The following is a 112,050-nucleotide window of genomic DNA, read 5'->3' on the forward strand; positions in this document are numbered from 1 at the left end:
TTGTCGGCCGCAGCGATCTCCAGCTCCTTGGCCAGCGTCTCGTCGGCGCCCGCGAGGTCGATCGCGTTGACGTCCTGGTGGGAGGCGAGGGGGGTGGCGATCTCCGCCGTACGGCCGGAGAGGATGTTGACCACGCCGCCGGGGAGGTCGGAGGTGGCCAGGACCTCGCCGAGGGAGAGGGCGGGGAGCGGGGACTTCTCCGACGCGATCACGACCGCCGTGTTGCCCGTCGCGATCACCGGGGCGATCACCGAGACCAGGCCCAGGAAGGACGACTTCTGGGGGGCCAGGACGGTGACGACGCCGGTCGGCTCCGGGGAGGAGAGGTTGAAGAAGGGGCCCGCGACCGGGTTGCCGCCGCCGACCACCTGGGCGATCTTGTCGGTCCAGCCCGCGTACCAGACCCAGCGGTCGATCGCGGCGTCGACCTGCGCCGCCGCCTTCGACTTCGACAGGCCCTCGGCGTCGGCGACCTCCGCGACGTACTGGTCGCGGCGGCCCTCCAGCATCTCGGCGACGCGGTAGAGGATCTGGCCGCGGTTGTACGCCGTCGCGCCGGACCAGCCGCCGAACGCCTTGCGTGCGGCGACGACCGCGTCACGGGCGTCCTTGCGGGAGGAGAGCGGGGCGTTCGCCAGCCACCGCTGCTTCGAGTCCGTCACCTCGTACACCCGGCCGCTCTCGGAACGCGGGAACTTCCCGCCGACGTACAGCTTGTAGGTCTTCAGCACGGAAAGTCGGTCAGACATCGAGGTACGCCTCCAGGCCGTGGCGGCCGCCCTCGCGGCCGAAGCCCGACTCCTTGTAACCGCCGAACGGCGACGTCGGGTCGAACTTGTTGAACGTGTTGGACCAGATCACGCCCGCGCGGAGCTTGTTCGCGACCGCCAGGATGCGCGAGCCCTTCTCCGTCCAGATGCCCGCCGACAGGCCGTACGGGGTGTTGTTGGCCTTGGCGACCGCCTCGTCCGGCGTGCGGAAGGTGAGGACGGACAGGACCGGGCCGAAGATCTCGTCGCGGGCGACCGTGTGCGCCTGGGTGACGTTCGTGAAGAGCGTCGGGGCGAACCAGTAGCCGGAGGAGGGGAGTTCGCAGGCCGGGGACCAGCGCTCGGCGCCTTCCGCCTCGCCCTGGTCGGCGAGGGCCGTGATGCGGGCCAGCTGCTCGGCGGAGTTGATCGCGCCGATGTCGGTGTTCTTGTCCATGGGGTCGCCCAGGCGCAGGGTGGACAGGCGGCGCTTGAGGGAGTCGAGCAGCTCGTCGTGGATCGACTCCTGGACCAGGAGGCGCGAGCCGGCGCAGCAGACCTGGCCCTGGTTGAAGAAGATGCCGCTGACGATGCCCTCTACGGCCTGGTCGATCGGCGCGTCGTCGAAGACGATGTTGGCGCCCTTGCCGCCCAGCTCGAGCGTCAGCTTCTTGCGGGTGCCCGCCACCGTGCGCGCGATCTGCTTGCCGACGGCCGTGGAGCCGGTGAAGGCGACCTTGTTGATGTCCGGGTGGGCGGTCAGCGCGGCGCCGGTGCGGCCGTCGCCGGTGATGATGTTGACGACGCCGCGGGGCAGGCCGGCCTGGCGGCAGATGTCCGCGAAGAACAGGGCGGACAGGGGGGTCGTCTCGGCGGGCTTGAGGACCACCGTGTTGCCGGTCGCCAGGGCCGGGGCGATCTTCCACGCCAGCATCAGGAGGGGGAAGTTCCACGGGATGACCTGGCCGGCGACGCCCAGGGGGCGCGGGTTCGCTCCGAACCCGGCGTGGTCGAGCTTGTCGGCCCAGCCCGCGTAGTAGAAGAAGTGCGCGGCGACCAGGGGGAGGTCCGCGTCGCGGGTCTCCCTGATCGGCTTGCCGTTGTCGAGGGTCTCCAGGACGGCCAGCTCGCGGCTGCGCTCCTGGATGATGCGGGCGATGCGGAAGAGGTATTTCGCGCGCTCCGGGCCGGGGAGCGCCGACCACTTCTCGAACGCCTTGCGGGCGGCCTTCACCGCACGGTCGACGTCCGCCTCACCGGCCTCGGCGACCTCGGAGAGGACCTCCTCGGTGGACGGGGAGACCGTCTTGAAGACCTTGCCGTCGGCCGCCTCGGTGAACTCGCCGTCGATGAACAGGCCGTAGGACGCGGCGATGTCGACGACGGCGCGGGACTCGGGCGCCGGGGCGTACTCGAACGCGGGTGCGGATGCGGATGCGGATGCGGATGCCATGGTGATCAGTCCACCGTCACGTAGTCGGGGCCGCTGTAACGGCCGGTGGCCAGCTTCTGGCGCTGCATCAGCAGGTCGTTCAGCAGCGAGGAGGCGCCGAAGCGGAACCAGTGGTTGTCCAGCCAGTCCTCGCCCGCCGTCTCGTTGACCAGGACCAGGAACTTGATCGCGTCCTTGGCGGTGCGGATGCCGCCGGCCGGCTTCACGCCGATCTGGACGCCGGTCTGCGCGCGGAAGTCGCGGACCGCCTCCAGCATGAGGAGGGTGTTGGACGGGGTCGCGTTCACCGCGACCTTGCCGGTGGACGTCTTGATGAAGTCGGCGCCCGCCAGCATGCCGAGCCAGCTGGCACGGCGGATGTTGTCGTACGTCGACAGCTCGCCCGTCTCGAAGATGACCTTCAAGCGGGCCGACGTGCCGCAGGCCTCGCGTACGGCGGTGATCTCGTCGTACACCTTCATGTAGTGCCCCGCGAGGAACGCGCCGCGGTCGATGACCATGTCGACCTCGTCCGCGCCCGCCGTCACGGCCTCGCGCACGTCGGCCAGCTTGACGGCGAGCGAGGCGCGGCCCGCCGGGAAGGCCGTGGCGACCGAGGCGACCTTCACGCCGGAGCCGGCCACCGCCTCCTTCGCGGTGGGCACCATGTCGGGGTAGACGCAGACGGCCGCCGTCGCCGGGGCCGTGCGGTCGGTCGGGTCGGGGCGGACCGCCTTCGCGCCGAGCGCCCGGACCTTGCCCGGGGTGTCCGCGCCTTCCAGCGTCGTCAGGTCGACCATCGAGATGGCGAGGTCGAGGGCGTACGCCTTCGCGGTGGTCTTGATGGAACGGGTGCCGAGAGAGGCGGCGCGCGCCTCCAGGCCGACCGTGTCGACGCCGGGCAGCCCGTGGAGGAAGCGGCGCAGCGTGCTGTCGGACGCGGTGACGTCCGTGAGGCCGTGGGCGGACGCGGACGCGGACGCGGACGCGGACGTCGCGGCGGTCGTGGCGGGTGCGGCGGTTTCAGCGGGTGCGGCGGATGCAGAGGTGGGCATGGTCACCAGGCGAGCATATCTACGCGCGTAGCGGCTGTACAGCCCCCCGTGCTCGTTCGGCGGACCGGCACCACCTGTGAGCATCCCCGGTGCGGTCGGGCACAATCGGCAGCATGACGACCCCGGAGCCCCAGTCACCCTCGCCGCAGCCGCCGGCACCCGTGTCCAAGGACCGGGTCTACCGCTCGCCCGCGGGCATCGCCGGGGGCGTCCTGCTGCTCGCGCTCGCCCTCTGGCTCGGCATCGACGCCGTGGTCGCGGGTGAGGGGAGCACGCCCTGGAAGGCGCTCGCGGCGCTGCTGTTCCTCGTGCCGCTCATCGCCGCCTACACCGTGCGGCCCGCCGTCTTCGCGGGCGACGACCGGCTGCGCGTGCGCAATCCCTTCCGCGTGATCGTGCTGCCCTGGGGGCAGGTCGCCTCGTTCCGGTCCGCGTACTCCAACGAGGTCTTCGCCGAGTCCGGCGACAAGTACCAGCTGTGGTCCGTCCCCGTCTCGCTGCGCGGCCGCAAGAGGGCCGCGCGACGGGAGGACCGGCGGGCCGCCGGCGGTGGGCCCCGGCGCGGGGGCGTGCTCGGCGGATACGGCCAGTTCGGCGCGCGGGGCGGCGGTGCCGGGTCCGCCTCCGTCGAGGCGGACGGGCCCGTGCGGGCCGAGGCCGACAAGATCATGGACGAGCTGCGCGAGCTGCTGGAGGCGCGGAAGGCCGCCGAGACCTCCAAGGGCGAGGTGACGGTGCGGTGGGCGTACGAGATCGTCGTGCCGGCGGCGATCGGGGCGGTGGCGCTGGCGGTGCTGCTCGGGGTGGGGTGACGGTGCGGGTCGGGGGTGCCTTTGGGTGGCACCCCCGGGTGTGGTGATCCGCTTGGGGGACCCCCGGGTGTGGTGATCCGCTTGAGGGACCCCCCCGGGTGTGGTGATCCGCTTGAGGGACCCCCCCCGGGTGTGGTGATCCGCTTGAGGGCGCCCCGGTGTGGTCAGATGCCGGCCGCCGTCGAGAGGTCGTGCTTGAGGGCCGTCAGGAGGTCCGTCGCCTTCGCCCGGGCCGCCGGGAGGCCGGCGTGTGTCGCGACCGGGACGACGACCTCCAGGTAGCACTTCAGCTTGGGTTCCGTGCCGCTCGGGCGGACGATCACCCGGGCGCCGTCGAGCGTGTAGCGCAGGCCGTCCGTGGGCGGCAGCGTGTCCGTGCCCCGGGTGAGGTCCTCCGCGTTCGTGACGGGCAGGCCCGCAAGGTGGGCGGGGGGCTGTTCGCGCAGGCGGCGCATCGCGGCGGCGATGAGGGACAGGTCCTCGACGCGGACCGAGAGCTGGTCGGTGGCGTGCAGGCCGTGCTCCACGGCGATGTCGTCCAGGAGGTCGAGGAGCGTGCGGTCCTCCTTTTTGAGGGTGGACGCCAGTTCCGTGATCAGGAGGGCGGCGGTGATGCCGTCCTTGTCGCGGACGCCCTCCGGGTCGACGCAGTAGCCGAGCGCCTCCTCGTAGCCGTAGCGGATGTTCTCCACGCGGGCGATCCACTTGAAGCCGGTGAGGGTTTCGACGTGGGGGAGGTCCGCCTTCGCCGCGATACGGGCGAGGAGCGACGACGAGACGATCGACTCCGCGAACGTGCCGTGCGCTCCGCGGGTGACCAGGTGGGCGGCGAGGAGGGCGCCGACCTCGTCGCCGCGGAGCATGCGCCAGGTGGTGGCCGGGGTGGCGGTGGTGGCGGTGGTGGTCGTGGTTTTGACCGGTACCGCTACTGCGAGGCGGTCCGCGTCCGGGTCGTTGGCGATGACCAGGTCGGGGGTCGTCTCGCTCGCCTTCGCGAAGGCGAGGTCCATCGCGCCGGGCTCTTCCGGGTTGGGGAAGGCGACGGTGGGGAAGTCCGGGTCGGGGTCGGCCTGCTCGGTGACGAGGACGGGCTCGGGGAAGCCCGCGCGGGCGAAGGCGGCGAGGAGGGTGTCCTTGCCGACGCCGTGCATCGCGGTGTAGACGGTGCGGGCGGTGCGGGGGGAGTTCTTGGCGAGGACCGCGTCCGTGCGGGTGAGGTAGGCGTCGAGGACGGAGTCGTCCAGGGTCTGCCAGCCGGTCTCGGGGCGGGGGACGTCGTGCAGTGAGCGTACGGCGTCGATCTCCGCGGCGATCTCGGCGTCGGCGGGGGGCACGATCTGGGAGCCGTCGCCGAGGTACACCTTGTAGCCGTTGTCGCGGGGCGGGTTGTGGCTGGCGGTGACCTCCACGCCAGCGACGGCGCCGAGGTGCCGGATCGCGAAGGCGAGGACGGGGGTGGGGAGGGGGCGGGGGAGTACGGCCGCCCGCAGGCCGGCGCCCGTCATGACCGCGGCGGTGTCGCGGGCGAAGTCCCCCGACTTGTGGCGGGCGTCGTAGCCGATGACGACGAGGCCGGCCGTGCCGTCGTCGTGGGGGGCCTCGTGCTTCTTGAGGTACGCGGCCAGACCGGCGGCGGCCCGGATGACTACGGCGCGGTTCATGCGCATCGGGCCGGCGCCGAGTTCGCCGCGCAGGCCTGCGGTGCCGAACTGGAGGGTGCCGGAGAAGCGTGCGGTGAGCTCTGCGTGGTCCTCGGCGTCGATGAGGCGGGCGAGTTCCGTGCGGGTGTCCGCGTCGGGGTCCTCGGCCAGCCATGCCTTGGCTCGTGCGAGGAGGTCGTCTTGCACGTCTTGCACGTCGGTCAGCCTCTCATGTGCGGGTGGTGTGAGGTGCGGGGTGCCTGCGGCGGCCTGTGCGGGTTCGGCGGGGGTGCGGGATGCCTGCGGCGGCCTGTCCGGGTCCGGTGGGGGTGCGCGTAGCGCGGTCGGTTCGGTGGGGAGTCGGTGCCGCGCCGGGGGGTGTCCGTCCTCGGAACGGCGCGGAATCGGTCGGCCACAGATGCGGGACGCGTTGACGCGCCAACCGCTGCGGGCGGACACCCCCCGACACGACCCCTTCCCGCCGTACGCGGCTCTCCGCCCGCCTCGCTGACTCCAACTGCGGGCAGTCGTGCCTCCCCCAGTGCCTGAACGGCCTGGGAGGTACCCCCAGGGCGGCACGGGTGGGCGCAGCGGCACCCGGCAAGCGCCGGCCCGCGTCCCCCCCGCCCCGCACCCACGCCGGGTCACCGGGACACGCCGGGCCGGTGGCCGCCGGGGCTACAGCCGGCCCAGGACCTGCGTCAGCAGGGAACCCATGCGCGCGGCGGAGTCGCGGCCCGCCTGGAGGACCTCCTCGTGGTTGAGGGGCTCGCCCGTCATGCCCGCCGCGAGGTTGGTCACCAGGGAGATGCCCAGGACCTCCGCGCCGGCCTCGCGCGCGGCGATGGCCTCGAGGACCGTCGACATGCCCACCAGGTCGGCCCCGATGACGCGGGCCATGCGGATCTCGGCCGGAGTCTCGTAGTGCGGGCCGGGGAACTGGGCGTAGACGCCCTCCTCCAGCGTGGCGTCGACCTCCTTGCACAGGGACCGCAGGCGCGGCGAGTACAGGTCGGTGAGGTCGACGAAATTGGCGCCGATGATGGGGGAGGTGGCGGTGAGGTTGATGTGGTCGCTGATCAGGACCGGCTGGCCGGGGCGCATGCCCTCGCGCAGGCCGCCGCAGCCGTTGGTCAGGATGATCGTCTTGGCGCCGGCCGCCACCGCGGTGCGGACGCCGTGGGACACCGCGGCGACGCCGTGACCCTCGTAGTAGTGGGTGCGGCCCAGGAAGACCAGCGCGCGCTTGTCACCGATGGAGTACGAGCGGATCCTGCCGCCGTGGCCCTCCACTGCGGGCTTGGGGAAGCCCGGCAGGTCGGTGACCTGGAGATCGGCCTCGGGGGCGCCCAGGGCGTCCACGGCCGGTGCCCAGCCGGAGCCCATCACGAGGGCGACGTCGTGGGTCTCGGCGCCGGTGAGTTCGCGCAGGCGGGCCGCGGCGGCGTCGGCGGCGACCCCCGGGTCAACTGGGGTGGCGCCCTGGATGTCGTCCGGAAGAAGAGATGCGTTCACGCCGAAGAGGGTATCCGGTTTACGCCTACGCGCGTAGATGACAGAGGTCACGGGATGGTGATTGTTGGTTTGGTGCTTGCGACGAGAGTCGGCTCAGCACGGGCGCTTGCGGAGTTCCATCACGTAGTCGTGGGGGGCGCCGGCCGATTCGGCGGCGTCCGCGACCTCGCCCAGGTAGCGGGCGGAGGGCAGGCCGCCCTCGTAGGCGTTCAGGACGTAGGTCCAGGCGCCCTCCTCGCCCTCCAGGGTGTGGATTCGTACGCGCGTGCGACGGTATATGTCCAGGCCCACGCCCTCCCAGCGGTCGAGGGAGTCCTCGTCCATCGGGGCGACGTCGTACAGCGCCACGAAGACCTGGGAGATCGGGTCCTCTACGAGGGTGGCGAGCGCGCCCTCCCAGCCCATGTGCTCGCCCCCGAAGGTCAGCCGCCACCCGTTCAGCCAGCCGGTGGCGCGCAGCGGCGAGTGCGGGGCGCGACGGGTCATCAACCGCGCGTCGAGGTTGCCGGCATAAGCGGCGTAGAGCGACATGGTGGGAAGGGTACGGCAGGGGCCCGGGCGTCACTCCGGTAACAGACGTGCCCCCGGGCGGCTCCACATTGAAGGGTGCGGGACAATGGAGTACGTGACTCGGATCGTGATCATTGGTGGCGGACCCGGCGGATACGAAGCGGCGCTGGTGGCCGCTCAACTCGGCGCGGAGGTGACCGTCGTCGACTGCGACGGTCTGGGCGGTGCGTCGGTGCTGACCGACTGCGTGCCGTCCAAGACTCTGATCGCCACGGCCGAGGTGATGACCTCCTTCGATTCCTCCTACGAGGAGCTGGGGATCATCGTCGCCGACGACACCCCGCCCATGGAGCAGGCCGCCCGGGTGGTGGGCGTCGATCTGGGCAAGGTCAACCGGCGGGTGAAGCGGCTGGCGCTCGCGCAGTCGCACGACATCACCGCCTCCGTGACGCGCGCCGGTGCGCGGGTCATGCGCGGGCGCGGGCGCCTGGAGGGGATGCAGGGGCTCGACGGGTCCCGGAAGGTGGTGGTGCGCACCGCCGACGGGAGTGAGGAGACGCTCACCGCGGACGCAGTGCTGATCGCCACCGGTGGGCACCCGCGGGAGCTGCCGGACGCGCGGCCCGACGGCGAGCGGATCCTGAACTGGACCCAGGTCTACGACCTCGACGAGCTGCCCGAGGAGCTCATCGTGGTGGGGTCGGGCGTCACCGGTGCCGAGTTCGCCGGTGCCTACCAGGCCCTGGGGTCGCGGGTCACGCTCGTGTCGTCCCGGGACCGGGTGCTGCCCGGTGAGGACCCGGACGCCGCGGCCGTCCTCGAGGACGTGTTCCGGCGGCGCGGTATGAACGTCATGTCGCGGTCCCGGGCCCAGTCCGCCAAACGGGTGGGCGACCGGGTCGAGGTGACGCTCTCGGACGGGCGGGTCATCACCGGCTCGCACTGCCTGGTGGCCGTCGGCGCCATTCCCAACACCGAGGGGATGGGGCTCGAGGAGGCCGGGGTCAAGCTCAAGGACTCCGGGCACATCAGGACCGACCGGGTGTCGCGGACCTCGGCCCCCGGCGTGTACGCCGCCGGTGACGTCACCGGCGTGTTCGCCCTTGCCTCGGTGGCGGCCATGCAGGGGCGGATCGCCATGTACCACTTCCTGGGCGATGCCGTGACCCCGCTGAACCTGAAGACCGTCTCGTCCAACGTCTTCACCGACCCCGAGATCGCCACCGTCGGGTACTCGCAGGCCGACGTCGACGCCGGCAAGATCGACGCCCGCGTGGTGAAGCTGCCGCTGCTGCGCAACCCGCGCGCCAAGATGCAGGGCATCCGGGACGGCTTCGTCAAGATCTTCTGCCGGCCCGGCACCGAGATCGTGGTGGGCGGTGTCGTCGTGGCGCCCCGTGCCTCGGAGCTGATCCACCCCATTTCGATCGCCGTCGACAACAACCTGACGGTCGAGCAGATCGCCAACGCCTTCACCGTGTATCCCTCGCTGTCGGGGTCGATCGCGGAGGTGGCGCGGCAGTTGCACACCCGGAAGGCCGGCGGGGAGGGGTAGCGCTCGCGGGCGGCTTGAATTGACTCCCCGCTGGTCACGGGGAGTTGCGGAGCTTGCGGGCGGCATAGGCGGCCGGACTGGGTGCGTATACCACTTCCGGTGCCGGCCTGCGAACAACTTCTGTTATTCGGCGCATACTGCTGAAAGCAGACGGTCGTTGGGGTTACTGTCAGTTTCGTGTTCGCTGCAGAACGTCGCCAATTGATCCTCGAAATGGTGCGAGCGAACGGGGCCGTGTCGCTCCGTGAGCTCGCCCGCGTCGTCCAGACCTCCGAAGTGACCGTACGGCGGGACGTGCGCGCACTGGAGGCAGAAGGACTCCTCGACCGCCGGCACGGCGGTGCGGTACTGCCGGGCGGGTTCACGCGAGAGTCCGGCTTTCCGCAGAAGTCCCATCTCGCGACCGCCGAGAAGACGGCCATCGCCGATCTCGCCGCGGGCTTCGTCGAAGAGGGCGAGGCCATCGTGGTGGGTGCCGGGACGACCACCCAGGAGCTGGCACGCCGGCTCGCGCGGGTGCCCGGGCTGACCGTCGTCACCAACTCGCTGCTGGTGGCCCAGGCCCTCGCCCATGCCAACCGGGTCGAGGTCGTGATGACCGGTGGCACCCTCCGGGGGTCCAACTACGCCCTGGTCGGGTCGGGAGCCGAGCAGTCCCTGCAGGGGCTGCGGGTCTCCAAGGCCTTCCTGTCCGGAAGCGGGTTGACCGCCGAGCGGGGGCTGTCCACGTCCAACATGCTGTCGGCGTCCGTCGACCGTGCGCTGGTGCAGGCCGCCGCCGAGGTCGTCGTCCTCGCCGACCACTCCAAGCTGGGCACGGACACCATGTTCCAGACCGTGCCCACCGATGTCATCACCCGTCTGGTCACCGACGAGTCGCCGGGCCACGACGACCGCGCCGCCACCGAACTCCAGGCCCTGGCCGACCAGGGCGTGCAGATCGCCGTGGCCGGGACGTCAGGGGGTGCGGCCAACGGCACCGGTAGCTCGGGTGCCTCTGGGGGTGATGTCGGCCCGGCGCGTCAGCAGCGCCGGGACGTGCCGCTTCCGGGGCCGCGCCGTCAGGTGCCGGGCGCGGCTGCGGGGCTGCGGTCGGCCGCCGCCCTGGGTGAGCAGAACGGCGGGGCGGAGCGGGCGCGCGTCGCCGACATGCGCCGACGCTAGCCGTCGTACGGTTCCGTCGCGTCTCCCCCGTACCACGTCGGGGGCGCCCGGCGGACCGGTCACTGCCGTCCGCCGGGCGCCCCCGAGTGGTGTCGAGCGGGTGCTGTCAGTCCTTGATCTCGCAGATCGCCGCGCCGGACGTGACGGACGCGCCGACCTCGGCGCCCAGGCCCTTGATGGTGCCGGACTTGTGGGCGTTGAGGGGCTGTTCCATCTTCATCGCTTCGAGTACGACGATCAGGTCGCCTTCCTGGACTTCCTGGCCCTCCTCGACGGCGATCTTGACGATGGTGCCCTGCATCGGGGAGGCGAGGGTGTCGCCGGAGGCCGCGGGGCCGGACTTCTTCGCCGCCCGGCGCTTGGGGCGGGCGCCGGCCGCCAGTCCGGTGCGGGCCAGGGACATGCCCAGGCTGGAGGGGAGGGAGACCTCCAGGCGCTTGCCGCCGACCTCGACGACGACCGTCTCCCGGCCGGACTCCTCGTCCGCCTCGGTGTCGGCGGGCGCGGTGAAGGGCTTGATCTCGTTGACGAACTCCGTCTCGATCCAGCGGGTGTGGACCGTGAAGGGGTCGGTCGAGCCGGTGAGTTCGGGAGCGAAGGCCGGGTCGCGGACCACCGCGCGGTGGAAGGGGATGGCGGTGGCCATGCCCTCGACCGTGAACTCGTCCAGGGCACGGGCCGCGCGCTGGAGTGCCTCGGCGCGGGTGCGGCCGGTGACGATCAGCTTGGCCAGCAGGGAGTCCCAGGCCGGGCCGATCACCGAGCCGGACTCCACGCCCGCGTCCAGACGCACGCCGGGACCCGCGGGCGCTTCGAAGAGGGTGACGGTGCCGGGGGCGGGCAGGAAGCCGCGGCCGGGGTCCTCGCCGTTGATGCGGAACTCGAAGGAGTGGCCGCGCAGGACGGGGTCGCCGTAGCCGAGTTCCTCGCCGTCGGCGATGCGGAACATCTCGCGGACCAGGTCGATGCCGGCGACTTCCTCGGTCACCGGGTGCTCGACCTGGAGGCGGGTGTTGACCTCCAGGAAGGAGATCGTGCCGTCCGTGCCGACGAGGAACTCCACGGTGCCGGCGCCGACGTAGCCGGCCTCCTTCAGGATCGCCTTGGAGGCCGCGTACAGCTCCTCCATCTGCGCGTCGGAGAGGAAGGGGGCCGGGGCCTCCTCGACCAGCTTCTGGTGGCGGCGCTGCAGCGAGCAGTCGCGGGTGGAGACGACGACCACGTTGCCGTGGGTGTCGGCCAGGCACTGGGTCTCCACGTGCCGGGGCTTGTCGAGGTAGCGCTCCACGAAGCACTCGCCGCGGCCGAAGGCGGCCACCGCCTCGCGCACGGCGGAGTCGTACAGCTCCGGCACCTCCTCGAGGGTGCGGGCGACCTTGAGACCGCGGCCGCCGCCGCCGAAGGCGGCCTTGATCGCGATCGGCAGGCCGTGCTCCTTCGCGAAAGCCACGACCTCCTCCGCGCCAGAGACCGGGTCGGGGGTGCCCGCGACCAGGGGAGCGCCGGCGCGCTGGGCGATGTGCCGGGCTGCGACCTTGTCGCCCAGGTCGCGGATGGCCTGCGGGGGCGGACCGATCCAGATCAGGTCCGCGTCCAGGACCGCCTGCGCGAACTCCGCGTTCTCGGAAAGGAATCCGTAGCCCGGATGGATGGCGTCCGCGCCCGACTCCCGCGCGGCCTTGAGGACCTTCTCGATGTCCAGATAGCTGGTGCCGGGGGTGTCACCACCCAGGGCGAACGCCTCATCAGCGGCGCGGACATGCAATGCGTCCCGGTCCGGGTCCGCGTAGACGGCCACGCTCGCGATCCCGGCGTCCCGGCAGGCCCGGGCCACGCGGACAGCGATTTCGCCACGATTGGCGATGAGCACCTTGCGCACGATTGAGGCTCCCTCCTTGAAACAAGCCGAGTTTAGGGACTGCCGACACGGCACTTCGACCCGTCCCCAATGGTGAGCTTGCCCACACGGAGCGTGATTCGAGGCTCGCTCGACCCGCGAAAGCCCTTGTAGTACCGCGGTACACAGGACTCCTCGGGGAAACCCTAGCCCCCCTGTGTGGTCAAGGTCTCTGTAAGGGCGTGCTGCGGGCCACTCCGTTTCTTTGTGGAGTCCCTACTAATGGCCCAATGATTCTTTGCTCGCGGCAGACCCCTTGTGGCGAGGTTTACCGGTTAGTAGCGTTCGGGTGTCTCGAACGTACTTGGGGTAACAGCTGTCCTGTGCGGCAGCGGTCGAAAGTGGGTGGGGACCGGTGTCAGTGCGCAGGCCGGTGGCGTGGATCGTGGCGGTCGTGTTCTTCCTGGAGGCGGTCGGCGTCGCGGCGCTGAACTGGTTCCTGGGGATCGTCGTCGACCGGCAGGACATGTCCCTGGCCGGTCTCGACCCGGACATGATGTCCGTGTCCTCGAAGATCGGCGGGCTCGTCTTCGGGCTCTACTTCGCGCTGTGCGGGCTCGTCGCCCTGCTCGTGGCGCTGCGCGACCGCGCGCCCGCCGGGCTCGGCCGGGTCCTGCTGATCAGTGCGGCCGTGGTGCACGGGCTGCTCGGCGCCTTCTCCTGGGGGCTGGTGGGTCCCGGCGCCTTCATCTCCATGATCGTCGTACTGGGTCTCGTCGTGCTGCTGCTGATGACGTACGACGCCCACGGTGAGCCCGCCGCCGGGCAGCCCGCCCCCGGACGGCCCGAGGACGGCAAGGGCGGCGACGGCTCTCCGGTCAGCGCTCCGCCGGCGCCCACAACTCCGTGATACCGACCCCGAGTTCGGCGAGGAGACGCCGCAGCAGGGGCAGGCTGAGGCCGATCACGTTGCCGTGGTCGCCCTCGATGCCGTCGATGAACGGGGCCGAGCGGCCGTCCAGGGTGAACGCCCCGGCGACGTGCAGCGGCTCGCCGGAGGCCACGTAGGCCGCGACCTCCTCGTCGGTCGGCTCGCCGAAGCGGACGACGGTGGAGGCGGTCGCCGAGACGTGGCGGCCGGAGGCGGTGTCCCAGACGCAGTGGCCGGTCTGCAGCGTGCCCGCCCGGCCGCGCATCGCCTTCCAGCGGGCGGTGGCCTCCTCGGCGTCCGCGGGCTTGCCCAGTGCCTGACCGTCCAGGTCGAGCACCGAGTCGCAGCCGATCACCAGGGCGCCGTGCACCTCGGGCTTCGCGGCCACGACGGAGGCCTTGGCCTCGGCCAGGGCGAGGGCCAGCTCGGCGGGGGTGGGCGCCGTGACGGCTTCCTCGTCGACACCGCTCACGAGCACCTCGGGGGCCAGACCGGCTTGGCGGAGCAGGCCGAGGCGGGCCGGGGACCGGGAGGCGAGGACGAGTCGGCGGGGCTGCTGATCTGTCATGGGATCAGGGTATCGGCGGCATCGGGGCCGCCGGGGCCTCAGTGCAGGCCGAGCACCAGCATCGCGAGGACCATGGCCAGCGCCAGGAAGACGCTCAGCCGCCGCAGCATGTCCTGCATGTCGCGCAGTTCCTTGGGCGGCTCGTTCTCGGGGTCGGACCACAGCATGCCACCAGCGTGGGGCTTGGCCGTGGGGGGCGCTTGAGTACGGGTACTTATTTGGGGCGCGGGGTTGCAGTGCTGTGCGACCACGCGGCGGAGCCGCACCTCGACACAGCCTCGCGCCCCTGTGGTATCCGGCCTCAGGCCGGCCAGTACGTGCGGGTCCAGGATGCCGGGCCCGGCCGGGGGACGTGGGCCGCCGCGATGCGGGACGGGTCGGACCACGCGTCGCGCGGGGTTTCGGCGTCGGACGGCTCGGCGGCTGCCGTCGCGGCGCGGGCGCGGACCACCGTCAGGGCGGCGGCCAGTTCCTCCGGGGTGGGGTTGCCCCGTACGACCTTGATCACAGCGGCTCCTTGCAAGGACGGGGTTCAGAGGGGGATGTTGCCGTGCTTCTTCGGGGGGAGGGATTCGCGCTTGGTGCGCAGTTGGCGCAGGCCGCGGACGACGTGGCGGCGGGTGTCGGAGGGCATGATCACCGCGTCGACGTAGCCGCGCTCGGCCGCCGTGTAGGGGTTGAGGAGGGCGTCCTCGTACTCCTGCATGAGGCGGGCGCGGGTGGCCTCGGGGTCGTCGGAGCCGGTGATGGTGCGGCGGTGCAGGATGTTGACCGCGCCCTGGGCGCCCATGACGGCGATCTGGGCGGTGGGCCAGGCCAGGTTGAGGTCGGCGCCCAGGTGCTTGGAGCCCATGACGTCGTAGGCGCCGCCGAAGGCCTTGCGGGTGATGACCGTGATGAGCGGGACCGTCGCCTCCGCGTAGGCGAAGATCAGTTTGGCGCCGCGGCGGATGATGCCGTCGTGCTCCTGGTCGACGCCGGGCAGGAAGCCGGGGACGTCGACGAAGGTCAGGACGGGGACGTTGAAGGCGTCGCAGGTGCGCACGAAGCGGGCCGCCTTCTCGGAGGCGGTGATGTCCAGGCAGCCCGCGAACTGCATCGGCTGGTTGGCGACGATGCCCACGGGGCGGCCCTCCACGCGGCCGAAGCCGGTGAGGATGTTCGGCGCGAACAGCGGCTGGGTCTCGAAGAACTCGGCGTCGTCCAGGACGTGCTCGATGACGGTGTGCATGTCGTAGGGCTGGTTCGCCGAGTCCGGGACGATCACGTCCAGCTCGGTGTCCTCGTCGGTGACGGCGAGGTCGGCCTCCTCGGGGAAGGCGGGGGGCTCGGAGAGGTTGTTGGACGGCAGGTACGACAGCAGCTGCTTGACGTACTCGACGGCGTCCTTCTCGTCGCCCGCCATGTGGTGGGCCACGCCCGAGGTGGAGTTGTGGGTGCGGGCGCCGCCCAGCTCCTCGAAGCCGACGTCCTCGCCGGTGACCGTCTTGATGACGTCGGGGCCTGTGATGAACATGTGGCTGGTCTGGTCGACCATCACCGTGAAGTCGGTGATGGCGGGGGAGTAGACCGCGCCGCCCGCGCACGGGCCGACGACCAGGCTGATCTGCGGGATGACGCCGGAGGCGTGGGTGTTGCGGCGGAAGATCTCGCCGTACGCCCCGAGTGAGGCCACGCCCTCCTGGATGCGGGCGCCGCCGGAGTCGTTGATGCCGATGACCGGGCAGCCGGTCTTCAGCGCGAAGTCCATGACCTTGACGATCTTCTGGCCGTAGACCTCGCCCAGCGCGCCGCCGAAGACGGTGAAGTCCTGGGAGAAGACGGCGACGGGGCGGCCGTCGACGGTGCCGTAGCCGGTGACGACGCCGTCGCCGTAGGGGCGGTTCTGGTCCAGGCCGAAGTTGGTGGAGCGGTGCCGGGCGAATTCGTCCAGCTCGACGAACGAGCCCTCGTCCAGCAGGAGGTCGATGCGCTCACGGGCCGTCAGCTTGCCCTTGGCGTGCTGTTTCTCCACGGCGCGTGCGGAACCGGCGTGCGTCGCTTCCTCGATACGGCGCCTGAGATCCGCGAGCTTGCCCGCGGTCGTGTGGATGTCGGGCTGCTGCTCTTCCGGCTCGGACATCGGGATGCGGCTCCCTGCCTGCTCAAAAGGGGGGGGACGGTTACTCATCCGTAGAGTAGTAGGGGCCCTTCCGATCGGCAGTGCGGTGTTTCCCACACCTAGGGTGGGTTGCATGACGCCCCGAGACTCCTCCGACTCCCCGAACAGCCGGTGGTCCGACCTGGACCGGCCGCCCCTGAACAGCACGGCCCTGCGCCGGGGACTGGTACGGGGGGACGGGCTGTGGAACCAGGTGGACGTGGTACAGCGCACCGGTTCCACCAACTCCGACCTCGTGGCCCGGGCCGCCGACCGGAAGCTGCCCGAGGGGGCCGTCCTCGTCGCCGAGGAGCAGACCGCCGCGCGGGGCCGCCTGGACCGGCAGTGGACGGCGCCGGCCCGGTCCGGGCTCTTCTTCTCCGTACTGCTGCGGCCCGCCGAGGTGCCCGTGACCCGCTGGGGCTGGCTGCCGCTGCTCACCGGCGTCGCCGTGGCGACCGGGCTGTCCCGCACCGCGGGCGTCGACACGTCCCTGAAGTGGCCCAACGACCTGCTGGTGACCGTCGGCGACGAGGAGCGCAAGGCCGGCGGCATCCTGGCCGAGCGGGCCGGGGACGACGGGGTCGTCATCGGCGTCGGCATCAACGTCAGCCTCCGGGCGGACGAGCTGCCGGTCGCGCGCGCCGGGTCGCTGGCGCTGGCCGGGGCCGTGAACACCGACCGGGATCCGCTGCTGCGCGGGGTGCTGCGCTCGCTGGAGGAGTGGTACGGGCGGTGGCGGGCGGCCGGGGGCGACCCGGCGGCCAGCGGGCTCCAGGAGACCTATGCGGCCGGCTGCGCGACGCTCGGGCGGATGGTGCGGGCTGAACTGCCGGGTGAGCGGTCGCTCGTGGGGGAGGCCGTGGCCGTGGACGGCGACGGGCGGCTCGTGCTGGCGACGGAGACGGGGGTCCAGGAGCCGGTGGGCGCCGGTGACATCGTCCACCTGCGCTTGGCGTGACCGCGACCGACAGCCAGGCCCGGGGCACGATCCGGAAGGCGTGAGGGTGCCCTCCGACGGGTCCGCGTGACTGACCGTACGGCCGGCGGCTGCCCGGTGCGGGCTCGGGGTGCAGGTCGGGAGGGCCGAGGGTGGTCTCGCGCTGGTCCGCGTGGCTGGCCGTGCGGGTGGGCGGCCGCCCGGTGCGGGCTGGGGTGGCGGTCGTGCGAGCGGGTGGCTGCCCCGGGCGGGCTGGGGTGTGGGTCCAGAGGGGTGAGGGTGGTCTCGGGTGGGGCTGGGGTGGTGGCCGTGCGGGTGGACGGTTGCTCCGGGCGGCTGGGGGGTGCGGCCGGGGCGGCGGGAGCGCGGCTGGGCGGTTGCCCCGTGTGGGCTGGGGCTGCGGGTCGGGAGGGCCGAGGGCGGTCTCGGGCGGGTTGGGGTGGCGGTCGTGCGGGCGGGTGGCTGCCCCAGGCAGGCTGGCGGTGGGGTTCGGGAGGGTTGAGGGTGGTCTCGGGTGGGGTCGGGGTGGTGGCTGTGCGGGTGGGCGGTTGCTCCGGGCGGGCTGGGAGTCCGGGGCCGGGGTGACGGGAGTGTCGGCCGGGGTGACGGGAGTGCCGGCCGGGGCGGCGGGAGTGCGGGCCGGGAGGGGTGAGGGTGGTCTCGGGTGAGGCTGGGGTGGTGGCCGTGCGGGTGGGCGGTTGCCCCCGGCGGGCTGGGAGTGCGGGCCGGGTGACGGGAGTGCTGGCCGGGGCAGTGGGAGTGCGGGTCGGCGTGAGGGGAGTGTGGGTCGGGAGGGGTGAGGGTGGACTCCGGTGGGTCGGGGTGGTGGCCGTGCGGGTGGGCGGTTGCCCCGGGCGGGCTGGGAGTGCGGGCCGGGTGACGGGAGTGCTGGCCGGGGCAGTGGGAGTGCGGGTCGGCGTGAGGGGAGTTTGGGTCGGGAGGGGTGTGGGTGGATTCCGGTGGGTCGGGGTGGTGGCAGTGCGGGACGGTGGTGGGCCCGGGGTGGTTCGGGAGCTGGGCCGCGCGGGAGTGAGCTGGGGCACACCTGACGTAAAGTTGTGGCCGGTCGAACCTGACCGCGGCAGATCGGAAGGGCAGCAGGCGTGACCGTCGACGACACGGGCTCCGGCGCGGACGGGGACGGCCGGGTGGACCCCGAGCCCGCCCCGGCCTCCGCCGACCCCGGCGAGGACCCGCTCGCGCTGCGCCTCGAGGGGCTCATCCTGGGTGCCGAGCGCCGCTACACCCCCTTCCAGGCCGCCCGCAGCGCGGGCGTCTCCATGGAACTGGCCTCCCGTTTCTGGCGGGCCATGGGCTTCGCCGACATCGGGCAGGCCAGGGCCCTCACCGAGGCGGACGTGCTCGCCCTGCGGCGGCTGGCCGGTCTGGTGGAGGCGGGGCTGCTCAGCGAGGCCATGGCCATTCAGGTGGCCCGGTCCACCGGGCAGACCACCGCCCGGTTGGCCGAGTGGCAGATCGACTCCTTCCTGGAGGGCCTGACCGAGCCCCCGGAGCCCGGGATGACGCGCACCGAGGTCACCTATCCCATCGTCGAGCTGCTCCTGCCCGAGCTGCAGGAGTTCCTCGTCTACGTCTGGCGGCGCCAGCTCGCCGCCTCGGCCGGCCGGGTCGTGCAGGCCGGTGACGACGAGGAGATGGTGGACCGGCGGCTCGCGGTCGGCTTCGCGGACCTGGTCGGCTTCACCCGGCTGACCCGCCGGATGGAGGAGGAGGAACTCGGCGAGCTGGTCGAGGCCTTCGAGACCACCTGCGCCGACCTGGTGGCCGCCCGCGGCGGACGGCTCATCAAGACCCTCGGCGACGAGGTGCTCTACGCCGCCGACGACGCCGGTACGGCGGCCGAGATCGCCCTGCGGCTCATCGAGACGATGGCCAACGACGAGACCATGCCGGAACTGCGCGTCGGCATCGCCTTCGGCACGGTCACCACCCGGATGGGCGACGTCTTCGGCACGACCGTCAACCTGGCCTCCCGGCTCACCTCGATAGCCCCCAAGGACGCCGTCCTCGTCGACACCGCCTTCGCGGACGAGCTGATCCGTACGCGCGACGCCCCCGCCTCGGAGGCGGCGGCCGCCGAGGAGGCCGCAGCCGCGGAGAAGGAGGGCGAGGAACCGCCGGCGTACCGCTTCGCGCTCCAGCCGATGTGGCAGCGTCCGGTGCGCGGTCTCGGCGTGGTCGAGCCGTGGCTGCTCACACGCCGCGGTGACGGCGGCGGGGAGTCGTAAACCCGTACAGCCGTAAACCCGTACAGCCGTAAACCCGTACAGCCGTAAACCCGTACCAGCCGTACAGCCGGCGCCCCCGCCTCCGTCAGTCGTCGCCGTCGCGCAGGTCCACGCACAGGCCGATCACCGGCACGCACAGGCCCGGATCGCCGGGCTCCGCGGTCGGGGCGGACGTCGGCGGCGTGGCGCTGCCCGGCGGCGGGGTCGGCGCGGGGCCGGGGTGGTCGGACCGCGAGGGCTGCGGGGAGCGCGGCGACTGCGGCTGCCGCGGAGTGCCCGGGGCCGGGGTCCGGTCCGCGTCCTCCCGCTCGGCACCCTGGCCGTGGGCGTTCGGGGTGTCCGGCCCGCCTGTCGCGGTGGGGAGGGGCGCCGCCGGGCCGCTCGCGGACGGGCCCCGTACGAGACCCGGGCCGGGGGAGGCGCTGAGCCCGCCCATGGCCGACGTCGCCGAGGGACTCGCCCCGGGCGTCCCGGCGGTGCCCGCGGCGGCGGCCGGTGTCGTCGCCCGGTCCGTGGCGGTGTCCCGGCCCGCCCCGTCCTGGCGCGGCCCGGCCTCCGCGCCGAAGCCGCCCACGTCGCCCGCGTCGCCGCCGGGCCCGGGCAGCAGGCGTACGAGGCTCAGGGCGCCGGCCGCCAGGGCGAGGCCGCCGGCGGCCAGCACCGCCTTGCGGGGGCGCGGCCTGCGGTGCCGGCCGCGGCGGCCCCACGGGTGCTGCGGCTTCGTAGGTGTGCCGGTCGTCGTCATGATCCCTCCCCGGTGCGCACGCGCCCCCGCTGCGCCGTGGCGGAGCGAGGCTACGGGCCGCCGCCGGCCGGGGTACTGCGGTCGGCCCGATGTCACTCGAACGGGTAATCGGGGCGGTTCGGGGGCGGGCGCGTCCGGCCTTCCCTCGCACGGGCCCGCCTGCGATGATCGGGCGGTCGGGTTGTTAACACGCGTTAACCGGAGGGTGTCATGAGCGAGGAGCGGTTCGGAGAGTTCGTGCTGGTGCGGCGGCACGGGGACGGACATGTCGCGGAGCTCGCGCTCGACCGGCCGAAGGCCATGAACGCCGTCTCGACCGCGATGGCCCGGTCCGTGAGCGCGGCGTGCGCGGCGCTGGCCGAGGACCGGAGCGTACGGGTGGTGGTGCTGACCTCGACCCACGAGCGGGCGTTCTGCGTCGGGGCGGACCTGAAGGAGCGCAACTCCTTCTCCGACGCCGATCTGCTGCGCCAGCGGCCCGTGACGCGCGGCGCGTACACCGCGGTGCTGGAGCTGCCGGTGCCCACGGTCGCCGCCGTGCACGGGTTCGCGCTGGGCGGCGGGTTCGAGCTGGCGCTGTCCTGCGACGTGATCGTCGCCGACCGTACGGCCGTGGTGGGGCTGCCGGAGGTTTCGGTGGGGGTGATTCCGGGCGGCGGCGGTACGCAGTTGCTGCCGCGCCGGGTGGGGGCCGCGCGCGCCGCCGAGCTGGTGTTCACGGCCCGGCGGGTGGCGGCCGGGGAGGCGCGTGAGATCGGGCTCGTGGACGAGCTGGTGGACGAGGGCCGGGACCGGGAGGAGGCGCTGGACCTCGCCTCCCGGATGGCCGCGAACTCGCCCGTGGGGCTGCGCGCGGCCAAGCGGGCGCTGCGGCTCGGGCACGGTCTCGACCTGCGGGCGGGGCTCGAGGTGGAGGACGCGGCGTGGCGGTCGGTGGCGTTCTCGGGGGACCGGGCGGAGGGGGTGGCGGCGTTCAACGAGAAGCGGGCGCCGCGGTGGCCGGGTGAGTGAGGCGGCCACCTGATCACCGTCCGCCCCCTCGCGCCGGGAGCCCTCACCAGCCCCACCAGCCCCCACCCCGTCCGACAATCGCCCGGTTTGCCCCGTTTGAGTAACGTTTCTTCGTGAATCTCCCTAGCCTGGAGTGATGGGTGACGACAGGCGGCTCGCGGCCGTGGTGGCACTGGCGCAGGGCATGGCCGCCGCGCACAGCTCGCGCGACGCGTGGCGGGCGGCGGCGGACGGTGCGTGCCTGGCGCTGGGCGGCAGTTTCGCCGCGCTGTCGGTGTGGGAGCGCGAGCTGGGCCGGCTCCGGGTCCTGGTGAACGTGGGCCTGCGGGCCGAGGACGAGGAGGAGTTCCCGGAGGACGAGTCCTATCCCGTGCACCAGTTCGCGGAGATCACCGAGTTCCTGCACGAGCGCTGGGCCGGCGGCGGTGAGCCCGACGCCTGGGTGGAGACGGCCGAGGGGCCCGCCGCCGGGCGCCCCGGGTACGTCCATCAGCGCGTCGCCGCCCTGCGCCGCCGGGGACGCGGCTGCTGCGTGGTCGCGCCGATCGTGCTGCACGGCCGGGCGTGGGGCGAGCTGTACGTGGCCCGCCCGGTCGGGGAGCGGGTCTTCGTGCGGGGCGACGCCGACTTCGCCACCGTACTGGCCTCGGTCGTCGCCGCCGGGATCGCGCAGACCGAGCGGCTCGAGGAGGTCCGGCGCCTCGCGTACACGGATGCGCTCACGGGGCTGGCGAATCGCCGCGCCGTCGACTCCGCGCTGGACGAGGCCGTCGAGCGGCACCGCGAGGAGGGCGTCGTCGTCAGCCTCGTCGTCTGCGATCTGAACGGCCTCAAACGGGTGAACGACACGCACGGTCACGCCGTCGGCGACCGGCTCCTGGAGCGGTTCGGGTCGGTGCTGTCGCTGTGCGGGGCGATGCTGCCGGGGGCGCTCGCTGCGCGGCTCGGCGGGGACGAGTTCTGCCTGCTCGCGGTCGGGCCGCCCGCCGACGCGGTGGTCAAGGCGGCCGAGGAGCTGTGCCGCCGGGCGGCCGAGCTGGAGCTGGGGGACGGCGTGGCCTGCGGAGTGGCGTCCACGGAGGACCCCGTCGGGCCCGTCCGTTCCGCCCGCCGGCTGTTCCGGCTCGCCGACGCCGCCCAGTACCGCGCCAAGGCCGAGCGGGCGGCCGGGCCGGTCGTCGCCGGCCGTGAGGGGCCCGACGATCCCGTCGTACGGCTCGCGGACGAGCCCTCCAGGGAGGAGGGCGGCGAGCGCAGGCGGTTCCGCGGGCGGCACTCCCCGTAGCGGCCGCGACGGGGCGGCGGTAAGGGGCGCGGCGGGCACCCGGCAGTGACGCATCCCCTCGTGACATCATCGAATTCACTGCGTACGCTCCTGAATATGGATATGCACACTGTGGTGGTGGGGACCTCCGGGGTCACGGCGTCCGACGTCCTCGCCGTGGCGCGGGCCGGCGCCCGGATCGAACTCTCCGGCGACGCGGTCGCCGCCCTGGCCGCGGCCCGCTCCGTCGTGGACGCGCTGGCCGCCAAGCCCGACCCCGTGTACGGCGTGAGCACCGGCTTCGGCGCCCTGGCGACCCGGCACATCAGCCCGGAGCTGCGCGCGCAGCTCCAGCGCAACATCGTGCGCTCGCACGCCGCCGGCATGGGTCCGCGCGTCGAGCGCGAGGTGGTCCGCGCGCTGATGTTCCTGCGGCTGAAGACCGTCTGCTCCGGCCGCACCGGCGTGCGCCCCGAGGTCGCGCAGACCATGGCCGACGTGCTCAACGCCGGCATCACCCCGGTCGTGCACGAGTACGGCTCGCTGGGCTGCTCCGGCGACCTCGCGCCGCTGTCGCATTGCGCGCTCACCCTCATGGGTGAGGGCGACGCCGAGGGCCCCGACGGGAGCGTACGGCCGGCCGGCGAGCTGCTCGCCGAGCACGGGATCACGCCGGTCGAGCTGCGCGAGAAGGAGGGCCTCGCCCTGCTCAACGGCACCGACGGCATGCTCGGCATGCTGGTCATGGCCCTCGCCGACCTCGACACCCTCTACAAGTCCGCCGACATCACCGCCGCGCTGACCATGGAGGCCCTGCTCGGCACCGACAAGGTGCTCGCTCCCGAGCTGCACGCCATCCGCCCGCACCCCGGGCAGGCCGCCAGCGCCGCCAACATGGCCGCCGTGCTCAAGGGCTCGGGCCTGACCGGGCACCACCAGGACGACGCCCCCCGCGTCCAGGACGCCTACTCGGTGCGCTGCGCGCCGCAGGTCGCCGGGGCCGGGCGGGACACGATGGCCCACGCGGGTCTCGTCGCCGAGCGTGAGCTGGCCGCGGCCGTGGACAACCCGGTCGTTCTTCCTGGGGGCACCTCCCAGGCTTTCGGCACTGGGGGAGGGCGGGTGGAGTCCAACGGCAACTTCCACGGCGCTCCGGTCGCCTACGTCCTGGACTTCCTCGCCGTCGCCGTCGCCGACCTCGGCTCCATCGCCGAGCGGCGCACCGACCGGCTCCTCGACAAGAACCGCAGCCACGGCCTGCCGCCGTTCCTCGCCGACGACGCGGGCGTCGACTCCGGTCTGATGATCGCCCAGTACACGCAGGCCGCCCTGGTCGGCGAGTTGAAGCGGCTCGCCGTACCGGCCTCGGCGGACTCGATCCCGTCCTCCGCGATGCAGGAGGACCACGTGTCGATGGGCTGGTCGGCGGCGCGCAAGCTGCGTACGGCCGTCGACAACCTCACCCGCGTGATCGCCGTCGAGCTGTACGCCGCCACGCGCGCGATCCAGCTCCGCGAGGGCCTCACCCCGGCGCCGGCCTCGCGGGCCGTCATCGACGCCGTACGGGCGGCCGGTGTCCAGGGTCCGGGCCCGGACCGCCACCTGGCGCCCGACCTCGCCGCGGCGGACGCGTTCGTGCGCGCCGGGCACCTGGTCACGGCGGCGGAGACGGTCACGGGGCCGCTGCGTTAGCCGGCGACGAGAGGGCCCTGCCGTGGCGGCGGGGCTCTCTCCAGGTCAAAAGAACGTCAAGTTCTCTCAGAGGCCGAGGCGTTCCCGGCGCACCGAGTAGCCCACGAAGCCGGCGCCGAGGCCCAGGCAGAGGGCGCCGCCGACGACGTACGGCGTGCTGTCGAAGCTGCCGGTGTCGGCCAGGCGGGTGGGGGCGGCGCCCTCGCCGGTCACCGCCGTGTCCGTGGAGGCGGCGGCTCTGGCCTGCGCCGTGACCTGCGGAGACGGGGTCGCGGCGGCGGACTCGAGCACCGGTGTCTCGGGTGTCGCGTTCGCCGACGGGACGAACCACAGAGCACACAGCAGGCCGCCCGCGGAGGCGGCGGTCAGCAACGAACGGCGAGCGGATGACACGGAATATCGATCCCCTTGTGGCGCTGGCGAATTGGCCGTGTGGGCAGATGTTAGTGAAAGGCGCGGGTCACAGGAAAGTCACGGGAGGGGTCGGCCTTACGCTCCGGGCATGAGCACTCCAGAGACATCACGGTTTGTACGTATTCGCGTCGAGCTCGTTCTCGAGATCGACGACGAGGAGGCCGTCACCGGGGCCGCGCTGCAGACGCTCGCCGACGACGCCGACCTGTCCGACACGGAACGGGCCGACTCCGAGCGCGCTGTGACGGAGGACACCGCCGAGGCCCTGGCTCATCTCGTGGACCCGTTCGACCTGGTCAGCGGGGTACCCGGGGTGGAACTCCAGCAGGCCTCCTGGAGCAGCGAGCAGATCGACTACGACCCCGATTCGCCCGAGTGGGACCTCGACGGGGATGATGGCGGCGAGAACGACCCGGAAGACGATGAAATGACGGTCGGCTGACGCAGTGTGGGGAAAAACCTGACCCCGGGCGGCAACCGCCGTCCGGGGTTTCGTCGTCTCAAGGTGCGCACTGACCGACCTCCGCACCGTCTGCCGCCTTCGCGGTCGAAACGTGGTGTGCCCCACACGTGCGAGCGATGTGGAACGGGACGAACCGGTCGTAGCGTTGAAAGTTATTGACGGGGTATCTCGGGGTTTCGGGAATCGGCAACGATGGAGAAGCGTGTGATGACGGACGGTAAGCGGCGCAAGGGTCTGGCGGCCGCGTCCGCACTGCTCGGCGGTGTGCTGGTGCTCTCGGCGTGTTCCAGCAGCGACGCCGACTCCGGGGGTGGGGACGGCAAGACCTCGCAGGCGGAGGTCGACGAGGCCGCGGCGAAGAAGACGTCCGAGGCTCAGATCAAGATCACCCCCAAGGGCGGCTCGGACAACGCCTCCATCAACAACTCCGCCGGAGTCACCGTGAGCAAGGGCACGCTCACCGAGGTGAAGATGACCGCCACGGACGGCACCGAGGTCAGCGGCGAGATATCCGCGGACAAGACGAGCTGGAAGCCCGGCGGCCAGCTGGAGCGCGCCACCAAGTACCAGATCACGGCGACCGCGCAGGACTCCGAGGGCCGCGCCGCCCACGAGAACGCGTCGTTCACCACGGTCTCCCCGGAGAACAGCTTCATCGGCACCTTCACCCCGGACGACGGCAAGACCGTCGGTGTCGGCATGCCCGTGTCGATCAACTTCGACAAGGAGATCACCGACAAGGCCGCCGTCCAGAAGGGCATCACGGTCAACAGCAGCAGCGGCCAGGAGGTCGCCTGCCACTGGTTCAGCACCCAGCGCATGGACTGCCGCCCCGAGAACTACTGGACGGAGAACTCGACCGTCACCCTGAAGCTGGCGCTCGACGGGGTCGAGGGCGCCGACGGCGTCTACGGCGTCCAGCAGAAGTCGGTCACCTTCAAGATCGGTCGCAACCAGGTCTCCTACGTCGACGCGAAGACCAAGCAGATGAAGGTCACGCAGGACGGCAAGACGGTCAAGACCATCCCGATCTCCGCCGGTTCCCCGGACAACAAGACCTACGAAGGCCAGATGGTGATCTCCGAGAAGTTCAAGGAGACCCGGATGGACGGCTCGACGGTCGGCTTCACCGACGACGACGGCAAGGGCGAGTACGACATCAAGGACGTGCCGCACGCCATGCGCCTGAGCACCTCCGGCACCTTCATCCACGGCAACTACTGGGGCAAGGGCATCTTCGGCAACGCCAACACCAGCCACGGCTGCGTGGGCCTGGAGGACGCGAAGGGCGCGGGCGACCCGAACACGCCGGCCGCCTGGTTCTACAACAACTCGGTCATCGGTGACGTGGTCGTCGTCCAGAACACCGGCGACAAGACCGTCTCCCCGGACAACGGCCTCAACGGCTGGAACATGGACTGGGCCCAGTGGAAGGCGGGTTCGGCGGTCTGACGCCGAACTCCCCCCGGGACGGCAGTACTTCGTACGGGCGCCCGCCACCCCTCGCACCGGGGTGGCGGGCGCTCGCCGCTTTCCGGCTTCTCATGCTCCTCTTACGCGGGGCTTATCCCTTCATCACGGGCCGTACCTACTTTGCGGCCATGTTCTTCACCTACCTGAGGCGCGAGTTGCGCCGCCGCAGAAAAGCGGCCCTCGTCGTCGCCTCCGGCCTGGCGCTCGGCATCGCGCTGGTCATCGTCGTCGACTCCGTCTCCTCCGGCATGGGCCGGGCCCAGGACAAGGTCCTTCAGTCCCTGTACGGACTGGGCACGGACATGACGGTCACCAAGGCCGCGTCGCCCACCTCCGGCAGCACCGCCGAGCGGCCGCGCTTCCGCTTCGACGCCCAGGACGACGGTGCCGAGGAGGAGCAGAGCACCGACCGCGTCATGGTGCAGGGCCTCCAGACGCTGGCGGGTTCGACCGTCGGCAAGGTCGCCGGGCAGAGCGGTGTCGCCGACGCGGTGGGCGGCCTGAGCCTCCAGGTCGTCAAGGTCAGCGGCGAGTTCTCCCGCGGCCAGTTCCAGCAGGACGGCTCGGGTGGCGGATCGGGCGAGGGACAGGGGCAGGGCCAGGGTGGCGGTCCGGGTGCCCAGTCCCCGCAGGGCCGGGTCCAGGGCGGCGGCGCCGACTTCGACGTCAACAGCTACTCCGTCTACGGCACCGACGTCACCGAGCCCGCCCTCGGCCCGCTGACCTCCTCCACGATCACCAGCGGCCGCACCTTCAAGGAGACGGAGACCGACGCCAAGGTCGCCGTCGCCGACTCGGCGTACGCCAAGGAGAAGAAGCTCAAGACCGGCAGCACGGTCACCGTGAAGGGCACCGAGTTCGAGGTCGTCGGCATCGCCACGGCCGACAGCGGCGACGCGGCGGCCAACCTCTACCTGCCGCTGAAGCAGGCGCAGACGCTGGGTGACGCGAAGGACAAGGTCACCACCATCTACGTCAAGGCGACCGACTCGCAGCGGATCGACGGCGTCAAGTCCGCGATCCAGAAGAACATCTCGGGTACCACGGTCACCACCTCCGCCGACCTCGCCGACACCGTCTCCGGCTCCCTGTCCACCGCCTCCTCCCTCGCCGCGGGCGTGGGCAAGTGGCTGTCGATCGTCGTCCTGGTGGCCGCCTTCCTGGTCGCCGGCCTGCTCACCTCCTCCGCAGTCTCGCGCCGGGTGCGCGAGTTCGGCACGCTCAAGGCACTGGGCTGGCGCTCGGGCCGGGTCACCCGGCAGGTGGTCGGCGAGGCCGTCGTCAACGGCCTGGTCGGCGGGGTCCTCGGCATCGCGCTCGGCCTCGCGGGCGCGTACGTCGTCACCGCCGTCAGCCCGACGCTCCAGGCCCAGCTCGGCGGCGGCACGGGCGGCGGCGGGGGCGCGGGCGGTCCCGGCGGCTTCGGTGGCGGCGGTGGCGGCATGGGCGGTCCCGGCCGGCAGACCGCCGCGAAGACCCTGGACATCGCGCTCACCGCGCCCGTCAGCCTCACCACCATCGCCCTCGCGGTCGCCCTCGCCGTGGCCGGCGGGCTCGTCGCCGGCGGCTTCGGCGGCTGGCGCGCCTCCCGGCTCCGCCCGGCGGACGCCCTGCGGCGCGTCGAGTAACCGCCGCCCCGCCCCCTCACGTTCCCCAGGAGTTGCACCATGTACGAACTCAGCGGCGTCACCAAGCACTACACCCGCGGCAAGGACACCGTGCACGCCCTCGACGGCGTCGACCTGACCATCGCCGACGGCGACCGGCTCGTCATCCAGGGCCCCACCGGCGGCGGCAAGTCCACGCTGCTCCAGATGCTGGGCGCCCTCGACCGGCCCAGCTCGGGCGAGATCGTCCTCGACGGCACCGACCTGGCCAAGCTCCCGGAGGCGCGGCTGACCCGGGTGCGCAGCGAGAGCATCGGCTTCGTCTTCCAGTCCTTCAACCTCATCCCGACCCTGACCGCGCAGGAGAACGTCGAGACCGCGCTGGTCCCGCTCGGCGTCAGGGCGAGGGAACGGCGCGAGAAGGCCGCCGAGGCGCTGGCGTCCGTCGGGCTCGGCGAGCGGCTCGGTCACCTCCCCGGCGAGATGTCCGGCGGCCAGCAGCAGCGCGTCGCCATCGCCCGCGCGCTGGTGAAGCAGCCGAAGGTGCTGCTCGCCGACGAACCCACCGGAAACCTCGACGAGTCGACGCGCGACGAGATCATGGACGTACTCGACCGGATGTGGAAGGAGCTGGGCCTGACCTTCGTGATGGTCACCCACGACTCGGCGATCGCGAAGAAGGCCCCCCGCGTGGCCACGATCCGCAAGGGCCGCATCACCGTCAAGGAGAACGCCTCGGCCTGACGCCACACACCGCGACACCGCACGGCGGTCCGCCGGAAGCAGCGCGTCCGGTGGGCCGCCCGTGTTTCGCTGGGTCCATGACGGCCCAGACAGTCGAGTACGTCCGGTACCGCATCCCGGAGGACCGGTCGGCGGAGTTCCTGTCCGCCTGCACCCGAGCTGCCACCCACCTGGCGGCCGCACCGCAGTGCGTCGACTACGAACTGGCGCGCTGCGAGGAGGACCCCGACCATCACGTCCTGCGCATCACCTGGACGTCCACGCGCGAACACACGGAGGGATTCCGCTCGTCGGAGCCCTTCCGGGCGTTCTTCGCCGAGATCCGCCCCTAGGTCGGCGACATCCAGGAGATGCGCCACTACCGGCCGACCCCGGTGCGCGGCACCGGCGCCGCCGTCCCCACCCCGTACGCGTGGGCGGGCGGCGCGGAGGCCTTCTCCCGGCTGACGGACGTCTTCTACGGCAAGGTCCTCAAGGACGAGCTGCTGGCGCCGGTGTTCGCGGGAGCGGCCTTCCCGGAACATGCCGAGCACGTGGCGCTGTGGCTCGGCGAGGTCTTCGGAGGCCCTCCCGCCTACTCGGACGCGCACGGCGGGCACGGCGGGCACGCCCACATGGTCTCCAAGCACCTGGGCAGGAACATCACCGAACCCCAGCGCCGCCGGTGGGTGGACCTCCTCCAGGACGCCGCGGACGAGGTGGGCCTGCCCACGGACGCCGAGTTCCGCTCGGCCTTCCTCGCCTACATCGAGTGGGGCACGCGGCTCGCCGTGTACTTCTCGGGCCCCGACGGCGGGCGCCCCGTCGAGCAGCCGGTACCACGCTGGAACTGGGGCGCGGCACCGCCGTACCAGGGGTGACCCAAGGGTCGTGACGGGGCGTCAGTCGGTGCAGTTCTCGGCCGGGACACCCGGCTCGTCACGACGGCAGTGAAGCCGCCGCGTCCGCCCCCCAGCTCGCCAGCAGCCGCAGCGCCTCCGCGGACGGTGAGCCCGGCTCCGCGTGGTACGTGATGAAGGCCTGCTCGTCGTCGTCGACCAGGCGGAACGTCTCGAAGGACAGGGTCAGGTCGCCGACCAGCGGGTGCCGCATCCGCTTGACGCCGTAGCTCTTCTCCTTGACGTCGTGCGTGGCCCACAGGCGGCGGAACTCCTCGCTCTTCACGGACAGCTCGCCCACCAGCGCGGACAGCCGCGGGTCGTCCGGGTGCCGGCCCGCGTCCATGCGCAGGAAGCTGACCATGTCGTACGCCTTCTGGTCCCAGTCGATGAACAGCTCGCGGTAGTCCGGGTTCAGGAAGACCAGCCGCGCCCAGTTCCGCTCCGCGGCCGGCAGCTTGCCCCAGTCGCCGAAGAGGGCCGCGGCCATCCGGTTCCAGGCGAGGATCTCCGAGCGGCGGCCCGTGACGTACGCGGGCACCGTGTCGATGGACTCGAGCAGCTGGAGCAGCGCCACCCGCACCGGCTGCTTGCCCCGCGGGGGCCCCGTCCGCCCGCGCTGCTGCTTCGGCTTCGCCAGGTGCGTCAGGTGGGCCTGCTCCGCGTCGGTCAGCCGCAGCGCGCGGGCGATCGCGTCCAGGACCTCCGCCGACACGTTCTGCCCGTTGCCCTGCTCGAGACGGGTGTAGTACGCCACCGACACCCCGGCAAGCTGCGCCAGCTCCTCGCGCCGCAGCCCGGGCACCCTGCGCTGCCGCCCGAACGACTCGAGCCCCACGTCCTCCGGCTTCAGCCGCGCCCGCCGGGTGCGCAGGAACTCGCTCAGTTCGGCTCGCCGGTCAAGCTGTCCATCCATGCTTCCAGTATCACCGCACGTATTCCCCGTCGTACGCACACGAGCCTGTCCCCGTCAGTGGTACGCACGCTGGACGTACGCAAAGCCGTGGTCTGGGTGGATCCGCAGGTCGCAGGCAGGGTGGAAGCGTCACCCAGTCAAGCCAAGAGAATCCCGGAGAACCCCGGCATGACCACTGTCGCCGCGTACGCAGCACCCGCCGCCAAGGCTCCGCTGGAGCGCACCACCATCGAGCGGCGCGAGGTGCGTGAACACGACGTCCTGATCGACATCAAGTTCGCCGGCATCTGCCACTCCGACATCCACCAGGTTCGCGAGGGCTGGGGCGAGGCCATCTTCCCGATGGTGCCCGGCCACGAGATCGCGGGCGTCGTGTCCGAGGTCGGCCCCGGCGTCACCAAGTACGCCGTCGGCGACCGCGTGGGCGTCGGCTGCATGGTCGACTCCTGCCGCGAGTGCGACAACTGCAAGGCCGGCCTGGAGCAGTACTGCACCAACGGCAACGTGATGACGTACAACGCCGTGGGCAAGGACGGCGAGGTCACCTACGGCGGCTACTCGCAGAAGGTCGTCGTCGACGAGAACTTCGTCCTCGGCATCCCCGAGGGCATCTCCCTGGACGAGGCCGCGCCCCTGCTGTGCGCCGGCATCACCACGTACTCCCCGCTCAAGCGCTGGAACGCGGGTCCCGGCAAGAAGGTCGCCGTCGTCGGTATGGGCGGCCTCGGCCACATGGCCGTCAAGCTCGCGCACGCCCTGGGCGCCGAGGTGACCGTGCTGTCGCAGTCCCTGCGCAAGAAGGACGACGGCGTGCGGCTCGGCGCCGACCACTACTACGCCACCAGCGACCCGGCCACCTTCGAGGAGCTGGCCGGCAGCTTCGACCTGATCGTCTCCACGGTCTCGGCCCCGCTCGACCTGGGCGCCTACCTGGGGCTGCTGAAGACGGAAGGCACCCTGGCCAACGTCGGCGCCCCCGAGGAGCCGGTCTCCCTCAACCTGTTCGCGCTGCTCGGCGGCGGCAAGAGCCTCGCCGGGTCGGCGATCGGCGGCATCGCCGAGACCCAGGAGATGCTGGACTTCTGCGCCGAGCACGGCATCGGCGCCGAGACAGAGCTGATCGCCGCCTCTGAGATCAACGAAGCGTACGAGCGGGTCATGGCCAGCGACGTGCGCTACCGCTTCGTGATCGACACCGCGACGATCTGACGCCCTCCCGGTCCCGGGGCCGTGGGCGGAATTCCTGGCGGAGCAGGTGAAGGTGTGATTCGCCGCGGCATTACTGGCCGAAATTGTCCGCGCCTGAAGAATATGCGCATGACAAATATGGCAAAGCGAAATAAAACCTTCTTCCCGCCCTCCGCAAAGGGAGAAGAAATACCGTTTCTGCTGCACATTCCGGCGAGATGCTGAATGCGGCACACAGCGTGCCCGCCGCATTCCGGCGGGCATTGCTCCGTCGCGTTCGCAAGGAGATGGCAGCGTGGTGCGAAGCAGGGCGAAGGCCGTGGCCGACGCCGCCGACCGGCTTCTGAGGGCAGGTCAGCTGCTGCGGAAGTCGCCGACCACCCTCGATCTGAGGGCCGTGTACCGCACGGACCAGAAAGTCAACGACAGTCCTTATCGTGAGCGGTGGGCGCATGACAAAGTGGTCCGCTCCACACACGGCGTCAACTGCACGGGTTCCTGCTCGTGGAAGGTGTACGTCAAAGACGGTCTGATCACCTGGGAGACCCAGCAGACGGATTATCCGAGCGTCGGCCCCGACCGTCCCGAGTACGAACCGCGCGGCTGCCCGCGCGGCGCTTCCTTCTCCTGGTACACGTATTCGCCGACCCGCGTACGCCATCCGCTGGGGCGCGGTGTCCTCGTGGAGATGTACCGGGAGGCGAAGCGTCGCAACGGCGGCGACCCCGTGGCCGCCTGGGCCGAGCTGACCTCCGACCCCGAACGCCGGCGCCGCTACCAGTCGGCCCGCGGCCACGGCGGCTTCGTCCGGCTCGACTGGGACGAGGCGCTGGAGATCGCGGCGGCCGCGCAGGTGCACACCATCGCCGAGTACGGCCCCGACCGCGTCGCCGGATTCTCCCCGATCCCCGCCATGTCCATGGCCTCGCACGCGGTCGGCGCCCGCTACCACTCCCTCATCGGCGCCCCGATGATCTCCTTCTACGACTGGTACGCCGACCTGCCGATCGCCTCCCCGCAGGTCTTCGGCGACCAGACCGACGTACCGGAGTCGGGGGACTGGTGGGACGCGGCCTACCTGATGCTGTGGGGCTCCAACGTCCCGGTCACCCGCACCCCGGACGCCCACTGGATGGCGGAGGCCCGCTACCGCGGCCAGAAGGTCGTCGTCGTCTCGCCCGACTACGCCGACGCCACCAAGTTCGCCGACGAGTGGCTGCACCCGCACCCCGGCACCGACGGGGCGCTCGCCATGGCGATGGGGCACGTGCTGCTCACCGAGTTCTTCGTGCGGCGGCAGGTGCCGTACTTCACCGACTACGTGAAGCGCTTCACCGACCTGCCCTTCCTGGTCGCCCTCGACGAACACGCCGAGGGCCGCTGGACGCCCGGCAAGTTCGTCACCGCCGCCGACCTCGGGCTCGGCCGGCACGCCGACGCCGAGGCCCGCCCGTGGATGCCGGTGCTCATCGACGCGGACACCGAGGACGTCGTGGTGCCCAACGGCACGCTCGGCGACCGCTGGGCCAAGGGCGGCGCGGGCCGCTGGAACCTCGACCTCGGCGGGGTCGAGCCGCTGCTCACCCTGCACGGGCACACGGACGGCGGCCGCGACAACGGTGTCGAGGTGGTGCTGCCCCGCTTCGACGAACCCGGGCAGACCGTCGTGCGCGGCGTACCGGCCCGCGAGATCGGCGGCCGGCTCGTCACCACCGTCTTCGACCTGCTGCTCGCCCAGTACGCCGTCGCCCGCCCCGGACTCGCCGGCCACTGGCCCGCCGACTACGACGACGCCGACGAGCCCTGCACCCCCGCCTGGCAGGAGCGCATCACCTCCGTCCCGGCCGCCGCCGCCGTCCGCGCCGCCCGGGAGTTCGCGCGCACCGCCGAACAGACCCGCGGCCGCTGCATGATCGTCATGGGGGCGGGTACCAACCACTGGTTCCACTCCGACACCATCTACCGCTCGTTCCTGTCCCTGCTGATCCTGACCGGCTGCCAGGGCGTCAACGGCGGCGGCTGGGCCCACTACGTCGGCCAGGAGAAGGTCCGCCCCTACACCGGCTGGCAGCAGCTGTCCACGGCCGCCGACTGGGTGCGGCCCTCGCGGCAGATGGCGGGCACCCCGTACTGGTACCTGCACACCGGCCAGTGGCGCCACGAGTCCCACCCGGCCGACGCCCTCGCCCCGCCCACCGCGCCCGGCACCCTCGCCGGTCGCCACACCGCCGACCTGGTCGCCCAGTCGGCGCGGCTCGGCTGGATGCCGTCGTACCCGACCTTCGACGCCAACCCCCTCGACCTCGGCCGCCGAGCCCGCGAGAGCGGCCAGGAACCGGGCGACTGGATCGCGGACCGGCTCGGCTCCGGAGAGCTGGACTTCGCCTGCGAGGACCCCGACGCGCCCCGCAACTGGCCGCGCGTCCTGACCGTGTGGCGGGCCAACCTCATCGGCTCCTCCGCCAAGGGCAACGAGTACTTCCTGCGCCACCTGCTCGGCGCCCGTGACGGCGCCACCGGCGCCGAGGCCCCGCCCGAACACCGGCCGCGCTCGGTCGCCTGGCGGGACGACGCCCCGCGGGGCAAGCTCGACCTGCTGCTGAGCCTCGACTTCCGGATGACCTCGACGACCCTCTTCTCCGACCTCGTGCTGCCGGCCGCCACCTGGTACGAGAAGCACGACCTGTCCAGCACCGACATGCACCCCTTCGTGCACGCCTTCAGTCCGGCGATCAACCCGCCCTGGCAGGCCCGCACCGACTTCGAGATCTTCCACTCCCTCGCCCGCCGCTTCGGCCAACTCGCCGCCGGCCGCCTCGACACGGCCCACGACCTGGTCGCCACCGCCCTCCAGCACGACACCCCCGGCGAGACCGCCCAGCCCGGCGGCCGGGTCACCGACTGGCGTGACGGCCGCACCCCCGTCGAGCCGGGGCGCAACGCCCCGAACGTCACCCTCGTCGAACGGGACTACACGGCCGTCGCCGACCGGCTCGCCGCCTTCGGGCCGCTGGCCGAGGAGCACGGCATGACCGTCAAGGGCGTCACCGTCAACCCCGGCCAGGAAGCCCACTGGCTCGCCGCCCGGTGCGGCACCGCACCCGCCGGTCCTGTCCACGGGCGCCCCCTGCTCGACACCGACGTCAAGTTCTGCGAGGCGATCCTCGCCCTGTCCGGCACCACCAACGGCCGCCTCGCCGCCGAGGGCTTCGACCGCCTCGCCGACCGCGTCGGCCCCGGCGCCGGACTCGCGGAGCTGGCCGCGTCGGTGCGGGAACGGCGCGTGGTCTTCTCCGACACCCAGGAACGGCCCGTGCAGGTCGGGGCGAGCTTCGAGTGGTCCGGCAAGGAGGCACCCGACCGCCGCTACTCGCCGTTCACCGTCAACACCGAGCACAAGAAGCCCTGGCACACCCTCACCGGCCGCCAGCACTTCTACGTCGACCACGACTGGATGGCGGAACTGGGTGAACAACTCCCGGTCTACCGGCCCCCACTGAACCTGGCCGAACTGGGCGACACCCCGACGGCAGCGGGAGACGGCCGGGCGGTCACCGTCCGCTACCTCACCCCGCACGCCAAGTGGTCCATCCACTCCGAGTACCAGGAGAACCTGCTGATGCAGACCCTGGCCCGCGGCGGCCCCGTCATCTGGATGAGCCCCGCCGACGCCGACGCGATCGGCGCCGCCGACAACGACTGGGTGGAGGCCGTCAACGCCCACGGCGTCGTGGTCGCCCGCGCGATCGTCTCGCACCGCATCCCCGATGGCACGGTGCTGATGTACCACGTCCAGGAACGCCTGGTGAACGTGCCCAAGTCGGAGGCGAACGGCCGCCGCGGCGGCGTCCACAACTCCCTCACGAAGCTGCTGGTCAAGCCCACCCACCTCATCGGCGGCTACGGCCAGCTCTCCTTCGCCCCCAACTACTACGGCCCGACCGGCAACCAGCGCGACGCCGTCACCACGATCCGGCGCCGCTCCCAGGAGGTCACGTACTGATGCGCGTCATGGCACAGGTGGCGATGGTCATGAACCTCGACAAGTGCATCGGCTGCCACACCTGCTCGGTCACCTGCAAGCAGACCTGGACCAACCGCACCGGCACCGAGTACGTCTGGTTCAACAACGTCGAGACCCGCCCCGGCCAGGGCTATCCCCGCGGCCACGAGGACCAGGACAAGTGGAAGGGCGGCTGGCGCCTCAAGGGCGGTCGCCTCGTCCCGCGCACCGGCGGCCGCGCCCGCCGCCTCGCCCGCCTCTTCGCCAACCCCGAACTCCCCACCCTGGACGACTACTACCAGCCCTGGACGTACGACTACGAGAACCTCACCACCGCCCCCCTCGGCGACGACATCCCGACCGCGCCGCCCCGTTCCCTGATCGACGGCCACCCCACCGCGATCACCTGGGGTCCCAACTGGGACGACGACCTCGGCGGCGGCCCCGACCAGCTCGCCGCCGACCCGCTGCTGGCCCGGATGAGCGAGAAGGTGCGGCTCGACTACGAGCGGGCGTTCATGTTCTACCTGCCCCGCATCTGCGAGCACTGCCTCAACCCGTCCTGCGTCGCCGTCTGCCCCTCCGGTGCCCTCTACAAGCGCGTCGAGGACGGCATCGTCCTCGTCGACCAGGACCGCTGCCGGGGCTGGCGCATGTGCGTCAGCGGCTGCCTGTACAAGAAGATCTACTTCAACCACGCCACCGGCAAGGCCGAGAAGTGCACCTTCTGCTACCCGCGCATCGAGGCCGGCGACCCGACCGTCTGCTCCGAGACCTGCGTCGGCCGGCTCCGCTACCTCGGCGTCATGCTGTACGACCCCGACAAGGTCGGCGCCGCCGCCTCCGTCACGGACGAGACGGACCTGTACGAGGCCCAGCTCGGCTGCTTCCTCGACCCCGACGACCCCGAGGTGGCCCGGGCGGCGGAGGCCTCCGGCATCCCGCACGACTGGATCGAGGCCGCGCGCCGCTCCCCGGTGCGCGCGTTGATCACCCGCTACCGCGTCGCGCTCCCGCTCCACCCGGAGTACCGCACCATGCCGATGGTCTGGTACGTCCCACCGCTCTCCCCGGTCGTCGACGCCCTCACCGGCACGGGACACGACGGCGAGGACCCGGCCGCGCTGTTCGGCGCGATCGACGCGCTGCGCATCCCCCTCGGCTACCTCGCCGAACTCTTCACCGCGGGCGACCCGGGGCCCGTCGAGGCCGCCCTGTGCCGGCTGGCCGCGATGCGCTCCCACATGCGGCGCGTCAACCTCGGCGAGGAACAGGACCCGCAGATCGCGCGGGCGGTCGGTCTCGACGAGCCCGGCATCCTGGAGCTGTACCGGCTGCTCGCCCTGGCCAAGTACGACGAGCGGTACGTCATCCCGACCACCTACACCGGGTCCGTCCCCGACCCCGGCGCGACGGGCGCGGGGTGCAGCCTGGACGGCGAGGGCGGCCCCGGCATGATGCCGGGCAGGGCGGGCGACGGCTCCGGGTTCGACCCCGACGCCTTCCACGCGCCACCGGCCGCCGCCGCCCCCGCCGGTCCGTCGCGAGGCCGGGTCAACCTCCTGAACTGGGACGGAAAGGGGCGCCCGGACGGCCTCTTCCCGCGCACGTCCCGTACCGCGCGGACGGAGCCCGGGCTGTGAGCCGTACCGGAAAGACCACGACCGCGCCGGTCGTCTTCCAGGCCGCGGCCCTGCTGCTCGGCTACCCGGACGGCGACTGGCGCGGCCGCCCGCACACGGTCCGCGACGCGGTCGCCGGGCTCCCCGGCCCCGAGATCCAGCTCCTGCTCTCCTTCTGCGCCCAGGTGGAGCGGGAGGACCCCCTCGCGCTGGCCGCCCGCTACGTCGCCACCTTCGACCGCAGCCGCCGCCGCTGCCTCTACCTCACCTACTACACCGACGGCGACACCCGCCGCCGGGGCGCCGCCCTGGCCCGTATCAAGTCCCTCTACCGCACCCACGGCCGGGTGCCCCCGGACGACGAACTCCCCGACTTCCTGCCGCTGATGCTGGAGTTCGCCGCCCGCACGCCCGAGGCGGGCACCGCCCTGCTGACCGAGTACCGCGCGGCGATCGAGGTACTGCGCTACGCCCTCGAAGCCCACCGCAGCCCCTACGCCCACCTCCTCCAGGCCGTCTGCCGGTGCCTGCCGGGCCAGGCACCGGCCAGCCGCGAGGAGGCCCTGCGCCTGACCCGTTCCGGCCCGCCGACCGAGGCGGTGGGCCTGGACGTCCCGGGCCCCTTCCCCGCCCAGCCCCGGCCGACCGACGAAGGAGCCCGCCGATGAAGCACCTGCACACCGCCCTGTGGGGCGTGCTGCCCTACCTGAGCCTGGCGGTGCTGGTGGCGGGCACGGCCTGGCGCCACCACTACGACCGCTTCGGCTTCACCACCCGCTCCAGCCAGCTGCACGAGAGCCGGCTGCTGCGCGTCGCCGGGCCGCTCTTCCACTACGGCCTGCTGTTCGTGATCGCCGGCCATGTGGCAGGACTCCTGGTCCCCGAGTCGCTGACCGACCGCCTCCACGTCGGCGAGGAGCTCTACCACGCCAACGCCCTCCTCGCGGGCGGCACGGCGGGCCTGGCCACCCTGGCGGGCCTCGCCCTCCTCCTGCACCGCCGCCTGCGCACCCCCGTGATCAGGGCGGCGACCAGCCGCAGCGACCGAGTGGTCTACCCCGTGCTGGTCACGGTCGTCCTCGCCGGACTGACGGCCACCGCGTCCGGCGCCACCGCCGCGTCCACGTACGACTACCGGCTCGGTGTGTCGGTCTGGTTCCGCAGCCTGTTCACCCTGGCCCCCGACGTGACCGCCATGGCCGAGGCCCCGCTGGTCTACCGCCTGCACGCCCTCCTCGCGATGGCCCTCTTCGCCCTCTGGCCCTTCACCCGCCTGATCCACGCCTTCACGGCACCGCTGGGCTACCTGGTGCGGCCGTACGTCGTGTACCGCCACCGGGGGCGCGGCGCGGTGGGGGCGGGCCGGCCGGGGCGCTGAGCGCTCAGCGGGGCGCGTGGTGGCGCCGGCGGCGCAGGGCCGGGTCGAGCAGCGCGGGCGTGGCGTCGAACTTCTCGTGCGCGGCGAGGTCGGTCCCGGGCGCGACGATCGCGTCGATCGCGTCCAGGACGTCGTCGGAGAGCACGGTGTCGGCGGCGGCGAGCTGGGAGTGCAGGTGGTCCAGGGTGCGGGGCCCGACGAGCGCGGCGGTGACGGCGGGGTGCGCGGTGACGAAGCCGAGGGCGAGCTGGATCAGGCTCAGCCCGGCCTCGTCGGCGACCGCGGCCAGCTTCTCCACGGCGTCGAGCCTGGCCCGGTTGGCGGGCAGGGCGGTGTCGAAGCGCTCGGGCAGGACCGCCGACCGGTGCGTGGCGACGTCCTGCCCCGCACGCACCGCCCCCGACAGCCACCCCGAGGCCAGCGGGCTCCACACCAGCACGCCGAGCCCGTACTGCTCGGTCACGGGCAGTACGTGGCTCTCGATCCCGCGCTGGAGGACGGAGTAGCTGGGCTGCTCGGTGACGTAGCGGCTCAGCCGGTGCTCGCGGGCGGCCCACTGGGCCTCGACGATGCGGTACGCGGGGAAGGTCGAGGAACCGAAGTACCGGATCTTCCCGGCCCGCTGCAGATCGGTCAGCGCGGACAGCGTCTCCTCGTCGCTGGTGTTCGGGTCCCACCGGTGCACCTGGTAGAGATCGACGTGGTCGACCCCGAGCCGGCGCAGGCTGTTGTCCAGCTCGGTGACCAGCCAGCGGCGCGAGGCGCCCTGGTGGTTGGGCTCGTCACTCATCGGCATGTACGCCTTCGTGGCCAGCACGATGTCGTCGCGGCGCCCGGCGATGGCCTTGCCGACCATCTCCTCGGACTCGCCGCCGCTGTACCAGTCGGCGGTGTCGATGAGGTTGACCCCGGCCTCCAGGGCGGCGTCGACGATGGCGGTGGCCTCGTCCTGGGTGGTGCGCCCGATGGCGCCGAAGTTCATCGCGCCGAGCGCGAGCGAACTGACCTGCACACCGGTGCGGCCCAAGGTGCGGTACTGCATGACGGTTCCTCCACGGGGAGTGGCTTGCGTATGGGTTGAGGCATGACTTGGTGGCGGGCGGGCTCGACGCTCTGGCATCATGGAGAGTTCAAGCGGAACCGCGTCCCGTTTACTGATGACGACGATACGGGACGCTGTCCCGTTTATCAATGGCGGTCGGCGACGCGAAGGGAACGGCACGGTGCGGGACGGCGAGGAGGCGACGGTGCGGGAAGAGGCGACGGCCCGGAAAGAAGCGACGGTGCGGGAAGAGCCGACGGCGCGGGAAGAGGCGACGGTGCGGGGGCGGCCCAAGCGGGCGGACGCCCGGCGCAACGAGAAGAACCTGCTCGACGCCGCCGCCGCGGTCTTCGTCAGGTCGGGCGTGGAGGCCCCCGTACGCGACATCGCGGCCGAGGCCGGCGTCGGAACGGCCACGATCTACCGCCACTTCCCGACCCGGGCGGACCTCATCATCGGCGTCTACCGGCACCAGGTGGAGGCCTGCGCCGAGGCCGGCCCCGCCCTGCTGGCGAGCAGCCCGACCCCGTACGCCGCGCTCGCGAGCTGGATCGACCGGTTCGTCGACTTCCTGGTCACCAAGCACGGCCTCGCGGCGGTCCTCCAGTCCGACAACACCGGCTTCGAGACCCTCCACGCGTACTTCCTCGACCGCCTGGTCCCCGTGTGCACCGACCTCCTCGCCGCCGCGAGGGCCGCCGGCGAGATCCGCACCGACGTACCGGCCATCGCCCTCATGCGCGGCGTCGGCAACCTCTGCATCGGCGCGGAAACGCCGGACCCGCGCTACGACGCACGGCAGTTGGTGGGGGTGCTGATCGCGGGGTTGCGCGGCCCGAGCTGACGGTCACCGTCGGCGAGAGGCGCCGAGTGGATGTGCGCCGCGATGATTGCTGGATAGAGTCGTCCCGCTACAACTGGTTGTGGGGACAACCAGTGTTGGGGGGGAGGGCTGACAACCCATGAGTCGTCGCACGACTGGTCACGTCGGGGTCTGGGCCGAGATGCAGCGGCAGCGGCAGCGCCAGCTGGAAGCCGAGGCCCGGCAGCGCAGACAGGAGGCCCAGCAGGCGAGGGCCTTCGAGCGACGAGCCGCCCAGAGCTACCGCGGATACAAACAGGCCGAGGCGATCCGCCGCACGGAGGAGCTGGACGCCCAGGTCGCGGAGCTCCAGGAGCTGCTGGCCTCGGGCTGCCGGGCGCCTGCCTTCCGCCCCTCCGCCCTCATGCGCGCCGAAGAGCTTCCGCCCCTGGCCGCGGTGATCGAAGGCGTCGGACGCCGGGAGCCCGATGCCGTGGTCGAGTACTTCTCCGCGGCTCTCTACACCTCGACGGCATGGCCCGAGGGCTTCCCCCGCCAAGTCGCGATGGCCTACGACCCCGCAGCCCGGCAACTGGTACTGGACTGGGAGCTGCCCACCGGCAGCGTCGTCCCGCAGTCCAAGTACGTCCGGTACATGTACGCGGCCGACCAGTACAGAGAGACTCCTCGCCCGGTGGGACAGCGCAGGGCTCTCTACAAGGAAGTCCTCGCGCAGTGCATGCTGCTCGTGCTGCACGAACTGTTCGCCGCCGACGAGTCCGGTGTGCTGGAGTCGGTGGCACTGAACGGCTTCGTCGACGGACACGACCCCACGACGGGCAGGCGGGACCGCATCTTCTTGGCCACCGTCATGGCCGGGCGCTCCTCGTTCCGCGAACTGCATCTGGCCCAGGTGAACGCGGAAAGCTGCCTGGCCGACGCGCTGCGCGGGCAGTTGTCCGCCCGCCCGGACCAGCTCGTCGCGATCAGGCCGGGCCGACGGCCCGAGGAGGTCGGCCATCGCGTCGCCACCCACGGTGGTGACGAGGAGCCCGATCTGTACGAGATGGACCCGATCGCCTTCGAGGGCCTCGTGGCCGAGCTGTTCGAGGCCATGGGGATGCGGGCGGTGACCACCCAGCGCTCCAACGACGGCGGTGTCGACGTCCGCGCGCTGGACCCGACGCCGATCCGGGGCGGACAGATCGTCGTCCAGGTGAAGCGGTACCGCAACACGGTGCCGCCCACCGCCGTCCGTGACCTGTACGGGACCGTGCAGGACGCCGGGGCGAACAAGGGGGTCCTCGTCACCACGTCGGGATTCGGCCCCGGTTCGCACACCTTCGCCAACGGCAAGCCGTTGGAACTGATCGCGGGGACCGAACTCGTCGACCTGCTGCGCCGCCACGGCCTGCGCGGCCGGCTGGGCGACGGCGGCCGCAGGGACTCGAGGCCGCCGCTCCCGCCCGCCCCGGAACCGTCGTTGCCCGACGAGTACAACGTCCTCGGCATGTCCTGGACCGGAAGTGTCGCCCTGGACGTGTGCGCTCTCGTGTGCCGGGGCACCCACATCCTCACCGACGACCACTTCGTCTTCTACAACAACCCGCAAACCCCGGACGGCTCCGTACGGACGCTGCCCGCCACGGCGCCCGACAAGGCAGCGATCTGCGCCTCGTTCGACACCCTGCCGGACGACGCCGATCGTCTCGTGCTGGTGGCCGCCGTCGACCCGGAGGTCAACCCGGACGCCGATCTGTCCGGTTTCACGGACGCACGCATTCGCCTGCTCGACCCGGCCCTGACGGAGCTGGGCCAACTCGAAGTCTCCGAAGGTCGCCCGCACGAGACCGCCCTGGTCCTAGGCTCCTTCCGCCGCAGAGCCAACGGCGACTGGGACTTCGTCGTGGGTGGAAGAGGTTACGCGGGTGGCCTGGAGGAGCTGCTGCGCGACTTCGGCATCGAGGTGGACTGACGCGAGCGCGCTCTCGTCCCCACGCTCTGTCAGCCGACCGAACCGCCCCGTGCGCGTTGGCCGGTGCTACTCACCGCAGCGCACTCGAGCCCGTGACCGACGCGGCGGCGGTCGACTGGATCAGATTCGACGGCTGACACGACACGTGGCCGGGACCGGCCCGTCTCACGTCTCACGTCTCACGTCTCACGGACCCACAGCGACGGGTCGCTGCTTGTCGCCACGGCCATGGTGCGTCCTGAGGGCGAGAAGCCGGCCGCTCGGAAGGTGGAGTAACCAGAGTGGAAGATGTGCCACCACCCCTCCCCGTGCGGACCAGCGTGCGGCAACCCGCCGTCGCGGGACAACACGCTCGTTCGGCCAGGCCGGGGCGTCGACCTCCAGCTCCCGCCCGTCCCGAGTCCCGGTGTGCAGTCCTCCGCCGAAGAGCCCCGCGATGTGCACCCGGCTGCTTTTGACCGGTCCCAGCCCGGGACACGACAGGTCGGCCGCTTCGCCGGGTGTGCTGCCGTCGGGATCCGACCGGGACGAAGGCGACGGGCCGCCAAGGCCCGGGGGCGGGCACCACGGGTGCCGCGAGCCCGGGACAACGTGGCTCCTTCACAGTCCGGTCAGATGGTCGGACAACCAGCCGGCGTGACGGCAGCGCAGCCGGTCGCGCTCGCCGGGCGTGGAGAGGATGACGTCCGCGCCGCCGTCGTAGGGGTGGTGGATGCGCCGGACATCCGTATCGGTCACGAAGACCTCGACGAGCGCTTCGTCGGCGACAGCGAGCAGGAGATCGTCGAGGCAACCGCGCCGCCACGGGCGCCGGTCGGCATAGAGGCGTGTGTGGGTGTGGAACTCGGGGTCGGGATCGTCCTCGACCGACTCCGTCCACCAGAGAACGCCGTCCGGGTGGAGTTCCCGCCGTGGGGTCGCAAAACCCTCGGGCCCCTTGGGCGTACTGGACCAGTCCATGGTCACGACGAACACGTCGAGCCCCGTGAACAACTCGTCCAGGACCGTGTTGTACCGCTCGATCACCATCGCGTACTCCTCCTCGGACTCCGGATAGCGCTTCGAGCCGGGAAGACTGTGGAACCGCACCCAACGGTCCGCGTACGCGCTGCGGAAGGTGTGGGCCAAGGGCGGCACCGAGGGACGCCGGACCCGCCACTGAGCCGCGAGCCCGTCCTTGCCGGGGTGTCGGTCCATCACGGTCGTCATGGTCGCAGGTGGCTCAGTGGTCCGTCGTCGCCGGGACAGGGCCGCTCCTGGGGCAGCAGCCCTCGCGCCGAGTCGAGGTCGCCGTCGCGTACGAGGGCGTGGATCTCGCGGGCCAGTGGCGTCACGTCCTGCATGCCGACCGCAGGGGCCGCAGCGCCAGGTCGTGCTCGGGGTCCCACTGGATGCGCGTCGGTGAGCGCTTCAACTCGCGTTGCCAGGTGGCTCGGTCAGGGTGCAGCCCCGGCGCGTAACTCGACAGACACGCGTTGCGCAGCGCTCACAACCTGATCTCGCCCGGGAGTTGATCGGGATCCGACAGCAGCACTTCTCTATGGCGCAATGCCAGTTGGAGCAGCCCTGCAGCAGGAGACGACATACGGCTCACAGGGAGAGCGCTGACGCTGGCGTCGTCGAGTGGAAGACCCGTGATCGTCCCGTTGGACCGCGGTCCGCTGACCACAACACCTTCTTCGTTGCGCTCCACCGCTTCAGCGAAGATCGTGTCGAACGTGGCCGCCTGAAATACCGCCACAGTCATAAGACATACGGCAAGGTTCAAAGGCTCCAACGCCATGCCCAAGCACCATACACGCAAAGAACTGTCCGCTAAGGCGGCGTTGAGTAGGCTGTAAGGAGGTTGGTCGTAGTCTACTTCTGCGCCCGAGTCTCCCTTGGCCTCTGGTGCCCCGAGCAACTCCTCGTTGTACTCGCGCATGATGGTGCGCCATAAGTTCAAGTCCTGACGGTGTGCAAGAGGCGAGAACGACGCAGGCTGAACCATGCCGGCTGGAATCGGCCCGTAAGTGCCCTCTCCCGTGGCCACGTGGCCGGATTCTCTGTAGAGGAGAAAGAAGGTGGCGTGCCCATCGGGCTACGGCGCAGGGTCAGCGTGCCGACGGCGGGGAACACGCCACGTTTTTTCCAGTAGCAACGGGTCGTCCGCCAGGAGCCTGCGCATGGGCAATGCCCGCCAGGGCGGCCTCTTTGAGGGTGCCCGGCTCGTGGCCACGGCCAGTTCGTGAGCGACGGCCTCGTTCTGGTCGATGAGATCGAAGTACTGGCCCGTGCCGAAGATCAGACGAGGTCCATCCGGACGAGACCAGTCGGCACGTGTAAGACGAAAAGACGGGCGATTCTCGAAGAGGGTCGGACGTGTCAGGGCCCCCATGGCGGCGGAATACCGTTCGAAGCGATGTGCTTTTGACTCCTTCGGCAAGCAGCGCCGCGCTGCCTCTAGCAACGGCCGATTGACAGGTGGCATCACGTCCTGCCATTCCACAGTGACCGCCGACAGCGGGACGGGAGCCGGCGGGCGCATGGCCGCCTCCCACAGCAAGGAGGTACCACCGATCCGCTCCAGTGAAGGGCGGGCGAGAACATGCATGTCAGCGGCCACTTCACACAACTCACCAAAACGTTGGCGCAGATCCGTCCGTTGCTTGACGAATGTCAAGGAAGTCCTCCAGGACCTCGGTAAACCGCGCCGGCTGTTCCTCGGCTGCGTAATGGCCGCAGTCGTCGAGGACCACTCCGGTGACGTCGTCGGACGCCAGCCGCATCGTCTCGGCGACCATCGCGCCGCTGTACCGCGCGCCGCCGATGGCGAGCACCGGCAGCGTCAGCCGGGTCTTCTTGCGCTGCTCGTTCTGCGCGATCGTCTCGTCCAGCGCCCGGTAGTACGCGAAGCTCGCCCGCAGCCCGCGAGGATCCGCGACGATCGCATCGACGTAGACGTCGACGGCGTACGCGGGGATCGCGTCCGGGGTGGCTGCCTTCTTGGCGAACTGGTAGCCGAAGAAGAGCCGCTCCCGTCCTCGGACCAGCTCCTCGTTGAGGTCGGTGAGCCGATTGAAGCCGAAGTGCCAGAGCCGCTGGCTGACCGCGGCCGGGCTGAAGACCAACGGCGTCGGCGTGAGACCAGGGATAATGGCGTCGACGACGGCGAGCCGGCCCACCCGCTCGGGGTGATCGGCGGCCAGGGCGTATCCGGTCCACATGCCGATGTCGTGGCCGACCACGTCGAACCGGTCGTGCCCGAGCGCGGCCATCAGAGCAACCAGATCGGCGGCCAGCGTGCCGGCGTCGTACCCGTCGTCGGGCTTGTCGGAGAGCCCGGCCCCGCGCGAGTCGACGGCGACGACGGTGTGCTCGCGGGCGAGCGCGGGCATCACTTCCCGCCAGGCGTACCAGGTCTGGGGCCACCCGCCTACCAGCAGCAGCGCCGGGCCGTCCCCGCCGGTGACCGCGTGCAGCCGCAGTCCGTTCACCTCCACGAGCCGGCTGGTGAAGACGTCGGTGAACCCGTCGGGCAGCCGCAGCGAACTCAAGGTTGTCATGCCGGCGACCATACCCATCTTTGAACGATCAGTACAAGATGTGTAGGCTGACGGACCATGGCAGGCCGCAAGCAATTCGACGTGGACGATGCGCTACGACGTGCGATGCACGTCTTCTGGCGCTGGGGCTATTCGGAGGCCTCGATTGATCGCCTGGCCGAGGGCACGGGCCTGGGCCGGGGCTCGCTCTACGGCACCTTCGGCGACAAGAGCGCCCTCTTCCGGAAAAGCCTCCAACGCTACGCGCAGACCTACCACCCGCTGTACGAGCAGGCACTGTCCGGCCCCCACCCGAGCCCGAGCGCCGTTGTGACCGCCTTCCTGCAGGTCGCCCTGAACCGTATCGCCGACCCGACGGTTCCGGATGGCTGCCTGCTCACGGTGTCGGCAACGCAGTTCCCGGCGCTTGACGCGGAGGGCCGGGCGATGGTCCGCGCCATGATCGACGGTTTGCGGGCGAGGCTGGAGCAGGCGTTGCTGGCGGCGGGGGCCGGTGAGCAGGAGGCGGCAGAGCTGGCGTTGTGCACGCTGGCGACGAACAAATCCCTGGCGGTGCTGAGCCGCGCCGGCTTCTCGAGCGAAGACCTGGCAACCGTTGCCGCAGCCGCCGGCCGTGTCCCCGGGAGACCACATCCACTACGTTGAATGGTGCCCTGGACACCCAGAGCCCCGGCAAAGTCGTTAGGTGATGCCGAGTAGTGCCAGTGATCGGGTGCTGTCGCGGGCGTGGTGGCGGTTGGCGGCGGCGATGTTGGTGACGCCGGTGATGCGGAGTGCGCCGATGGCGGCGTTGCGCAGGGCGGCCATGACCTGGGGTCCGGTGCGGATCTGGGAGCGGTTTTCGTCGTAAGTGACATCGCGGACCCAGTGGATCTGGTTCGGCTGGTCCAAACGGTGCCGCCGGCGGCGGATCTGGATGGCCTGGGCGGCGTGCGGGAAGTCGATGCCGGTGGAGACGGTCAGGATCTTCAGGGTGCGGATCTCCCGGCGGCCGTGTCCGCGGCCGGCCTCGCGGGTGACGTCCAGGACGGCCCGCCAGGGCAGGCCGGCCAATTGCTGGTGCAGGGTGGGCTGGTTGCCTTTGACGGTCAGCATCCAGTCGGCGCCGCGTTCGGACAGGTAGGTGACGTGATCACGCTGGCAGTGCAGCGCGTCGACGGTGATCACGGTGCCGCGCAGGTCACTGATCTGGTCGAGCAGCGGTGCGAAGCGAGTGATCTTGTTGGTCTTGCGGTCAACGTCGGTGCTCGCGAGGACGACGCTGGTGTCCTGGTCACAGGCTGCGAGGACGTGCCGGGGAGTGCTGCCGCTGCTGCGTGAGCCGCGCAGAGTCTTGCCGTCGACCGCGATCGCTTGTCTCGTGGCCGGCTCCTCCGTGATCGTGGCCCAGCCGGTGAGCCAGTCACCGATCGCCGCGGTCAGCAGGTCAGGATCGAGTGCTTGCAGCAGGCGGCGGACCATCGCCTCGGACGGCCTGCGATCAGGATTGATACCCAAGGCGCTCATGGTCGCGGCTGGGACGTCGTCGATCCATTCGGCGATCGCCGTGTAGGAGCGGCAGCCGGCCACAACAGCGCAGACCGCCGCGCTGTCTACGACCGGCAGCCGGTGCCGCACACCACGACGAGCTCGTGGATCCGGTAGATGTGCCAGCGCCGTGGGCAGCCCGCCAGCGCCGGGTCTGGTTCAGTGAGGACGACGAACCGGTGATCGCTGAGCAGGAACCACTCAGTGGCTTCCTCATCCAGTTCTCGCTCTTCGAAGCATCCATGGGCGCCGACTACGTGGCATTGTCCTGGCGGCTCACCGCAGAGCAGGTCGACCGGCTCGCTGAGGCACTCCTTCTCGTGCCGTTGCGCCCGTTCTGGCCTGCGGCTCCCACGCGCTTCTACGTGGCTCCCGGGCTTGTCCTGCATGTCACAGACGAAGGAAGCGGCAATGGGTTCAGCGCCTGGGCCGGCGCCACCCACCGCAGGGCTCTCGCCCCTTTGGCCGACCTGGTGGAGTGGGACCGGTTCGACGGCTGACACCGCGAGACGCACGACTTCGCCGTCAGACCCCGATAGAGGTCTGTGGACGCGGCTTGGTGACCCACGTCATCCTGTCCCGCTTCCACGCGGCCGGAAAACGTCCCTCGCGGACGGCGGGGAGGCCGATCTCCGGTGCGTACGCCTGGTAGACGGTGACGGTGGACGCCGTGTAGGCCGTCCGTATCTCACGGTGTGGTTCCTGCATGACGTACAGCGTGGGCCTGGACGCTCTGGTCCGGCCAACGGTTTTCGGCGAGGACGGTCACAGCGCGTCGAACGGGGGGACGATACGGACGACGATGACCAGCGGATCCCGTGGCGCGACCAGGAAGTGGAACCATCCGCCGGCTGCGGCCATCCGTCGTAGTCCGCCCGGACGCGGGCCGTTGCCCAGGTCGCTGATGTCGACGCCTGTAGTGGCCAGGTCGGTGAGTTGACCAGCCAGACGTTCTACTTCCGCCACGACGTGGACCGGGATACCACCTGCCACGTGATCGTGGTCAGGGGCAGTACTCCCATTGCCACTGCATGGTCATCGGGAGTGAAGGCCGACAGCGGCGTGTGCTTGGTCGAGGATGCGCCCGATCTCGGAGGCGGCCCGTCGTGCCTGGGTGGCGTCGCCCGACTCGACGTGCTTCTCCCAGCTGCGCAGGTCTGCTGCCAGGCCTGGCTGGCGCTGGATGTAGACGTGGGCGGCCCACTGGGCGACGAAGCGTTGCAGGGGTGCCAGATCCGAGCCCTGCCGGGACTGGTCCGCCGCCTGATCCAAGTCTCGTGTGAACGCCGGTAGCGCCGCCGGCGCGATCTGCCTGATGGCTTGACGCAGTGCGGCGACCGTAGCAGGGGGCTGGGGCATGAGCGGTTGCCCGGCGGCGGAGGTGGTCATTGCTACTCCCGTGGGCGCGATTCCGGTCCCGTGCGTCAGGCTATGCGTCGCAAGTGCCGGCCCACCGCTCGAACGGGTGAAGGCAGAACCGATGCGCCCGTCCGGGCCTCGCGTCGCCACACGCCGGGCCAGGTCGGGCGGTCGGCGTGGAATCGTCGGGGGGCCTCGTGTGTTGGACAGGGCGGGTGCGGAGGCCGGTCGTGTGTGGGCGGCCGGGTAGCCGGCCCGAGTGAACGAGCTGAGAGACATTGGAGGGCCGCGATGGCTGCGCAGACGCAGAGGGCCGTGCTGGCGGGCGGATGCTTCTGGGGGATGGAGGAGCTGATCCGTCGGCTCCCGGGCGTGACCGCGACCCGGGTCGGGTACACCGGGGGTGACGTGCCGAACGCGACGTATCGCAACCACGGCACGCACGCGGAGGCCATCGAGATCCTCTTCGACCCCGAGGCGACCGACTACCGCGCGATCCTGGAGCTCTTCTTCCAGATCCACGACCCGAGCACCAAGAACCGCCAGGGCAACGACATCGGCCTCAGCTACCGCTCCGCGATCTACTACGTGGACGACGAGCAGAAGCGGATCGCCGAGGACACGATCGCCGACGTGGACGCCTCCGGACTGTGGCCCGGCAAGGTCGTCACCGAGGTGGAGCCGGTCGGACCCTTCTGGGAGGCCGAGCCCGAGCACCAGGACTACCTGCAGCGTTACCCGGAGGGGTACACCTGCCACTTCCCGCGCCCGGGCTGGCGGCTGCCCGCCCGTACCGCGGGCTGAGCGCGGGTGGTACCAGGCGGCCCGGTCGGCATTGCGACCGGGCCGTCCGCGTTGACACCCCTCACTGCGGAAGCGTCGCCGGGCTGCCGCCGTTCGCCTCGTAGCCCGCCACCGCGAGCGCGCGGTAGACCGCGAACTCCGCCGCCGGGTCGCCGGACAGGGTCCAGGGCAGGGCGCCGACGTGGCCGTCTATGACCGTCAGCTGGTTCATCGCCTCGGCCCAGCGCTCGCCGCGGACCAGGAAGAAGACCAGAAGGTGGCGGACGTGCGCCTGCATCGGGTCGTCCGGGCGGGCCGAGTGGACCGCGTGCAGGGCGCCGTGGACGGCCTTGGTGACGACCTCGCTCTGGTAGAAACCACTGACCAGGTTGACCTCGGGCAGGTGCTCGAAGACCGCGAAGAGGGGCATCGCCGCGAGCAGGGAGCCCCGCGGGGCGCGGGCGGCCGCCGCCTCCGCGAAGGAGTACGCCAGGGCGCGGGAGCCGTGCCACTTCTCGCACCAGTACTGCAGGGCGGCCAGGTGCGCGCCCATGTGGTCGGGGGCGCGGTCAAGGATCTTCAGCCAGAGCTGTTCGAAGTCCTCGCGCGGGTAGCCGAGGCCGCGGGCCACGGACAGCTCGACGATGTAGGGGATCGGGTCACCGGGGGCGAGCAGCGCCGCCTCCGCGCAGGCCGCCCTCGCCTCCTCCATGATGATCCGGAAGTCGTCCGTGCCAGGCGTCGCCGTACGCCACGCCTGCTGCACCAGGAACTCGGCGTGCACCGCCGCGCCGCCCGCGTCCTTGGGGGCCTCGGCCCGCCACACCCGCAGCCACTGCCCACCCGGCGTCTCCCCGACGCCGCCGGGCCGCTGCCGCAGCTCCAGCGAAGCGGCGCCCGCGAAGGCCTGCACGCGCTGCCAGCGCCGCTCGCCCTCCGCCTCCGTGCCGGCGAGGAGCTGCTGCGCTCCCCGGTAGTCCTGCGTGCGCTGCACCAGGTCCAGGACGTCCAGCAGGTCGTGGTCAGGACCCGGCATGCGGATGTCCAGCTCCTCCTCGCGGGCGAAGCCGTAGTTCGCGGGGTCGGCGGCGTCCGGGTGGCCGGGCGGGACCAGGCCGACCGCGCCGCGCCGGCGCCGCGAGATTTGGAGCAGCACGAAGCCGAGCATGACCAGTGCCATCAGGACCCAGAGAATCTCCATGTCTCAAGCGAACCAGACGCCGCCGACAATTGGCCAACCTGTCCCCCGCCCTGTGGAAAACGCGCGAAGCGTTCCGCACGGCTACCCTCGGTGCCCATGAGCGACAGGCACATCAGTCAGCACTTCGAGACGCTCGCGATTCACGCGGGCAACACCGCCGATCCCCTGACGGGCGCGGTCGTCCCGCCGATCTATCAGGTGTCGACGTACAAGCAGGACGGCGTCGGAGGATTGCGCGGCGGCTACGAGTACAGCCGCAGCGCCAACCCGACCCGTACGGCGCTGGAGGAGAACCTCGCCGCCCTGGAGGGCGGCCGCCGCGGTCTCGCGTTCGCGTCCGGACTGGCGGCCGAGGACTGCCTGTTGCGTACGCTGCTGCGCCCCGGTGATCACGTGGTGATCCCGAACGACGCGTACGGCGGCACCTTCCGCCTCTTCGCCAAGGTCGCCACCCGGTGGGGCGTGGAGTGGTCCGTGGCGGACACCGGCGACCCCGCGGCCGTGCGGGCCGCACTCACCCCGAAGACCAAGGCGGTGTGGGTGGAGACGCCCTCCAACCCGCTGCTGGGGATCACCGACATCGCCGCCGTGGCCCAGGTCGCCCGTGCCGCCGGCGCCCGGCTCGTCGTCGACAACACCTTCGCCACGCCGTACCTCCAGCAGCCGCTGGCGCTGGGCGCGGACGTCGTCGTGCACTCCCTGACCAAGTACATGGGCGGCCACTCCGACGTCGTCGGCGGCGCGCTGATCGTCGACGACCAGGAGCTGGGCGAGGAACTGGCCTTCCACCAGAACGCGATGGGCGCGGTCGCCGGGCCCTTCGACTCCTGGCTGGTGCTGCGCGGCACCAAGACCCTCGCGGTGCGCATGGACCGGCACAGCGAGAACGCGACCAAGGTCGCCGACATGCTCTCCCGGCACGCGCGCGTGACGAGCGTGCTGTACCCGGGGCTGCCGGAGCACCCGGGGCACGAGGTCGCCGCCAAGCAGATGAAGGCGTTCGGCGGCATGGTGTCGTTCCGTGTCGAGGGCGGCGAGCAGGCCGCCGTCGACGTGTGCGACCGCGCGAAGGTCTTCACGCTCGGCGAGTCCCTGGGCGGCGTCGAGTCGCTGATCGAGCACCCGGGCCGGATGACGCACGCCTCCGCGGCGGGCTCGGCCCTGGAGGTGCCGGCGGACCTGGTGCGTCTGTCGGTCGGCATCGAGAACGCCGAGGACCTCCTGGCGGACCTCCAGCAGGCGCTCGGCTAGGACAGGCCCCTGTTGCCGCGCCGGCCGGGAGGTCTCACCAGCCCTCCCAGCCGGTCACGGGCGGGGTCGTCTCCGAGGGCGGCACCACCCACGGCTGCACGGTCAGCGCCCACACCGTGAACGCCACGGCCGCGGCGCCCAGCAGCAGCCACATCAGGCGGCGGGCGGCGGTCCTGCGCCGCAGCATGCGGCCGCCGCGGCGCACGGCCTCCGCGTACAGCTCGGGCGGCACCCGCGGCGAGGGCTGCTCCATGATCCGCCGCGCGGCGGCCTCGCGCTTCGGGCGGTTCACCGCGGCCTCCCGATGCCCCACGCGCGCGTGCCGCTCGCCATGCCGGTCGACGGCCCGGTGGGTGCATCACCGGTCGACGGCCCGGTGGGCGCACCGGTGGCCGTACCGGTGGCCGTGCGCGTACTCGGGTCGCCCGCCGTGCCCGTCACGGCGTCGCCGCCTTGGCCTTCGCCTTTGCCTTCGCCTCCGCCTCCGCCGGCACCCGGCGGGCCGGTGCGGTGGGCGGGCGCAGCAGGGTGGCCGTCGCCCGGTCGCAGATCGTCCGCACCCGCTCCACGGGCAGCCCGAGCAGCGCGGCCGCCTGCTCCTCGGCGACCCCCTCGTACAGCCTGAGCACCAGGATGAGGCGTTCCTGCGGGGCGAGCCCGCCCAAGGGTCCCGCGGGGGGCCGGCGGGCCCGGCCGAGGGCGCCGTACCGGTGCCAGGCCTCACGGGCGAAGCGGGTGGCCAGGTACTGGCGGGCCCGGTCGTACGGGTCCTCCCCGTGCAGCCGGTCCCAGTACGCGTAGGTGTGGGCGAGGCTCAGGGCCAGCAGGCGCCGCGCGCGCGGGTTGGCGTCCGGGGTCTCGGCGGTGAGCAGGGTGGCGGCGTGCAGCAGCCGCCCTGCCGCGCCCGCGACGAACGCCTCGAACTCGCGGGCCCGGCGGGCACCGTGGGACGCATGCCGTGCTCGCACCGCGCCTCCCGCCCAGCCGGCGACCGACCCCTGAGGTCTCATATCAGGCCAGGGGTGGCCCGCCGGTCAAGAGTCCGGCGCGAACCGCTCCGGAAAGCGCGTGAAGGGTCGCTCAGGAGCCCGACGGCGATTCGGCCGGCGCCGCGCCGGAGGGGGCCATACGGGCGGACAGGGCGCCGTTGAAGCGCGCGAGGAGCGCACAGAACTCCTCGCGCTCCTCCGGCGCCCAGTCGTGGGTCAGCTCGGCCATGAGCTGACGCCGGGAGGAACGGACCTCCTCCAGCCGCGACACGCCGCGAGGGGACAGCTGGAGGACCACGGCGCGTCCGTCCTCGGGGTGCGAGGTCCGCTTGACGAGCCCGGTGTCGACGAGCGGGGCCACCTGCCGGGTGACCGTCGAGGAGTCGATTCCCATGCTCGCCGCGAGCGCCTTCACGCCCATCGGGCCCTCTTTGTCGAGGCGGTTGAGCAACAGGTAGGCGGCGCGGTCCATGGAGTTGCGCACCTGCCCGACCCCGCCGAGCCGGGTCTGTTCGGCACGGCGGGCGAAGAGCGCGACCTCGTGCTGGAGCGTCTCGAGAAGACCGGTGTCACCGGCGGTCGTCATGTCCATCGACATTTCAGGTGTTGTGGGCATGGCCGGGGGCTCACTTCGTGGAGGGCTGCTAATTGGGGGACAGGGTACGCGGCCGGGCGGCAAGGCGTACCGGCGCTGGGCAAAGCGGGTCTCGGAGGTTGGTCACAACCGTCCCCGGCGCCCGTGAACTGCGATGCTGGAGGTATGAGCTACAGCACGGCTGCCCTGGTCGGACCGGTCACCCTCGACGACGTGCGCGGAGCCCAGAAGATGCTCTCGGGCGTGGCACGGGTGACCGCGATGGAGGGCAGCAGGCACCTGTCCCAGCTGGTCGGCTCACCCGTGCACCTCAAGTGCGAGAACCTCCAGCGGACGGGCTCGTTCAAGCTGCGCGGCGCCTACGTCCGGATCGCCGGGCTGCTGCCCGAGCAGCGGGCCGCCGGTGTGGTGGCGGCGAGCGCGGGCAACCACGCGCAGGGCGTCGCGCTCGCGTCGTCGCTGCTGGGCGTGCGGTCGACGGTGTTCATGCCCAAGGGGGCCCCGCTGCCGAAGATCAGCGCGACCCGGGACTACGGCGCGGAGGTGCGGCTGCACGGTCAGGTGGTCGACGAGACGCTGACCGCCGCGCAGGAGTACGCGGAGCGGACCGGCGCGGTGTTCATCCACCCCTTCGACCACCCGGACGTCATCGCGGGCCAGGGCACGGTCGGGCTGGAGATCCTCGAGCAGTGCCCCGAGGTGCGGACCGTCGTGGTCGGCATCGGCGGGGGAGGGCTGGTGGCCGGGATCGCGGTCGCCGTCAAGGCGCTGCGGCCGGACGTGCGGATCGTGGGCGTGCAGGCGGAGGGCGCAGCGGCCTACCCGCCCTCGCTGGCCGCGGGTCGTCCGGTGGCCGTCGAGAACCCGGTGACGATGGCCGACGGCATCAAGGTGGGGCGGCCCGGTGACGTGCCGTTCGGGATCGTCGGCGAGCTGGTGGACGAGGTCCGTACGGTCTCCGAGGACGAGTTGTCCACCGCCCTGCTGCTGTGTCTGGAGCGGGCGAAGCTGGTCGTGGAGCCGGCCGGGGCGAGCCCGGTGGCGGCGCTGCTGAGCGAGCCGGGCGCCTTCGAGGGACCGGTGGTGGCGGTGCTGTCCGGCGGCAACGTGGATCCGGTGCTGATGCAGGGCGTGCTGCGGCACGGCATGGCCGCGCAGGGCCGCTACCTGGCGGTCCGGCTGCGGCTGACGGACCGGCCCGGCGCCCTGGCCACGCTTCTCGGGGTGTTGTCAGTGGTCGACGCTAACGTCCTCGATGTGAGCCACGTCCGGACCCATCCGCGGCTCGGGCTCACGGAGGCGGAGGTCGAGCTGCACCTGGAGACGAAGGGCCCGGAGCACTGTGCCGAGGTCGGCCGGGCGCTGCGGGAGGCGGGCTACACCGTCATCGCCTGAGCCCGGCAAGCCCCTGAACAGGGGCCGGGAACCGCTTCGTCACTCGTTCGAGAAAGTGCATTGTGAGACGCGATACATCGCGTTATGGTGTGTCGTAAATCGCTCGCTGAGCGCGGCGAAACGTACAAACCTAGGCTTTCAGAAGATTCCCCGACGACGTGGAGACTCATATGCCAGGCGCCATCTATGCCGAAGGTCTGGTGAAGACCTTCGGTGACGTAAGGGCTCTGGACGGCGTCGACCTCGATGTCCCCGAGGGCACGGTCCTGGGCCTGCTCGGGCCGAACGGCGCGGGCAAGACCACCGCCGTCCGCTGCCTCACGACCCTGCTGCGCCCCGACAGCGGCAAGGCGGTCGTGGCGGGCATCGACGTCCTCAGGCAGCCCAACGAGGTGCGGCGCTCCATCGGCCTGTCCGGCCAGTTCGCCGCGGTCGACGAATACCTGACCGGCCGGGAGAACCTGCAAATGGTCGGCCAGCTCTACCAGATGAAGGCCAAGGCCGCCAAGGCCCGCGCCGGTGAGCTGCTCGAACAGTTCCACCTCTCGGACGCCGCCGACCGGCCCACCAAGACGTACTCGGGAGGCATGCGCCGCCGGCTCGACCTGGCGGCGGCCCTGGTCGTCTCCCCGCCCGTCATGTTCATGGACGAACCGACGACGGGTCTCGACCCACGCAACCGGCAGGAGCTGTGGGAGGTCATCAAGCAGCTGGTCGCCGGCGGCACGACCCTGCTGCTGACCACGCAGTACCTGGAGGAGGCCGACCACCTCGCGCACGACATCGCGGTCGTCGACCACGGCCGCGTCATCGCCCGCGGCACCTCCGACCAGCTCAAGGCCCGCACCGGAGGAGAGCGCGTCGAGGTCGTGGTCCACGAGCGCGACCACATAGAGACGGCCGCCGAGGTGCTCGCCGGATTCGGCAAGGGCTCGACCAGCGTCGAGGAGCACACCCGCAAGCTGACCGTCCCCGTCACCGGCGGCGCGAAGCTCCTCGCCGAGGTCATCCGCGAACTCGACGTCCGCGGCATCGAGATCGACGACATCGGTCTGCGCCGCCCCACCCTCGACGACGTCTTCCTCTCCCTCACCGGCCACGTGGCCGAGGCCGAGGAAGAGGCGAGCGACCCGGCGGACGACGCCGACCACGACCAGGAGAAGGAGGCCGCCAAGTGAGCGCCGCCACCGACGCGGCGCCGGCCAAGGCGCCCATCAACCCCCTCGGCCAGTCCGTCCGGGACTCGCTGGTCATCGCCCGAAGAAACCTGATCCGGATGACCAGGATTCCGGAGATGGTCCTGTTCGGGGTCATCCAGCCGGTGATGTTCGTCGTCCTCTTCACCTACGTCTTCGGCGGCTCGATGAAGATCGGGAACACCACCGACCCGGGTGTCTACAAGGACTTCCTGATGGCGGGCATCTTCGCGCAGACCGTCACGTTCGCCACCGCGGGATCGGCGGCCGGTATCGCCGACGACATGCAGAAGGGGCTCGTCGACCGCTTCCGCTCCCTGCCGATGGCCCGCGGCGCGGTACTGACCGGCCGCACCGTCGCCGATCTCGTGCAGACGGCCATCACGCTGCTCGTCCTCGCGATCGTCGCGCTGATCGTGGGCTGGCGCACCGGCTCGGCCGACCCGACCAACGCCGGCAGAATCCTGGCCGGCTTCGCGCTGCTGCTGCTCCTGGGATACGCCTTCACCTGGATCGGGGCGCTGATCGGCCTGTCCGTGCGCACGCCGGAGGCGGCGACCTCGGGAGGGATCATCTGGCTGTTCCCGGTGACGTTCATCTCGAACGCCTTCGTGGACTCCAGCCAGATGACGCCCTGGCTGCGGCACATCGCCGAGTGGAACCCGTTCAGCGCCACGGTGCAGGCCTGCCGCGAGCTGTTCGGCAACCCGGGCGTCGTGCAGTCGGACGCCTGGCCCATGCAGCATCCCGTCTGGGCCTCGGTGATCTGGTCCGTCCTGATCATCGCGGTCTTCCGGACGCTGGCGGTGCGCAAGTACCGCTCGGCCGCCACCTGACGACGACGCGACGGTCCGACAGCGACGAGCCCCCGGCGTCACGGGGACACCGGGGGCTCGACTGGCGAGGGGGGAGGCGGGCCGGTCAGCCGTTGTACGGCTCGGCCTTGAGGATCCTCACCGAGGCAGGCTTGCCGTTGGGCAGCTCGTACTGCGCGTCATCGCCGACCTTGTGGCCGAGGACGCCGGAGCCCAGCGGGGACTGCGGAGAGTAGGTCTCGATGTCCGAGCTCGCGTACTCGCGGGAGGCGAGCAGGAAGGTCAGCGTGTCGTCCTCGTCGCCGTCGAAGGCGATCGTGACGACCATGCCGGGGGCCACCGCGCCGTTCGCGGCCGGGGCCTCACCCACCTTGGCGTTCTCGAGCAGCTGGGTCAGCTGGCGCACGCGGAGCTCCTGCTTGCCCTGCTCCTCCTTCGCCGCGTGGTACCCGCCGTTCTCACGCAGGTCCCCCTCCTCGCGAGCCGCGGCGATCTTGGCAGAGATCTCGGTGCGCGCAGGACCAGTAAGGTATTCAAGCTCCTCCTTGAGCTTGTTGTACGCCTCCTGGGTCAGCCAGGTGACGTTCTCGCTGGTCTGGGTCACGGGTGCTCCTCGTTGGTACTGGGAATACAAATCAACGCCCTACCCAGAAGGATGTTCCTCCACGGAAGGGCGAAACCACGAGCCTAACAATTCAGTGGCCAAAGGGGGAGGACATAAGCCACCAGATTCATGTCACCGCAGGTCAGGCACCGTGGATTGGCGCCGGCAGGTCCCGCTGGGTCACTCCGGATGACAGCCGAGCAGCTCGGCACTCGTGCCGGCGGCCTTGGTCCGCAGGGTGACGACCTTGTCGATGCGGGTGTCGTCCCCGTCGAAGCGGAAGTCGGCCCGGCCCACCTCGTCGCCGCTCTCCGCCTGGGAGCGCACCGTGCAGTAGCCGGTGACGCCGGCGTCCTTGCGGACCTCCAGGTGCACCTGCACCGAGTTCTCGGCGAGCTCGAACCCGATCAGCTCGCCACTGATCTTGTTCTGACCGACGTAGTGGTAGCCGAACCAGCCGATCAGCGCGAGCAGGAGCGCGCCGAGCACGGCGCCGACGACCTTGAGCGTGCGGTCGGCACGTTCGTCCGAGGAGCGGCCGTAGCGGCCCTCGGGCGTCCGCGTGCTCGCCGTACTCATGATCGTCCTCTCGGCAGGAGCCGGTCTTCCCGGGCCCCGGAATTATTCCGAGCCCGATTCGGTCACTATAGAAGCCTCCCTGCCGCCACCCGACCGCCGCCCCTCAACGACGCCCCTGCGGGGCGGCCCCATTAAATTGCGCCGATACACACGGGCGCCTACTGACCGAGGATTGAGTCTTGACTGACCAGCTGCGACTGATGGCCGTCCACGCCCACCCCGACGACGAGTCGAGCAAGGGCGCGGCCACCATGGCGAAGTACGTGTCCGAGGGGGTGGACGTGCTGGTGGTGACCTGCACGGGCGGGGAACGCGGCTCCATCCTCAACCCGAAGCTCCAGGGCGACGCCTACATCGAGGAGAACATCCACGACGTACGCAAGAAGGAGATGGACGAGGCCCGGGAGATCCTGGGCGTCAAGCAGGAGTGGCTCGGCTTCGTCGACTCCGGCCTGCCCGAGGGCGACCCGCTGCCGCCGCTGCCGGAGGGCTGCTTCGCCCTGGAGGACGTCGACAAGGCGGCCGGTGAGCTGGTGCGGAAGATCCGCTCCTTCCGGCCCCAGGTGGTCACCACCTACGACGAGAACGGCGGCTACCCGCACCCCGACCACATCATGACCCACAAGATCACGATGGTGGCCTTCGAGGGCGCGGCCGACACCGAGAAGTACCCGGAGAGCGAGTACGGACCGGCGTACCAGCCGATGAAGGTGTACTACAACCAGGGCTTCAACCGTCCCCGCACCGAGGCGCTGCACACCGCGCTGCTGGAGCGCGGCCTGGAGTCGCCCTACGGGGACTGGCTCAAGCGCTGGGCGGAGTTCGAGCGCAAGGAGCGCACCCTCACCACGCACGTGCCCTGCGCGGACTTCTTCGAGATCCGCGACAAGGCGTTGATCGCGCACGCCACGCAGATCGACCCCGACGGGGGCTGGTTCCGGGTGCCGATGGAGATCCAGAAGGAGGTCTGGCCCACCGAGGAGTACGAGCTCGCGAAGTCCCTCGTGGAAACCTCCCTCCCCGAGGACGACCTCTTCGCGGGCATCCGGGACAATGCCTGACATGAGTGCAAGCGCAAGCCTGGCAATGACGCACCTCGTCACCCTCGCCGAACTCGACGAGGACAAGGTCACCCCCGGTGTCCTCGGGTTCATCGTCTTCGCGGTGATGGCCCTGGCGGTCTGGGGCCTGATGAAGTCCATGAACCGGCACATGGGCAAGGTCGACTTCAAGGAGACGGGGGACGCCGAGACCCCCGCCGGTGGTGAGGCGAAGCCCCAGCGGGGTTAAAGGGACCCGTCCTGGCCGGCGCTACGCCGTCACCGCCACCCCCATGACCTCCCGGGCCTGACGGTTCGGGACCATGCCCAGGCGCCAGGCCTGCCAGCCGGACTCGAGCTGGACGCCGCGTTCCAGCAGCAGCTGGAAGGCGTCCACGTAGTCGTCCAGCTTGGCGTCCCGCGCGGGGTGGCGGGCCCGGGACAGCTGGGCCAGCTCCTCCTGCGCCACCGCCGTGCCGACCTCCACGCCGCCCGGAGCCGCGTACGGCAGCAGGGTGCAGCGCAGGAAGCGGGCCCAGTCCTCGCCCCGCCGGTCGCCGTACGACGCGAACAGGGCCGTCGCCTCGTCGCACAGGGCCAGCGCCTGGGGCGTACGGGCGTTGCCCGCGTCCACCACCGCCAGCTCCAGGCAGGTCCACGCCTCCCCGTGGCCGACGCCGATGCGCTGGAAGTCGGCCCGGGCGTCCACCAGGAGCTGCCGGGCGAAGCCGGAGTTGCGCAGCGAGCCCGTCTGCGCGGCGCGCTGGTCACGGGTCACCCGCGCCGAGTGGTGCCGGGCACAGGCCAGGCCGTACACGTCGCGCATCCGGGAGAACATCGTGCGGGAGCGTTCCAGCTCGCGGACCGACTGGTCCAGGTCACCGGTCTCCTCCAGGGCCTGGCCCAGGTAGTAGACCGTCCAGGCCTCGCCGCGCGCGTCCTCGTTCTCCCGGTGCCGGGCGCCCGCCCGCCGCAGTTCCGCCACCGCCTCGGAGGCGTCGCCGTCCACCAGGCGGGCCCGCGCCAGCTGGGTCAGCGCCCAGGCCTCGCCGCGGGTGTCCTGGGTGCGGCCGTACAGCTCCAGGGCCGCCCGCAGATCCGCCTCGGCGAGCGGTACGTCGCCCATGCGCAGGTGCAGCTGACCGAGTTGGAAGTGGGCCCAGGCCTGGCCGTGCACCGACTCGCCCGCGCGGTGCAGCACCAGTGACTCGTTGAGCAGGTCCAGGGCCTCCGCCAGCCGGGCCCGGTCGCGCTGCACCGCCGCCAGCGCGTGCAGCGTCCACGCCCGGTCCGTGTCCAGCTCGGGCGAGGCCTGGAGGTCCAGCGCCTCCCGGAGCTTGGCCGCCGCCTCGGTCAGGTTCCCCTGGTGATGCAGCGTGATCCCCAGCGAGCACAGGGCACGCGCCGCTCCCGCGTCGTGGTGGGCCTCCCGGTACAGGTCGACCACGGAGGTCAGCGTGGAGCGCGCCTTGTCCAGCTCGCCGAGCTGCCGGGCCGCGATACCGGTGCGCCACTGCACCGAGCGCACCAGCAGCCCCTGGTCCACGGACTGCGCCAGCTCGTTGATCTCCCCCAGCCGGTACAGGTCGCCGCGCAGCAGGCAGTAGTCGCACAGCGCGCCCAGCAGGTTCAGCACCGCGCCCTGGTCGACGCCCTCCGCGTGTCTGAGCGTCGCCGTGATGAAGCTCGACTCGTCGTCCAGCCAGCGCAGCGCCTCGTCCAGGGACGTGAAGCCGTACTGTCCGAACTGGTTCGAGCGGGTCGACATGTTGCCGTCGACCAGGCGCAGCACGGAGTCGGCCAACTCGGCGTAGTTCGCGATGAGCCGTTCCTGCGCGGCCGTGCGCTCGCCGGGCTCCTCCTCGTCGGCGAGCCGGGCGCGGGCGAAGGCGCGCACCACGTCGTGCAGGCGGTAGCGGCTGCCCCGGACGTGGTCGATCAGACCCGCCCGCGACAGGGCCGTCAGCTGCCGGGTCGCCTCCGTCTCGTCCGTGGCCAGCAGCGCGGCGGCGGCAGCGGCACCCAGCGAGGTGCGGCCCGCCAGCGCCAGCCGGCGCAGCAGCCGCCGGGCCGGCTCCGGCTGGTCGGTGTAGCGCAGCCACAGCGCCCGCTCGACCGGTTCCACCGGCCCGTAGGCGCCCAGGTCGGTCGCCAGAGCCCGCGGCGAGCGCGCGCCCAGCGACGATCCGGCGACCCGCAGCGCCAGCGGCAGCCCGCCGCACAACTGCCGGATCAGGTCGCTCGAATCGGCGTCGTACGGACCCGACGCGTCCTCGGCTGCGGCGCTCAGCAGCTCCTCCGCGCCCGCCGCGTCCAGCGCCTCGACGGGCAGGTCGTACACCCGCGCCGGCAGGTCGGCCGGCAGCTCCAGCGCATGGCGCGCGGTGACCAGCACCAGGCTGTCCGACCGCTCCGGGATCAGCGTGCGCACCTGCTCCGGGTCCGAGGCGTCGTCGAGGACGACGGTGACCGGCACGCCCGTCAGATGCTGGTGGTACAGCTCGCTGAGCCGCTTGACCTGCTGGTCCGCGGAGGACCGCTCCCGGAACAGCAGTTGCTCGCGCGGCGCCCCGAGCCGGTTCAGCAGATGCAGCAGCGCGTCCCGGGTGCTCAGCGGCGACTCGCCGCCCACCCCGGAGCCGACCGCCCCGGAGCCGTCCAGTCCGGAGCCGTCCAGTCCGGAACCGCCCGCCGCCGAACCGTCCCCGCGCAGGTCGACCAGGCACGCCCCGCGGAAGTAGTCCCGCAGCTCGTGGACGGCCCGCACCGCCAGCGTCGTCCGGCCGCTGCCGGGCGCCCCGTGCAGCACCACCACCGTCGGCTTCGTCTCCGTGCTCGCGCGGGCCGCCTGCACCCACTGCCGCAGCCGCGCCATCTCCTGCCGCCGGCCCGCGAACGAGCCCCCCGGCTCCGGCAGTTGTCCGAACGACTGCTCCAGCACGCTGCGCCCCCGGGCGGCCGCGCTCTTGTCGACACCCCGCAGCTTCGGCCCGGTCTTGGCGGGTCCCGTGGACGCGGCGAGCATCCGCTGCTGGTCCAGGAACGGCCGGATGCCGCGCACCTCCAGCGCGGTGAGCCACTGGAGCCGCAACTGCTCGGGCCCCCCGGGCTGGCTGACGGCACCGGCCCGGTGGTGGGCGGCCGGCACATGGGCCCCGACCACCTTCACCACGGTCGCCGCGGCCCCGACGACCCCGACCGCCACGCCCGCGCCCACCGCCGTGCCCGTGCCGGTGCCGAGCGCCACGTCGGCCACCACCGCGGCGACCGCCGCCACGGCGGCCACCAGCAGGGGAGTGCCGGCGCCCTCCCGGGCGTAGCGCTGCCGGAAGGTGAGCTGTCCGGCGGCCGCCTCGTCGAGGGCGTGGGTGTAGGCCTCGTACTCCTCGTCCGCCGTCCCCGCCATGGCGTCCAGGGCCGTGCGGGCCCTGGAGAGCAGTACGTTCCCGTCCGTGCGTCCGCCCGTGCGCCGTACCTCCTCCTCCACGGCCCGCCTCAGCAGCCCCTCGGCCTCCGCCCGATGACTGTCCCGCATGTCGCGCCCCCTCCGGCGGCATCGGTGTCTCTTCCCGGGTGGCCCCGGGCATCCCGGTGGCCCCAGGCGTCCCAGGGGCCCTCCCGGCCCATCCCCGGGTCCTTCCCCGGTTATGCGCGGGTCAAGTGTCCTGCGACGAGGAGACCCTGGGGAGAGTCGGCGCGGGGTACGGCGGTGTGCTGTCCGGCGAGGCGCGGGTACTGGGGCAGGATGGACACCATGCCGAACCGACTGGCGCACGAGACGTCCCCCTATCTCCTTCAGCACGCCGACAACCCCGTCGACTGGTGGCCCTGGTCGGACGAGGCGTTCGAGGAGGCGCGGCGGCGGGACGTGCCGGTGCTGCTCAGCGTCGGCTACTCGAGCTGCCACTGGTGCCATGTGATGGCGCACGAGTCGTTCGAGGACGGGCCCACCGCCGAGTTCCTCAACTCGCACTTCGTGAGCGTCAAGGTCGACCGCGAGGAGCGCCCCGACGTCGACGCCGTCTACATGGAGGCCGTGCAGGCGGCGACCGGGCAGGGTGGCTGGCCCATGACCGTCTTCCTCACGCCGGACGCGGAGCCCTTCTACTTCGGCACGTACTACCCGCCCGAGCCACGGCACGGCATGCCGTCCTTCCGCCAGGTGCTCCAGGGCGTCCAACAGGCCTGGGGGGAGCGGCGCGAGGAGGTCACCGAGGTCGCCGGGAAGATCGTCCGGGACCTCGCCGGGCGGGAGATCTCCTACGGCGACGCGCAGCCGCCCGGCGAGGAGCAGCTCGGGCAGGCGCTGCTCGGGCTCACCCGGGAGTACGACGAGCAGCGCGGCGGGTTCGGCGGGGCGCCGAAGTTCCCGCCGTCCATGGCCGTCGAGTTCCTGCTGCGCCACCACGCCCGCACCGGCGCCGAGGGTGCCCTCCAGATGGCCCGCGACACCTGCGAGCGGATGGCCCGCGGCGGCATCTACGACCAGCTGGGCGGCGGCTTCGCCCGCTACTCCGTGGACCGCGAGTGGGTCGTGCCGCACTTCGAGAAGATGCTGTACGACAACGCGCTGCTGTGCCGGGTCTACGCCCATCTCTGGCGCGCCACCGGCTCGGATCTCGCCCGCCGGGTCGCGCTGGAGACCGCCGACTTCATGGTGCGGGAACTGCGCACCGCCGAGGGCGGGTTCGCCTCAGCGCTGGACGCGGACAGCGACGACGGCATGGGCAAGCACGTCGAGGGCGCGTACTACGTGTGGACGCCCGCCCAGCTCACCGAGGTGCTCGGCGCCGACGACGCGGCCCTGGCCGCGCAGTACTTCGGCGTGACCGAGGAGGGCACCTTCGAGCAGGGCGCCTCCGTCCTGCAACTGCCGCAGCAGGAGGGCGTGTTCGACGCGGAGCGGATCGCCTCGGTCAGGCGGCGGCTGCTGGCCGCGCGGGACGGGCGTCCCGCCCCGGGTCGGGACGACAAGGTGGTCGCCGCCTGGAACGGGCTCGCGATCGCCGCGCTCGCCGAGACCGGCGCCTACTTCGAGCGCCCCGACCTGGTCGAGGCCGCCGTCGCCGCCGCCGACCTGCTGGTGCGGCTGCACCTGGACGAGCACGCCCGGCTCACCCGCACCAGTAAGGACGGCCGGGCCGGTGGCAACGCCGGGGTACTGGAGGACTACGCCGACGTCGCGGAGGGCTTCCTCGCGCTGGCGTCGGTCACCGGGGAGGGCGTCTGGCTGGACTTCGCCGGCTTCCTGCTCGACCACGTCCTGATCCGCTTCACCGACGGCTCCGGCTCGCTCTACGACACCGCGGCCGACGCCGAGCAGCTGATCCGCCGCCCGCAGGACCCCACCGACAACGCCACCCCGTCCGGCTGGAGCGCCGCCGCGGGTGCCCTGCTCTCGTACGCCGCCCACACCGGTTCCGAGGCGCACCGCACCGCCGCCGAGCAGGCCCTCGGCGTGGTGAAGGCGCTCGGCCCGCGGGTCCCGCGCTTCATCGGCTGGGGTCTCGCGGCCGCCGAGGCGCTGCTCGACGGTCCCCGCGAGGTCGCCGTCGTCGCGGCGGAGCCGGCCGACGGCGTGGCGCAGGGGCTGCACCGTACGGCGCTGCTGGGGACGGCGCCCGGGGCGGTCGTCGCCTTCGGGGCCGAGGGGAGCGACGAGTTCCCGCTGCTCGCCGACCGGCCCCTGGTGGGCGGGGCGCCGGCCGCGTACGTCTGCCGGAACTTCACCTGCGACGCGCCGACGACCGACCCCGAGCGGCTGCGTGCCGCACTGGGTGCGGCCCCGACCGGCTGAAACGACGTAGGGCGTACGGCGACGTAGGGCGTACTGCGGCCGAGGGCGTACGGCGGCTCAGTGCGTACCGTGAATACGGTCCCTACCGGCCGTCCTGGGTGCCCCGGCGCACCGCCGCCTCCACGATGGCCTCCAACTGCTCGTGGTGCGCGCCCTTCCAGTACGCGCGTCCGCAGGCGCCGCACTTCGCGAACACGTCGTACGAGCGCTCGGTGCCGCCCTTGAGCTGGTCCGCCACCTCTTCCTTGGTGGCGGACTCCAGCAGTCCGTTGCAGGCGGTGCACCGCGTCCACGGGCTCAGTCCCGGCCGGAACCGGTCCAGGACCTCCTGGAGCTGCTCCTCGGGGCGGGTGCTGTAGACGTAGGCGCCGGCCCACAGCTCGCGGCGGCGCAGCAGACCGCGGTCGCGGCTGAGCATGACCCGTTTCTCGGCCGCCGACAGCGCGGCGAGCGCCGGGTCGCCGAGGTCCGTCGACTCGTACGCCGCGTCCACGCCGAGCAGCCGCAGCCGGCGGGCGAGGGTGCCGAGGTGCACGTCGAGCAGGAAGCGCAGCGGAGCGCCCGGGACCCGCTGGGGGTGCTCGACGGGCCGTACGCTCACCGACTCGCCGCCCGCCGGGATGTGTCCGGGCGGGACCTCGCGGCCGTCGACGAGCAGCGTGCCGACCTCGGTCAGCGGGACGCCGAGGGACTCGACGAGGTGGCCGAGGGTGGAGACGCCGTCGGTGGCCGCGCGGGCGGCGCCGGTGGGGCGGGCGCGTGGGACGAACAGGTGCAGCTCGGCGGCGAACTCGACGTGGATCTCGGGACCGTTCACCCGGTCAGGATGCCACGGAGGGCGCGGCGTGGCCCCGGCCTTTTCCGAGGGCGGGCAGCCCGTGCTCCAGGGCGTCGAGGGCGCGGTCGACCAGCTCGGCGAGGCTCTCCTCGTGATCGTGCTCGGCCCAGTACCGCGAGACCTCCATCAGGCCGCCGACCAGGGACATCGAGACGATCCGGACCTCCAGCCCGTCCGGGTCGAGGCCGGTGCGGTCGGCGATGGCGCGGGCGAGCACCCGGCCGGTGGCCGACATGTTCTCCAGCATGCGCGAGCGCACGGCGGGCACCTCGGCCAGCAGCCGCGTGCGCAGCCGGGTCAGCTCGGACTCCTCGCCCGCGCCGAGGTCGAGGGCCTTGCGCAGGACGTGCCGCAGGGAGACCGGCCACGGCTCGCCCGCCGGCCGGGCGGCGAGTTCCGCCGCCATGACCGGGTCGTAGGCGTCCGTGAGGACGATGTCCTCCTTGGCCGGGAAGTAGCGCAGGACGGTCGACGGCGACACCTCGGCGCGGCCGGCGATCTGCTCGACCGTCGTGGCCTCGTACCCCTGCTCCCGGATCAGCGCGTAGGTCGCGGTGCGGATCGCCTCACGGGTCCTGGTCTTCTTGCGCTCCCGCAGCCCCGGCCGCGGGACGCCGGCGGGGGAGAGGGGGGAGAGAGGGGAACGCGCGGCCGTCATGGGGATCATTGTCGGCCATGCCCGGGTGGCCGGGCACCGGTCAGTACGCGACCAGCGAGATCCCCACGTAGTGCGCGATGAAGGCGGCCAGCGTGAAGGAGTGGAAGACCTCGTGGAAGCCGAACCAGCGCGGTGAGGGGTTGGGACGCTTGAGGCCGTAGATCACGCCGCCCGCGCTGTAGAGCAGCCCGCCGACGATCACCAGGACGAGGACGGCGATGCCGCCGGCCCGCATGAACTCGGGGAGGTAGAAGACGGCCGCCCAGCCCATGGCGAGGTAGCAGGGGGTGTAGAGCCAGCGTGGGGCGCCGACCCAGAAGACGCGGAACAGTATCCCCGCCGCCGCGGCCGCCCAGATGCCCCACAGCAGCCACTCGCCCTGGGCGCCGGGCAGCAGCAGCATCGTGAGCGGGGTGTAGGTGCCCGCGATGATCAGGAAGATGTTCGCGTGGTCGAGGCGGCGCAGTACGCCGTCCATGCGCGGGCTCCAGTTGCCCCGGTGGTAGAGCGCGCTGACGCCGAACAGCAGGCAGGCCGTCAGGACGTAGATCCCGCAGGCGACGCGGGCTTCGGGCGACTCGGCGAGAGCGGTGAGCACCAGGCCGGCGACGAGCACGGCCGGGAACATGCCGAGGTGCAGCCAGCCGCGCAGCTTCGGCTTGGCCGGATACGGAAGGGAGAGCGCCTGAGGGCCGCCGCGGCCGGCGGCCGCCGAGTCCTTGGGCGCGTCGGGGACGGACGCAGTCATGGTCGCATCGTACCTACGGTTCCGTAAGTTACGTATCAGTACGGACGTATGACGAACGGCGAGTGGCCATCGTCTCACGGGGTACTCGGCGCCGCATCCCCTACCTGCCCCCGGCGCGGGTACGTGGCGATCCTCACGCCGCTCAGGTGTGACGCCCTCTGGACAGATGGGCGCTCGCGTCGGATGATCAAATGAGTGCGGTCGACACCGGATGAGCGCCCGCGAGGTCATCGTCACGCATCCGGGTCGCAGCCCCCACGGGGCCTCCCAAACAAAAAACCCCTCATTTAGGAGCAATCGTGGCGCGCGACATCGCTGCTCCCCCCGTCCCCACCAACCATCAGGAACTGGTCTCGTGGGTGAACGAGATCGCCGAACTGACCCAGCCGGACGCAGTGGTCTGGTGTGACGGATCCGAGGCCGAGTACGAGCGCCTGTGCGGGGAGCTCGTGGCCAAGGGCACCTTCAGGAAGCTCGACCCGATCAAGCGCCCCAACTCCTACTACGCGGCCTCCGACCCCTCCGACGTCGCCCGCGTCGAGGACCGGACCTTCATCTGCTCCGCCGAGGAGCAGGACGCCGGTCCGACCAACCACTGGAAGGACCCCGCCGAGATGCGGGAGATCTTCAAGGGCACGGGCGGCGAGGGCGGCCTCTTCCGCGGCTCCATGCGCGGCCGGACCATGTACGTCGTGCCCTTCTGCATGGGCCCCCTCGGCTCCCCGCTCTCCGCGCTGGGCGTCGAGATCACCGACTCCGCGTACGTCGCCGCCTCCATGCGCACCATGACCCGCATGGGACAGCCGGTCCTGGACGAGCTGGGAGACGACGGCTTCTTCGTCAAGGCCGTGCACTCCGTCGGCGCCCCGCTCGCCGAGGGCGAGGCGGACGTCCCGTGGCCCTGCAACAGCACCAAGTACATCTCGCACTTCCCCGAGGACCGCGAGATCTGGTCCTACGGCTCGGGCTACGGCGGCAACGCCCTGCTCGGCAAGAAGTGCTACGCGCTGCGCATCGCCTCCGTCATGGCCCGCGACGAGGGCTGGCTCGCCGAGCACATGCTGGTGCTCAAGCTGACCCCGCCGCGGGGAGAGGCCAAGTACGTGGCCGCCGCCTTCCCGTCGGCCTGCGGCAAGACCAACCTCGCCATGCTGGAGCCCACGATCTCCGGCTGGACCGTCGAGACGATCGGCGACGACATCGCCTGGATGCGCTTCGGCGAGGACGGCCGTCTGTACGCCATCAACCCCGAGGCCGGCTTCTTCGGCGTCGCGCCCGGCACCGGTGAGCACACCAACGCCAACGCGATGAAGACCCTGTGGGGCAACTCCGTCTTCACCAACGTCGCCCTCACCGACGACGGCGACGTGTGGTGGGAGGGCATGACCGAGGAGACCCCGGCCCACCTCACCGACTGGAAGGGCAACGACTGGACGCCCGAGTCCGGTACGCCGGCCGCGCACCCCAACGCCCGCTTCACCACGCCCGCCGCGCAGTGCCCGATCATCGCGCCGGAGTGGGAGGACCCCAGGGGCGTGCCGATCTCGGCGATCCTCTTCGGCGGGCGCCGCGCCACCGCCGTACCGCTGGTCACCGAGTCCTTCGACTGGAACCACGGCGTCTTCCTCGGCGCCAACGTGGCCTCCGAGAAGACCGCCGCCGCCGAGGGCAAGGTCGGCGAGCTGCGCCGCGACCCGTTCGCCATGCTGCCGTTCTGCGGCTACAACATGGGCGACTACATGGGTCACTGGATCGACGTGGCCAAGGACAAGGACCAGTCCAAGCTGCCCAAGATCTACTACGTCAACTGGTTCCGCAAGGACGACGACGGCAAGTTCGTCTGGCCCGGCTTCGGCGAGAACGGCCGCGTCCTGAAGTGGATCGTGGAGCGCCTGGAGGGCCGCGCGGAGGGCGTCGAGACGCCGATCGGCGTGCTGCCGGCCAAGGGCTCCCTCGACACCGACGGCCTCGACCTCGCCGACGCCGACCTGGACTTCCTGCTCAGCGTCGACAAGGAGGTGTGGCGCGAGGAGGCGGCGCTCGTCCCCGAGCACCTGAACACCTTCGGCGACCACACGCCCACCGAGCTGTGGGACCAGTACCGGGCCCTGGTGCAGCGCCTGGGCTGAACGCACCGTCACCACCATGCTCCGCGGCCGGTCCGGCTAGCCCTGACCCGCGAAGTCGTCACGAAGGCCGGCCGCGAGGGGGTCTCCCCGCACTCCAGTAGCTCGTAACAACCCGGAGCGCGGAGAGATCCCGCTCGGGCCGGGTCCCCGCACAACGGCGTGCGACGGACCCGGCCCTTCGGCAACCCCGGTCAGCTTTCCGAGCGGTCCCGCAGATACCGCGTGTGGGACTCCTGGCGCCGGACCTCGGCGTCCCGCAGCCGGTCCGTCAGCCGCTCGGCCTCCTCGTGCAGCAGCGCCAACTGCCGCTCCAGATGCCGCTCGGGTGGCTCCTGCCCCGGTGTGATCCGCGTCCACCACCGGGTCCGCACATACGCGTCGACGGCCTCCGGCACGTCCTGCCGCACCGCACGCGACACCGTGTGCAGTCCCTCCGGGTCGGCCGCCAGCACCTCGGCGACCCAGCCGGGCTCCAGCAGCGCGGCCAGCAGTCCGCTCAGCCCCGCCAGCCGCTCCTCGGCGGGGGGCGGAAGCTCCACGTCCGTCAGATAGCCGCGCAGCCGGCCGAAGTCGCCGCGCACCTCCTCCAACTGGGCCGACGGGTCCGGGAAGTCGGGCGGTGCGGGCCGCTCCGGCGGGGCGAGCAGCGCGCCCGCGCCGTACAGACCCGCGACGACCACCGGCCAGTAGGATCCCGCCGCGCCCGTGAAGGTCAGCACCAGTCCGGCCAGCCCGCAGGCGCCACCGGTCAGGTTCTTGCGCGACTCCAGATACGCCCAGGCCCGTCCGCCGCCCGCGCGTCCGCTCCTACTGGTAGCCACGGATCTCCTCGAAGGCGCCGTCCAGCGACCCCTCGCGCGCGTCGAAGAGCCGCCCGCCGGTGAGTTCGGCGATGTGCGTCAGCTCCTTGCGGTCGGAGTCGCCGAAGAGGACGGGGAACACCGGGATCTCCTGCCGCTCCCGGCTCAGCGAGGCGTAGAAGCGGTCGAAGCCGGCCGCGTCGGTGCCGGCGGTGTTCTCGCCGTCCGTCATCAGCACGATCGACGTGAACGCGTCCCGCCCGCCGCCGAGATGGCCGTACGCCTTCTCCAGCGAGGTGTAGACCGCGGTGTCGCCCTCGGCGGTCAGGCGCTCGGTGTCCCGGCGGATGCCGTCGAGACCGGCGCGCGGATCGGCGGGATCCACCACGTGCGTCGCCACCCGCTTCACTTCCGATCCGAACGGCATCAGCGTCACCTCCTCCCGGTCGCGGAAGTCGCCGGTGAGGGCGGTGAGCGCCGTCTTCAGTCGCGTCAGCCGCTCGCCCGCCATCGAGCCGGAGGTGTCGAGGACGTACACCGTCCGGGAGGGGCGGCGCAGCTCGTTCTCGTACGCGTCGAGCAGACCGTCGGCGACGGAACGGGAGCCCGGGGAGGGCAGTTCGCGGCGGCGGCTCGTGTCCAGCCCTTCCGCGGGCGGTACGGAGGTGAGGACCGGGCGGCGGTGCGTGGTGCGGGTGATCTCCTGCTGCATCTCCGGCGTGCGCAGCGCCTCGGCGAGGCGGCGGACGTCCTGACGGGTCGCGCCGCCGGACGACGCGAGCGTGGAGAGCGGGTAGTCGGCGGTCAGCACGCCGTCGGTGGGGCGGATCACGGTGAGGCCCGGGATGCCCAGCAGGACGGACTCGTAGTTGAGCAGCGCGTCGACGTTCCCGCGCCGCTCGTACGCCGCGGCCAGCCAGCCCGACGAACCCGAGGTCAGCTTCTGCCCGGTGAAGAACTCCCGCAGTCTGGGCGTCGCCTTCGCCACGTCCGCGTCGGTGAGCGCGGACTGGGCGCCGGAGAGCGCGGCGGCGACCGAGACGAGGGTGGCGAAGCCGGAGTTGGAGCGCGCCGGGTCGGTCATGCCGTAGGTGAGCCTCCCGTCGGCGACGGCCTGCTCGACCTGGGACCAGGTGACCTTTCCGGCCTGCCATTCCAGCTTCCGGGCGGTGGCGTCCTTGACGCCGACGGCGACCGGGCTGGCCATCACCGGCGTCTCGGAGACGATGTGCTTCGCCGCCTCGGGGCGCAGCCGCAGCGAGTCGTTGGAGGACAGCCACACGGCGTCGTACTTCCCCTCCGTCCCGCCCTTGGCCAGCAGGTCCACGGCGTCGAGGGTGCCGATGGGGGTGAGCCGGACGGTCAGGCCGGTGTCCTCGCGGACCCGGTCCAGAACCGGTTTCATGTCGCTCAGCTCGCTGGAGGCGAGGACGCGCAGGGTGCCGGGCTCGGCGCTGCCGGGTACGCCGGGGGTCGGCGCTCCGTCCGTCCGACCGTCCCCGCCGTCCTGCCCGGTGCAGGAGGTGAGGAGGGCGAGCGCGGCGAGGCAGCCGGCGAGGGCGCGTCTCGTGCGGGGTCCGCGTCTCATGCGAGGCCCCCGTCCCCGGAGGAGTCCAGCGCGCCCCGCGAACGGCTGCGCTCCAGATACGCGTTCGCGTGCCTGAGCTCACCGGTGAGGGACTCCACGGTCGCCGCCATCGCCTCCGTGGCCCGGACCTTGTAGGTGTCGATGGTGTCGAGGGTGCGGTAGATCTGCTGGAAGGCGTCGCGCAGGGTCTCCGCGCCCACCGCGGGGTCCGCAGCGATGCGCTGGATCTCCCCGCTCTGGGTGGCGAGCATCTCCGCGTTGCCCCGGATCAGGTCCTCCGTCGTCCCGCGCAACGCGTTGACCTGCTCGACGACCTTCTTCTGGTGGTCCAGCGCGGAGGCCAGCATCACGGAGATCCTCAGCGCCGACACCGTGGTGGTGGCCGCCCGGTCGACGCCCTTGACCAGCTCCTCGTTGTTGCGGCGTACGACGTCCATCGCGAGGTAGCCCTGCGCGCAGACCGCGAGCTGGGTGAGCAGGTCCTGGTGCTTTTGCCTGACCGGGAAGAGGACGTCGGCGCGCAGGGTGTCGGCGGCCCGCGGGTCGGCCGGCTCCACACCGGCGACGTGCTGCTCCACGGCCGTGTCCAGGGCCTCGGTGAGGACGACGTACTCCTGGAGCTTGCCCATGGTCTCCCACAGGCGGACCCGTTCGGTCTGCAACGCGGCGTTGTCGCGCCGCAGTTCGTCCTGTCCGCCGCGCAGCGAGCCCACGATCCGGTTCAGGGTGCCCTGGGCGGAGGCGTACTTGGCGACGTGGTCGCGCAGCCGGTTGCCGCCGGGCAGCCGCGACAGGAACCTGCGGCCCTTCGACGCGGGCAGGTCGCGCGGGTCCAGGTCCTCCACCACGCGCCGCAGTTCCACCAGGGAGCCCGCGACCCGGGCCTGGGCGTCGTCGCCCTTGTCGGGCAGGCTGCGCACGGTGCGTTCCAGCATGCGGTTGGACTGTGCGGCGGCGGTGCGCATCTCGGCGGCGCCGAGGCCGGTGATCTCGCCGACCTTGCCGGCGAACTCGGGTGAGCGGGCGTCGAGCGCGGCGAGTCCGTCCACGTAGGCGGCGGCCTTGCGTGCCATGTCCGCGCGTGTCGCCTCGTCGACGGGGACGAGGCCGCCGGCCCGCTCCCGCGGTACGGCGGCGACGGGCTCGGGCGGGGTGAGTGTGAGTGTGAAGTCGTTGTCGGTGCCGGTCACGTGGCCGAATCCCCCTGTGGTCCGCTGGTGGTCCGCTGTCATCCGCGCGCCCGGCGGGCCATCTCGCGCAGCACCTCGGAGGTGGGCACGGGTGCCTGCCGGACGCCGGTCAGCCGCTGGTTGAGATACGCGGTGTGGGCCTCGGTGGCCCTGGTGAACTCGGCGGAGGCGCCCTGCGGCCGGAACCCGTGCCGGACGGCCAGCCGCCGCAGCTCCGGGTCCGCGGTGAGCAGTTCACCGAGCGCCCGGCCCGACTCCGTGAGCGGTACGACGGTGTGGTCGCTGGTGGCGGTGATGTCCGGGTACAGGACGACCAGGTCCCCGACGGCGTCCTCGCCCTCCCTGAGCAGCGCGGCGATCTGTGACTCGTACACCAGCACCAGGGGTTCGCCGACACCGCTGGTGAAGTCCCGGAACGTCGCGTCCGAGCTGGACTTCTGGGCGCCCTGCACCTGGACCAGCCTGCGCATCAGGGGCGCCGTGCGGTCCAGGCCGGCGTCGTCGGTCACCACGCGGTCGCCGTTGGCGACGTAGGAGGCGGCGGCCAGGTAGAGCGCGCCGGAGTTGGAGGTCTGCGGGTCCGTGGTCGCGACGTAGAGCGTTCCGGTCAGCTCCGTGTGCCCGTCGGCGCCCTTCAGCTGCTGCCAGGTACGGCCGGCGCGGGCCGCGTCGAGGTAGGCGCCCATCTTGAGGGTGCCGCCCTGGTTGCGGTCGAGCGTGACGAGCCCGTTCGCGGCGAGCACCTGCGCGGTGGAGCGGTGGGTCACCACGACGAGCGGCGAGTAGAAGGGCCGGGGCAGCGGCTTGCGTGCCCCGTACTTGTCGGCGAGTTCGTCGGCCGGGGCCTGACTCGACGGAAAGGCGAGGTCGTAGCCCTTGAGGTCCATGTCCTCCATGGCCCAGGACCCGGAGGTCTCGGCCCGTACGGTGTAGCCCTTGGCGGCGAGGGCCCGCACCACGTCGGGGTCGGCGAAGAACTCCGCCTTCTCCGATCCGATGATCATGCGCACGGTCTTCGTTGCCGTGCCCGTCTCCTCGTTTTCCCGGCCCGCGACGACGGCGGCCACCACGCCACCGATCAGCAGGACCGCGAGGAAGATTCCAGCGATACGTCTCACGCGCCGAGCGTGCTCCCGGAATCAGACGTTCCTGCTCGTCCGGGGTGAACGGAAGGTGGCCGCGTGATACCGGTATGCAACGGGAACGAGCCACTCCGGCTTCCCGGCCCTGCGACGGACGCCGACGGACGGCGGGCATGCGCCGCGGCGCACGCGGTACCCGGAGGGCAGGAGCAGGGCAATGGGGAAGGAGGGTCCTGCCATGGCAGACGGCGGTGACTTCTACTCCCGCGACCGGCCGCGGGACCCGGATCCACAGCTGAAGGAGGACCGTCCGCGCGGTGGTGGTCCGGAGGATCCGGACGGCCGGGGCACCTGGCCCGTGTGGGCGATCGTCCTCGTGATCCTGCTGGGGTTCGTGTTCCTGACGGTGATCTTCGGCTGACCCCGCCGGGCGTCCGGGTGTGTGGCGCCCGGTCCGCGCGTCGCTGCGGGTGCGCGCGGACCGGGGCCGTCCGTGGGGTGCCCGAGCGGACCCGAAGGGCCGCGAGACGGGCTAGCGGGACGCGAGTGCGCGCGGCTCCAGGGCCGCGGAGTGCGCGTCCATGCGCTCGGCGGTCAGGATCGCGACCGCCGTGTCGGCACGGGAGGCGGCCACGACCAGGGCGCGCGCCGCCAGGGTGTGCGCCCGCCGGTGCAGGGCCGCGGGACGCGGCGCCGGACGGGTGGCGGTCGCCGCGACGCGGACCGGTGCCGCCCCTCCCCGCAGCCGGGCCACCTGTCCGGCGAGCCGGTCGGCCGCGGTGTCCAGGTCGGTGCCGGGGACCAGCGCGCGCAGCTCGTCCGTGACGGCGAGCAGGGCGGCGAGATGGCTGGCGAGCTGGATGTCCAGCTCCTCCTCCCGGGACCGGTGGGGGAAGTCTGAAGGGGTGCCGGCCGTCGTGCTGTGCACCGACTTGGCGCGGATCGGTTCGTACATGGGACGGCCTCCTGAGGTATTCAGGAAACCATCCTACATTGGATTGAATCTAAAGTTGAGAGAGTTCGGGGCTCAGGGCTGGCCGTAGCCGTCCAGGAAGTTCCCGATCCGGTCCACCGCCTCGCGCAGATCCACGGCCGTGGGCAGGGTCACCACCCGGAAGTGGTCGGGCTCGGGCCAGTTGAAGCCGGTGCCCTGGACGACCATGATCTTCTCCTGGCGCAGCAGGTCCAGGACCATCCGCCGGTCGTCCTTGATCTTGAAGACCTTGGGGTCGAGCCGCGGGAAGAGGTACAGCGCGCCCTTCGGCTTCACACAGGTCACGCCCGGAATGCTGGTCAGCGCCTCGTGCGCGACGTCGCGCTGCTCGCGCAGCCGGCCGCCGGGCAGCACCAGCTCGTTGATGGTCTGCCGCCCGCTGAGCGCCGCGACCACGCCGTGCTGGCCCGGCATGTTGGCGCACAGACGCATGTTCGCCAGGATCGTCAGGCCCTCGATGTAGGACTCGGCGTGCGCGCGGGGCCCGGAGATCGACATCCAGCCGACCCGGTAGCCGGCCACCCGGTACGCCTTCGACATGCCGTTGAAGGTCAGGGTCAGCAGGTCCGGGGCGACCGAGGCGGTCGGGGTGTGCGTGGCCTCGTCGTAGAGGATCTTGTCGTAGATCTCGTCGGAGCAGACCAGCAGGTTGTGCCGGCGCGCGATGTCCGTCAGCCCGCGCAGCATCGCGTCGTCGTACACCGCGCCCGTCGGGTTGTTCGGGTTGATGATCACCAGCGCCTTGGTGCGGTCGGTGATCTTCCGCTCCACGTCGGCGAGGTCGGGCATCCAGTCGGACTGCTCGTCGCAGCGGTAGTGGACCGCCGTGCCGCCGGACAGGGAGACGGCGGCCGTCCACAGCGGGTAGTCGGGCGCCGGTACGAGCACCTCGTCCCCGTCGTCGAGCAGGCCCTGCATCGCCATCACGATCAGTTCGGAGACGCCGTTGCCGATGAAGACGTGCTCGACGTCCGTCTCGATGCCCAGGGTCTGGTTGTGCATGACGACCGCCCGCCGGGCCGCCAGCAGGCCCTTCGCGTCGCCGTAGCCGTGCGCCGTGGAGACGTTGCGGAGGATGTCCTCCAGGATCTCCGGCGGGCACTCGAAGCCGAAGGCGGCCGGGTTGCCCGTGTTCAGCTTCAGGATGCGGTGACCGGCCGCTTCCAGCCGCATCGCCTCCTCGAGCACCGGGCCCCGGATCTCGTAACAGACGTTGGCGAGCTTGGTCGACTGGATCACCTGCATGTCCGTGAGCTTACGACCCGATTACGTCCCGTGGCCCGTGTTATCCGCCACTTGAGACGTGCGGTATGGGCGGGTTTCGTCACTTACCGGGAGCCGCGCCGCACCGAGCGCCCCGCCAGTACGTCCGTGCGCCGCCCGTCCTCCATCACGAACCGCCCGTCGACCAGCACGTACGGGATGCCCGTCGGCAGCCTGCGCGGGTCCTCGTACGTGCTGCCCGCCGCGACCGTCGCCGGGTCGAAGAGCACCAGGTCGGCCCGGTACCCCTCGCGGACCAGACCCCGGTCCGGCAGCCGCAGCCGGGCCGCCGGGCGCGAGGTGAGGTGGGCGACGCACTCCTCCAGCGAGAGCACGCCCAGCTCGCGCACGTAGTGACCGAGGTACTGCGGGAAGGTGCCGTAGGCGCGCGGGTGCGGCTTGGCGCCCTGGAGGATGCCGTCCGAGCCGCCGGTGTGGACGCGGTGCCGCATGATCGCGCGGACGTTCTCCTCGTGGCCCACGTGCTGGAGGATGGTCGGCGCCAGCCGGTCGGCCAGCAGGAGCTGCCGGACGACCGTCCACGGGCTCTCACCGCGCAGCCCGGCCGACTCAAGGACCGTACGGCCGACGTACTCCCCGAGGGCCGGGTCGCCCGTGCCGGAGATCTCGATCGTCTCCCACTCCATGGGCACGCCGTGGGACCCGTCGGAGCCGATCTCCTCCATGTGGTGCCGGATGCGCTCGGCGGTGTCGTCGTCCGCCAGCCGCTTCATGATCTGCGCCGGGCCGCCCTCGCTCGCCCAGCTCGGCAGCAGCGCCACGAGGGTGGTGCAGCCGGGGGTGTACGGGTAGGTGTCCAGGGTGATGTCGGCGCCGGTGGCCAGCGCGTCGTCGAGCAGGGTCAGCAGTTCCGGTGCCCTGCCCTTGTTCACGCCGAAGTTCATGGTGGCGTGCGCCAGGTGCAGCGGGCAGCCCGCCTCCCGGCTCAGCTCCACCATCTCCTGGTACGCCTCCAGGGCCCCCGCGCCGTACGAGCGGTGGTGCGGGCAGTAGTAGCCGCCGTACTCGGCGACCACCCGGCACAGCTCGGTCAGTTCCGCGTCCTTGGCGTACATGCCCGGCGTGTACGTCAGCCCGGACGACATGCCGACCGCGCCCTGCTCCATGCCCTCGGCGACCAGCCGCCGCATGTGCTCCAGCTCGGCGTCGGTGGCGTCCCGGTCGTCCCAGCCGACCGCGAGGGCGCGCACCGTGCCCTGGGGGATCAGATAGGCGGCGTTCACGGCGATGCCCGCGTCGAGCCGGTCCAGGTACTCGCCGACCGACCGCCAGTCGAAGTCGACGTCGTCACCGGGGCCGTTCCACCCGGCGATCGCGCGGCGCACCTCGCCGAGGGTGTGGTCGTCGACCGGCGCGTACGACAGCCCGTCCTGGCCGATGACCTCCAGGGTGACGCCCTGGGCGGCCTTGGCGCCGTGGTCGGGGTCCCGCAGCAGCGCCAGGTCGCTGTGGGCGTGCATGTCGATGAAGCCGGGGGACAGGACCAGGCCCTCGGCGTCCAGTTCCCGGCGCGCCTTGGGGCGCTGGCAGCCGGCGGCCGCCGCCTCCTTGACGATCGAGACGATCCGGCCGCCGTCGACCACGACGTCGGCGCGGTAGGAGTCGGCGCCGGAGCCGTCCACGACGTCGGCGTCCCTGATGACCAGCTCTTCCATGCCTGACTCCTCCTGGATCCTCTACCGGGTCCTCTAGAAGAACGTGCGGATGTAGTCGACGACCGTCCCGTCCGCCTGCGCGAGCGGGATCAGCTGCCACTTGTCGAAGGAGGTGCACGGGTGGGACAGGCCCGTCCCCACCCAGTCGCCCACCGCCAGGTCCGCCTCGCCGCTCGTACGCAGCCAGGCGTGCTGGTCGGACAGGCCGGTCACCGTGATGCCGGTCGCCGGGCGCTCCGGGCCGCCGTCCGCGGGGCGCACCACCTGCGCGAAGGGCAGATGGAGGTCGTACGCCGCGTCCCGCTTGCCCGCGTTGGTGAACGCCTGCTCGGGGGAGGGGCGGGAGACGACCTGGCTCCACAGCCGGAAGGCGGGCTCCAGGGCGCCCTCCTCGGGGACCCGGTTGAAGGGGGTCAGCTCGCGGTAGTGGCCGTCGTCGTGGGAGACGTAGGCGCCCGAGCGCAGCAGCTTCAGCACGGGCAGGGAGAGGTCCGGGACCTCCGCGAACACGTCGGCGACCGCGTCGAACCAGGCGCTGCCGCCCGCGCTCAGCACGATCTCGTCGAGCCCGGCCCCGGCGAACCGTCCGCCCTTGTCGAAGTCGACGGCCAGCGCGACCAGCCGCCGCAGCCACGCGTGCACCCGCTCCGGGTCGGCGTCCGGCACCTCGCCCTCGTACCCGGCGACCCCCGCGAGCCGCAGCGTCCGCGTGCCGGCCACCGCGTCGGCGACCGCCGCGCACTCCGCCTCCGTGCGCGCCCCGGTCCTGGCCCCCTCACCGGCACCCAGCTCGACCACGACGTCCACCGGGCGGCCGGCCCCCGCCCCGGTCAGCGCGGCGTCCATCAGCTCGACGCCGCGCACGGAGTCGACGTAGCAGACGAAGCGGAAGTCCGGGTCGGCGTCCAGCTCGGCGGCGAGCCTGCGCAGGGCGGCGGCGTCGACCAGTTCGTTGGCGAGGAAGATCCGACCGATGCCGAAGGCCCGCGCCACCCACACCTGGTGCGGCACCGCGAGGGTGATGCCCCAGGCGCCGTGCTCGAGCTGGCGGTGGAAAAGCTGCGGGGCCATGGAGGTCTTGCCGTGCGGCGCGAAGGCGAGGCCGTGCCGGGCGGAGTACGTCTCCATGAGCTTCAGGTTGTGCTCGAGGCGCTCGGCGGACAGGGCCAGCACGGGGGTGGCGAAGCCGTCGGTGAACAGGTTGCGGCGCCGGCCGGCCAGCTCGGCGACGGTCAGTCCGTACGCGTCCGGCGGGAGGCCCTTGAAACGGTGGTCGACGCGCTCCCCGGCCAGCTCGGCGAGGGCTTCGCGGCCGTTGACGGGGCCGGAGTCGAGGGCCATGGAGCCTCCCTGGTCTGATGCGTTGCAAACCCTGCAACGATCGTTGCGTATATCGCTCACTGCTGTCTAACATCTCGGCGAACGCGGGGTCAACGGAGCCGCCGCCCGCGAGACGCGACGAGGAGCCCCCACCATCGTGACCGCCATCGGACGAACCAGCACCGCCCCCGACGTCGTGGACGTCGTCGCGCTCGGCGAGTCCATGGTCACCTTCCTGCCCTCCCGCCCCGGACGCCTCGCCGACGTCCCCTCCTTCGACCGCGCCATCGGCGGCGCCGAGTCCAACGTGGCCTGCGTGCTCGCCGCCGCCGGACACTCCGCGCGCTGGGTCGGCCGGGTCGGCGCCGACGGCTTCGGCGACCACCTCGTCGAGGCCATCGGCGCCTACGGCGTCGACGTCTCCGCCGTCCGCCGGGACCCCGCCCGCCCGACCGGGATCTACTTCCGCACCGCCGGCGACCGGGCCACCGACGCGCACGAGGTGGCGTACTACCGGGCGGGCTCCGCCGCCTCCGCGATGTCGGTCGACACCATGGACCTCGACGCGATCCGCTCCGGCCGCGTCCTGCACCTGTCCGGCATCACGCCCGCGCTCTCCGCCGACTGCCTCGGCCTGACGCGCGAGCTGACCGCCCGCCGCCCCGGCCGGTCCCACGGCCCCCTCGTCTCGTTCGACGTCAACCACCGCCCGGGCCTGTGGCGCGACACCGACGGCGGCCCCGAGGTGCTGCTCGACCTGGCCCGCGGCGCCGACATCGTGTTCGTCGGCGAGGACGAGGCCTGGGGCCTGGGCGGCCCCGACGCCGTACGCGCCGCGCTGCCCGAGCCCGAGCTGCTCGTCGTCAAGCAGGGCGCGACCGGCGCCACCGCCTTCCACGGCACCGACGTCACCTCCGTGCCCGCCCTCACCGTCGACGTCGTCGCCGCCGTCGGCGCGGGCGACGCCTTCGCCGCCGGGTTCCTCTCCGCCACCCTGCGCGGGCTCCCGGTGCGCGAGCGGCTGCGCCACGGCCACCTCATGGCCGCCGCCGCCCTCACCGTCCCCGGCGACCTCGCCACGCCCCCCGCCCGCGACCTCGCCGACCGCCTGGCCGCCCTCGACGACACCGCGTGGGGGAGACTGCGACTCGGCCCCGGCTGGACACGGGCCGGCGACAACGCCGGCGACCACGCCGCCGAAAGGGCCGACGAGGAGGTACGTACGCCATGAGCCAGACCGTCGACCGCGCGCTCAGCATCCTGCCGCTGCTCGCCGAGGGCCCCGCCGACCTGGGCAGGGTCGCCGAGCGGCTGGGCGTGCACAAGTCCACGGCCCTGCGCCTGCTGCGCACCCTCCACGAGCACGGCTTCGTCTACCGCCAGTCCGACCAGCGCTACCGCCTCGGCGCCCGGCTCATCTCCCTCGCCCAGGAGGCGATGGAGAACCTCGACGTCCGCGAGATCGCCCACCCCCACCTCGTACGCCTCAACGAGCAGGTCGGCCACACCGTCCACCTCGCCGTCCACGAGGAGGACGAGGTCCTCTACATCGACAAGGTCGAGAGCCGCTACCCGGTCCGCATGTACTCCCGGATCGGCAAGCCCGTCGCCATCACCGTCGCGGCCGTCGCCAAGCTGCTCCTCGCCGACCTCCCCGACAACGAACGCCGAGCCGTGGTCGACAAGCTCGACTACCCCATGTACACGGCCCGTTCGACACCGAACGCCGACGGGTTCCTCAAGGAACTGGCCAAGGTGCGCGAACAGGGCTGGGCCACCGACCTCGGTGGCCACGAGGAGTCCATCAACTGCGTCGCCGCGCCCATCAGGGGCGCCGACGGCCGGGTGGTCGCCGCCATGTCGGTCTCCGCGCCGAACGTCGTCGTCACCGCCGACGAACTCCTCACCCTGCTCCCGCTGGTGCGCCGTACGGCGGACGCCATCAGCGGCGAGTACTCCGGCAGGACCCCAGTCAAGGAAGTCACCGCATGACCGACAAGATCGCTCTCGTCCCCGCGACCCACACCGTTCCCCCGGCGAAGTTCTCCCACGGCGTGAAGAAGGGCAACATCCTCCAGGTCGCCGGCCAGGTCGGCTTCCTCCCCCACGAGGAGGGCAAGGCCCCCACCCCGGCCGGCCCGACCCTGCGCGAGCAGACCCTCCAGACCCTCGCCAACGTCAAGGCGATCCTGGAGGAGGGCGGCGCCTCCTGGGACGACGTGATGATGATCCGCGTCTACCTCACGGACGTGGCCCACTTCGCCGAGATGAACGAGATCTACAACGCGTACTTCGAGGAGCAGGGCCTCACCCAGCCGCCCGCCGCGCGCACGACCGTCTACGTCGGACTGCCCGCGGGTCTCCTCATCGAGATCGACGCGCTGGCCGTCCTGGGCTGACCCCCTTCCCGGCCCTTCCTTCCGTCTGTCTGTCGCACGGCACGGCGCTCCCCGTCCCCCGGGGGTGCCGTGCCGCGCCCCGCCCTGCCCGAAAGCCGTATGTGTTTACCCAGAGGACCCCCGAATGTCCCGTATATCCCTCCAGCTCGCCGCCGCCTCCGAGACCCCACCGCACACCGGCGGTCTGCTCACGCTGATCGACGGCACGGCGGGTCTGCTGACCGTCGCCGCGATCGGCATCGCGCTCCTGCTCTTCCTGATCATCAAGGTGCGGCTGCAGCCCTTCGTCGCACTGCTCGCCGTCTCCATAGCCGTCGGCCTGCTCGCGGGCCTGTCGGTCACCGAACTCTTCGGCACCGTCCAGAAGTCCGACGCCGTCTCGACCATCGAGTCCGGCATGGGCGGCATCCTCGGACACGTCGCCATCATCATCGGCCTAGGCACCATGCTCGGCGCGATCCTCGAAGTCAGCGGCGGCGCCGAGGTGCTGGCCTCGCGGCTCCTCGGGCTCTTCGGCGAGAAGCGCGCCCCCCTCGCCATGGGCCTCACCGGCCTGATCTTCGGCATCCCGGTCTTCTTCGACGTGGGCATCTTCGTCCTCGCGCCCATCGTCTACGCCGCCGCCAAGCGCTCCGGCAAGTCGATCCTGCTCTACTGCCTGCCGCTGCTGGCCGGCCTGTCGATGACCCACGCGTTCCTGCCGCCGCACCCCGGCCCCGTCGCCGCCGCCGGACTGCTGCACGTCGAACTCGGCTGGGTCATCCTCATGGGCATCGTCTGCGGCATCCCCGCCGTGCTCGCCGCCTGGGTGTTCTCCGCCTGGATCGGCCGCCGCCTCTTCGTGCCCGTACCGCAGGACATGGTCGAGGCCGCCGCGGAGGCCAAGCAGGCCGTGATCGACGAGCAGACCAAGGCCGGCGTCGCGCCGCACGAGAGCCCGGTCGCGCTCGGCACGGTCATCGGCATCATCGGCACCCCGCTGGTCCTGATCCTCGCCGCGACCTTCTCCTCCATCGCCCTGGACCCGTCCACCCTCCGCTCGGTGATCGAGTTCTTCGGCAACCCGTTCGTGGCCCTGACCATCGCCCTGCTCCTCGCCTACTACCTGCTCGGCATCCGGCGCGGCTGGTCCCGCAAGTCCCTGGAGACCGTCTCGACGGCCTCGCTGAAGCCGGTCGGCAACATCCTGCTGGTGGTCGGCGCGGGCGGGGTCTTCGGCGCCGTCCTCAAGGCCAGCGGTGTCGCCCAGGCACTCTCCGACACCTTCAACGACGTCGGCCTGCCGGTCATCGTCCTGTCCTACCTGATCTCCCTGGTGCTGCGGGTCGCGCAGGGCTCGGCGACGGTGGCCATCGTGACGACGGCGGGCATCGTGGCGCCGCTGCTGGCCGAGGGCGACCACTCGCAGGCGTTCGTCGCCCTGGTCATCATGGCCATCTCGGCGGGCTCCATCTTCGCCTCGCACGTCAACGACGGCGGCTTCTGGATGGTCGCCAAGTACTTCGGCATCAGCGAGCGGGACACGCTCAAGACCTGGACCGTGCTGGAGAGCGTCCTGTCGGGCGCGGGCTTCGTGGTCGCGGCGGTGCTGAGCCTGTTCGTGTAGGCGTCTGATAACGAAGTTGGGGCTGGCTGTGTCCGACACAGGATCGTCGACCATACTGCCCGCTGTGGAGCAGCGCAGAGGATCGACGAGCCAGCCCCTGGAAGGCGCCGGATTCGACCCGGCATTCATCCCCGGGCTCACCGCACCCGTGTCCGGTGAGCCGGAGGACGTGAGACGCGACGCGGCGGAGAAGGATGCCGACGCGGAGCCCGCGGCGGCGGACGCGATCGCCGAACCGCCCGTCGAGGACGCCGCGGAACCGGACGAGGAGGCCCCCGCGGACGGCCCCGTCTTCGAGGCCGCCGACCGCCGCGCCAAGATCGTCGCCGACCACAAGGGCGTACGTCTCTCCCTCGACGACCAGAGTTGCGAGTTCCGCTGGGACGAGGTCGGGGCCGTCGAGACGGAGACCGGCCGCTTCGGCAAGCGGTTCACCGTCACGGTGCACACGCCGGACCGCCGCTGGTACCCGATCGAGATCGAGGCGACGTCCCGGGGCAGCTTCCAGGAGTGGGAATCCGCCCTGGACGAGGTCCTGGACGCGTACTTCGAGGACGGCGAGGCGGAGGACGAGACGGAGTCCGGGCCCGAGTCCGAGTCCGAGTCCGACGCCAAGCCGGAGTCGAAGCCGGAGTCGGAGTCGAAGCCCGAGTCGGAGTCGGAGCCGGAGCCGGAGTCGAAGCCCGAGCCCGAGCCCGAGACGAAGGCGTCCGCCGGCGGCAAGGAGTAAGCGCATCGGGTGAAGATCCGCGCACGCCCTCTTGTCCGACCGGCGGTCATGGGATTTGTTGACCCGCATGGCGGACACCACGGGCAACACCGCAGACGTAGGCGCAGGCGTGTCGGGTGGGGCCGAATCGGCCCCGCGTAAGTCCAGTTGGCGCTACATCGGCCCCGGCATCGTCGTCGCGGCGACCGGCGTCGGCGCCGGCGACCTCGTCGCCACCCTCATCGCGGGCAGCAACTTCGGCTACACCCTGCTGTGGGCCGCGGTCATCGGCTGCCTCGTGAAGATCTCCCTCGCCGAGGCGTGCGGCCGCTGGCACCTGGCCACCGGCCGCACGCTCTTCGACGGCTGGGCGAGCATCGGCCCCTGGACCACGTGGTTCTTCGCGATCTACGCGGTGATCTGGGGCTTCGTGTACGGCGCCGCGGCGATGTCGTCCAGCGCCCTGCCGCTCCAGGCGCTTTTCCCGGACGTGATGGACCTCGAATGGTGGGGCATCGCCTGCGGCCTGGTGGGCCTGGTCTTCGTCTGGTTCAACAAGTACAACGTCTTCGAGAAGGTCATGACGGTCCTGGTGGGCGTCATGTTCGTGGTGACGGTGTACCTGGCGATCAGGGTCACGCCCAACCTCGGCGACGCCTTCGCCGGACTCCTCCCGGTCCTCCCGGACGAGAAGGACTCGGTCCTCAACACCCTCGGCCTCATCGGCGGCGTGGGCGGCACCATCACGCTGGCCGCGTACGGCTACTGGGTCAACGCCAAGGGCTGGACCAACACCGGCTGGATGAAGGTCATGCGCCTGGACAACCGGGTCGCCTACGCCACGACCGGCATCTTCGTCGTCGCGATGCTCTTCGTCGGCGCCGAGTTGCTGCACTCGGCGAACATCGCGATCGCGAGTGGCGACAAGGGCCTGATCCAGCTCGGCGACATCCTGGAGGACCAGTACGGGACGGCGACCGGCAAGCTCTTCCTGATCGGCTTCTTCGCCACGTCCTTCACCTCGCTGATCGGCGTCTGGCACGGCGTGAGCCTGATGTTCGCCGACTTCCTGGCCCGGCGGCGCGGTGAACGAGAGGCGCGGGGCGACGAGTTGGCCTCGGGCCGCCGCGAACGCTCCTGGGCCTTCCGCGCCTACCTGCTCTGGCTCACCTTCCCGCCCATGATCCTGCTCTTCCAGGACGAGCCCTTCCGCCTGATCATCATCTACGGCGTCCTGGGCGCCGCCTTCATGCCCTTCCTCGCCCTCACCCTGATGTGGCTCCTCAACTCCTCCCGCACCCCGCGCGAGTGGCGCAACGGCAGCCTCAGCAACAGCATGCTCGCCGTCGCCGGCCTGCTGTTCCTGGTCCTGTGCGTGAAGCAGGTCTGGGACCAGCCGTGGTCGGAGTTCTTCTAACCTGCCCGGTCCGGTCCGGCCCGGACCGGGGCATCGGATCAGAAGCCCTCCGACTGCATCTGAATGTCCATGGTCGTTTCGTGCGACCTTTCGCTGAGCTTCCCCAGGGAGTGGTCTTGGTGTTTCTTGACGGCCGACCCGAGCTGGGGGTTCTGCTGCTCGAACTGCCTGGCCTTTTGGCCGAGTTCGGCCAGGTTGTTGCCGAGCGAAACCATTCCGGCAGCCGTGGACACCACCTGGCCGCCGGGAATGAACGCGCCTGCGAGTCGGCCCAGCACCGTACCGACGCCCAGAGAACCGGCTGTTTTGGCGGCGCCGTTCGTGATGAAGGCGCGCTTCATCTCATGCCAGTTCTGAGTGAGCCTTTCGCCTTCCCCCGGGCTTTGCGCCGCGAATTTCTGCACGATGTCGTCCGCTTTGGCGACGTCCGCCTCGGACGCGAGGTATGCGGCCCAGCGGGCGCCGTCTCTGATGTCCTCCCACTTGGACACATTGCCGGAAAGTGCGCCGATGCGTCCGGTGACGGCGCCGGTCGCCCCCTCCAGCGCCGCCTCCGCCGCCGAAGTACGCGGCGTGGCATTGGCCATTTCGTCCGCGGCCCTGCCTGCCATGGTGTCCATGACGCTCGTCCGGCCGGACCCGGGGCCGGTTGCGCCGGCGGATTGACCGGCGGCGTGTCCTGCGGCGGTGGGCCTCCGCGAGAAGGGAGAAGCCGCGTTGCGGAGCGGCGCCGGGCCCACGGGGGCGCCGGGCGTGTCCCCGGTGAGCGGGCCGATGCGGTCGCAGATGTCGGCCGCCAACCTCTTCGCGCCGCTTTCGCTGTCGTCGTAGACGCGAGAATCACTGTCGTGCAGCAGTCCGTCGATCGTCTCGTCGAGCCGATAGTGCACGCCTGCCGCGCGGGCCTCACTCACCCGGTGGCGCTTGGCGTATTCGGTGCGTACCGACACACTGTGCCGGGAGAGGAACTCCTTCACGTCCCCGACGCTGCCCATGCTCTGAGGGGCCGGCGACTGCGAGTCCCGAACGCTGATCTGCCGCTGCACCGTGGGCGTACCGAGGCCGCCCGACGGCGCCGCGGTCCGATGTCCGCAGCCGGGGCCGTGCTGGTGCCGTTCCTGCGCCCAGGGGTGCCCGGCCATGCGCAGCATCTGGACGACTCCGGCATTGCCCAGCGAGGTCTGAGCGCCGAGGAGCCCACGGGTCGCAGTCCTGTCGCGTGTCGAGCGCTGACGATGCGGCTGCCGACCGGCGCCGCCTCCGGTGGTCTTGTCGACGGCTTGATCGCGCAACGGAGTTACCTCTTCCTTGGCTGTGCGGTGGTGGTCAGGCGAGGACTTTCCTGGATACCTGCCGGACCGAGTGCGGAGCCAGGTGCGCGCGGGCAGAGTAGGTGGTCGATCGTGCAGACTTCGGGTCGGCGGGCGCGGGTACGGAACGCTTCGGCCGAGGCAGGAGCGCCAGTTGACCCGTGCTGTCCACGCCCCCTTACCGCAGCCGGTCCCACTCCTCGCTGAGCGCGATCTGCCGCAGCTGCTCCATGGTCAGCGCGGGGGCGTCGCGGGTGGCCTCCTTGTTCTGGTCGCCGGTGTTGAAGGCGCTGATCACCACACGGAAGCCCGCGGCCCCGGGACGCAGCGTGTCCACGGTCCACATCACCACGCCGGAACCGGCCTTCTCGCCGGGCCCCTGCCGGGTCGCGACGCGCGTGCCGTCGGGCAGGGTCTCGCCGTCGGCGTACAACTGCCCGGCGACGTCCCCCATGCCGTACTGCACGTTGATCTGGACCAGACTGCGGCCCCGCCCGTCGTCCACGACGGCGTAGGCGTACTCCGGCTCCTGCACGCCGTGCGCGACGACGTCCAGCTCCTCGGGGAGCAGCGCGGCGAGCGTGTCGCCGACCGACTTCCCGGAGACCTCGGGCCGCTCGGTGCGGGGCGCGGCCGACCGTGACCGCTTCGGGCTCTTGGGAATGGCGTCGACCACCTCGCGCCACACCCCGGCGGTGACGAGCGTCCGCAGCCGCTCCGTCGACAGGGGAGGCTCGTCACGGCTGACCGGCGCGTCCTTCTCTGCGGGGGAGTTCCACTCCGAGACGCTGACGTGCTGTCCCTCGGCGGTGACGAGGTCGGCGGTCCAGAGCTTGGTGTCCACGCGCAGGTCCGGATACTCGTAGCCCCGGTACAGCTTGAGCAGCGAACCGTCGGGGAGCCGGTCGGAGGAGCAGTCGTCGTACGGCGTGACGTTGCGGTCGGGACACGCCATCAGCTCCCGCACCTGGGCGCTCCCCGGTTCCACGCGCGCGAAGCCGATGCCGATGGCGGCGGCCCCGGCCCCGTCGTCGTACACGAGGTGCGCGGCCGGGCCCAGCTGGTGATTCGAGCCCCGGGCCGACTCCTCGCCGTACGTCCCCTGGGGAAGCAGGCCCTTGAGCCGGCGCAGCAGGTCGTCGCCGGAGAAGGCGGTCGCGGCGGCGGTCGGGCTGCCGCCGGAGGCGACGGTGGACCGCGCGGGACCGGCCGGCTCGTCCGAGGGCAGGACCAGCACCCCGCCCACCCCGGCCAGCGCGACCCCGGCCACCCCGCTCACCACGGCCGCCCTGCGCCGCAGCAGGGCGCGCCGCCCCCGGACCCGCCCGGCGGTGACGAGGGCCGCCCGATCGGCCTCGAAGCCGTCACCGGCGTCGCGCAGGGCGGCGCCCAGCCGGTCCTCGAAGGGGTCCTGACGATCGTTTTCGAGCATGGTGAGCCACCCTTTTCACACGTGAGTCGAAAAATGAGCCGCTGAGCGCGGTGAACAGGCGGCGACCAGGTCAGCGGCCGTCTAGGGTCTGGCGTACTCCGAGAGGTCCTCGCCCAGCAGCTCCCGCAGCCGGCCGAGCGTCCGCGAGCACCGGGTCCGCACCGCCGCCGAACTGACGCCGAGCACGTCGGCGGTCTGCTCGACCGAACGGTCGTCCCAGTAGCGCAGGACGACGACGGCCCGGTCCTTGGCGGGCAGCCGCGCGAGCGCGTCCAGCAGCGTCAGCCGCAGGGACGCGTCCCCGTCACCGGCGCCGGGCAGATCGGGGAACACGTCGGTCGCCCGCTCCCCGCTACTGCGCCGCCGCTGATGGGCGAGGAAGGCGCGGGTGAGCACGGTCTGCGCATAGGCGGCCGGGTTCTCCGCCCGCGACACCCGCCCCCACCGCACGTAGAGCCGCCCGAAAGTCTCCTGCACGAGATCCTCGGCCAGATGCGTGTCCCCGGCGGTGAGCAGACACGCGGACCGGTACAGATGCCCGGCCCGCGCCACCGCGAACTCGGCGTACTCGTCCGCCCGCCCCTGCCTCATGTACGCGTTCCCCCGGTAGTTGCCGCCGCTGTGTACCGCCCTCACCTCATTGATGCGGTGAGCCCCGGGAAATGTTTCATACGAGATTTACAGCAGGTGGTCGGCCTTGCCCGCCTTGATGTCGAGGATCATGCGGCGCAGGGCCTCCCGGCTGTCGGTGAGGGGGGCGTCCTCCTCACCGGCTATGGCGATGTAGGCGTTGCCGGTGGCATCGGTCCCGAGGCGGAAGCAGGAGTTTCCCTCCCCGCAGAAGGGTTCTTCCCAGGTGATGTCGTTCATCGGGCGTCTCCTCAGAGGTCGTTGGCAATCACGCGGATGAAGTCGCGGGACTCCGTCGACGACAGGGCGATGCGCTCCATCCAGTCCAAGTGGGCACGGTACTTCGCCAACTGAGCCTCGGCGTGCAGGAAATCCGGGCCGTGCGAGCTGTCGACCTGCACGGTGTCCAGCTGGGCCACCGGGCCCTCCGCGTACAGGACAGTCTGTCCGGCTCCGGGGAATGCGCCGGCGGCAAAGGGGATGACCAGAACAGTCACGTTGTCCTGCTCCGACTTCCCCAGCACGTGTTGCAGTTGCGCCTTGGCCACGTCGCGCCCACCGAACTGCATGCGGAGTGCCGCCTCATGCACGATGGCGACCAGCGGTGTCGCGTCGGCCCCATCCAGTACGTTCTGCCGCTCAACGCGGTGGGCCAGGCGCAGGGCGACCTCGTGCTCGGGCAACTGTGGGATGACGACGCGAAAGACAGCCATCGCGTGGTCGGAGGTCTGCAGCAGACCTGGAATGTGCATGGAGTAGGCGGCGCGCATGCGCACGCTGTCGGCCTCCAACTCCGCGATGTCCAACATGCCCTGCGGCAGGGACCCCCGATACCTTTCCCACCACCCCCGCCGACCGGCGGCGGCCATGCGTACCAGGGCTTCGACGTACTCCGCGTCCGAGCAGTCGCAGTTGCACGCGAGGGTGCGGACCCGCTCGGGGCTTATGGCCCGGACGCCAGACTCGATATGCGAGATGGTGCCACGGTCCACGCCCAGCAGTCCTGCGGCGAATTCCGCGGACATCCCGGCCGACGTGCGCATGCGACGGATCTCGACCCCCAGCCGCTTCTGGCGTGCAGTGGCTGACGTCCTCGCTCCCATGCGGCTCCCTCCACATCGTCGTGGGCAAGTCTGCCTCTGGCGCGCGCTGTTACCCACGAACGAGCGCATTTTCTACTTGCCGGTGCCAAATTAGGCACCCAGCCGATACATTCAGTAGCGGCCACGCTACACAGGGCGTCGGCAGTGCATCGCGCAAGCCTGCCCGCGCGACGGAGCCACCGATCGCCCGCCCGACGAAGGAGCCGCCATGCCCACAACCCGCTGCCCCGCGGCCCCCGCCTACCCGGCGGACCCGACACCCCCCATCCCCGAGACCCTGGCCTACAGCTTCACGCTCCCCGCCGCACTGGCCAGCCCGGCGCTGGCAAGGGCGGCGACACGAGAGGTGCTCAGGGCACACGACTTGGCGGACATGCTGGACCCGGCGCTGCAAACGGTGGGCGAACTGACCGCTGTGGCCTGCCAGTTCACGGAATCGCAGAACTACTACCTGACCCTCCGCTACCGCTTCGACACCCTCAGGGTGATTGCGTACGACAGCCACCCCCGCCACACCAGCCCCCGCCTCGCCACGGCCTGCGACACCCGCCGCCGCGCGGCTCTCCGCGTCCTGGCCTGCGTCTGCCGTGCCTGCGACGGCACATGGGGCTTCGGCGAGGCGAGGGAGCCGGGCGGCGGCACGCGCATGTGGGTGACTCTGCCGAGGGCGAGTGCGGCGGCGTACGGGGCGCCTTGACGGGGTGCGTCACCGCGGCGACAGCCGGAGCGCCCTTCTCGTACGCGGTACGGGTGAATGGGCCGGTGGTTCGGTTCGGCGCGGGTGGTGGGTCTTCTACGTTCGGTGATGGCGGGCCGGAAGGAGGGCCCCCGGAGGCGGGACCGGCGAAAGGCGCACCTGATGTCGGGGTTGGGGAGCGCGGTGGCGCGGATGGTGTCCTTCGGACCGTCCGTCGGCTGCTCCGTGCTGGCGGTCTCGCTGGTGCTCCGCGCGCGGTGGGCGAGCGGGCGGGTGCGGACGCGGCTGCTGCTGTTGGGGGGCTCGGCGGTGGCCGGGGGCGCGTACCGGGTGGTGGCCGAACTGCTGTCGGTTCACTCTCCGGAACCGGGGCGGGGCGAGCGGTCGCTGGTGGGGGCGGTGGTGGTCGTCGGGGCGACGCTCGCGGTCGGCCTGGCGACGGCCGGTCTGGTGGTCGCCGCCGACGCCGGTACTGGCCGGCACGTGCTGCTGCGGCGGGTGCTCGACGGGTTCGTCGCGGCGGGGGCCCTGTTCATGGCGGGCTGGGTCCTGCTGACCGGGACCGGGACCGGGGGTGGCTGGCGGCTGGGGGAGGGGATGGTGGGTGTCCTGTGGGCGGCCGAGCTGGTGTTCCTCAGCTTTCTGCTGGCCCTGTGCCCTCTCGTGCGCAGCGACCGGAGAGCCACCTTGTGGGCGGGGATCGCCGGACTGTCCCTCATGCTGCTGGGCGACACCATGCAGTTGTGGACGGTGGGCCCGCACAGGCCCGGGGTGCCGGCCCGGCAGCTGGTCGACGGCTGCAGGACCGCGGGGCTCGTGGTGATCGCCACCGGACCGTGGCTGCCCGGCGGGGCGAGCGTCCTGGGCATGGCCCGGCCGACGCTGCGATGGGGGATGGAGGGGGCGGCGGCGTTCGTTCCCCTGGCGGTCTGCACGGTCATGGCGCTGGGGCACGTGCTGGCCCCCACCGCCCACGACCCGGTCCCGCTGCTGGTCGGCGGGGTGGTGCTGCTGAGCCTCTGGGTACGCCAGAAGTTCCTGCCGGGCGAGACCGTGGAGAGGGGCGGGTGAGCCTCGTGCGGCGGTCCTGCCCGCCGCCGTCGCGGTAGGGAGAGACAGCCGCACGAGGCTCGGGCCGAAGCTACGGCAGCGCGTGCACGTGCGCTCCCACGGCGCTCGACCACCCGTTGCCCGCCGTCGCGTCCCAGTTGGTGGACCAGGTCATCGCGCCCCGCAGGTCGGGGTAGGTCTTCGACGGCTTGAAGGAGCCGCAGTTGGTGGCCTTCGTCAGGCAGTCCAGGGCGGCGTTGACCACCGAGGGCGCCACGTAGCCGCCGCCCGCCGCGCGGGTGGAGGCCGGCACGCCCAGGCCGACCTGGGACGGGGCGAGGCCGTTCTCCAGCTGGATGCAGGCCAGGGCGGTGAGGAAGTCGACCGTGCCCTGGGCGTACACCTTGCCGTCGCAGCCGAGCATCGTGCCGCTGTTGTAGTACTGCATGTTGACGACCGTGAGGATGTCCTTCACGTTCAGCGCGGTCTGGAAGTAGCCGCCCTGCGTCGACTGCATGTCGATGGTCTGCGGGGCCATCGTGAGGATCATGTCCGGGCCCGCCTTCGCCGACAGGGCGCGCAGGGCCTGGGTCATGTACGTCGGGTTGAGGCCGTTCTCCAGGTCGATGTCGACGCCGTCGAAGCCGTACTCCTGCATGACGGAGTACACGGAGTTCGCGAAGTTGGTCGCGGAGGTGGAGTCGTTCACCCCGACGGTGCCCTTCTCGCCGCCCACCGAGATGACGACCTTCTTGCCCGCGGCCTGCTTCGCGCGGACGTCCGCCTTGAACTGGTCGACCGTGTAACCGCCGAGCCCGGCCGAGTCGAGGTTGAAGGTCACCGCGCCCGGCGTCGTGGTCGCGTCGGCGAAGGCCACCGCGATGATGTCGTACGCGGACGGCACGTCGGAGATCTTCTGGACCGTCGCCCCGTTGTTGAAGTTCTGCCAGTAGCCGGTCACCGCGTGCTTGGGCAGGTCGCCGCCGTCCCCGCCGCCGTCGTCGGGAGCCGTGGTGCGGGCCGTGACCGCCGCCGACTTCGTGGACTCACCGGCCGCGTTCGTCGCCGTGACCTGGAAGGAGTACGAGGTCGAGGCCGCGAGTCCGGTCACCGTCGCCGACGTGCCGGTCACCGCGGTCACCTTCGTGCCGTCGCGGTAGACGTTGTAGCCGGTGGCGCCCGAGACCGTGTTCCAGGCGAGCGAGGCGGAGTTCGGCGTCGTGCCGGAGACGCGCAGTCCCGCCGGGGCCGACGGGACCGTGGGGCCGGGGTCCGTGCCGCCGCCTCCGTCGGGGCCGAAGACGGACAGGTCGTCGACGTAGTACGCCGCCTGCCCGTACCAGCCGTGCGTGTACACGGACACGGAGGTCGTCGAGGAGCCGGTGCTGAAGGTGGTCTTCAGCTGCTTCCACGCCGTCGAGTCCGGGGTCCAGGTCGACACGTCCGTCGTGCCCGTGCCCGTCACGCCCAGATAGGAGTACCCGCCCTGCACCCAGGCGCTCAGCGTGTACGTCGAGTTGGGCTTCACCGCGACGCTCTGCGAACAGCGCGCGTTGTCCTGCCCGGCCGGCGTGGCCTTCAGTGCGCCGGATCCCGCGTGCGCCGGGGAGGCGACGGTGGTGCCGCTGTTCGCGGAGCAGGTCCAGTTGCTCATGCCGGACTCGAATCCGGCGTTCTTCGCGTTGTTGACGTCGGCGGCGGATGCCTGGCCGACGGCCGTGACCGAGAGCGCGAGCGCGGCGGTGACGGCCCCCGCCCAGAACCTCGTTCGTCTGCCGAGCCGTCTGCGTACGGGATCCACTGCAGCCTCCGGGGGGAGTGGGGAGGGACGGGGGGACGGTGGCCACCGCTGAGGTACAAGGTGGTCCAGACCAATTGAGAGTGTCAAGAGGTAGGTACGGACCAAGTTCGTGACGTCCTGCCCGGTGGGCGCGTTCGCGAAATTGCTCAACCTGCCCCGATTTGACGCACCTTGTGCAACACAAGTTGTTCCACAGCTACAGAAACGCTGTTCTCCGGTCACAGACGCGTGGATACAGTGCTCAGGTAGTCACGCAGTGAAGTCATCCGGGTGTGCCGGAGTAACACCGGCGGACCGACGGGCATGGGGAGACGGGGAGCCGCGCGTGCCAACTGCCATTGCCGTGACCAGTGCCGACATGGCACTGCCGCCACAGGACGAACGGACGCTGCCCGCGGTCGTGCTCCAGGACCTCGACCGGCGCCCCCTGGAGCACGCGCTGGGCGAGCTGCAGTCCCTGGTCGATCAGTACGGGCACGTGATCGTGGTGTGCTCGCAGGCCGTCCCGGCGAGCGTGGAGCGACGGCTGCACACCGTCCGCGGCCTGCTGGAGACCGACCGCATCGCCCTGTTCCGCCCGCCCCTTCCCCCGCTCGGAATCGCCGTGCTGGCCCGCCAGTTGCGCCAGCTGGCCTCCTGCGACCTCAGTCCCGGCGTCCTCGCCTCCGCAGGCCGGCTGCTCACCCACTACATCCACGCCGGCGCCCTGCTCGGCTCCGTCACCCGCCTCGACCGCGTTCCCGTCGACCTGAAGGCGCACGCCAGGTCCTGGGTGCCCGGCAGCCAGTTCGGCGTCGTCGCGCACCCCGCACCGCAACTGGTGAAGATCGGCCCCGAAGCAGGCCTGCACGGACCCGAGTTCGGGACCTGGCTGCTGGTCGCCAGGGGCCAGCTCCCGTCCGACTGGGTCACCGGCACCCTCGCCCCGTCCTGGCACGTGCAGGGACTGCGCGAGATGGCCCTGCCCGCGGAGTCCGCCGACTGGTGGGGGACCGGACGGCTGACCGAGTTCTGTGCCTACCTCCCCGACCTCTCGGTGCTCTACCAACTGGTCACGTCGGTGCGGCAGAGCACCTGCCACTGGTGCGGCATCGACGTCATCGGCGACCGCTGCGTGTTCTGCTCCGCCACACCGCCGGTGTACGACGAAGGCGGCCGCGACGGCGGCCGCGACCGCGCCCTCGGCCACCGCCGCGACGCCGCCCTCGGCCGCCGCCGTGAGAGACGCGCCCTCACTGGGTAGGTCCGTACCGCCCCGTACCGCCCCGCCCCGCCCCGCACGCCCCGCCATCCGGCCCGGTCCGGTCCGACCGATTCCCCCAATGAGGTTGCACGGCCCATGAACTCCCGTCAGCGCCGCGGCATCGTCCTGCTGATCCTGTCGGTCCTGTGCGCCCTCGGCGCCTTCGCCGGCGTGCTCGCCGTCATCAACGACGTCAAGTCCAAGGTCGGCCCCGAGGTCGCCGCGTACCGGCTGAAATCCGATGTCGAGCCCTATACGGAGCTGGACGCGGCGCAGTTCGAGAAGATCGAGATGCCCGAGCGCTGGCTGTCCGAGAACGCCGTCACCGACCTCGGCCAGGTCCGCGGAAAGATAGCCGTGACGAAACTGAAGGCTGGCTCGCTCCTCCAGACCGACATGATCGTCGACACCCCCGCCCTGCGCCCGGGGCAGCAGGAGGTCGCCATCATGATCGACGCGGCGACCGGCGTCGCCGGCAAGATCACCCCCGGCTCCGCCGTCAACGTGTACGCCACCTTCGAGGGACAGCGCGAGGGCGACCCCGACCAGTCCAAGATCATCGTGACCAACGCCAAGGTCATCGACGTCGGCGAACTCACCTCGCTCGAACCCGACGAGGACAGCCGCGACCGCGAACCCACCGACGCCGTCCCCATCACCTTCGCCCTGTCCACCATCGACGCCCAGCGCATCACCTACGCCGAGTCGTTCGCCCGGCGCGTCCGGCTCGCGCTGGTGGCGCCCGGCGGCGACACCACGGTCCAGGACAAGGACCGGACGTACGAACTCGCGAAGGACAAGTGAGAGCCGTATGGCCACGAGGATCCTCCCGGCAGTCGGCGACGCGGACGCCGTACGGTCCCTCACGTCGCTGCTCAGCCAGCTCCCGGACGCCGAACCGGTCACCCCGGTCGCCGACTCCACCCAGCTCGTCGACACCCTCGCCCGCCTCGCCGCCGAGTCGGTCGACGAACTGCCCGAGGTCGTGATCGTCCACGAACGCATCGGCCCCGTCCCCGCCCTGGAGCTGATCCGCGAGGTCGCCCTCCGCTTCCCGGCCGTCGGCGTCATCCTCGTCACCTCCGACCCCGGCCCCGGCCTCTTCCAGGCCGCCATGGACTACGGCGCCCGCGGCCTGGTCGCCCTCCCGCTCGGCTACGAGGAACTCGCCAACCGCGTCCAGGCGGTGGCCCAGTGGTCGGTGGGCGTCCGCAGGCACCTCGGCAGCGCCGTCGACGTGTTCACCGGAGCCGGCGGCACCGTCGTCACCGTCAGCGGCGCCAAGGGCGGCGTGGGCGCCACCCTGACCGCCGTCCAACTCGCCCTGGCCGCCCAGGCGTCCGGCCGGGCCACGGCACTGCTCGACATGGACCTCCAGACCGGCGACGTCGCCTCCTACCTGGACGTCCAGTTCCGGCGCTCCGTGGCCGACCTGGCCGCCATCACCGACATATCGCCGCGCGTCCTGGCCGACGCCGTCTTCCGCCACGACAGCGGCCTTGCCCTGCTGCTCGCCCCCGGCGAGGGCGAACGCGGCGAGGAGGTCACCGACCGCGCCGCCCGCCAGATCATCGGCGCGCTGCGCACCCGGTACGAGGTCGTCGTCGTCGACTGCGGCGCCCAGCTCGGCGGGGCCGGCGCGGCCGCCGTGGAGATGGCCGACACCGCGCTGCTGGTCACCACCCCGGACGTGGTCTCCGTACGCGGCGCCAAGCGGGCCGTGCGGATGTGGGACCGGTTGCAGATCCGCAAGGCGGAGGAGACGACAGTCGTCGTCAACCGGCACACGCGGGGTACGGAGATCCAGCCCCCACTCATCCAGAAGATCACCGGCACGGCGATCGCCGCCACCGCCGTCCCCGCCAACTTCAAGGAACTCCAGGGCGCCGTGGACGCCGGCCGCGTCCACGAACTGGACGGCAAGAGCACGGTGAAGCAGGCCCTTTGGGCCCTCGCGGGCGAACTGGGCCTGGCCGGCGCACCCGACGGCGACCGCAAGGGCCACGGCCGCTTCCGCGGGGACCGCGCGCCGGGCGGCTTCCGACGCCGGAAGGACGGTGCGGGGTGAGCGGACGGTGCGCGGTGAGCGGGTTACGCGGCCGGGGCCGGGACAGCGGCCAGGTCACCGTCGAGTTCCTCGGCATGACACCGGTGATCATCGCGACGCTGGTGGTGCTGTGGCAGCTCGTACTCGTGGGATACACGTACACGCTCGCGGGGAATGCTGCCGACGAGGCGGTACGGGCGGCGACGGCGGCCGACCGGGGGGCGCGGCAGGGCGCCTGCCAGGAGGCCGGCCGGGACAAGCTGCCGGGCGCGTGGGAGGGAGGCGCCGGTGTGGACTGCGGCACCGCGGGCGGCTACGTCACCGCCGACGTGCGCATCGAGGTCCCCATCCTCTTCCCGGGCACGATCAGCTTCCCGTTCACCGTGCACGGGCACGCGGGGGCCGTCGAGGAGGAGGACGACTGAGATGCCGTACTCCGTGAGGGGCCGCCGGACGGACCGCGGCCAGGCGGCCATTGAGTACCTCGGCTTCCTCCCGATCCTGATCATCGTCGGCATGGCCGTCGTACAGCTCGGCCTGATCGCGTACACCGCCCAGCAGGCCGGCACGGCGGCCAGGGCGGGGGCCCGCAGCGCCTCGCTCCGGGAGAGCGCCGAAAGCGCGTGCGCGGCGGCCGTCAGCAGCTGGCTGGCCGACGGCACGAACTGCCCCCCGTCGTACGGCGGGGACGAGGTGACGGTCACCGCCACCGTCCAGATCCCGTCGATCGTGCCGGGCTGGGACTTCGGCCCCGCCACCCGGACCGCCACCATGCCGCTGGACCACTGACCGAGGAGCCGAGGACGCATGAGCCTGCGCGCACGCATCCACTCGCCCGAGGAGAACGGCGGCCGGGGCGAGGACACACACCTGGTCGCCTCCTACCGGGCCAAACTCCTGGAGGAGATCGACCTCGCGGAGATGAGTTCGCTCGCGATGGCCGAACGCCGCGCCCGCCTGGAGCGGGTCCTCGGCCACATCATCAGCCGCGAGGGCCCGGTCCTGTCCACGGTCGAGCGCTCCCAGCTGATCCGCCGGGTCGTCGACGAGGCGCTCGGCCTCGGCATCCTGGAACCGCTGCTCGAGGACGCCTCCATCACGGAGATCATGGTCAACGGCCCCGACGCGATCTTCGTCGAGCGCGGCGGCCGCGTCGAGCAGCTCCCGCTCCGCTTCGCCTCGCACGACCAGCTGATGCAGACCATCGAGCGGATCGTCTCGACGGTCAACCGCCGCGTGGACGAGTCCAACCCGATGGTCGACGCCCGCCTCCCCTCCGGCGAGCGCGTCAACGTCATCATCCCGCCGCTCGCGCTGACCGGCCCCACCCTCACCATCCGCCGCTTCCCGCGCTCCTTCACCCTCCAGGAGCTGATCGGCCTCGGCTCGCTCGACGAGAACATGCTCTACCTGCTCGCCGGCCTGGTGCAGGCCCGCTTCAACATCATCGTCTCGGGCGCGACCGGCACCGGCAAGACGACCCTCCTCAACGCCCTGTCCGGCCTGATCCCCGAATCCGACCGCATCATCACCATCGAGGACTCGGCGGAACTCCAGCTCCAGCAGGCGCACGTCATCCGCCTGGAGTCCCGCCCACCGAACGTCGAGGGCCAGGGCCGGGTGACGATCCGCGACCTGGTCCGCAACTCACTGCGCATGCGCCCCGACCGCATCGTCGTCGGCGAGGTGCGCGGCGGCGAGTCCCTGGACATGCTCCAGGCCATGTCGACGGGCCACGACGGCTCGCTGGCCACCGTCCACGCCAACAGCGCGGAGGACGCCCTGATGCGCCTGCAGACCCTGGCCTCGATGTCGGACGTGGAGATCCCCTTCGTGGCCCTGCACGACCAGATCAACAGCTCCGTCGACGTCCTCGTCCAGCTCACCCGCTTCGCCGACGGCGCCCGCCGCATCACCGAGATCGCCCTGCTGGCCAGCCATGGGGGCGAGCCGTACCGCCTGGCCACGGTCGCCCGCTTCAACGCCCGCCCGATGACCCCCGACGGCCGCATCCACGGCTCCTACGAGTACTACCCCCTCCCGCACCGCACCGCCGAACGCCTCTACATGGCGAACCAGCCCATCCCGCAGGCCTTCGGCGTCGCCCACTCCCCGGACCAGCTCACGACCCGAGAAGCCAGGTAGGAACCGCCCGATGGAACTGGAATCGCTAGTCACGCTCACCACCGGCATCACGCTGCTGACCTGCGTCCTGGCGGTCATGGGCCTGCACTCCTACAGCGCCGGAAAGGCCCAGCGCGCGGCCCTGGTCGAACGCCTCGCCGCGACGGGGCAGGCACCGCTGCCCGGACGCCGACGCCGCTTCCCGGGACTGGACCGCCGCCTGCGCCGCACCGGGCTCGGCAGGAAGCTGGAACTGCGCCTGGCGGCGACCGGCCTGGACGTCACACCCGGTGAGTTCTTCGCCTACATGCTCGCCGTGGTCGCGGGCCTGTGGCTGATCGGCCAGGCGGCCCTGGCCCCCTTCTTCGGCCCGCTCGCCGGCCTGCTGGGCGTGGGCGTCGCCATCCAGTTCCTCAACTGGCAGCGCCAGAAACGCATCGAGAAGTTCATCAACCAACTCCCCGAACTCGCCCGCATCCTCGCCAACGCCACCCAGGCCGGCCTCGCCCTGCGCACCGCCATCGGCATGGCGGCGGAGGAACTGGAGGCCCCGGCCGGCGAGGAACTCGGCAAAGTGGCCGACCAACTGGCCATCGGCGCCTCGATGGACGACGCCCTCGGCGAACTCGCCGGCCGCCTCCCCTCCCGCGAACTGGTCGTCCTCGTCACCACCCTCGTCCTGTCCAGCCGCGCGGGCGGCCAGGTGGTCAGCGCCCTGCGCAACCTGACGGAGACCCTGGAGGAGCGCAAGGAGACCCGACGCGAGGTCCGCACCCAGCTCTCCCAGGTCAGCATGACGTCGTACGCCGTGCCCGTGCTCGGCGTCGGCTCGTTGTTCCTGATGAACGGGGTGAAGGACGGCGCCCTGGAACGCATGACGGGCTCACCGGTCGGCCAGGCTGCGGTGATCACCGCCTTCGCGCTGTACGCCGTCGGCTTCGTCCTCATCCGCCGCCTGTCCCGCATCGACGTCTGAGGAGGGGGAAGAGCATGCCACTGGTGGAACTGGGACTGCCCCTCGCACTGCTCATGGCCTTGAGCGTCTGGGGGATCTTCGCCGGCGTCCGCATGTACCGGGCCGACGCCAAACTCCCCGACGACCTCGCCCTCGCCCTGGAGGTCGGGTCCACCCGCACCGGCGCGGTCGACTCCCTCATCGACCGCATGGGCATGCGCTACGCCCCCGCCGTACTGCGCCTGATGGGCCCGGCCCTCGTCGCCAGATACCGCCGCCGGATCGACCTGGCCGGCAACCCCGGCGGCCTCACCATCGACCGCTACGCCGCCCGCCGCGCGGTCTACGGCTTCCTGGGCGCCGTCGGGTTCCTGGCCTTCCTGTCGCGCGGGCAGCTTCTGGGTGGCCTCATCATGCTGGCCTTCGGCGCGTTCTGGACGGAGGTCGGCATCTGGTCGGCGATCCGCATCCGCAAGGACGTCATCGAGCGCACACTCCCCGACTTCCTGGACGTCCTGGCGGTCGTGGTCAGCGCGGGCCTGGGCTTCCGCCAGGCACTGGACCGGGTGGCGATGCGCTACGAGGGTCCCTGGGCCGACGAACTCCGCATCACGATCCGTCAGATGGACCTCGGCATGAGCCGCCGCGAGGCCTTCACGGAGCTGCGCCGGCGCAACGACTCCGAACAGGTGGCGATGTTCGTGACGGCCCTCCAACAGGGCGAGGAACTGGGCGCCCCCATCGTCGACACCCTCGTCTCCCTCGCCAAGGACATGCGCCGCACCGACGCCCAGAACGCCCGCCGCAAGGCCGCCCGCGCGGTCCCCAAGGCCACGATGATGATCACGACCTTCATGGTCCCGGCCACGATGATCCTCCTCGGCGCCGGCCTGATCCTGGGCTCCGGGACGGACTTCGGCACGATCACGGGCGAGTAGGGGAGGAGAACGACATGTCGATCACGCCGCCGAGGAAAGGAGGGACCGTACCCATCAAGAGTGCGACTGCACACGAATCACAGACACCAACAACCGCCAAATTACAGCCCAGTCGAGCTACTTTCACGCAATACCTTTCGCACTTGCAATCTGCTGTGGGACAGTCGTTGTCTGGTGCTCCCGCCAGGCCGAGGTCCCAACCGAGCGCAAGGGAGGTGGAGATCGTGGACGACGACACCCCGTCCGGCCTGACCAGCCAACAGATCCCCGCCGCCCACCCTTACGTTCCGCACGAGGAACGCGGCTTCGTCCACCCTGGAGGGGAACACCATGACCAACTGGCTTCACACCACCGCCGCATACCTGCACTCCCGCGCCGCCGCCCGCAACGACAAGGGCCAGACGGCCGTGGAGTACCTGGGGATCATCGCGGTGGTGGTGGCGATCGTGCTGGCGATTACGGGGACGGACATTGGTCAGACGATTTACAACGCGATCAAGGACAAGATCACCGAGGTCACCGGCGGCTGACGCCTTCGCGCGGAAGCAGCGACGCAGGGCAGGCATTCCCCATCTACATAACGGTGGTGGCCGGCCTGCTCTTTCTCGCGCTCGCGTACTTCGCGGTCGGCCAGGCCGCAGCGACTCGTAGCGACGCGCAGACGGCGGCGGATGCCGCCGCACTCGCAGCCGCTCTGGAAACCCGGGACCGCCTGGCGGACCAGTGGCTCGAAAGCGTCCTGGAACCGGATGCGTGGCAGGACATCTTCGACGGGAAAGCACCGGTCCCCAGTGCGTGCTGGCGTGCTCAGGAGATGGCGGCACGCAATGACGCGAGCGCGGATTGCACGCCGGACGGTCTCCTGGGCTACACAGTCGTCGCCGAGACCAACGACACCGTCGGGGACAGCATCGTGCCGGGCACGGAGGAGCAGAAGGCGACGGAGACCGCGACCGCCGTCATCGAAGCCCGCTGCTCCGCCAAGCCGCCCGCCGACGATGCGGACGACGAAGCGCTGCCCAGCCTTTCCTGCAAAGGTGGCGAGGACTGGGACCTGAAGCCGGACGACCTCTCGGACCTACCGAAACCCGAGGATCTCTTCGATGTCCATCTGGCCGACAGCTGACAAGCGAACGACGAGGACGAAGGAAGCGGAGTCATGAGCATTCGGTTCACAACAAGGGCCCGCGGGGGATTGGCAGCATGGCCCGTTGCGATCGTGCTGGCTTTCGGCCTGGTGGGATGCGGCGGCGGAGGGGGAGACGGCGACGACAAGCCGGAGGCGTCGACGACGGCCTCCAAGAGCAGCGAGTCCAAGCCGGATGCCCAGGAGGGGGATACGACGGAGACGCTGGCCGAGCTGAAAGGGCCCAGCGGCCTGTTCCTCAAGGTCACCTCCGCAGAACGCGACGCCGGTGGCTTCATCACGGTCAGCGGCGACCTGAAGAACGACGGCGGCAAGACCGTCAACATTCCCGCCCAGCTGAGCGGCAACGAGACCGAGATCATCCGGAACGGCAGCTCTCTCGGCGGTGCCACTCTGGTGGAGTCGAAAGGCAAGAAGCGCTACTACGTACTGCGCGACACGGACGGCCGGCCACTCACGACCACCAATTTCCCAGCCCTCAAGGCAGGCGAATCTCTCCCGGTCTTCATGCAGTTCCCCGCGCCCCCCGCCGACGCGACCGAGGTGACGCTCCAACTGCCCATGTTCACCACCGGCACCATCGAGATCTCCGGGTGAGGCGCACCATGACCGCACCCCCACGCCTGGCAGCCGCCGTCACCCTCCTGCTCGCCACCACCCTCTACGGCACCACCGCGGCCCACGCCGAGGACGATCCCAACGACCCCCCGGGCACCGAACCCTCCGCCTCCGCCCCCGTCGAGGTGGACCCGAACGACCCGGACCTGAAACTCCCGGACGGCGCCACGCTCGCGCAGGCGAAGGTGCTGGACATCAAGTCGGTCGTGGAAGAGCAGAGCGGAGACGAACGCCGCGAGGACACCAACACGAGCGTCACCCTAGCGCTCCAGGCCGAGGTGCTGTTCGGCAAGGACAGCGCGAAGCTGGGCGCCCAGGCGAAGTCCCGCATCACGGGAATCGCCGACGAGATCAGGACCCAGAACGCCACAAAGGTCCGCGTCTTCGGCTTCACCGACAACCTGGGCTCCTCCGCCCACGGCGACGTGCTCTCCAAGAAGCGCGCCAACGCCGTACACGACGTCCTGTCCCAGTCCCTGAACGACGCCGGCATCACCTACGAGGTCCGCGGCTACGGCGAGCAGTACCCCATCGCCGACAACGCCACGGAGGCCGGCCGCAAGAAGAACCGCAGGGTCGAGGTCACGTTCCCGCGCACGGAGCCCTGACGAGCCGACGATGCCCAGCCCGAGCAATCACCAGAGGAGCCGCATGCGCCGGTACTCACTGCCCGCCCTTGCCGCGCTCACGGCGCTGACGGCGCTGACGGCGGCAGCCTGCAGCAAGTCACCGGATACGGACGCGGCACCGTCCTCCCCGCCGGAACGCCCCACGGCAACCAGCTCCGCCACGCAGTCCCCGCCCCCCGAGCACACTCGGAAGCCCGAGCCGCCGGCCCCCTCGGCAGCTGACGGCCGGAACACCGACGCCTGCACCGACGGCAACTGCGAGATCACGGTGACGAAGCCCGTGACCATCCGCTTCAAGGGACCGGACGGCACCGCGGCAACGTTGTCCGTGACCGAGGTCGGCCCCGACAAGATCGAGTACGAGGTGAAGTCCGGCAACGGCCAGTCCAAGGGCGGCGCAAGCGGCGCAGGCCAGGGCTGCATCACCGTCCTCCGCCCGAACGGCAGCGGCAACTCCTGCGGAGGCCTGCCCGGCACCCGCCCCAGCGCCCAGCCCAACGCGGTGGTGATCCAGGCAACGACCGGCGCGAACGGCACGGCACTCCTCCACATCGTCACGCCATGAGCACTGGCGCCGGGGGCGGTGTCGTCACGTCGTGGCGATGTCGATCAGCAGGCTCGCCCGTGCAGTCGCGAACAGACGGTCCTGCTCGGCGAGTCGCTGCGAGGTCGCCTCGGTGTCGACCAGCAGTTGGTACACATAGCCCGACTCCCCGGCGACGAAGACCTCGACCCGCTTGCGGGGTTCGCTCTGCTTCGCCCAGTGATACTCGATCTCCAGCCAGACAGCGTCGCGGCCGTTCTGCCGCGTCGTGTGCGTGGTGACCTTGAGGTCGGCCATCGACGACTCGGCGATATCGCGATACCAGGCGAGTTGCCCCGCGGAGGCGGCTTGGGCGGTCGATCCGTACGAGCGGTCCCGCTTGACGCTCAGGTCGTACGCGCCGTCCGGCGAGTGCCAGGTGCTCTGCACCTCACTTGCGGGCGTCTCGCCCCATCCGTCCGGCAGACCGAAACAAGCGGTCAGATCGGGTTCCTTGACCCGATGCCACTTCTTGGGCAGAGGCGACGAACAGGACGCCGCGGCAGGGCGGGCCCCGTTGCCCCCGCCCGCGGGTTGCCGAGTCGGTGACGGCGATGAAGAAGACCGAGGCGAGGACGGAGACGACTGTGAGCGCGACCGTGAGGGCGAAGGCGAGGAGGACGACGAGGAGGACACTGAGGACGAAGGCGACGTGGGCACGGTGGCCGTGGGGGAGGAATCGGAGTCCGCGACGCTCCGACTGAGCGGCGATGAGTTTCCCACGAGAGGTATTCCGAAGAGTGCCAGGAGGAGCCCCGCGACAGCGGTGATCGCAGAGACCGCGGCCGCCCACTCCCCGATCCTCCGCCGACTCGACGAACCGCCCCCGCCTGAACTGCTCAACTCCCCGACCACGCCTCTCTGTTGTGAACAGCGTCACCACTCTCCGACACGCGACCCCTCCTGTCCTTCGCCGAGCGCGCAGACCCTCTTGACGATCGGCGCACCGAGCCCGACGTCGACCGGCCGAGCGCTCCCCGGATCTCCCCGAGCCGCACTCCACGACAAAGAGGACTGCGCTCCCCGCTGACGACTGGGCCGTCAGTCGTCGGCACAGTGAAGAGGCGTGGACATGCCACTGCGCCGAACGCGCTGGACAGGGGAGAAGCGAACGCGATGAGACCGGACGACACGGGGGAGTCCGGGGGCGGGCGCCGCCCCTGGGAACGTTCGACGGCCCGAAGCGGACAACCGACAACCGGCCCCGGCGGACCGGTTCATCCCGGGGGCCCCGGCCACCGCCGCACGGAGGACGGCGGCGGCCCATGGCACACGACCCGGAGCGTGCCGTCCATCGTCGCGGTGATCCTTTTCGTCATCTGGACGGTCTTCGCCGTGCAGTGGAAGGAGCAGGACTGCACCCTCGTCCCGACCTCGTACATCCTCGTGATCACCCACGGCACCCCGAGCATCTTCGAGGGCTGCGGCGATCAACCCGTCGACGTCACGGACGACTAACTCTCCCGGCTCTCCAAGATCTCCACCCGCGCCCCCACCCGCACGCCCCACCCGCTCATCGCCCCGGCCTCCGCCTCCAGCACGTGCCGCGCCCGCAGCCGGGGCAGCCCGAGCCTGCCCGGCCGCATCGTGCGCACGGCGACGACCGTGAGGCGCCGATCGAGGTAGGCGACGTCGATGGGCATCCGCATCCGAAAGGTGTGCACGCTGTTGGCAGGCGTTAGAAGGATCGCGCCGTCGACGGACTGACGCCCCAACAGCCCCTTGGTGCGGGCACGATAGGAGCCGGCGATCTCGAGCGGAACCCGGACGCTCCCACCCCCGGCCCACCCCTCCACAACCAACACGCCCGCCCCGTCCCCCCAGCGCCGCCGCCCCATACCGATGCCCCTCCCACAGCTCGCCGTCCGGTCGAACGTATCCGCGCCGGAGCAGATCCAACATGGGGCCGGGGGACCTTCGCGGCCGCCGTTCCTCTTTGCTGCTTCCTGTGCGGAACGAGCGGCGACGGAGCCTTGGATCGTGCGAGGAGCGGATGCCGCCTTCGTGTTATGCAACCGTTATGACCTAAGAAGCCACACGTGCGGCTGATTTGAAGCCTTAGGACACCGCAGGGAGACAGGCCTCACTCTGGTGCCGCTCGCCCTTGGTGGATAGCGTTGCTTCGCTGAAGAGAAGCCTCGTCCCACCCAGGAGCCGACAGTGAATCGCCGCCGCCCCACCTTGCTCGCAGCGCTCACGCTGACCGCCGCTGCGGCCTTGACGCTGTCCGCGTGCGGAAGCGACGACAGCCCCAGCAAGGGCGAGGACAAGATCGCGGGGGCGGACACGGGGGGCAAGCCGTCTGCCTCGCCGAGTCCGAGCGAGACGTCCGCCGGGAACCGGCCGGAGATCACCTTCCCGTCCGACGCCAAGAACGTCTTCGAGGGTGGCAAGACGGGCGATGCCAAGAAGGACGCTGTCCTCGCGGACAGCTCGTTGGCGGTGAATGCGGTGGACGAAGCCATCTTCCAGGGCAGTACCAGCACCAAGGCGCTCGGCTACTACAACGCCGAAAAGGCCTTGAGCTCGTCGATTACGTACGCACAGGGCTACATCGACGACAACGACACCTGGATCGGCGTGACTCGGTACTTCAACCGCAAGGTCACCTTCTCTGGCGAGGACCAGGCATACGTCACCTACTGCTCGGACGAGAGTAAGTCGTACATCAAGAACAAGAAGACCGGGAAGGTCGACAGGTCGGCGGCGACGGCTGACAGCTACGTGCTTTACAACACCAAGCTCGCCAAGAACGCCGCCGGTGTGTGGCAGACCACCGACATCGCTTCTAACAGGGGGGACAAGGCGTGCCAGCCGTAAGGACGTTGGGCAGGACGGTGACCGTCCTGACTCTTGTCTGCGTTCCCGTCCTTGCCGCACAGCCGGCATTTGCTGAGCGCGAAAAACACGGAAGCAATGGCCAGACAGAGCAACACGCTGACACTGGCGATGACGGCAGTGTGTCGGTCACCGTGGGCGGCGTTGTCTTCGACCATTCGAAGAACGGGAGTGGCGATTCGGTCGGTGCGGTGACGTCGTCCACTTCCTGGTCACCGCCGGCTTGCTGGTATGCCCCCAAGTACTCGCCGGAGGAGTTGCAGAAGACTCTGGAGCCCATCTGGGAGGCGGAGTCCACAGGGTATGAGTGGGATGCCAAGCAGCGGGAGAAGTACAACGCCAAGGATGAGAAGAAGGGCTTCAACAAGGACAAGTCTGGCAAGGGGTATTGGTGGGGCTCGTATGTGAATGAGAGCTTCCCGCCGGGGTGGGACGAGTGCGACGAGGACTACTTCTGGGTGGACACGGGTGATGCCCCTCCGCCGGAGGTCGAGAACGCCGTCACTCCGGAGGTCCTGGCCGAACTGGCTTACGCGGAGATCCGCGTCCCAGGCACCGAGGTGACTCTGGCGCCGGCCGAGGCGACCAAGGTGAACCTTCCGACGTGGGCGTGGCTGGACGGTGCCGAGTTCAAGCCGGTGTCGGTCACGGCGTCGGTGGAGGAGATCGGTATCACGGCGACGGCTACGGCGGAGCCGGTGTCGTTGCAGATCAAGCCGGGTACTCCGGATGCCCAGACCTATCCGGCGTCGGGTGTCTGCGCGATCGAGGACGGTCGTATCGGTGCGCCGTATGCGAAGGGCAGGGCGGACGACACGCCTCCGTGCGGGGTGAAGTATCTGCGTTCCTCGGGTGATGGGACGTTCCCGCTCCAGGCGACGGTCACGTGGGAGATCCACTGGACCGGTACCGGCGGCGCGGGCGGCGACCTGCCCGACGGCACGTTCGGCGCCACTCAGGACGTCGTCGTCCAGGAGATCCAGGCCGTCAACCGCTGAAGCACCTAAGGGTTACAGGAGCGAGCCGCGGTCGGTCAGTCGTAGGGGTTGGGCGAGAACTCCGGGCGGTCGCCGGGGAAGTCGGGTGGGAAGAACGGAACGACCGTCGCACGCGTGAGTAGGTCGAGGACCGTTGCCGTCGAACTGCGTGGGGAGACGACCGCACGTAACTGCCCCGCCTGGATAATCGCGGTCGGCCATTCCTCCGGCTCCCCCCGAGTGATCCAAACCAGTAGGTCGGCGTTGTCTGTCACCCCCCATTGGACGAGCTCGTCGGCACTCAATCCTCGTTCGCCCAGAACATCATGGATTGCGTAGAGTTCTCTGCCGCGCAGGATGGCCCGTAGTGCGCGGGTGCGCTCGGCGATGTCGAGCCGGCCGCCAGGGGCATCCTCTGCGAAAATCCACAGGAATTCGTCGAAGCACCCCGTTCCGTAGGTTTCAACCAGTGCCCTGTGACTGGCCGGGACAGCCACAGGCCCAGTCGCACGGCCGAGTACCGGGTGCGTCGGAGGGGGACACACTGACCTGAGGAGAGACAAGGCGGCATCCGGGTTGCCCCTCCCGCCGCCGCCGAGCTGCTGAGAGCCGTCATTCACCCGATTCATGCGCATACGCCCCATGTACCAGTCGCCCCGCCAGGGCCTCGTCCAGCTCGTGCTGGAAGTGCTCGAAGTTGGTCAGTGTGAACCAGCCGCACGGCTCCACGCGTTCCGGAATGATGTTGTCGTTCTCATCCACGTAGCCCTCGGTGCTGGCATCGTAGAAGCAGTGCTGCTTCAGCAAGTGACTCGGCTTCAGTTCCTCATGGGCCACAGTCTGAAAGTATCCCTTTTGTCAGACCCAGTTCGGGGAATCGGCCCCGCGGTCCGCTCTCTCTCATCTTGACGATCCGGCCGCCGGCCCGCCCAGACAACGGCCAGAGCGGAGGGCACCCCGCAGCACCCCGGGAGAGGTGGAACCCCGGCGCACCCGTAGCGACACGCGAGACCCGAACCGTGCAACCGTGGAACAAACCGGAGTGAACCGATCATCTCACGAGAGTGACATCACCGCTTACGGATCGAGGTCAATGCCATTCTTCAGGATCGAGGGAAGCCACGATGAAGCCGTCCCCCTGGGAAACGACCAGGTCCGGCTGCTCCACCAGACGCCCCACCTTGCCGGGATCGAATTCGTGAAACTCGAAAATGAAATGCTCAGAAATGGCGGGACGATCCAGCGGGAACCCGTCGAGGTCGACCGACGAGTTCGCCCGGTCCGCACCCTGACAAAGGACAGACACAAAGAGGGGAAAATAGTCCACTTCCAGAAGCCGATCCGCCTCCTGGATCACGCCTGCCACACCAACGCCTCCCGTGACCTCTCCGCACAGGTCATGAAGACAGTCCACCAAAGCATCCCAGTTATTCCCGTAATAGCCGGGGAAGCGAAGAGTCTCCGCAAATGACCGGTGGATCCCTTGCTCGTCCAGAAGTAGGCGGGAGTCGAAGTAGTAGCAGCGTCCACCTTTTCTCTCCAGTTGAGAAAGCTGCTCCTGAACGGCGGCCGACCCGTGGGGAGCGAAAACAACCCAGGGTTCCGAGGTACTCGTGATGTCAAAATCGGCCATGTGCCGCATCACCCTGTGAACTCACCAACGTAGTACAAGGTCCCGTAGTGGTCTGGCGTGTAGTAGGCGGGTCCGTACCTGCGTTCCTCGGGTGATGGGACGTTCCCGCTCCAGGCGACGGTCACGTGAGAGATCCACTGGACCGGCACGGGCGGCGCGGGCGGTGACCTGCCCGACGGTACGTTCGGCGCCACCCAGGACGTCGTCGTCCAGGAGATCCAGGCCGTCAACCGCTGAGCTCAGACGCAAGGGCCCGTCGGCCGGAGCGGGGTAGTGAGGAGGGTCAGGGCCTCGTCCGGGGCGGGGGCCAGCAGCCAGACGCTGTCCATCCCGGCGAACACCGATCCGTCGCTGGCCATGGCCAGGTACTGATTCCCCCGGTCGCGCATTCCGAGCGGGTAGAGGTCGACGCCGCCGGCCTGCTCGGCGAGGTCGTCGATGATTTCGGCGTCCCAGAGCGCGAGCAGCGGGTCCAGGGAGAACTCCATCCACGGGGTCGAGCCCTTCGAGTCAGGGTGAGGCACTCCCAGTGCGCCGAACTCGGCGAGGAAGTGGCGGGCCGCGTCGTGCATCTCGAACTCGCCGGTCTGCAGCAGGACTGCCTCCCAGGTGCCGGTGGGTACCGACCGGTCCGGGAACCAACCGCCCGCGCGCAGGACCCGGTCGGTGTCCGACTCTCCCTCTAGAGCGCGTAGTTGCCGCCAGAAGGCGTTTTCGCCTGTCGGTTCGGCCGGTGACCACAGGGCGGACCGTGTGCCTTGCGCCTGCACCAGGCGGTCCAGCCCACCCAGCCGCTCCGCACCGTCCCTGATCAGGTACAGGGCCCCGTCCTCGCCGATGCCCAGCAGGCCGGTGCCCTCGTCCGCCGTGCCCACGGGGTACAGGGCCGCACCCGCCTCCCGACCGGCCCGCGCGAACCGTTCGTCCTGCCAGGCGGCCCGCATGGGGTCGAAGCAGATCGCCGAGGAGGTGTTGATGGAGTCGGCGGGCCATCCGTAGGTCGTCAGCCCCCCGAACTCGGCGAGGAAGCGACGCGCGGCGTCATGCGTCTCGTAGGGCCCGCGCTCGCGCACGACTGCCTCCCAGGTCTCCGTGGGCACCGCGCGCCCCGGCTGCCAACCGGCCCGCCGCAGTACGTCCTCGGTCCCCGGGGACCAGCCACCGCTCCGGTACTCATACACTCACATCACCCACGTCACGCCCAGTTGGTCAAGAACATCCTGACAGGACTTGCAGGCCGCCTTCGGCGTCCCGTGCACGGGGTTGCCTGCCGCCCGCACGTTCACCGCCGCCATCACACCGCCCCCGGGGTCCACCCCGGCTCTCATGGCCTTCGACAGAGCCTCGGCCTCACCGCACTTCGAGTGCGCCCCGCGGACCTCCGCCTTGATGTGGTCCGGAACCCGATCATAGGCAGCCTGCACATCGGGATGGAGATCATGATTTCCCCCGCCCTTGATGCTCGCGCCGTCGAAGGGTTGTTGATGCCCTGGTATCGACAGTCCGGCCGCACTGGTCGGCCTGGTGTTCTTGTTCGCGCCTGGTGTGGCCTGTTCGGCGTTAGCCCGCTTCGCCGCAGCGGCGCGGGCCGCCTCCTCACAGGAGGGTGCCAGCCCGAAGGGGTCGATGGCCGTGAAGGGGTTGGCCACATACGAGCGCGGGTTCGGCCCTGGGGAGAGACCCAATGGGTCCAGGGAGGCGTACCGACCGGTCTCCGGGTCGTAGTGACGCTGATAGTTGTAGTGGAACGCCGTCTCGGGATCCTCGTACTGCCCCGGGAAGCGCAACGGGCAGTGCGCGCCGTCCGGGCCGGGACCGGGCAGAGGAGCGCCCCACACCGTGGTCCGGGCCTGCCAGACCACTTCCCCTGGTTCGGTGACCAGCTCGGTAGGGGTACCGACCAGGTCCGTGACGATGGAGTAGAACCGGTCGTCGACCCACTCCTGGGGCACGTCCGGCGACATAACCCGTTCGGTCTGCGTAAGAGGGCTGAAGCGATCCCGCTCCCACTCCCACACCGTGCACCTGGGCGCCTCGCCGACGGTACTCGTCATCTGCTCGGCCAGGACGAATCCGTCCCACACGAACGTGGTCTCCTCCACCACGGTCATCCCGTCCGGACCGAGCCGCCGTTTGGCGATCCGGCGTCCGAACGGGTCGTACTCGTACATCCACACCGTGCCGTCCGGGGTGGTCACCGCGACCAGCCGGTCTTGGCTGTCCCAGGTATAGCGCCACACGTCGGGCTTCCGGGAAAGCCGCTTCTTGCGCCTGACCACGACCCGGCCCTGCTCGTCGTACTCGTAGGCGATGTCCCTTGTGCGGCGGACGGGCGCGTGTCCGGGATCCGGTACATCAGCGGCGGGTGCCGTGGGCTGCCACTCGCCCTCGGTGATGTTGCCTGCAGCGTCGTACGCGTATCGCTCGGACCAGGTGGCCGCCCGTACCCCGGCGACCCGTCCCTGGCGGTCGGCGTCGATGACGCGCTGGCCCCGCAGGAGGTCGCTGATCGCGGTGACCGTGCCGTCCGGCCGGTAGCGGTAGGCACGGTGCTGGAGAAGCCGCGGTGCGTCCTCACGGGCCGACCCGTCGGCCGCGGTCAGGGTCTGAGTGCCGAGCCGGCCGCCCGCGTCCCACGTCTGGCTGAGGGCCACACCGCCCACGCGCCGTTCGGTCTCGCGCCCCGCCCGGTCGTAGGCGAAGGTCAGTGTTCTGCCGGCTGTCCGCAACAGCAGCGGATGGTCCTGCCCGTCGTACTCCCAGACGCTCTCCGCGGCGGACGGCGTCACGCGGCGGACACGCCTGCCGAGGATGTCGTAGGTTGACCGGACGGTGGCCCCGTTGCAGGTTTCGGCGAGGATGCGGCCGACCGCGTCGCGCTCGTAGG

The 112,050-nt window shown here is 71.2% G+C and carries 109 protein-coding genes and 4 pseudogenes (2 of these 113 only partly in view); 57 read left to right on the plus strand and 56 right to left on the minus strand.

Annotation, left to right across the window (positions count from 1 at the left end):
* The 3 genes in view from ACGH7X_RS24485 to deoC are tightly spaced (at most 5 nt apart) and all read right to left on the minus strand, a layout consistent with a single transcriptional unit that may run on beyond the window.
* On the minus strand, positions 1–749 hold the 5' portion of the coding sequence (locus tag ACGH7X_RS24485; protein ID WP_399887946.1) for an aldehyde dehydrogenase family protein. Its footprint begins 151 nt before the window's first position; only the first 749 of its 900 coding nucleotides appear in the window; its start codon is at positions 747–749; its stop codon lies off the left edge, out of view.
* Positions 742–2,202, minus strand: coding sequence for an aldehyde dehydrogenase family protein (locus tag ACGH7X_RS24490; protein ID WP_399887948.1), 1,461 nt, complete (start codon positions 2,200–2,202; stop codon positions 742–744). The genes ACGH7X_RS24485 and ACGH7X_RS24490 overlap by 8 nt, the downstream gene beginning before the upstream one ends.
* A 5-nt stretch (positions 2,203–2,207) precedes the next feature.
* Complete coding sequence (deoC, locus tag ACGH7X_RS24495; RefSeq protein WP_399887950.1) at positions 2,208–3,236, minus strand: deoxyribose-phosphate aldolase; 1,029 nt, start codon at positions 3,234–3,236, stop codon at positions 2,208–2,210.
* 113 nt (positions 3,237–3,349) lie between these two features.
* Between deoC and ACGH7X_RS24500 the strand changes: the two genes are divergently transcribed.
* Entirely contained in the window at positions 3,350–4,048 is a 699-nt protein-coding gene (locus ACGH7X_RS24500) for a PH domain-containing protein (protein ID WP_399887952.1), read from the plus strand.
* A 164-nt stretch (positions 4,049–4,212) separates the two neighbouring features.
* Here ACGH7X_RS24500 and ACGH7X_RS24505 read toward each other — a convergent pair whose 3' ends face one another.
* The 3 genes from ACGH7X_RS24505 to ACGH7X_RS24515 all read right to left on the minus strand — a co-directional run bounded on the left by ACGH7X_RS24505 (position 4,213) and on the right by ACGH7X_RS24515 (position 7,734).
* Entirely contained in the window at positions 4,213–5,895 is a 1,683-nt protein-coding gene (locus ACGH7X_RS24505) for a phospho-sugar mutase (protein WP_399897314.1), read from the minus strand.
* A 471-nt stretch (positions 5,896–6,366) separates the two neighbouring features.
* Positions 6,367–7,203: a purine-nucleoside phosphorylase gene (locus tag ACGH7X_RS24510; protein WP_399887955.1), complete on the minus strand. Its 837-nt coding sequence runs from the start codon at positions 7,201–7,203 to the stop codon at positions 6,367–6,369.
* 93 nt (positions 7,204–7,296) lie between these two features.
* Positions 7,297–7,734 carry a gamma-glutamylcyclotransferase gene (locus ACGH7X_RS24515; protein ID WP_399887957.1) on the minus strand — a complete coding sequence of 146 codons (438 nt, stop codon included), beginning with the start codon at positions 7,732–7,734 and terminating at the stop codon, positions 7,297–7,299.
* A gap of 85 nt (positions 7,735–7,819) precedes the next feature.
* Here ACGH7X_RS24515 and ACGH7X_RS24520 point away from each other — a divergent pair, with 85 nt between their 5' ends.
* Both ACGH7X_RS24520 and ACGH7X_RS24525 read left to right on the plus strand, forming a co-directional pair.
* Positions 7,820–9,268 carry an NAD(P)H-quinone dehydrogenase gene (locus ACGH7X_RS24520; protein WP_399887959.1) on the plus strand — a complete coding sequence of 483 codons (1,449 nt, stop codon included), beginning with the start codon at positions 7,820–7,822 and terminating at the stop codon, positions 9,266–9,268.
* Between the two features lie 177 nt (positions 9,269–9,445).
* Positions 9,446–10,432 carry a DeoR/GlpR family DNA-binding transcription regulator gene (locus tag ACGH7X_RS24525; protein ID WP_399887961.1) on the plus strand — a complete coding sequence of 329 codons (987 nt, stop codon included), beginning with the start codon at positions 9,446–9,448 and terminating at the stop codon, positions 10,430–10,432.
* 106 nt (positions 10,433–10,538) lie between these two features.
* Here the strand turns inward: ACGH7X_RS24525 and ACGH7X_RS24530 are convergent, their stop codons facing one another.
* Entirely contained in the window at positions 10,539–12,311 is a 1,773-nt protein-coding gene (locus tag ACGH7X_RS24530) for an acetyl/propionyl/methylcrotonyl-CoA carboxylase subunit alpha (protein ID WP_399887963.1), read from the minus strand.
* Between the two features lie 373 nt (positions 12,312–12,684).
* Here ACGH7X_RS24530 and ACGH7X_RS24535 point away from each other — a divergent pair, with 373 nt between their 5' ends.
* On the plus strand, positions 12,685–13,179 hold the full coding sequence (locus tag ACGH7X_RS24535; protein ID WP_399887965.1) for a hypothetical protein: 495 nt from the start codon (positions 12,685–12,687) through the stop codon (positions 13,177–13,179).
* Here the strand turns inward: ACGH7X_RS24535 and ACGH7X_RS24540 are convergent.
* The 4 genes from ACGH7X_RS24540 to ACGH7X_RS24555 form a co-directional block, all read right to left on the minus strand.
* Positions 13,148–13,768: a nucleoside triphosphate pyrophosphatase gene (locus ACGH7X_RS24540; protein WP_399887967.1), complete on the minus strand. Its 621-nt coding sequence runs from the start codon at positions 13,766–13,768 to the stop codon at positions 13,148–13,150. The two genes, ACGH7X_RS24535 and ACGH7X_RS24540, sit on opposite strands and share 32 nt — an antisense overlap.
* Before the next feature lie 38 nt (positions 13,769–13,806).
* On the minus strand, positions 13,807–13,935 hold the full coding sequence (gene mmpB / locus ACGH7X_RS24545; RefSeq protein ID WP_399887969.1) for a morphogenic membrane protein MmpB: 129 nt from the start codon (positions 13,933–13,935) through the stop codon (positions 13,807–13,809).
* Positions 13,936–14,069: 134 nt separating this feature from the next.
* Entirely contained in the window at positions 14,070–14,276 is a 207-nt protein-coding gene (locus ACGH7X_RS24550; RefSeq protein ID WP_399887971.1) for an acyl-CoA carboxylase subunit epsilon, read from the minus strand.
* A 24-nt stretch (positions 14,277–14,300) separates the two neighbouring features.
* Entirely contained in the window at positions 14,301–15,890 is a 1,590-nt protein-coding gene (locus ACGH7X_RS24555) for an acyl-CoA carboxylase subunit beta (RefSeq protein WP_399887973.1), read from the minus strand.
* Positions 15,891–16,002: 112 nt separating this feature from the next.
* Between ACGH7X_RS24555 and ACGH7X_RS24560 the strand changes: the two genes are divergently transcribed.
* Entirely contained in the window at positions 16,003–16,869 is an 867-nt protein-coding gene (locus ACGH7X_RS24560; RefSeq protein WP_399887975.1) for a biotin--[acetyl-CoA-carboxylase] ligase, read from the plus strand.
* A 1,082-nt stretch (positions 16,870–17,951) separates the two neighbouring features.
* Positions 17,952–19,097, plus strand: a complete 1,146-nt coding sequence (locus ACGH7X_RS24565) for an adenylate/guanylate cyclase domain-containing protein (RefSeq protein ID WP_399887977.1) — start codon at positions 17,952–17,954, stop codon at positions 19,095–19,097.
* Positions 19,098–19,182: 85 nt separating this feature from the next.
* Here ACGH7X_RS24565 and ACGH7X_RS24570 read toward each other — a convergent pair whose 3' ends face one another.
* Positions 19,183–19,842 carry a hypothetical protein gene (locus ACGH7X_RS24570; protein WP_399887979.1) on the minus strand — a complete coding sequence of 220 codons (660 nt, stop codon included), beginning with the start codon at positions 19,840–19,842 and terminating at the stop codon, positions 19,183–19,185.
* 210 nt (positions 19,843–20,052) lie between these two features.
* Here ACGH7X_RS24570 and ACGH7X_RS24575 point away from each other — a divergent pair, with 210 nt between their 5' ends.
* From ACGH7X_RS24575 to hutH, 3 genes are all read left to right on the plus strand, one after another.
* Positions 20,053–20,853: an enoyl-CoA hydratase/isomerase family protein gene (locus ACGH7X_RS24575; RefSeq protein ID WP_399887981.1), complete on the plus strand. Its 801-nt coding sequence runs from the start codon at positions 20,053–20,055 to the stop codon at positions 20,851–20,853.
* Between the two features lie 136 nt (positions 20,854–20,989).
* Positions 20,990–22,138 (plus strand): diguanylate cyclase domain-containing protein, encoded by a 1,149-nt coding sequence (locus ACGH7X_RS24580; protein ID WP_399887983.1) that lies wholly within the window; start codon positions 20,990–20,992, stop codon positions 22,136–22,138.
* Positions 22,139–22,240: 102 nt separating this feature from the next.
* Entirely contained in the window at positions 22,241–23,809 is a 1,569-nt protein-coding gene (gene hutH / locus ACGH7X_RS24585; RefSeq protein WP_399897317.1) for a histidine ammonia-lyase, read from the plus strand.
* Between the two features lie 66 nt (positions 23,810–23,875).
* Here the strand turns inward: hutH and ACGH7X_RS24590 are convergent, their stop codons facing one another.
* Complete coding sequence (locus ACGH7X_RS24590; RefSeq protein ID WP_399887985.1) at positions 23,876–24,202, minus strand: hypothetical protein; 327 nt, start codon at positions 24,200–24,202, stop codon at positions 23,876–23,878.
* A 109-nt stretch (positions 24,203–24,311) separates the two neighbouring features.
* Here ACGH7X_RS24590 and ACGH7X_RS24595 point away from each other — a divergent pair, with 109 nt between their 5' ends.
* The 5 genes and pseudogenes from ACGH7X_RS24595 (at position 24,312) to ACGH7X_RS24615 (ending at position 29,370) form a co-directional block, all read left to right on the plus strand.
* Positions 24,312–24,665, plus strand: coding sequence for a hypothetical protein (locus ACGH7X_RS24595; protein WP_399887987.1), 354 nt, complete (start codon positions 24,312–24,314; stop codon positions 24,663–24,665).
* Positions 24,666–24,893: 228 nt separating this feature from the next.
* Positions 24,894–26,138, plus strand: a complete 1,245-nt coding sequence (locus ACGH7X_RS24600; RefSeq protein WP_399887989.1) for an Ig-like domain-containing protein — start codon at positions 24,894–24,896, stop codon at positions 26,136–26,138.
* A 149-nt stretch (positions 26,139–26,287) separates the two neighbouring features.
* Entirely contained in the window at positions 26,288–27,787 is a 1,500-nt protein-coding gene (locus tag ACGH7X_RS24605) for an ABC transporter permease (RefSeq protein WP_399887990.1), read from the plus strand.
* A gap of 39 nt (positions 27,788–27,826) precedes the next feature.
* Positions 27,827–28,510 carry an ABC transporter ATP-binding protein gene (locus ACGH7X_RS24610; RefSeq protein WP_399887992.1) on the plus strand — a complete coding sequence of 228 codons (684 nt, stop codon included), beginning with the start codon at positions 27,827–27,829 and terminating at the stop codon, positions 28,508–28,510.
* A gap of 77 nt (positions 28,511–28,587) precedes the next feature.
* Positions 28,588–29,370: pseudogene (locus ACGH7X_RS24615) on the plus strand (group II truncated hemoglobin).
* Positions 29,371–29,428: 58 nt separating this feature from the next.
* On the opposite strand, the gene ACGH7X_RS24620 reads toward ACGH7X_RS24615, so the two are convergent.
* Positions 29,429–30,304: a helix-turn-helix domain-containing protein gene (locus ACGH7X_RS24620; RefSeq protein WP_399887994.1), complete on the minus strand. Its 876-nt coding sequence runs from the start codon at positions 30,302–30,304 to the stop codon at positions 29,429–29,431.
* Positions 30,305–30,472: 168 nt separating this feature from the next.
* On the opposite strand from ACGH7X_RS24620, the gene ACGH7X_RS24625 reads away from it, so the two are divergent.
* The 5 genes from ACGH7X_RS24625 (at position 30,473) to narI (ending at position 38,495) form a co-directional block, all read left to right on the plus strand.
* Positions 30,473–31,513 (plus strand): NAD(P)-dependent alcohol dehydrogenase, encoded by a 1,041-nt coding sequence (locus ACGH7X_RS24625; RefSeq protein WP_399887997.1) that lies wholly within the window; start codon positions 30,473–30,475, stop codon positions 31,511–31,513.
* A gap of 274 nt (positions 31,514–31,787) precedes the next feature.
* Positions 31,788–35,495 (plus strand): nitrate reductase subunit alpha, encoded by a 3,708-nt coding sequence (locus ACGH7X_RS24630; protein WP_399887999.1) that lies wholly within the window; start codon positions 31,788–31,790, stop codon positions 35,493–35,495.
* Positions 35,495–37,138 (plus strand): nitrate reductase subunit beta, encoded by a 1,644-nt coding sequence (narH, locus tag ACGH7X_RS24635; protein ID WP_399888001.1) that lies wholly within the window; start codon positions 35,495–35,497, stop codon positions 37,136–37,138. Before ACGH7X_RS24630 ends, narH begins: the two co-directional genes overlap by 1 nt.
* Positions 37,135–37,785, plus strand: a complete 651-nt coding sequence (gene narJ / locus ACGH7X_RS24640) for a nitrate reductase molybdenum cofactor assembly chaperone (RefSeq protein ID WP_399888003.1) — start codon at positions 37,135–37,137, stop codon at positions 37,783–37,785. The genes narH and narJ overlap by 4 nt, the downstream gene beginning before the upstream one ends.
* On the plus strand, positions 37,782–38,495 hold the full coding sequence (gene narI, locus ACGH7X_RS24645; protein WP_399888005.1) for a respiratory nitrate reductase subunit gamma: 714 nt from the start codon (positions 37,782–37,784) through the stop codon (positions 38,493–38,495). The genes narJ and narI overlap by 4 nt, the downstream gene beginning before the upstream one ends.
* 4 nt (positions 38,496–38,499) lie before the next feature.
* Here narI and ACGH7X_RS24650 read toward each other — a convergent pair whose 3' ends face one another.
* On the minus strand, positions 38,500–39,537 hold the full coding sequence (locus tag ACGH7X_RS24650; protein ID WP_399888007.1) for an aldo/keto reductase: 1,038 nt from the start codon (positions 39,535–39,537) through the stop codon (positions 38,500–38,502).
* Positions 39,538–39,814: 277 nt separating this feature from the next.
* Between ACGH7X_RS24650 and ACGH7X_RS24655 the strand changes: the two genes are divergently transcribed.
* Positions 39,815–40,381: a TetR/AcrR family transcriptional regulator gene (locus tag ACGH7X_RS24655; protein WP_399897320.1), complete on the plus strand. Its 567-nt coding sequence runs from the start codon at positions 39,815–39,817 to the stop codon at positions 40,379–40,381.
* Positions 40,382–40,499: 118 nt separating this feature from the next.
* Complete coding sequence (locus ACGH7X_RS24660) at positions 40,500–42,314, plus strand: restriction endonuclease (RefSeq protein ID WP_399888009.1); 1,815 nt, start codon at positions 40,500–40,502, stop codon at positions 42,312–42,314.
* A gap of 179 nt (positions 42,315–42,493) precedes the next feature.
* On the opposite strand, the pseudogene ACGH7X_RS24665 reads toward ACGH7X_RS24660, so the two are convergent.
* From ACGH7X_RS24665 to ACGH7X_RS24690, 6 genes and pseudogenes are all read right to left on the minus strand, one after another.
* A pseudogene (locus ACGH7X_RS24665) lies at positions 42,494–42,833 on the minus strand (hypothetical protein); the annotation flags it as partial.
* Positions 42,834–42,914: 81 nt separating this feature from the next.
* The gene (locus ACGH7X_RS24670; RefSeq protein WP_399888011.1) at positions 42,915–43,523 is read right to left on the minus strand and encodes a hypothetical protein; all 609 of its coding nucleotides are present in this window, start codon (positions 43,521–43,523) and stop codon (positions 42,915–42,917) included.
* Positions 43,520–43,800 (minus strand): annotated as a pseudogene (locus ACGH7X_RS24675) (DUF4291 family protein); the annotation flags it as partial. The gene ACGH7X_RS24670 and the pseudogene ACGH7X_RS24675, both read right to left, overlap by 4 nt.
* Positions 43,801–44,238: a hypothetical protein gene (locus tag ACGH7X_RS24680; RefSeq protein WP_399888013.1), complete on the minus strand. Its 438-nt coding sequence runs from the start codon at positions 44,236–44,238 to the stop codon at positions 43,801–43,803. It abuts the pseudogene before it with no gap.
* 156 nt (positions 44,239–44,394) lie between these two features.
* Positions 44,395–44,976, minus strand: coding sequence for a hypothetical protein (locus tag ACGH7X_RS24685; protein WP_399888015.1), 582 nt, complete (start codon positions 44,974–44,976; stop codon positions 44,395–44,397).
* Positions 44,930–45,859, minus strand: coding sequence for an alpha/beta fold hydrolase (locus tag ACGH7X_RS24690; RefSeq protein WP_399888017.1), 930 nt, complete (start codon positions 45,857–45,859; stop codon positions 44,930–44,932). The genes ACGH7X_RS24685 and ACGH7X_RS24690 overlap by 47 nt, the downstream gene beginning before the upstream one ends.
* A 57-nt stretch (positions 45,860–45,916) precedes the next feature.
* Here ACGH7X_RS24690 and ACGH7X_RS24695 point away from each other — a divergent pair, with 57 nt between their 5' ends.
* Entirely contained in the window at positions 45,917–46,504 is a 588-nt protein-coding gene (locus ACGH7X_RS24695) for a TetR/AcrR family transcriptional regulator (RefSeq protein WP_399888019.1), read from the plus strand.
* A 36-nt stretch (positions 46,505–46,540) separates the two neighbouring features.
* On the opposite strand, the gene ACGH7X_RS24700 is transcribed toward ACGH7X_RS24695, so the two are convergent.
* Complete coding sequence (locus ACGH7X_RS24700) at positions 46,541–47,524, minus strand: ISAs1 family transposase (RefSeq protein ID WP_399897323.1); 984 nt, start codon at positions 47,522–47,524, stop codon at positions 46,541–46,543.
* 41 nt (positions 47,525–47,565) lie between these two features.
* Between ACGH7X_RS24700 and ACGH7X_RS24705 the strand changes: the two genes are divergently transcribed.
* Entirely contained in the window at positions 47,566–47,886 is a 321-nt protein-coding gene (locus tag ACGH7X_RS24705) for a hypothetical protein (RefSeq protein WP_399888021.1), read from the plus strand.
* A 61-nt stretch (positions 47,887–47,947) separates the two neighbouring features.
* Here ACGH7X_RS24705 and ACGH7X_RS24710 read toward each other — a convergent pair.
* The 3 genes and pseudogenes from ACGH7X_RS24710 to ACGH7X_RS24720 all read right to left on the minus strand — a co-directional run.
* Positions 47,948–48,094, minus strand: a pseudogene (locus ACGH7X_RS24710) (DUF4291 family protein); the annotation flags it as partial.
* A 57-nt stretch (positions 48,095–48,151) separates the two neighbouring features.
* Positions 48,152–48,352, minus strand: a complete 201-nt coding sequence (locus ACGH7X_RS24715; protein WP_399888022.1) for a hypothetical protein — start codon at positions 48,350–48,352, stop codon at positions 48,152–48,154.
* A gap of 69 nt (positions 48,353–48,421) precedes the next feature.
* Positions 48,422–48,775, minus strand: a complete 354-nt coding sequence (locus ACGH7X_RS24720; RefSeq protein WP_399888024.1) for a DUF6247 family protein — start codon at positions 48,773–48,775, stop codon at positions 48,422–48,424.
* Positions 48,776–49,036: 261 nt separating this feature from the next.
* Between ACGH7X_RS24720 and msrA the strand changes: the two genes are divergently transcribed.
* On the plus strand, positions 49,037–49,549 hold the full coding sequence (gene msrA / locus ACGH7X_RS24725; RefSeq protein ID WP_399888026.1) for a peptide-methionine (S)-S-oxide reductase MsrA: 513 nt from the start codon (positions 49,037–49,039) through the stop codon (positions 49,547–49,549).
* Positions 49,550–49,610: 61 nt separating this feature from the next.
* Here the strand turns inward: msrA and ACGH7X_RS24730 are convergent, their stop codons facing one another.
* Positions 49,611–50,729 carry a hypothetical protein gene (locus ACGH7X_RS24730; RefSeq protein ID WP_399888028.1) on the minus strand — a complete coding sequence of 373 codons (1,119 nt, stop codon included), beginning with the start codon at positions 50,727–50,729 and terminating at the stop codon, positions 49,611–49,613.
* 96 nt (positions 50,730–50,825) lie between these two features.
* Between ACGH7X_RS24730 and ACGH7X_RS24735 the strand changes: the two genes are divergently transcribed.
* Positions 50,826–51,980, plus strand: coding sequence for a cystathionine gamma-synthase (locus tag ACGH7X_RS24735; protein ID WP_399888030.1), 1,155 nt, complete (start codon positions 50,826–50,828; stop codon positions 51,978–51,980).
* Positions 51,981–52,014: 34 nt separating this feature from the next.
* Here ACGH7X_RS24735 and ACGH7X_RS24740 read toward each other — a convergent pair whose 3' ends face one another.
* The 3 genes from ACGH7X_RS24740 to ACGH7X_RS24750 form a co-directional block, all read right to left on the minus strand.
* Positions 52,015–52,272, minus strand: coding sequence for a hypothetical protein (locus ACGH7X_RS24740; protein WP_399888032.1), 258 nt, complete (start codon positions 52,270–52,272; stop codon positions 52,015–52,017).
* Positions 52,273–52,417: 145 nt separating this feature from the next.
* On the minus strand, positions 52,418–52,948 hold the full coding sequence (locus ACGH7X_RS24745; RefSeq protein WP_399888034.1) for a sigma factor-like helix-turn-helix DNA-binding protein: 531 nt from the start codon (positions 52,946–52,948) through the stop codon (positions 52,418–52,420).
* A gap of 112 nt (positions 52,949–53,060) precedes the next feature.
* Positions 53,061–53,561, minus strand: coding sequence for a MarR family winged helix-turn-helix transcriptional regulator (locus ACGH7X_RS24750; protein WP_399897326.1), 501 nt, complete (start codon positions 53,559–53,561; stop codon positions 53,061–53,063).
* Positions 53,562–53,729: 168 nt separating this feature from the next.
* On the opposite strand from ACGH7X_RS24750, the gene ilvA reads away from it, so the two are divergent.
* The 3 genes from ilvA (at position 53,730) to ACGH7X_RS24765 (ending at position 56,991) form a co-directional block, all read left to right on the plus strand.
* Entirely contained in the window at positions 53,730–54,959 is a 1,230-nt protein-coding gene (gene ilvA / locus ACGH7X_RS24755; protein ID WP_399888036.1) for a threonine ammonia-lyase, read from the plus strand.
* 170 nt (positions 54,960–55,129) lie between these two features.
* Positions 55,130–56,137, plus strand: a complete 1,008-nt coding sequence (locus tag ACGH7X_RS24760) for an ATP-binding cassette domain-containing protein (protein WP_399888037.1) — start codon at positions 55,130–55,132, stop codon at positions 56,135–56,137.
* Positions 56,134–56,991 carry an ABC transporter permease gene (locus ACGH7X_RS24765; protein ID WP_399888039.1) on the plus strand — a complete coding sequence of 286 codons (858 nt, stop codon included), beginning with the start codon at positions 56,134–56,136 and terminating at the stop codon, positions 56,989–56,991. Before ACGH7X_RS24760 ends, ACGH7X_RS24765 begins: the two co-directional genes overlap by 4 nt.
* A gap of 85 nt (positions 56,992–57,076) precedes the next feature.
* Here ACGH7X_RS24765 and greA read toward each other — a convergent pair whose 3' ends face one another.
* Both greA and ACGH7X_RS24775 read right to left on the minus strand, forming a co-directional pair.
* Positions 57,077–57,574 carry a transcription elongation factor GreA gene (greA, locus tag ACGH7X_RS24770; RefSeq protein WP_399888041.1) on the minus strand — a complete coding sequence of 166 codons (498 nt, stop codon included), beginning with the start codon at positions 57,572–57,574 and terminating at the stop codon, positions 57,077–57,079.
* Between the two features lie 180 nt (positions 57,575–57,754).
* Entirely contained in the window at positions 57,755–58,153 is a 399-nt protein-coding gene (locus ACGH7X_RS24775; RefSeq protein WP_399888043.1) for a DUF4307 domain-containing protein, read from the minus strand.
* Between the two features lie 179 nt (positions 58,154–58,332).
* Between ACGH7X_RS24775 and mca the strand changes: the two genes are divergently transcribed.
* Both mca and ACGH7X_RS24785 read left to right on the plus strand, forming a co-directional pair.
* Complete coding sequence (mca, locus tag ACGH7X_RS24780; protein ID WP_399888045.1) at positions 58,333–59,214, plus strand: mycothiol conjugate amidase Mca; 882 nt, start codon at positions 58,333–58,335, stop codon at positions 59,212–59,214.
* Complete coding sequence (locus tag ACGH7X_RS24785; protein WP_399888047.1) at positions 59,207–59,443, plus strand: hypothetical protein; 237 nt, start codon at positions 59,207–59,209, stop codon at positions 59,441–59,443. The genes mca and ACGH7X_RS24785 overlap by 8 nt, the downstream gene beginning before the upstream one ends.
* A gap of 21 nt (positions 59,444–59,464) precedes the next feature.
* Here ACGH7X_RS24785 and ACGH7X_RS24790 read toward each other — a convergent pair whose 3' ends face one another.
* On the minus strand, positions 59,465–62,728 hold the full coding sequence (locus tag ACGH7X_RS24790; RefSeq protein WP_399888049.1) for a tetratricopeptide repeat protein: 3,264 nt from the start codon (positions 62,726–62,728) through the stop codon (positions 59,465–59,467).
* 219 nt (positions 62,729–62,947) lie between these two features.
* Between ACGH7X_RS24790 and ACGH7X_RS24795 the strand changes: the two genes are divergently transcribed.
* A complete protein-coding gene (locus ACGH7X_RS24795; RefSeq protein ID WP_399888051.1) occupies positions 62,948–64,990 on the plus strand; it encodes a thioredoxin domain-containing protein in 2,043 nt (680 codons plus the stop codon).
* An 82-nt stretch (positions 64,991–65,072) separates the two neighbouring features.
* On the opposite strand, the gene ACGH7X_RS24800 is transcribed toward ACGH7X_RS24795, so the two are convergent.
* Genes ACGH7X_RS24800 through ACGH7X_RS24810 form a run of 3 tightly spaced genes read right to left on the minus strand, consistent with a single transcriptional unit; the run spans position 65,073 to position 67,234 of the window.
* Positions 65,073–65,807, minus strand: coding sequence for a Mut7-C RNAse domain-containing protein (locus ACGH7X_RS24800; protein ID WP_399888053.1), 735 nt, complete (start codon positions 65,805–65,807; stop codon positions 65,073–65,075).
* Between the two features lie 4 nt (positions 65,808–65,811).
* A complete protein-coding gene (locus ACGH7X_RS24805) occupies positions 65,812–66,486 on the minus strand; it encodes a TetR family transcriptional regulator (RefSeq protein ID WP_399888055.1) in 675 nt (224 codons plus the stop codon).
* A gap of 40 nt (positions 66,487–66,526) precedes the next feature.
* On the minus strand, positions 66,527–67,234 hold the full coding sequence (locus ACGH7X_RS24810) for a hemolysin III family protein (protein WP_399888057.1): 708 nt from the start codon (positions 67,232–67,234) through the stop codon (positions 66,527–66,529).
* 299 nt (positions 67,235–67,533) lie between these two features.
* Here ACGH7X_RS24810 and ACGH7X_RS24815 point away from each other — a divergent pair, with 299 nt between their 5' ends.
* A complete protein-coding gene (locus tag ACGH7X_RS24815) occupies positions 67,534–69,363 on the plus strand; it encodes a phosphoenolpyruvate carboxykinase (GTP) (protein ID WP_399888059.1) in 1,830 nt (609 codons plus the stop codon).
* Positions 69,364–69,554: 191 nt separating this feature from the next.
* Here ACGH7X_RS24815 and ACGH7X_RS24820 read toward each other — a convergent pair whose 3' ends face one another.
* Genes ACGH7X_RS24820 through ACGH7X_RS24835 form a run of 4 tightly spaced genes read right to left on the minus strand, consistent with a single transcriptional unit; the run spans position 69,555 to position 74,059 of the window.
* Positions 69,555–70,184: a hypothetical protein gene (locus ACGH7X_RS24820; RefSeq protein WP_399888061.1), complete on the minus strand. Its 630-nt coding sequence runs from the start codon at positions 70,182–70,184 to the stop codon at positions 69,555–69,557.
* Positions 70,171–71,751, minus strand: coding sequence for a substrate-binding domain-containing protein (locus tag ACGH7X_RS24825; protein ID WP_399888063.1), 1,581 nt, complete (start codon positions 71,749–71,751; stop codon positions 70,171–70,173). Before ACGH7X_RS24825 ends, ACGH7X_RS24820 begins: the two co-directional genes overlap by 14 nt.
* The gene (locus tag ACGH7X_RS24830) at positions 71,748–72,983 is read right to left on the minus strand and encodes a toxic anion resistance protein (protein WP_399888065.1); all 1,236 of its coding nucleotides are present in this window, start codon (positions 72,981–72,983) and stop codon (positions 71,748–71,750) included. The genes ACGH7X_RS24825 and ACGH7X_RS24830 overlap by 4 nt, the downstream gene beginning before the upstream one ends.
* Positions 72,980–74,059, minus strand: coding sequence for a hypothetical protein (locus ACGH7X_RS24835; RefSeq protein ID WP_399888067.1), 1,080 nt, complete (start codon positions 74,057–74,059; stop codon positions 72,980–72,982). The genes ACGH7X_RS24830 and ACGH7X_RS24835 overlap by 4 nt, the downstream gene beginning before the upstream one ends.
* Before the next feature lie 202 nt (positions 74,060–74,261).
* On the opposite strand from ACGH7X_RS24835, the gene ACGH7X_RS24840 reads away from it, so the two are divergent.
* Positions 74,262–74,444: a hypothetical protein gene (locus ACGH7X_RS24840; protein ID WP_399888069.1), complete on the plus strand. Its 183-nt coding sequence runs from the start codon at positions 74,262–74,264 to the stop codon at positions 74,442–74,444.
* Positions 74,445–74,555: 111 nt separating this feature from the next.
* On the opposite strand, the gene ACGH7X_RS24845 is transcribed toward ACGH7X_RS24840, so the two are convergent.
* The 4 genes from ACGH7X_RS24845 to ACGH7X_RS24860 form a co-directional block, all read right to left on the minus strand.
* The gene (locus ACGH7X_RS24845; RefSeq protein ID WP_399888071.1) at positions 74,556–74,978 is read right to left on the minus strand and encodes a hypothetical protein; all 423 of its coding nucleotides are present in this window, start codon (positions 74,976–74,978) and stop codon (positions 74,556–74,558) included.
* 72 nt (positions 74,979–75,050) lie between these two features.
* Positions 75,051–76,262, minus strand: coding sequence for a pyridoxal phosphate-dependent aminotransferase (locus ACGH7X_RS24850; protein WP_399888073.1), 1,212 nt, complete (start codon positions 76,260–76,262; stop codon positions 75,051–75,053).
* 83 nt (positions 76,263–76,345) lie between these two features.
* Complete coding sequence (locus tag ACGH7X_RS24855; protein WP_399888075.1) at positions 76,346–77,956, minus strand: amidohydrolase family protein; 1,611 nt, start codon at positions 77,954–77,956, stop codon at positions 76,346–76,348.
* Positions 77,957–77,989: 33 nt separating this feature from the next.
* Positions 77,990–79,297 carry an amino acid deaminase gene (locus ACGH7X_RS24860; RefSeq protein ID WP_399888077.1) on the minus strand — a complete coding sequence of 436 codons (1,308 nt, stop codon included), beginning with the start codon at positions 79,295–79,297 and terminating at the stop codon, positions 77,990–77,992.
* Between the two features lie 136 nt (positions 79,298–79,433).
* Here ACGH7X_RS24860 and ACGH7X_RS24865 point away from each other — a divergent pair, with 136 nt between their 5' ends.
* From ACGH7X_RS24865 to ACGH7X_RS24890, 6 genes are all read left to right on the plus strand, one after another.
* Positions 79,434–80,507: a sugar kinase gene (locus ACGH7X_RS24865; RefSeq protein WP_399888079.1), complete on the plus strand. Its 1,074-nt coding sequence runs from the start codon at positions 79,434–79,436 to the stop codon at positions 80,505–80,507.
* A complete protein-coding gene (locus ACGH7X_RS24870) occupies positions 80,504–81,268 on the plus strand; it encodes an IclR family transcriptional regulator (RefSeq protein WP_399888080.1) in 765 nt (254 codons plus the stop codon). The genes ACGH7X_RS24865 and ACGH7X_RS24870 overlap by 4 nt, the downstream gene beginning before the upstream one ends.
* Complete coding sequence (locus ACGH7X_RS24875; protein ID WP_399888082.1) at positions 81,265–81,675, plus strand: RidA family protein; 411 nt, start codon at positions 81,265–81,267, stop codon at positions 81,673–81,675. The genes ACGH7X_RS24870 and ACGH7X_RS24875 overlap by 4 nt, the downstream gene beginning before the upstream one ends.
* Positions 81,676–81,799: 124 nt before the next feature.
* Positions 81,800–83,281, plus strand: a complete 1,482-nt coding sequence (locus tag ACGH7X_RS24880) for a GntP family permease (protein ID WP_399888084.1) — start codon at positions 81,800–81,802, stop codon at positions 83,279–83,281.
* 64 nt (positions 83,282–83,345) lie between these two features.
* Positions 83,346–84,011, plus strand: coding sequence for a hypothetical protein (locus ACGH7X_RS24885; protein WP_399888086.1), 666 nt, complete (start codon positions 83,346–83,348; stop codon positions 84,009–84,011).
* Positions 84,012–84,078: 67 nt separating this feature from the next.
* Complete coding sequence (locus tag ACGH7X_RS24890; RefSeq protein WP_399888088.1) at positions 84,079–85,407, plus strand: Nramp family divalent metal transporter; 1,329 nt, start codon at positions 84,079–84,081, stop codon at positions 85,405–85,407.
* Between the two features lie 38 nt (positions 85,408–85,445).
* Here the strand turns inward: ACGH7X_RS24890 and ACGH7X_RS24895 are convergent, their stop codons facing one another.
* From ACGH7X_RS24895 to ACGH7X_RS24915, 5 genes are all read right to left on the minus strand, one after another.
* On the minus strand, positions 85,446–86,699 hold the full coding sequence (locus ACGH7X_RS24895) for a hypothetical protein (protein WP_399888090.1): 1,254 nt from the start codon (positions 86,697–86,699) through the stop codon (positions 85,446–85,448).
* Between the two features lie 196 nt (positions 86,700–86,895).
* Positions 86,896–88,149, minus strand: coding sequence for a hypothetical protein (locus tag ACGH7X_RS24900; protein WP_399888092.1), 1,254 nt, complete (start codon positions 88,147–88,149; stop codon positions 86,896–86,898).
* Positions 88,150–88,230: 81 nt separating this feature from the next.
* Positions 88,231–88,740 (minus strand): SigE family RNA polymerase sigma factor, encoded by a 510-nt coding sequence (locus tag ACGH7X_RS24905; protein ID WP_356860453.1) that lies wholly within the window; start codon positions 88,738–88,740, stop codon positions 88,231–88,233.
* Positions 88,741–88,827: 87 nt separating this feature from the next.
* Positions 88,828–89,019, minus strand: coding sequence for a hypothetical protein (locus tag ACGH7X_RS24910; RefSeq protein WP_399888094.1), 192 nt, complete (start codon positions 89,017–89,019; stop codon positions 88,828–88,830).
* A gap of 11 nt (positions 89,020–89,030) precedes the next feature.
* Entirely contained in the window at positions 89,031–89,882 is an 852-nt protein-coding gene (locus tag ACGH7X_RS24915) for a helix-turn-helix domain-containing protein (RefSeq protein WP_399888095.1), read from the minus strand.
* A gap of 208 nt (positions 89,883–90,090) precedes the next feature.
* Between ACGH7X_RS24915 and ACGH7X_RS24920 the strand changes: the two genes are divergently transcribed.
* Together ACGH7X_RS24920 and ACGH7X_RS24925 are read left to right on the plus strand one after the other, a co-directional pair.
* Positions 90,091–90,579 (plus strand): ATP-binding protein, encoded by a 489-nt coding sequence (locus ACGH7X_RS24920; RefSeq protein ID WP_399888097.1) that lies wholly within the window; start codon positions 90,091–90,093, stop codon positions 90,577–90,579.
* Positions 90,580–90,741: 162 nt separating this feature from the next.
* Positions 90,742–91,650, plus strand: coding sequence for a hypothetical protein (locus ACGH7X_RS24925; RefSeq protein WP_399888099.1), 909 nt, complete (start codon positions 90,742–90,744; stop codon positions 91,648–91,650).
* 70 nt (positions 91,651–91,720) lie between these two features.
* Here ACGH7X_RS24925 and ACGH7X_RS24930 read toward each other — a convergent pair whose 3' ends face one another.
* Positions 91,721–93,430 (minus strand): chitinase, encoded by a 1,710-nt coding sequence (locus ACGH7X_RS24930; protein WP_399888101.1) that lies wholly within the window; start codon positions 93,428–93,430, stop codon positions 91,721–91,723.
* Between the two features lie 358 nt (positions 93,431–93,788).
* On the opposite strand from ACGH7X_RS24930, the gene ACGH7X_RS24935 reads away from it, so the two are divergent.
* The 13 genes from ACGH7X_RS24935 to ACGH7X_RS24995 all read left to right on the plus strand — a co-directional run bounded on the left by ACGH7X_RS24935 (position 93,789) and on the right by ACGH7X_RS24995 (position 103,697).
* Positions 93,789–94,673: a hypothetical protein gene (locus ACGH7X_RS24935; protein WP_399897329.1), complete on the plus strand. Its 885-nt coding sequence runs from the start codon at positions 93,789–93,791 to the stop codon at positions 94,671–94,673.
* Between the two features lie 96 nt (positions 94,674–94,769).
* The gene (gene cpaB, locus ACGH7X_RS24940) at positions 94,770–95,477 is read left to right on the plus strand and encodes a Flp pilus assembly protein CpaB (RefSeq protein WP_399888103.1); all 708 of its coding nucleotides are present in this window, start codon (positions 94,770–94,772) and stop codon (positions 95,475–95,477) included.
* 7 nt (positions 95,478–95,484) lie between these two features.
* Complete coding sequence (locus tag ACGH7X_RS24945) at positions 95,485–96,741, plus strand: CpaE family protein (protein ID WP_399888105.1); 1,257 nt, start codon at positions 95,485–95,487, stop codon at positions 96,739–96,741.
* A 14-nt stretch (positions 96,742–96,755) separates the two neighbouring features.
* Positions 96,756–97,145, plus strand: a complete 390-nt coding sequence (locus ACGH7X_RS24950) for a TadE/TadG family type IV pilus assembly protein (RefSeq protein ID WP_399888107.1) — start codon at positions 96,756–96,758, stop codon at positions 97,143–97,145.
* A gap of 1 nt (position 97,146) precedes the next feature.
* Complete coding sequence (locus ACGH7X_RS24955) at positions 97,147–97,509, plus strand: TadE/TadG family type IV pilus assembly protein (RefSeq protein ID WP_399888109.1); 363 nt, start codon at positions 97,147–97,149, stop codon at positions 97,507–97,509.
* Between the two features lie 18 nt (positions 97,510–97,527).
* A complete protein-coding gene (locus ACGH7X_RS24960; RefSeq protein ID WP_399888111.1) occupies positions 97,528–98,865 on the plus strand; it encodes a CpaF family protein in 1,338 nt (445 codons plus the stop codon).
* A gap of 10 nt (positions 98,866–98,875) precedes the next feature.
* A complete protein-coding gene (locus ACGH7X_RS24965; RefSeq protein WP_399888113.1) occupies positions 98,876–99,820 on the plus strand; it encodes a type II secretion system F family protein in 945 nt (314 codons plus the stop codon).
* Positions 99,821–99,834: 14 nt separating this feature from the next.
* Positions 99,835–100,737: a DUF5936 domain-containing protein gene (locus tag ACGH7X_RS24970; protein ID WP_399888115.1), complete on the plus strand. Its 903-nt coding sequence runs from the start codon at positions 99,835–99,837 to the stop codon at positions 100,735–100,737.
* A 330-nt stretch (positions 100,738–101,067) separates the two neighbouring features.
* Complete coding sequence (locus ACGH7X_RS24975; protein ID WP_254394816.1) at positions 101,068–101,268, plus strand: Flp family type IVb pilin; 201 nt, start codon at positions 101,068–101,070, stop codon at positions 101,266–101,268.
* The gene (locus ACGH7X_RS24980) at positions 101,265–101,864 is read left to right on the plus strand and encodes a pilus assembly protein TadG-related protein (protein ID WP_399897332.1); all 600 of its coding nucleotides are present in this window, start codon (positions 101,265–101,267) and stop codon (positions 101,862–101,864) included. Before ACGH7X_RS24975 ends, ACGH7X_RS24980 begins: the two co-directional genes overlap by 4 nt.
* A gap of 33 nt (positions 101,865–101,897) precedes the next feature.
* Entirely contained in the window at positions 101,898–102,482 is a 585-nt protein-coding gene (locus ACGH7X_RS24985; protein WP_399888117.1) for a hypothetical protein, read from the plus strand.
* 8 nt (positions 102,483–102,490) lie between these two features.
* Entirely contained in the window at positions 102,491–103,111 is a 621-nt protein-coding gene (locus ACGH7X_RS24990; protein ID WP_399888119.1) for an OmpA family protein, read from the plus strand.
* A gap of 43 nt (positions 103,112–103,154) precedes the next feature.
* The gene (locus ACGH7X_RS24995) at positions 103,155–103,697 is read left to right on the plus strand and encodes a hypothetical protein (protein WP_399888121.1); all 543 of its coding nucleotides are present in this window, start codon (positions 103,155–103,157) and stop codon (positions 103,695–103,697) included.
* 24 nt (positions 103,698–103,721) lie between these two features.
* Here ACGH7X_RS24995 and ACGH7X_RS25000 read toward each other — a convergent pair whose 3' ends face one another.
* Positions 103,722–104,105, minus strand: a complete 384-nt coding sequence (locus tag ACGH7X_RS25000) for a hypothetical protein (protein ID WP_399888123.1) — start codon at positions 104,103–104,105, stop codon at positions 103,722–103,724.
* 894 nt (positions 104,106–104,999) lie between these two features.
* Here ACGH7X_RS25000 and ACGH7X_RS25005 point away from each other — a divergent pair.
* On the plus strand, positions 105,000–105,173 hold the full coding sequence (locus ACGH7X_RS25005) for a hypothetical protein (RefSeq protein ID WP_399888125.1): 174 nt from the start codon (positions 105,000–105,002) through the stop codon (positions 105,171–105,173).
* Here the strand turns inward: ACGH7X_RS25005 and ACGH7X_RS25010 are convergent.
* Positions 105,170–105,553 (minus strand): DUF192 domain-containing protein, encoded by a 384-nt coding sequence (locus tag ACGH7X_RS25010; protein ID WP_399888127.1) that lies wholly within the window; start codon positions 105,551–105,553, stop codon positions 105,170–105,172. The two genes, ACGH7X_RS25005 and ACGH7X_RS25010, sit on opposite strands and share 4 nt — an antisense overlap.
* A gap of 322 nt (positions 105,554–105,875) precedes the next feature.
* Between ACGH7X_RS25010 and ACGH7X_RS25015 the strand changes: the two genes are divergently transcribed.
* Both ACGH7X_RS25015 and ACGH7X_RS25020 read left to right on the plus strand, forming a co-directional pair.
* On the plus strand, positions 105,876–106,535 hold the full coding sequence (locus ACGH7X_RS25015; protein ID WP_399888129.1) for a hypothetical protein: 660 nt from the start codon (positions 105,876–105,878) through the stop codon (positions 106,533–106,535).
* Between the two features lie 17 nt (positions 106,536–106,552).
* A complete protein-coding gene (locus tag ACGH7X_RS25020; RefSeq protein ID WP_399888131.1) occupies positions 106,553–107,551 on the plus strand; it encodes a hypothetical protein in 999 nt (332 codons plus the stop codon).
* Positions 107,552–107,586: 35 nt separating this feature from the next.
* Here the strand turns inward: ACGH7X_RS25020 and ACGH7X_RS25025 are convergent, their stop codons facing one another.
* From ACGH7X_RS25025 to ACGH7X_RS25045, 5 genes are all read right to left on the minus strand, one after another.
* Complete coding sequence (locus tag ACGH7X_RS25025) at positions 107,587–108,027, minus strand: hypothetical protein (RefSeq protein WP_399888133.1); 441 nt, start codon at positions 108,025–108,027, stop codon at positions 107,587–107,589.
* 115 nt (positions 108,028–108,142) lie between these two features.
* A complete protein-coding gene (locus tag ACGH7X_RS25030; RefSeq protein ID WP_399888135.1) occupies positions 108,143–108,367 on the minus strand; it encodes a hypothetical protein in 225 nt (74 codons plus the stop codon).
* 253 nt (positions 108,368–108,620) lie between these two features.
* The gene (locus tag ACGH7X_RS25035) at positions 108,621–109,163 is read right to left on the minus strand and encodes a barstar family protein (protein WP_399888137.1); all 543 of its coding nucleotides are present in this window, start codon (positions 109,161–109,163) and stop codon (positions 108,621–108,623) included.
* Between the two features lie 239 nt (positions 109,164–109,402).
* Positions 109,403–110,344 (minus strand): SUKH-3 domain-containing protein, encoded by a 942-nt coding sequence (locus tag ACGH7X_RS25040; protein ID WP_399888138.1) that lies wholly within the window; start codon positions 110,342–110,344, stop codon positions 109,403–109,405.
* Positions 110,345–112,050 carry the 3' end of a DUF6531 domain-containing protein gene (locus ACGH7X_RS25045; RefSeq protein WP_399888139.1) on the minus strand. Its footprint extends 2,911 nt past the window's final position, so the window shows 1,706 of its 4,617 coding nt (coding positions 2,912–4,617); its start codon lies off the right edge, out of view; the stop codon is at positions 110,345–110,347.

Origin of the sequence: Streptomyces sp. BBFR51 (assembly GCF_044591655.1) — a bacterium.
Taxonomy (GTDB): domain Bacteria; phylum Actinomycetota; class Actinomycetes; order Streptomycetales; family Streptomycetaceae; genus Streptomyces.

Excerpts from the sequence above, each read along its gene's own strand:
- ACGH7X_RS24490 (WP_399887948.1), bottom strand. The coding sequence starts at position 2,202 with ATGGCATCCGCATCCGCATCCGCATCCGCACCCGCGTTCGAGTACGCC.
- deoC (WP_399887950.1), bottom strand. The coding sequence starts at position 3,236 with ATGCCCACCTCTGCATCCGCCGCACCCGCTGAAACCGCCGCACCCGCC.
- ACGH7X_RS24500 (WP_399887952.1), top strand. The coding sequence starts at position 3,350 with ATGACGACCCCGGAGCCCCAGTCACCCTCGCCGCAGCCGCCGGCACCC.
- ACGH7X_RS24515 (WP_399887957.1), bottom strand. The coding sequence starts at position 7,734 with ATGTCGCTCTACGCCGCTTATGCCGGCAACCTCGACGCGCGGTTGATG.
- ACGH7X_RS24520 (WP_399887959.1), top strand. The coding sequence starts at position 7,820 with ATGGAGTACGTGACTCGGATCGTGATCATTGGTGGCGGACCCGGCGGA.
- ACGH7X_RS24540 (WP_399887967.1), bottom strand. The coding sequence starts at position 13,768 with ATGACAGATCAGCAGCCCCGCCGACTCGTCCTCGCCTCCCGGTCCCCG.
- mmpB (WP_399887969.1), bottom strand. The coding sequence starts at position 13,935 with ATGCTGTGGTCCGACCCCGAGAACGAGCCGCCCAAGGAACTGCGCGAC.
- ACGH7X_RS24555 (WP_399887973.1), bottom strand. The coding sequence starts at position 15,890 with ATGTCCGAGCCGGAAGAGCAGCAGCCCGACATCCACACGACCGCGGGC.
- ACGH7X_RS24560 (WP_399887975.1), top strand. The coding sequence starts at position 16,003 with ATGACGCCCCGAGACTCCTCCGACTCCCCGAACAGCCGGTGGTCCGAC.
- ACGH7X_RS24570 (WP_399887979.1), bottom strand. The coding sequence starts at position 19,842 with ATGACGACGACCGGCACACCTACGAAGCCGCAGCACCCGTGGGGCCGC.
- ACGH7X_RS24575 (WP_399887981.1), top strand. The coding sequence starts at position 20,053 with ATGAGCGAGGAGCGGTTCGGAGAGTTCGTGCTGGTGCGGCGGCACGGG.
- ACGH7X_RS24580 (WP_399887983.1), top strand. The coding sequence starts at position 20,990 with ATGGGTGACGACAGGCGGCTCGCGGCCGTGGTGGCACTGGCGCAGGGC.
- hutH (WP_399897317.1), top strand. The coding sequence starts at position 22,241 with ATGCACACTGTGGTGGTGGGGACCTCCGGGGTCACGGCGTCCGACGTC.
- ACGH7X_RS24595 (WP_399887987.1), top strand. The coding sequence starts at position 24,312 with ATGAGCACTCCAGAGACATCACGGTTTGTACGTATTCGCGTCGAGCTC.
- ACGH7X_RS24600 (WP_399887989.1), top strand. The coding sequence starts at position 24,894 with ATGACGGACGGTAAGCGGCGCAAGGGTCTGGCGGCCGCGTCCGCACTG.
- ACGH7X_RS24605 (WP_399887990.1), top strand. The coding sequence starts at position 26,288 with ATGTTCTTCACCTACCTGAGGCGCGAGTTGCGCCGCCGCAGAAAAGCG.
- ACGH7X_RS24610 (WP_399887992.1), top strand. The coding sequence starts at position 27,827 with ATGTACGAACTCAGCGGCGTCACCAAGCACTACACCCGCGGCAAGGAC.
- ACGH7X_RS24620 (WP_399887994.1), bottom strand. The coding sequence starts at position 30,304 with ATGGATGGACAGCTTGACCGGCGAGCCGAACTGAGCGAGTTCCTGCGC.
- ACGH7X_RS24625 (WP_399887997.1), top strand. The coding sequence starts at position 30,473 with ATGACCACTGTCGCCGCGTACGCAGCACCCGCCGCCAAGGCTCCGCTG.
- narH (WP_399888001.1), top strand. The coding sequence starts at position 35,495 with ATGCGCGTCATGGCACAGGTGGCGATGGTCATGAACCTCGACAAGTGC.
- narI (WP_399888005.1), top strand. The coding sequence starts at position 37,782 with ATGAAGCACCTGCACACCGCCCTGTGGGGCGTGCTGCCCTACCTGAGC.
- ACGH7X_RS24650 (WP_399888007.1), bottom strand. The coding sequence starts at position 39,537 with ATGCAGTACCGCACCTTGGGCCGCACCGGTGTGCAGGTCAGTTCGCTC.
- ACGH7X_RS24660 (WP_399888009.1), top strand. The coding sequence starts at position 40,500 with ATGAGTCGTCGCACGACTGGTCACGTCGGGGTCTGGGCCGAGATGCAG.
- ACGH7X_RS24670 (WP_399888011.1), bottom strand. The coding sequence starts at position 43,523 with ATGACGACCGTGATGGACCGACACCCCGGCAAGGACGGGCTCGCGGCT.
- ACGH7X_RS24680 (WP_399888013.1), bottom strand. The coding sequence starts at position 44,238 with ATGCGCGAGTACAACGAGGAGTTGCTCGGGGCACCAGAGGCCAAGGGA.
- ACGH7X_RS24690 (WP_399888017.1), bottom strand. The coding sequence starts at position 45,859 with ATGACAACCTTGAGTTCGCTGCGGCTGCCCGACGGGTTCACCGACGTC.
- ACGH7X_RS24695 (WP_399888019.1), top strand. The coding sequence starts at position 45,917 with ATGGCAGGCCGCAAGCAATTCGACGTGGACGATGCGCTACGACGTGCG.
- ACGH7X_RS24720 (WP_399888024.1), bottom strand. The coding sequence starts at position 48,775 with ATGACCACCTCCGCCGCCGGGCAACCGCTCATGCCCCAGCCCCCTGCT.
- msrA (WP_399888026.1), top strand. The coding sequence starts at position 49,037 with ATGGCTGCGCAGACGCAGAGGGCCGTGCTGGCGGGCGGATGCTTCTGG.
- ACGH7X_RS24730 (WP_399888028.1), bottom strand. The coding sequence starts at position 50,729 with ATGGAGATTCTCTGGGTCCTGATGGCACTGGTCATGCTCGGCTTCGTG.
- ACGH7X_RS24735 (WP_399888030.1), top strand. The coding sequence starts at position 50,826 with ATGAGCGACAGGCACATCAGTCAGCACTTCGAGACGCTCGCGATTCAC.
- ACGH7X_RS24750 (WP_399897326.1), bottom strand. The coding sequence starts at position 53,561 with ATGGACATGACGACCGCCGGTGACACCGGTCTTCTCGAGACGCTCCAG.
- ilvA (WP_399888036.1), top strand. The coding sequence starts at position 53,730 with ATGAGCTACAGCACGGCTGCCCTGGTCGGACCGGTCACCCTCGACGAC.
- ACGH7X_RS24760 (WP_399888037.1), top strand. The coding sequence starts at position 55,130 with ATGCCAGGCGCCATCTATGCCGAAGGTCTGGTGAAGACCTTCGGTGAC.
- ACGH7X_RS24775 (WP_399888043.1), bottom strand. The coding sequence starts at position 58,153 with ATGAGTACGGCGAGCACGCGGACGCCCGAGGGCCGCTACGGCCGCTCC.
- ACGH7X_RS24785 (WP_399888047.1), top strand. The coding sequence starts at position 59,207 with ATGCCTGACATGAGTGCAAGCGCAAGCCTGGCAATGACGCACCTCGTC.
- ACGH7X_RS24790 (WP_399888049.1), bottom strand. The coding sequence starts at position 62,728 with ATGCGGGACAGTCATCGGGCGGAGGCCGAGGGGCTGCTGAGGCGGGCC.
- ACGH7X_RS24795 (WP_399888051.1), top strand. The coding sequence starts at position 62,948 with ATGCCGAACCGACTGGCGCACGAGACGTCCCCCTATCTCCTTCAGCAC.
- ACGH7X_RS24805 (WP_399888055.1), bottom strand. The coding sequence starts at position 66,486 with ATGACGGCCGCGCGTTCCCCTCTCTCCCCCCTCTCCCCCGCCGGCGTC.
- ACGH7X_RS24810 (WP_399888057.1), bottom strand. The coding sequence starts at position 67,234 with ATGACTGCGTCCGTCCCCGACGCGCCCAAGGACTCGGCGGCCGCCGGC.
- ACGH7X_RS24825 (WP_399888063.1), bottom strand. The coding sequence starts at position 71,751 with ATGAGACGCGGACCCCGCACGAGACGCGCCCTCGCCGGCTGCCTCGCC.
- ACGH7X_RS24830 (WP_399888065.1), bottom strand. The coding sequence starts at position 72,983 with ATGACAGCGGACCACCAGCGGACCACAGGGGGATTCGGCCACGTGACC.
- ACGH7X_RS24840 (WP_399888069.1), top strand. The coding sequence starts at position 74,262 with ATGGCAGACGGCGGTGACTTCTACTCCCGCGACCGGCCGCGGGACCCG.
- ACGH7X_RS24845 (WP_399888071.1), bottom strand. The coding sequence starts at position 74,978 with ATGTACGAACCGATCCGCGCCAAGTCGGTGCACAGCACGACGGCCGGC.
- ACGH7X_RS24850 (WP_399888073.1), bottom strand. The coding sequence starts at position 76,262 with ATGCAGGTGATCCAGTCGACCAAGCTCGCCAACGTCTGTTACGAGATC.
- ACGH7X_RS24855 (WP_399888075.1), bottom strand. The coding sequence starts at position 77,956 with ATGGAAGAGCTGGTCATCAGGGACGCCGACGTCGTGGACGGCTCCGGC.
- ACGH7X_RS24860 (WP_399888077.1), bottom strand. The coding sequence starts at position 79,297 with ATGGCCCTCGACTCCGGCCCCGTCAACGGCCGCGAAGCCCTCGCCGAG.
- ACGH7X_RS24870 (WP_399888080.1), top strand. The coding sequence starts at position 80,504 with ATGAGCCAGACCGTCGACCGCGCGCTCAGCATCCTGCCGCTGCTCGCC.
- ACGH7X_RS24875 (WP_399888082.1), top strand. The coding sequence starts at position 81,265 with ATGACCGACAAGATCGCTCTCGTCCCCGCGACCCACACCGTTCCCCCG.
- ACGH7X_RS24880 (WP_399888084.1), top strand. The coding sequence starts at position 81,800 with ATGTCCCGTATATCCCTCCAGCTCGCCGCCGCCTCCGAGACCCCACCG.
- ACGH7X_RS24890 (WP_399888088.1), top strand. The coding sequence starts at position 84,079 with ATGGCGGACACCACGGGCAACACCGCAGACGTAGGCGCAGGCGTGTCG.
- ACGH7X_RS24900 (WP_399888092.1), bottom strand. The coding sequence starts at position 88,149 with ATGCTCGAAAACGATCGTCAGGACCCCTTCGAGGACCGGCTGGGCGCC.
- ACGH7X_RS24905 (WP_356860453.1), bottom strand. The coding sequence starts at position 88,740 with ATGAGGCAGGGGCGGGCGGACGAGTACGCCGAGTTCGCGGTGGCGCGG.
- ACGH7X_RS24910 (WP_399888094.1), bottom strand. The coding sequence starts at position 89,019 with ATGAACGACATCACCTGGGAAGAACCCTTCTGCGGGGAGGGAAACTCC.
- ACGH7X_RS24915 (WP_399888095.1), bottom strand. The coding sequence starts at position 89,882 with ATGGGAGCGAGGACGTCAGCCACTGCACGCCAGAAGCGGCTGGGGGTC.
- ACGH7X_RS24920 (WP_399888097.1), top strand. The coding sequence starts at position 90,091 with ATGCCCACAACCCGCTGCCCCGCGGCCCCCGCCTACCCGGCGGACCCG.
- ACGH7X_RS24925 (WP_399888099.1), top strand. The coding sequence starts at position 90,742 with ATGTCGGGGTTGGGGAGCGCGGTGGCGCGGATGGTGTCCTTCGGACCG.
- ACGH7X_RS24935 (WP_399897329.1), top strand. The coding sequence starts at position 93,789 with ATGGCACTGCCGCCACAGGACGAACGGACGCTGCCCGCGGTCGTGCTC.
- cpaB (WP_399888103.1), top strand. The coding sequence starts at position 94,770 with ATGAACTCCCGTCAGCGCCGCGGCATCGTCCTGCTGATCCTGTCGGTC.
- ACGH7X_RS24945 (WP_399888105.1), top strand. The coding sequence starts at position 95,485 with ATGGCCACGAGGATCCTCCCGGCAGTCGGCGACGCGGACGCCGTACGG.
- ACGH7X_RS24955 (WP_399888109.1), top strand. The coding sequence starts at position 97,147 with ATGCCGTACTCCGTGAGGGGCCGCCGGACGGACCGCGGCCAGGCGGCC.
- ACGH7X_RS24960 (WP_399888111.1), top strand. The coding sequence starts at position 97,528 with ATGAGCCTGCGCGCACGCATCCACTCGCCCGAGGAGAACGGCGGCCGG.
- ACGH7X_RS24965 (WP_399888113.1), top strand. The coding sequence starts at position 98,876 with ATGGAACTGGAATCGCTAGTCACGCTCACCACCGGCATCACGCTGCTG.
- ACGH7X_RS24970 (WP_399888115.1), top strand. The coding sequence starts at position 99,835 with ATGCCACTGGTGGAACTGGGACTGCCCCTCGCACTGCTCATGGCCTTG.
- ACGH7X_RS24975 (WP_254394816.1), top strand. The coding sequence starts at position 101,068 with ATGACCAACTGGCTTCACACCACCGCCGCATACCTGCACTCCCGCGCC.
- ACGH7X_RS24985 (WP_399888117.1), top strand. The coding sequence starts at position 101,898 with ATGAGCATTCGGTTCACAACAAGGGCCCGCGGGGGATTGGCAGCATGG.
- ACGH7X_RS24990 (WP_399888119.1), top strand. The coding sequence starts at position 102,491 with ATGACCGCACCCCCACGCCTGGCAGCCGCCGTCACCCTCCTGCTCGCC.
- ACGH7X_RS24995 (WP_399888121.1), top strand. The coding sequence starts at position 103,155 with ATGCGCCGGTACTCACTGCCCGCCCTTGCCGCGCTCACGGCGCTGACG.
- ACGH7X_RS25010 (WP_399888127.1), bottom strand. The coding sequence starts at position 105,553 with ATGGGGCGGCGGCGCTGGGGGGACGGGGCGGGCGTGTTGGTTGTGGAG.
- ACGH7X_RS25035 (WP_399888137.1), bottom strand. The coding sequence starts at position 109,163 with ATGGCCGATTTTGACATCACGAGTACCTCGGAACCCTGGGTTGTTTTC.